The organism is Pseudoalteromonas luteoviolacea CPMOR-1 (genome assembly GCF_001625685.1).
GTDB lineage: Bacteria > Pseudomonadota > Gammaproteobacteria > Enterobacterales > Alteromonadaceae > Pseudoalteromonas > Pseudoalteromonas luteoviolacea_K.
In genome coordinates, this window is record NZ_AUYC01000035.1 from 1 (window position 1) to 115,343 (window position 115,343).

Genomic DNA, 115,343 nt, shown 5'->3' on the forward strand with positions numbered 1-115,343 from the left:
TCGATCCAAGAGCGCATAAAGCATCTTCAAAAGATTAAAGCAAAAGCAAAAAAATCGACTCAAAATAATGAAGCTGTGCACCAAGCCCAGCAACCCAAATCACTAAAACCGTTTGGGAAAAGAGAGTATGAGCACACATTACCCTTCTCGTTGTTGGATTATCTTGAACTAGTTGAGTGGACCGGTCGTCATGTTCACTCAAAAAAGAAGGCTCACATACTAAAAAGGATGCCCGATATACTTGCATCTCTAAGAATTGAAGAATCGGACTGGTTGGATAGGGTAAAAAATTATAGTAATCACTACGGTAATTTTGTTGGTTCGCAAACGGTATTAAGAGCACATGCAGCTAAAAACGACATGAATTGGTATAAGGGCGTTGGTTAGTAAAACTTATTTTAAAACCCTCTTCAAATCTCTACACCTACCATTTATTGAAATTAAAATACTCATAATATAAATATATCTTTAAAATCAAAATTATTTTTGCCGATTTCAGAAGTGAATGTCTTACTTTGTATAATTATGGGCCTAATGCCAGTGTTTATTAAAAATCTGCCTGTCCAACTATCATACTCAGAATATAGTAAAGATATTCTTTAAAGGTGTAAAATTAGAGGGAGCTAACCCTAACATATCAAAATCTGCCCATCCAATTATCATACCTCAAAAGTTGAGTCCGAGTTTATTGAAGCACACCTCTTGATGTCATGCTTTTTTTATCTTTTTACGCAAAGAGGTAGGATTACCGTAGAAGTTCAATTAATTAGGAGTTAAGACCCTTTTGAGTTAAAGTCGGGCGTCATACCAAGTAATAAATAAAGTTTAAGATCAAAAAAAATACAGATATAAAAAGGTATCCGACTCCTTTCATGTCAGGGATTAACCTATCAATTTCTTGTACATTTTTAGATAGCAAAATCCTTGGGTTGCTAGATAAAAATAAAAAAAACCAACCGCCAGAAAATAGAAAAATCGAAAAACCAAAATTAGAGTTTATAAAATTAAGGCTTATGGCAAAGTTTAAAAAAGACATAAAAACTAATAACCACACAATACTTTTTTCACTCATCTTAACCACTTCCAATTAAGATCTGGATTATATGAAATAATCCAGATGAATTTTATTTTACGTTACAATCAAGTCTTATCTTGTTGCAAACTTATAAAGCACTGTCTGGCTATCATGAGCATTCACTGGCTGAAACGGACGTTTACCGTTTAAAATAACTTGCGGGTGACACGTTAAAAAGCCGCACCTTCAATAGCCAACAGACAGAAGAAATGATAAAAGCTAAAATAAACAGGCTAGGTATGCCTGAATACCAGTAAAAATGACAAGACCAATAGGACCTATTTGATCAACAAGGCTTTAACGGTGTATTTTACTTACTTTTTCTATCTTAATTTCCCCAAGCTTTTAGCTTAACCTAACTCACTAGTAATAAAAAAGTGTATGTATTAGCTTTGAGGTGCACAGTTTGAAGCAGGAAACAGTCGGCTATTTTGAATTTTGAAAAGTTAGCCAACTGTTTATAGCGTTCAGATTTGCTGGGAAATTAATAACAAGCTTGTTCCTCACTCGCTGAACATGTCCCTGTTATCTGCAGTTTTTCCTCAAAACGTTGGAAGTCACTGTTGCCATTTTCATCGGTCACCATTGCCCAACCAGATATAGTAAATGTCTGATTATACCGCTCAGTAAAAGATAGAGTTAGTGATCCGGTTCTTGAGCTTTCCCCGAATGCGCTTATGTACCTTTCTAGTTTCTGACCATTTGCTGAGTATTGAGGTATGCTAAATGTAATAGATGATCCGTCAATGGATACAGATTTTTGTACCACTACTCTAGCATTAGGCCCTGAGACATTAATTTTACTTCTAGCATATGCATCGACCGCATAAGTGAAATTACCGAGGTAACCGCCATCAAGTGGATTGTAAAGCTCAATCATATCAAACTCTTCATAAGCTGTAGGCTCGCGACTAGTGATTGAGCGGAAGGTCGCTTTTGCAGTGTTAAGTAGTCCACTATCAATAGGGAGGTCAGCAGCGTGCTGAAAACATTGATTGTTTTTAACTTGCTTACCTATGCTTGTATATTTATTGTACGCGTCTTGTTGTCTTGGGTTATAGTAATCGTCATTTGAGAACCCTGCCATAACGTTCCATGCTTCCCTCACTAATAACCATTCAACACCGGTTTTCTCTGCAAGCGACTCTGTCGCTTCTCTTTTTAAATCAGCTCTAAGTATTTGGTCGGAGCTGTATCTCGTTTTACCTAAAGTCCAATAGTTTTTGTCATGCGTGTTACACTCTTCTTCGTACTCTTTAGAGTGGTCTTCGACATAATCAAAGAACCAGTTTTCTAATTTTCCTGGGACACCATTTAAGTTGCCTTCAACGATTGTGCAACCATCTACTGGTATGTGGAATTTAGGGCAAGCATATATATTTTCTGCCAGATGGGGGTCCTGAGGTGCAGGTGCATTTGCTTGCAGCGCAGAGATTAATATTGGTACAAATAGAGTTGAATCCACTATATTTTCCTTGTTTTTACTAGACTGGTAGTTTTTACATTTTCAATGAGAAAAAGCCTTGAAAATGAGGTTTTTATTAAGTCACTAATTTAATGCGATTTTTATAATATAACTCAATCGGGTATTGTAATTCAATGTGTTGAATTGTTTTTTCGTCATTGATTTTATTAAAGCGGCTTGTTTATAAAATTAATTTTCGATGTGTTGGTTAAAAAGTTGGTGGGTCAAAAAATTACTATGTTTTTAAATATAACGATTCGACTATCATTTGAGTCTTCCGAGTAGGGAGTTATGACAACTAATTTGATGAGCTTGATGAGTATAAATAACAATATAATATTACTTTATATTATATTTAATGAAGAAAGCCCAACTTAGAGGGCTTTCAAATCTACCTATTATTGACATGCGCTAATAAATTGCCAAACTTGCCATTTGCCAGAGTATTGCGAAGGGTGCTGGTTATTTGTGTACCATTTTGCTTCATATAACCGATTATCTATGTGTACTTGATCGCCTTTTAGATAGACATCTGTGACGCGCCAATTTGCAATTCCTTTACACACCCCAACGCCATCGTCAGGATTCGAGTTGTCTAGCCATTGATTTCCAACGCCGTAATTCATGGCGCTGAGAATGTCGCCATTATCTTGGGCGTATTCCCAAGCAAAAATGCCACCTAGGTTGTTGTTTAGAACATATTGCGCTTTTTTAATGACGCTAGCTGGGTGATCAAAACCGACAAACGCAGCATCACTTTCTCGCCATGCATAGTGACAATCGCAATCAGCATCATAACGGATAGTAAATCCATTAATGCCTTGCCCATTTTGTCCTATGACTTCATCGACAAGACGCCTGTATGTACCAACACCTTCCTCATCCCATGGTTGAACAGCTTTTGGGAATAGCCCTGTTGCATTGCCTCCGATATGTGTACCTGAGCTGCTCAGGCTGACCCCGTCAAAACCACGAGCATATTTGGCCACACCAACAACCAACTTATTTGCCGGAACGCTTTTGTTCAGTAAGTTTTGCACACCTTGAATGACACCATGGGCTGCCATATTTCCACTGTGTGCATCCAAAGAGGTGTGGTGACCAATGTTATTTTTTGACCACCCGCCAAAAAAGTCATAGGTCATTAAAAATATATGATCAAGGTAGGGGGCAGCGCGCTCGTAGTCTATGTTTTTAACGTTATTGGAGTGTGTTCCTATTGCACTGGTGATCGAGTATTTCCTACCTAACTCTACCTCCAAGACATCGAATGCAGTTCTCAAATCTTGCATTAAGTCAGCATAATGGCCGCCTTCAGCGGGTGTATTTGGCCATTCCCAATCGATATCAATGCCGTCAAAAGCTTGGTGCGTCCGCAAGTATTCTACAACTGATTGAACAAATACTTGTCTGGCTTGTGGGTCTTTGGCCATGGGAGGAAATGTGTCTGAGCCGCCCCAGCCCCCAACTGAAGGAAGGATTGTGAGGTGAGGGTACTTTCTCTTTAACTGCGAAAATTTGGTTGCAAACTCTTTGTCTATAGTCGAACTGTCCTCTGCAAGTACATAATCGGGCTTATTTGCGCATACAGCTTGATCATTGGGTAGTTGCCCGGGTCCACATGCTCTGAGAAATGCGTATAGAATATGCGTTAAGTTATCGCCAGGTACATCATCAATGGCGCTTGGGTTGGACCAATTCGCGATGTATGTGCCAACCACTTTATTACTGGTTTGCTTAAATGGCTGATGAGCGCCTGTAAACTCCTGATACTGTGCTTGAGCCAAAGTGGAATGAGTCGCTGACATCAGCATCAGGCTAAATAGACTTGTGTTTCTGAATTTGTATATTTTCATAATTATCCCTTTACATGTTTTACTCGGCAGAACACACAACATAAAAGCACGTTACGCCAAGTTTTTAGATTGACTGTGCTGACATTAACTGCTCTTTGCATCAGCTTTTTGAGAATATTTTATACATTGGAGTTTGCCAAGTTGAACTATGGTAGAATAAATTATTCGTTGAAGGGACAGGGTTGGCATCGCTTTTGGCAAAGTGATGGCGCGTAAATGGCTACGTTGTGATGTTTTACATTGATAAAATGAGATAGCGCAAACAATGATTCATAAAGTCAATGGAAAATGGCTCTTCTAGGCATCTGTTAGGAGCGTTAAAACGAAAAGTTTAGGGCTTATATTTAGTATTTTTAGCATCTCTATGGGAGTTATTGATTTTCAAGTCTAAGGGAAAACTTGACAAGTTAGAGAAGTGACTCCAAGACCTCGATGTATTGTAAAAACGCTAAATAAGCATGCTTGTTTTTTCGTATAAATAAAAACACAGTCATCTCTTTGATAACATGGTATATACTATCGGCTATTAAGCGGGTGGTTAGTTGTTTTTAACACTATTTTTTAAATGTATATTTATGTAGTTAAGAAATGAACTATACAGTTTTTGTTGTATGTTCCTCGATTGGTTTGAAGTAATAATTGTAATGTTGTGATGAACGTAATTAAGAATAATTTCACTGGAAAAACGAAGCTATGGGAAGTGTTTTGGGTTCATTTTATTTTCTTGAGCATGGTATTTAATATTCTTACGGATGTCATGTCAACAATTGAAAACCCAGCATATCTATTTGCTTGGATGCCTTTTGTTACAGTTTGGTAAGTTTGGGTTGCTTGTGGATTATGGCAATGTGCTTTTAATACAAAGTACAGGTTCTTTGCATATATGTCTCGCGTATTGTCTGTAATATTTATCATTCTTATGTTGCATTATTACCACAAATTTGCGTTTATAATGAGCGATCTGTTTTAAAATTAGGATAAAGCTAAAATATAAAAAAGCATCAAAGAGGACAACTAAGTTGTACGTATTTTATAACTATCTTAATTCAATATTGAATAATTGATCTTAAAAAAACAGGTATAAGTGTTATGCTGATTAGCTTTATGGATACTAAAACATAGATGATAAGGTTGACGTTGTGATAAAAGTGTCGTGACTTTTTAATTTAAAAAAATATGCTTTCACTTCATCTTAACACTACTAATGTATTGTTATGCCGTGTTTTGTTCGGTGGTAGAGCCCGACTAGAGTTTGAACAGGCAAATAAGGTTTATGAAAATTATTTCAAAAATATCAGATCCGATTGAAAAAGCAGACTTATACTTCGGTATTCAACCTGATAATTTACAAAGGCCGTTTGTATTTGGTGCTGAATGCAATAATCGCAGTATGCCATCGATAGCGCGCTGGGGCGCATCTTCGACATTTGGTCTGGATAATTTAGATAATATTGATGAAACCTTTTGGCATGATTGGCGAGCGACTTTGCATCAGCTGAATTGTGACTGGGTAATTCCGATAATTGAAAAAGCGGAAAACACCAAAAACATAGAGGCCGCAATTACCGAAATATTACAAAGGTCCAGTGATAGCAAGCCGTGAGTGGGAAATTCGATGAATGAGTGACATATCGTATGCTGCTCAGTTAAGTATCTTAATGCGTATGACAAAAGGAGTTGTATTTATGTTTAAAGTGGTTAGTTTAGTCACACTATTGTGTTTCGCTTATCATACACAGGCACAGACAAAAACATGTGATTCGCTGGAGTCTTTGGCTTGGTTGCTTGGTAATTGGAGCGCCCACAACAGTAAGCTAAAAATAGATGAATCTTGGGGAAAAATAAGTAATCAAACTTTTGAAGGCAGTGGCCAAACGTATTCAATCAAGAAAGATAAAATTGTCAGTAAGGAAACCTTAAGGCTCGTTGAGATGTCTGGTGAGGTCTTTTATATTGCAAAAGTTTCCAGTAATGAATTGCCCGTTGCCTTTAAGCTAACCTTTTGCACTGCTGACACTCTTGTGTTTGAAAATTCAAAGCATGACTTTCCAAAAAAGCTGCGTTATCAGAGATTTGCAAATAATAAAATGACGGTCTCAGTATCAGGAGATAATGGTAAAGGCTTTTCAATAGATTTTATAAGTAATTGATATTGAGTGCACAGTTTGCAATGATAAATTAAAGCGAGTTTTGCCGAAAGGCAAAGTGTAAGGTATACACTGGGGTCACGCTGACAATAACAGACACGCATTGTATTTTATATTGCTCTGTATGAGTCTTACTTTTTAAAACTTTGGTGAGTCGGTAAAAGGTTGAATCATGTTCATTAGACATGGAATAAAATTGTCCTACCGTCTATTTGCTTACAGGGCTGGTTATGTGTATCTAAAAAGACATACACAATTTCCCCTCTTTGCGTCGATAAACCCAGTTGAGGACTCCCAGAAAATACTGAAAAACGGGCCTTAACCTGTATAAAACCCAGTTAGACGGTTCAGGCGCTCTCGGTGATTTCCTCAACTATATATGACTTCATCACCGAGACGAGTTTTATTTTTTCCTTGCGATCTTGAGCGCCTTGGTAACTGTTTTACATCGTGTATTAAGGTTTTGAGAGGGCAGCAACACCTTGCCAGTCCTCCAGGTCTTGGTCTGGTTTCTCTTTTCTATACTGAGCGTACTGGTTTACGCCCATGTCGTCTTCAAGTATATCGACAACCAATCCTTTTTCTCTTAATAAGTCTTCATTCCCACTTGCGTTGGTGATATCACCAACAACAACTCTATGAAAACCACGCATATACAGCAATGTTGCGCATACATCACATGGGCTGAGGCTGGTATATAAAGTTGTATGAGAAAAGTCGACTCTACCCGCATCTCGAATTGCCGATGTTTCACCATGGTTGTAAGGGTGAGACTCTTGAACAAGTGTATTGTGGCCTTTGCCAACGATTTGCTTTGTTTTGTCATTGACAATAACAGCCCCAATTGGGCAACCACCTTCGTCATAGCTTTTTTTGGCGAGCAAAGCTGCAATTCTCATGTAGTCTTTGTCCGTCAGTTTTTGATTAAAGTCCTTGCTAAGGAGTGTTGATAAACTGAGGGTGGGCATATGAGCTATCACATTAAGCGTGGTGTCACTGACTTCAGTATCACGATTGAACAGAGCAGGTATCATGTTTTTATCCAAAAAAGTACAACTGTCTCTTATATAAAAGAACAATAAGGAGCAATTGTGAAGCTTGGATACGAATTAAATATTTTCCATCACAATCCCTGACTTTGTAATTAAAAGAGTAACGATAAGGCTTGTATTCATGCGGGAGTTATTTCAACATGACATGAATTATAAAAAGGAGTGTGGCATGTCAAAATATGAAATGTTAGTTGGTCTAGAGATCATTGATGATGTAGTTTACAGCGAGTACCGTGCAGCAATGAAGCCTATTTTAACGGCTATGGGCGGAGAGTTCGGATATGATTTTCGTGTTTCAGAGGTACTCAAGAGCGAAGTTGAAGACAAAATAAATCGTGTATTCACCATTCGTTTCCCCAATAAAAATATCATGAGCGCATTCTTCGACGACCCTGAATATCAAGCTATAAAAGCGCAATATTTTTCTCCCTCTGTAGGCAGCTTCACGATAATAAGAGGATACGAAATAAATTAGCTGTATTGGCTAAGGTCGTATCTTAAATATGCGCTTTGGCTAGATTAAACAATATTTATATTATGAAAAAGAGGGGCTGCTTAAAATCTCATCTATCATTTACTTTTATTTAAAGTAAAGGTGAAGTTTGCCCTTTTTTGTTCATGAGTTTAATTGTATCTTACCGACTACTTTAATCGTGCTGATTTACAAGGATAAAAGATGAAAAGATTGGTGTTGTGTATGGATGGAACTTGGAATAAACCTGCGCAATATGATCGAGGAAAAAGAAAGCCAACCAATGTTGTTAAGCTTGCCAGAGGGGTTGACCCTGTATGTCCTGACGGAGTGCACCAAGTTGTTTATTACAGTGAGGGTGTTGGTACACATTGGGGGATGGATAAAATCTTAGGTGGCGGATTTGGTTTGGGCTTGTCGCAAAATGTATTACGTGCCTATCAATTTTTGGTTTTAAACTATCAGCCAGGCGATGAGATATATGGCTTTGGCTTTAGTCGAGGGGCTTATACAATTCGTAGTGTGATAGGTCTTATTAACAAAATTGGATTGTTGCCCAAAGATCATGCTTTTTATATGCCTGAAGCCTACAGGCTTTACCGCAATACAGCATCAGATAGTAAGGTTGCGGCATTTAAGTCTGAGCATAACTGCACTGATGTGTCTATTAAGTTTGTTGGAGTGTGGGATACGGTCGGTGCGTTAGGTGTGCCTTTTGACTTTGACTTTATTAATGGTCGATATCGCTTTCACGATGTGAGTCTAACTGAAAACATCGAGCATGCATATCATGCTTTAGCAATTGATGAAAAACGTGGGCCATTTAAACCGGCTATTTGGACTCTACCAGAGGGCTCCAATCAAACTTTAGAGCAGAAGTGGTTTGCGGGTAGCCATAGCAATGTAGGTGGCGGATATTCGCAAGATGGTTTAGCTAATATCTCATTACATTGGATAAAAGATCGTGCCAAAGAGCATGGTTTAATTTTTAATGAGAAGTTTTTGTCATATTATCGGCCGTATCACTTAGACGAGTACCGAGATTCAATGAGCTGGCTATACAAGATCACAGAACGCGTACGCAAGCTTGGCGTTGGAAAACGTACCAATGAGTCCTTACATGAGAGTGTCTATAAACGAATAACTGACAGTGATAATTATCAACCACACAACGCCATAGAGTTTATGGAAAAGCTCGAAGATAAGTTAATTGAAAAACTAAACTAGTTAAATTAAACCTTTAACATGTCATGTCATCTATAGCTTGTATCAGCCGAACAGTCAGGCTTTATTAGCAAAAGCCTGACTGTTTGAAAAGGCTTAATGTGCTTTCTGGTGTAAAAGAAATAGCGTCAGATCATTTAAATGAACTGAGTAAGCTGCTTTTTTATCCTTTAACGTGAGCATATTATTGTTTTGTTCCTGATCTCCGATAACAATGCAGTAGTTACATTTTTGTTTGTAAGATGCTCTGACTCGATAGCTGATGCTATTGTCTGAGCCATCAATGTTGCAGGTGATACCCATTGAAATGAGTTTGTTATGCAGTGAGTAACAGTAGTCTAAGTGCTGTTGACTAATTGGCAGCAATATAATTGCATTAGGGTTAAATTCTATGGGTAATCGTCCGTTGTAATGTTCTAATAAAATGGCAATGAAACGTTCTATTGAACCAAGCACTGCGCGGTGTAAGATCACCGGATGCTCAGGGTCTGCAGATTCATTTAGGTAAGTACAGCCAAATTTTTCGGCTAAGAAAAAGTCTAACTGAAATGTACCACATTGCCATTCCCTGTTTAATGAATCCTCTAGTGCAAACTCGACTTTTGCGCCGTAAAAAGCCCCATCTCCAGGCACAAGTTGATACGATAATTCGAGCTCATCTAAACCGGTTTTTAGATACTGTTCTAGTTCGTCCCACAGGGCGTCAGTGCCGATTTTGTTGTCTGGACGTAGCGAGATTTTTATCTTGATTTTTTCTTTCTGAAAACCAAAATGTGCATACATTTCAAATAACATATTACAAAATTGCTTGAGTTCATTTTTAATCTGGCCTTTTCGACAAAATATATGGCCATCATCTTGGTTAAAAGCGCGAAGTCGGAAAAGGCCATTAAGTGACCCAGACGCTTCGTTGCGGTGACAAAGACCAAACTCTGCAATACGATAGGGCAGTTGTTTGTATGATTTTACAAGGCTATTAAATATATTGATATGAAAGGGGCAACTCATAGGCCTAACCGCTAAATTATGCTCGTGAAGGTGGAACATGTTCTGCTGGTACTTGTCGCTGTGTCCTGAAGTGTGCCAAATATCGTGATTGGCTAGCACAGGGCTATTGACTTCATGATACCCGTATTTTAGCTGCATCGTACGAATATATGATTGAATACGCCGATATAGCTTATATCCTTGAGGGTACCAGTCGACCATACCTGATGCACTGCTCGACATATCAAAAAGCTGTAGTTGTTTACCTATTTTTCTATGCTCATTAATCATTTGTGTCTCACTTTTCGTTAATTTAAATGTGTGACATGAGCTGAGCAAATAAAAAAAGCTGGCAGTTCATGCCAGCTTTTTTTCAATCAAATGAATGCCAACACGACAATTAAGTGGTTGTCGTGGTGGTGGTTACTTGTAAAACGAATAGAGTAATTTTCATTTGATAGATAATTTATTTTTTATATGTTCCGAGTTTATTCTTTTTGTGTTTTAAATGTCAATAGATATAAGTTTTTAAATAATGTTTGGCTTTTAATATACTTAATTTAAATTATTGCAAATGGCGACTTAATTAATGCTGATTTTGATAAGGTATTCCACCATAATTAACATAAAATAATTTTCTTTTTCTAAAAAACAAGAACATATCTCATTCTAATAAAAAAGCATGGTTTCATCATGAGTTGAGCCGTAATTAATTTGAGCTGTTAACTTTTTCATATATTTCAATGTGTTGCTCTTCGTGTTGTTTGCCTCGTTTATGAAAGGTGGCTAAAGCCATTTCTATAAAGCAGCTGCTTATTATTTGGGGTAAGTAAATTCTGATTTTAAAATTTTCATGATGAGATTTTTGCATATATAGCATTTAAATTTTTTTTGTTAATTTTTTTATAATATGAATATAGTGTTTAAGGCATTTGGCCACGCGAGTGTTCATGACACTCTTTGCTTAAAACACAATAAATATAAGGAAACTAATGATGTTAAATAAAATCTTAATTATTTCATTGGCTATACTCACAATTGGTAACGTTGAGACGCTTAATGCTCAGCCTAGCATGACTGCCGATCATGCCCGAGTTTCATGTCATAACCCAAGATATGGAAATAGTTGGAGCGTTTATGTATCTGGTAACACTCAAATTAACCACTATGCGAGAAAGTGTATTTATGAAGGCGGTGCCCCGAGAGTTACTAGATACTGAGCTACTTTATTACCTGCTTAATTAAATCCAAACAGTGCAATGTGAGTTTGATAAATATGGTATTACATATTGCACTTTTATACCGGATTAACCTGCTTACATTTCATTCCCACAAATGACGTGAGCTTCCCGAAAGTGGGAAAGTAGTGTCGCTTGGTTTAATAAATTCACAACAAAATCATATAGTTAATTTTGGCATGTATTTGGCCTTGATAAGTTAAAATAATTATCGAGACTGAGTATGGATATCAAAGATTCACTTGCCAATAATAAAAAGCATACACTTTCATTAAAAAAGATTGCTCTCAGCATAAGCGTTTTTGCTATTTTTATTGCTTTGACTTTTATTAATTTTGATGGGAATAGACTAGATTTACACGACTTCGTCGTTGCTGAGGTTCAAAGCGGCAAGCTGAAATTGTCGGTATCTGGTTTCGGTAAGCTACGCTCTAAACAAAGCCGCTTTATTACGGCCACCCATCGCTCTCAAGTGGAAGAAATTTACCATCTGCCTGGTAGTCGTGTGCAATCAGATACCATCATTATGCTGCTCTCAAACCCGGAGTTAGTGCAACTTTTAAATCGTAGCCGGCTTGCGTTAGCCAGACAAAAGGCCAGCTTTGAAGCCTTAAAACTCAGTCAACATAATGCACTTTTGGCCCAGCAGGGCCAACTTACACTGCTTAAAAGTGAACTTGCCAATGCACAAAACCGTGAAGAAGCTGAAGGTAAATTAATTGAGACAGGGATCGTATCTGCACTTGACCATAAGCGCTCGCAACTTGAGGTGAGCCAACTCGACGCTCGCGTAAAATTAGCACAGCAGCAGCTCATACAAACCAAAGCACTGCATGCGCAACGGTTACAAATAGAGCATGAGTTAACGCGTGAAGTAGAACTCAGTTACGCAGCAGCCAAAGCCGATGTCGAAAAACTACACGTGCGAGCAGGCATTAAGGGGATGCTTCAGGAAGTCAATGTGGAGCAGGGACAATCTGTTCAAGTAGGCGCACCCTTGGCATTGGTCGGCAGTGAGTTATCTTTATTGGCAGATCTTCAGGTTCCTGAAAAGCAAGCGAGTAGGGTGCAAGAAGGTCAGATAGGGATTATCAATACATTTAGTGGCGAGGTTGAAGCGCGAGTAAATCGTATTGATCCAGTTGTGAGAGATGGGCGCATTGCCATTGAATTAGAGCTAACAGGGACTTTACCTGATAATGCGAGACCCGCACTTTCTATTGAGGGCCGTGTTATCACTGACACAAAGCAAGCAGCCCTTTCTTTACAAAGACCAAGCTATATTGCTGAGCGTAGCGTCGCTTCTCTGTTTGTCCTTAATTTAAAAACAAATCAACTAGTTAAAACCCCAATCGAGTTTGGTACACTCGCAGGCAACGCCATCGAAATACGATCTGGTGTAAAAGCCGGCGAGCAAGTTGTCATCTCGGATATGTCTGATTTTAAACACCTCGCACAAATAACAATAACACAATAATAAGGAACCACTATGGCTAGTACACCAGTCCTCGAACTTAGAAATGTCTCGAAGGTATATTTTACTGAAAATGTAGAGACTCACGCACTTACTAATATTAATTTGAGTATTCACAAAGGTGATTACGTTTCTATCAGTGGGCCTTCAGGTTGTGGTAAATCAACACTCCTTAGCCTGATGGGTTTGCTAGATGACATAACTGAAGGCATTTATAAAATAGAGGGGGTGGATACGCAGAGCTTAGATGCAGATACACTTGCAGAGCTTCGTAACCTTCATATCGGCTTTATTTTTCAGTCATTTAATTTGATTGATGAGCTCTCTGTATTTGACAATGTTGCATTACCACTTATCTATCGAGAGCAACCTTTAAGCTACGCAGATATCGAAACACGAGTCAATCGTGCTTTGAGCCAAGTAGAGATTGAACACAGAGCAAATCATAAACCGAATCAATTATCGGGCGGTCAGCAACAGCGAGTTGCGATTGCTCGCGCGTTGGCAGGTGAGCCAAGTATTTTACTCGTCGATGAACCTACAGGTAACTTAGATTCTAAAAATGGTGATGCGGTGATGGCCATTTTAGAGTCTCTGAATCAACAAGGAACAACGATTTGTATGGTAACCCATGACCCCCGATATGCCGGATATGCGAAAAGGCATATAAAATTGCTTGATGGTGCAGTATTGCAATCTAATGATTCGGTTATCAAAGCGTCAAGGGAGATGGCATGAATATTACCCGTTTCGCACATCAGTTAAAATTAGCAGTGAACTCTTTGCGCCAAGCAAAAGGGTTCTCCGCTTCCATAATATTAACTTTGTCACTGACGTTAGCATGTTTTTTCGTGGTAATGAGCCTTTTTAGCAGTTACTTTATAAAGCCCCTCAAAGTTGAAAATGAATCACGATTAGTGATTGTCGAGCAAGATAATATTTACGCGGATAAAAACAGTTCAGGCTATCAGAGCTTTCAATCGATCGAGCATTGGTATAATACTCAGCAAGTGTTTGAAAAAGCGGCTGCAGTCAGTACCGCACAACGTATTATTGCCAGCCTACCAGGACAGCCCAAAATTCATGTGACGTACGCAACAAGTGAATACTACGAGCTATTTAAAGTCCCATTGGTATTAGGCCGCCATATAACCCCTGCTTCTAAACTTGAGGAAAAAGTGCAAGAGGTCGTTATTTCTTATGCTTTTTGGCAACGGTATTTTGATGGCGATGACTCTGTTATTGGCCAAACTTTGCAAACTGACGGTTTGCGAGAGAATTCATTTAAAGTCGTTGGTGTTGCAGCACAAGAATTTGTCGACCCATTTATGTTTAACGATGGAAAAGCGCAAGTATGGTTTAACTTTTCCTCAGACGTACGTTATTTCCGTGAAGAAAATCGCAGCCCTTGGTCAAGTTTATACGGTACACTTAAATTAGTGGGGATTTTAAAACACGGGGAAACACACAACAGCGCACAAACGAATCTGTATCAATCTACTCAGCAAGTGAAAGCACAGTGGAAAGAAGACTTTCCTAGCTTAGTAGACTTGAAACCCATTATAACGAGTTTTCGTGAGGCGGAACTGGGTAATAATGATAATTTAGCAATTTTGTTACTGGCTGGAGTCATAGGGTTACTGTGTATCGCATTATTAAATGTGAGTAATCTGTTTATCTCAAGAGCGGTTGTCAAACATAAGCAATTAGCGCTTCAAGCTGTATTAGGGGCTAAACAACGTGTACTGTTTCAAAGTATTTTATTAGAAACAAGCATATTAATGATTGCGTCTGTGCTGGTGGCATTGTTTTTAGCTGCATGGGGTATCAAACTGTTTGTCTCTATAAGTGAAGGGTTTCTTCCTTTAATTTCAGCGCTGTCTCTTGATATGACAGTGATGATAAGTGCATTACTGGCTTGCTTCTTACTGTCTACTTTATTTGCATTTATTACGAGCCGACTGATTAACTTTAACAAGTTACGTATGCAAATCCAATCTTCAGGCAAAGGAGCGGTGAATCAGGTTAGTGCTCGCACAATACAATTTATGGTTGGCTTTCAACTATTTTTAGCAACAGGGCTAGTCATTAGTGCAACCATGGTCTTAAGCAAAAGCCTAGAAACACTTAATCGGCCACTTGGCAGCGACACTGAAAACCTTTATACGGTCCAGTTTTTTATACAGAATATGGAAGAAAGTATTCCTGAACGTTACCCATATATAAACGCTTTCAAGGAGGCGCTTAATAATATAGAGGGCGTTGAGAAGGTGGCACATGGAGGAAGCCCTGTTGAAATGAATGTGCGTTCAACCACAGTGACGGATATGTCAGGGAAGGAGAGTGTGTTTACTCCGCAAGCATGGGTTGGTAGAGATTACTTTGATGTCACGGGCCTAAAAATCATTGAGGGACGGACATTTAGTGAAGCCGCAATTCGTGGTGAAAAACATGAGTTTTTGGTTTCAAAAGCGGTTAATGACTTACTTAAACCTGGCGGTAGTTTAGTCGGAGAGACGTTTATCAGTTTCGACCCCGATAACCCTGTAGAAGTGGTGGGTATCACGGAAAACTTTAATCACCCTAACTCTTTCGGTACTCACCAAGGACGCCAATTCTGGTTTGCTGCTCAGCCATATTCTTTTCCTTATGTCGTTAAAATGGAAGATGGAAAAAATTTGAGTCGCGAATTAGTATTTCAGGCGGGCAGGACTATTGATCCGCGCACAGGCGTTTGGCGACTCACAGATATACACCATGAATATGGCATGATGACACATATGGAGCGTATGACACGTAATTTATCAATTTTACTCGCGGTGTTTACTTTATCGCTCGCTGGAGTGGGTATTTATGGAGTGCTTAGTTACAACTTAGGCTTGCGCCGCTATGAACTTGGGATCCGAATGGCCTTAGGTGCAAAACGTAAAAGTTTGTATAAGCAGTTGTTTAAAGACACTATACTGCCGTTATTCAGTGCATTTATATTGGCAATATTAGTCTGTATATCAAGCTATCGAAAGGTCATTGAGCATGTAAGTGATTATATGATGTTCAATTCCATCTGGCTAACAGCGGTATGTGCGGGGATTATATTATTTGCACTGTTTGCGACTTTATATCCAATGAGCAAAATAATAGGCTCAAAGCCAATGGCATCGCTTCGCCAAGAGTAAAGAGTATGATGGGCTAATACATTCAGTTTTAGCCCAAAAATAATAATTAGAAAGGCAATATGAAAACAGTATTAATTGTTGATGATCTTATCGATGTTCGTTTGAGTGCGCGTATCGTGCTTGAAAGCCATGGTTTTCAATGCCTAGAGGCAGATCATCCAAATTCGGCTTTGACCTGTTTGGCTAAAGATAAAGTGGATCTGATTTTATTGGATATGAACTTTAGCCAAGATACCACTTCTGGACAGGAAGGGTTGGCGTTTTTATCTAAATTGGTAGAGCGTAACTTGAATGTTCCTGTGATAGTGATCACCGCTTGGGCAAAAATAGAGTTAGCTGTTCAAGCAATGCAAAAGGGCGCTTGCGACTTCATCGAAAAGCCTTGGAAAAATCAAAGGTTACTCGATGCGGTAAACAGCCATATTACATTTCCTACCGTGCGTCACGAAGGTCTTGAAACGTTTTGGGCATTTGGTGCTAATAGCACATTACTGTTAGAAAAAGCTAAGCGTATAGCAAAGACGGATGCAAATATACTGATCACCGGCGAAAACGGCACAGGTAAAAGCTTATTGGCGCAATATATTCACCAAAATAGTCAGCGATCCGCACTTGAGATGGTGAGTGTCAACATGGCTGCTATACCTGATAATCTGTTTGAAAGTGAACTATTTGGACATAAAAAAGGGGCTTTTACAGATGCCAAGGCGCATCGCGTTGGTCGATTTACTCTAGCAAATGGCTCAAGCTTATTTTTAGATGAAATCGGATGCTTACCAACATCGCTGCAGGCAAAACTTTTGCGTGTGTTGGAAAGTGGTGAATATGAAGAGGTAGGTTGTTCTAAATCTAAGCGCAGCAATGCGAGAGTCATATCAGCAACCAATGCTGATCTTGATAGGTTCATAAACGAAGGGCGGTTCAGAAAAGATTTATTATTTAGGCTCAATACATTAGTGATTGAGTTACCGCCTCTACGGTCGCGTTTAGATGAGTTGCAAGCGTTTTCAGAGCGGTTTTTAGTTAATCACACCAAAAAGTATGGCCTAACTGCTCGGACTTTGAGTGAGCAAGCATATGATAAGCTTAAAGGTTATCATTGGCCTGGCAATATTCGAGAGCTTTCCCATGTCTTAGAGCGTGCGGTGATTATGGCAGACTCTGATACGATCACCGCGCAAGACATTCAAATACAACAAGTAGATAGCACCCAAGTAAGTCATTTACCGCTGATGTCATTAGAGCAAGCAGAGCAAAAGTTGATCCACCAAGCGATTAATCATTTTGATGGTAATGTCGCTCAAGCAGGCGCATTTTTAGGGTTGAGTAAGTCGGCGATCTATCGTCGGATTGATAAATTTAACATTCCAATCAAGGGTGAATAACCACAATGTTGCCGACATCGCTCGAAAGACAGTTAATTTTCCTGTTCAGTGTGCCTATTTGTTTTCTGATATTCCTGAGTATCGCGATTTCTCTCTCTTTATCATTGGGTGGCTTGGAGTTTTTAACACTTATATTAGTGGTTTTGTTACCGAGTCTGTTTGCGCTTTATAAAGCTTACAGATGGGTGTTTGCATGCCTAGATGGTGTTTCGATGCAACTGGATAGTTTAGCCAATGATGAATTTACAATTTGGCAATTGGCATGTTATCAAGCTGGACGAGTTGCCTGTATTAAAGCAGAGCTTCAATCAATTGCTTGGCGAATGAAACACAAGCGTCAAGAATATGCTCAAAACGAGTCATTTATTTTTGATTTTATCAACGAGCTTGATTTACCTATTGTGGTGCTCGATCATCATTGTCAGGTTTATCATTACAACACCGCAGCTGGACGATTTTATCAAGGTGTTCATATTACAGGGTTTAATACTGCACAGCTCGCGCTTGAAAAGGCAAATGGGCGCTGGCAAACGATATCAGAGAACACGCGTTTCAAAGTGGTTGAACATGCGCTACTCAGGGGGAAAAGGCAATATAAGTTGATGGTGTATGTGTCTATTGAGCAACAATTAAGAAAAAATGAACAGCAAGCATGGCAAAAGCTGGTACGGGTTTTAAACCATGAAGTGAGAAATTCGCTCACGCCAATTTATTCGATGGCACAGTCTCTAAAAGCACTGCCGGGTGACTCGAATAGTGACTTAAAACACACTATGTTGGGCGTGATTGAAAGGCGCGCGGAGCATTTACTTGGTTTCGTTGCTAGTTATTCAAAGTTATCTCAATTACCAGCGCCTACAAAGCATTTTATCGCGTCTACAGAGCTTCAGCAGCGCTTAAAGGCATTGTTTCCTAATGTACATATAGAACAGAAACTTGGGCAAGAACTTGATCTGTATTGTGATTTAGAGCAGTTAGAGCAAGCGTTAATTAACCTAGTTAAAAATGCGGAACAGGCCAATGAGGTAACAGGGGCAACCAAAATTGAATTAGTGATCAGGCTCACTGAAGCATACAGTTGCATTGAAGTTATAGATAGAGGAGAGGGAGTGACTAATACAGATAATTTGTTTACGCCGTTTTACTCTACAAAAGAGCAGGGCAACGGCATTGGCTTGGTACTCAGCCGAGAAATTATTCGTGCGCAAGGTGGGGAGTTAACGTTAACGAGTAGAGTTGATAATCATGGCGCTGTCGCAACAATTGAGCTACCAAATATGATTAAATAGCCAGTTTGTTTAAAAAGAGTTGTAAAGGCGGTTTTTATTCTACTTGAAATGTATTTTCTGAGAAATTTATAAGAATATAATAATCAAAATTTATTAATAATATTGGTTTATTTGCTAGGTATAATCAGACGGTTAAACTTCTTTTAATTTAATAAAATGGAATTGTAACAGAGTGTATAAAAATAAAGCTTCTCTAACATTGGTTGCTGCGGCAATTTTATCTAGCCAAGTCAGCGCGCAAGAACTTACGATAAATAATGGCTTTGATGTTGATGTTTTGAATGAAGGTCAAGTGCTTAATCAAGTCAGTGGCTGGAATGCAATAAATTCGGCTGGCATAGTGAACCCAGAAATAACCCAGTTTACAAATGAAGCTGGCATAGAAAACGTTGGATTTGCCAATCAGGGCGGGATACTAACGCAAGATTTGGGTGTCCCACTTCGCGCAAGTCATGAGTACACAATCAGCTTTGCGGTTGGACAAAGCCATCAAATTAACTTTGGCAGCTACGCAGTGGGTTTACGAGTTGATGGTAGCTACATTCCAGTGTCCATTTCGGGGAGCCCTGCTCAAGGCACATTTACCAATGTAACGGGCAGTTTTACCCCTGATATATCACATCAAGCATTGATAGCATCTGGGGCAAGCGTCCAGATAGAGCTTTCAAATACGAGTTCATCCTCTTCAGCTGTTTATTTTGATAATGTGTCAGTAACACAAAGCGCAGTCTTAACCGATTATCCGTATATCAATGATGGTAATACTGAAATCAGAGGCGCATTACGATTAAAGCCAATGGGTGTTGCGCCTGTAGAGTGTCTACAAAGCCACGAAGGCGTGATGTATTACTCAGCTGACCTGCATCAAATTTTGATATGTGATGGCGTCAAGTGGCAAGAATTTAAAGGCGAGCAGGGTGAGCAAGGTATTCAAGGAGTACAGGGGCTTGCAGGTCCGCAAGGCGAACCAGGCATCCCTGGCATTGACGGTCAAATTGGCCCTCAAGGCTTACAGGGATTACAAGGTATCCAAGGACCACAGGGTATTACTGGACCACAGGGGCTAAAAGGGGAGGCAGGCACAACTCACTGGACCGATGGCAATAACACAGTGACTACAACGGTGAGTGTTGGCGTGGGTACTACAAGTCCGAGTGTGGCGTTAGAAGTTGTAGGCAATGCGATTGCAGATACACCAACGCAAAATAATCACTTGGTAACCAAAGAGTATGCGGATTCAAGAGACACCATTACGCGCAATGAGTTACAAAATCAGATTAACAGCTTAGTTGCACTAGTAAACCAACAAAGGGCTGAACTGGATGTGATTAATAGAAAAGTACTTGGTCAAGATGGCACGACCTGTAAGGCAATTTTAGCGAATAATCCGAGTGCTCCATCTGGTGTATATGTTATTGACCCGGATGGTCAGGATGTGGGTACTGACCCTTTTGAAGCATATTGTGACATGGAAACTGACGGCGGCGGTTGGACACTCGTTGGCACGTATTCAAAGTCAACTCCTGGTGGAAAAGCATATTTAACACAATATGCAAACACACCTGATACTACACCTAACAATCCGAGTTTAACTGGTATATATAAAGGGGATGTCTCTGAGTTTAATGCGGTAAGAGAGCAGTCTGGTTGCTCATCTTCTGGATGTAATAGTGTTTATGCGATTGATTTAAACGGTGGTGACGTTGAGACTATTCGTCGATCTTGGGCATATGAAGAGCAGCAGGCACAATACACGAGTGGACAATTGATCCCAAGCTGCTCAACTTCTATAACAAATTATGATCCTAAACATGAATCATGTGTTACCAGTGCAAGCTATAAAAACGCAACTGTGGTTGGTTGGCAACGCAATGTACATAACACAGCATGTTGGGTTGCACTGGGTACTGCGAGCGGCGGTACAGGTTCGGGTCAATGTAATGGCTCTAACTCCAATGGCACCCGTTGGGCATTATTATGGTTTAGATAATTTAAACTAGCGGATTGAGCTCAATAAATGGGGCCCTGTTATGCCCCATTTATTATGTGAATAGCATGAAAGGCGAGACTCTTCATTATTGTGTTATCTTTTTCCTGAAACACTTTTTCATGTGTGTCTTTATGTGGTATCAGAGCCAGCGTGTTTTTAACTTAATAGATAGCTAACTTTCTTAGATTTGAGGTGTCGTTTTATACATCGACATGTAAAATAAAGCTAAATAGTATTATGGCCTATATTTAAGGCTGTTGCGGTACAGCCTTCTAGATTTTTCAATATTTAAAAATATAACAATAAACTGAAGGACAAGAGACAAATGATCATCGAAATTCGACACTACACACTTAAGCCAGGAAAAAGAGAAGCGTTTATTCAATTTTTTGAGAGTACAAACCGTCAAGCCCTTCGCGATGCAGGCATGCTAGTGTTTGGACCAATGCGTGATTTGGAAAACCCAGATAAAGTACACTGGATGCGTGCCTTCTCATCACTTGAAGAGCAAACTCGGCTAAAAAAAGACTTTTATGAAGGGCCTGTTTGGAATACTGAAGTTGAACCAATCGCTATGTCGATGATTGAAGAGTTTTATGCCGAATTCACTGAAACAACAGATGGTTTTGAAGGGTTTTATTCAGAAACCTTATAAAAAACGTTTATATTAATTGGAACAGCTGAATTTTGCATCTCTATAAATTGATACATAAAAGTACGTTCATTGCGCTTTGTAGTGTGTCATTTTTGACAATGTTCTGTGAATCGACACAAGAGTACTGAGAGCAAAGGCGAGATTTTAAGCAGGTGGCTCAAAGACCATTTCAAGATTATTACAATGCAGCACACGCGCATCAATATTGGCTAACTGTAGTTGAGTGTGACACTGAAAACAAAGGCAAAGGTTGTGCTGGAGGTTGTGGGCATTTAGTGACAAAGCGCATTGTAGTGGATGAATCATTGACATCACATTGCACTGTATGGCGACTAAGTTGGAAGGACATACGGCATCAATGGGAAGAATATGTAAACGCTTCTGAAATGAAAAAATGCACAGACTAACGTTGCTTTACCTGTAACAGCACCGCCAGCTCTATATGGATAGTGGCGGTGCTGAAAACCTAATAGTTAAGTGAAAAATGAATGGGATCACACGACGGAAATATCGCGATTTAAGAAATAACGAGAGGTTGTCAAAAGACAATTTCTCGTTATACATGATTATGATAAATCAACTCACTAATTACGTTTTTAAATTTATTCAATTCAAATGAGTCGCTTATCGGCTAAAGCGTTGGCGTTGCTTCTATAAATGCTTTAAGTTTGGTGGCGATGTCACTTAATCCGTCATTAATCGCTTTTACCTCAGCATGTTTAATGGTTTCATAGAAACTTAAATCGCTTGCATTGCGATTGGCTGTATATCGCTTTGTAGATGTGATTGTAAATGGCACAACGCCTGTTCTGGTATCTATTAGGACTGCCTCTGTGATGCAAGATGCGCGTGTACGGTCTTTTTCAAATACGTTCCATTGTTTGAAATTATTACAGCTACTTTTGTACACTAAAATAAGGTCCGCTTGGTAACGTGCTGCTGCTTCTCTCAAAAATGGCACTGTTTTTTGCTCGAGCAGAGGCCCAGTACAGGCATTCCCTAGGAAAAGTGCTGCTAACTGATCTTGTTGCAGCGGGGGCAAACGAAGCCACAAATAGTCGTAAACAAGGTATTAGTGTGTGGCTTGAGCAACATGCCACAGACGTGGCGTAGAGTATGATATACATTGTGTAGTCTGTATGTTGATTAGACTACACAATGTAAAGCTTTGTTGTGCGTTGATAGAATGAATTGCCAGTTATTTATTGAGTGCGATAATCTTTTCTGCATGCTTTTTGGCACCAAATGGAAAAGAAGCTATTGATATTAGCGTTTTAAACAACATTAACGCGATCCCTGCGATAAACATATTGATTGGCAAAGCGATTAAAAGTGGCGTTGTTTCATAACCAAACCTCATCATTTTTGCAATTGACGATGAGTTATCATGGATGAGTTGGTCGAGGTAGTGACCAAGCATAAAACAAACCAAGCTTAAGATGAAAGAAAGTAACGGAATAAAAACTGCCTTAAGAGGTAAATGTTTGACTTTAATATGCTTAGATATGAGGAAGAACCAAAGTATCGAAGCTAAACTGCCAACAAAGAATATCACGCAGAAACCACCGCTTATTATCATGGAAAAAAGCCATACTTGTTTAGACATTCCCAATAAACTCTCTGTATTGGGTTTGTAGTTATCAATACCCAAATACACATAAATTGATAAATAAATAATGATAAAAACAGCGATAAGCGGTAAATGCTTTACAACTTCTATTCGCTCTTTTCGTTTTATTTTTTCGTATTTCTTGTTTCTTTCAGTAAGTTTTTTTAATGGGTCCACTTTTTAATTCTCATTCGTTCTTTGGTCAAGTATTGCCCAGCTGTGCTTTTGTCTATTTATCACGTTGAAAGCTTGCAGTGAAAGTACCAATACTATTTTTTTACCTTAGTTTTTATCTTGTTATTTGTCATTTTTATTGAGTATACCCTGTAGGCAGTGTTTTTGTATTAAAAATAATCGCATGGTGATTAGGATTTCTCTTACATTGGATCAAAACAAAATAATTAAGCCTACAGAGGGCCCATTTTTTAGTTTTTTGGCGGCATATTGCACGAATCTTAAGTGTTTGTGTTAAAAAGTTGAGATTAAGCACCAAAACACATGACTGGTCGCAAAATAGGTTAATTGTTTAGTGACGCAGAAGTATATGATTACCTTTGATACAAACCTCAGAGTTAGTCAATAGCTTTACGACATTGGGTAACTGTTTGATTTCTTGAGCGGTTGAAATGTGCAAGGACCAAGCTTTTTTGGTGATTGATATAAATAATGCAATTTTAATAAAGATGAAGGGCTTTCATTTAGGGCTCAGTTGACTCAGCTGTATCAGGATTCTGTTTTAGAGGTCATGACTATGGTTGCCGGAAGGTGATCGATAACGTTTATTTTTTATGTGCATAAGGGCCAAACAATGATGCTGGTATATTGCTGGCCCGTAATAAATACTTGTTCAGTGATTTTTATTTTACATAGCAACTTTTACGCTTAAATTAACAAGCAACCCACATAATACCTAGTTTATTTTCAACTGCGTGTTCTAATCCGTTTCTAAAAGTAACAAAACCATCACATAACTCGGATAGCTCAATGTCACAGGGTGTATGTTCAGGGTAGTTTACAGAAAACCACTCACAGTATCTTGATTTTATTTTTGAGTCGGTTAATTGATTCACTATTTTTAATAAGTCTGGGACCATTTCACTTTTAAATGCGAAGTTTTCATTCATGTTATCCATGTTAATGGCACTGTGGGTATCAGTAGATAACCATGTTTGAAATATGGTTCCAGCCCCTAATATGAAATCAGTTGTTCCATTGAGTATAAAATGAAAAGTGGGAACGCTTTTGTGGTTTATATCTGGGTTAAATGTCTCTACAGGCTGAGTTGGGAAGTCAATGTTTTTGTGAGTCAGGTTTAACGCCTTAAAAATTAACCTTTTCAGCTTTTGGGTGGTTTTTCGGCAAACTAACTCACCATCCATATACTCGAAAATTTCGTCTTCATTTTGTTTTAGATAATCAATGTGATGGTCAGGGAGCGAGAAAATTGTAAAATAAGATGCCATAAAAATTTATTCAGTTTTTTCTGTGATGAACTTGGTAATTCGTATTAGATTAATGTGATTTGACTATTTTTGGATGTAATTTTAAAGTACAAGTTTATAAAAGACTAGACAAATAACATCCAAAAACCAAGAGCGCATTATAAATTCGTACAGACCAACATACTACTAATAGTTTTACATTGGTCTCATATTTGAAAGTTTTACAAAGTCACTTTAAACGGTTGTAATATATGAACTTTAAAAAGCCTAATTACAACTCACAATGCGTCGATTTACGCTTTTCCATCATCACTTTGATCGCCTGATTTAAATTTTCTTTTTTAATATACCGTTTAGGTAATGGTTTTATTTTGTATACAAAATCACCGACAGACCAATCAATAGCTTCATTTTTAAACTGTGGGCTGATAACGGCAATATTTAGCTTAGGATCAAGCTTTTTAAGCGCATCGACCGTACCGAGGTGGTAGTTACTATGGAAAGCACCATTAAAGTGAATGACTTGACCATTTTTAGATTGCTTTAGCGCGTTAAAGATTGATTCTGCCATGGTGTTATCACGCGCTAGCTGAGCATAAAAGCTATTACTCATTTTGACGGGCCCTGATTTGGCCGTTTTTGAGCCGTGATGACCCATAGCAGTTTTAAATTTTTCTTGATATGCAGTCGAACTAGACGTGATATCCTGCGCGACCCATTTTTTTTGCGGGGCTTTAAATTGCTGAATATATTCAGGCCCTTTTCGAGCAACACAGCGCACAATACTCAGGGGCGTATTTGCTGCAATAGCACGTAGTTTGTTTTCACGTGCGAATTCTACTAAAGGGCGATAGTCACTTTGATAGTTGTCCCAAGCATCAGCTTGTTTTATCAATGTTTGCTCACCAATTTCATTGTTCAAATATTGATTCAATATAGTTTGTTTATCGCGTGCAAATTGCTCAAAGCTCAGTATCAAATTCGGGTTTTGTCTGAATATTAGAGGGAGTAAATTTGCCTGTAAACGGTGAGAGGCACTGTGGGTGTGGTATTCGCCTATAAATATTACGTCAACGCTGTTTAATTTTACAGCTAGCTGTTCAGCTGTGATAGGTTGCTCATCACTTGCACTGAACAAGGTATAATCATCTAGCATGGTCGTGCGCTTGGGCGACGGCATATCTTGTTGTGTCGTCACACACCCCTGAGCCAGTACGATAGAGGTTGATAGCATCACTGTTGCTTTAAAACGCCTGATTATTTTCATTAAAATCCCGTGGAACTCACTAGTTCGAATTGAACAATTATCAGTTGTAATGATAACTGTTCTCATTAGTGGTGTCGAGTTCGGTTTAATGTGTTGTATTGGCACTATTTCTTTATAAAACAGTAGTCCGCGTGAAACTCAAGGCAGGCTTTAAGTTGATAAATTCACTTTTTAAGTTTTTTGGCCTTTCAAATGGTTTAGAAAAACACCATATCATCATTGTCATCACTTAGATCTTTTTCTGAAGTGATGGCTGCTAAATCATCAACTAACTCATTAACTAGGGCGAGGCTTTTATCATCGTGTCTATCGGCTAAGTGCTCTTTTATTTCCTGAATTATTGAGTCCATGTGTTGTAGTTTTGCAATTTCATTAAGCCTAATATCGATTGCTTCGACAACATAGTGAAAAATATCTATTAATGATCCTTTATTATAACTGTCAGTTGGCATATTTTTGACAATCAATTCAGCCTGATTATATTTAAAAAAAGTAGATTGCCCAAAAGACTGAACGTTGGCACTGTTGGCCTCTAAGTCATTGAATAGTTCAAGTTCCATATCACATATGGCTTCATCATTATTTTTAAAATGATACTCTGTACCATCTGTGAGTGTTAACCTGGCTATGTAATCAAGCTCCCAGCTCTGCATTAGTGAAGATAGGTAACCAGAAAATTTGTTGATGTCGTTGAGGTTTAAACATTGGCGATAGAAGTGAATAAGTGCATTGTGATCAAGCTGGGTTCTAAACGTTCTGTCTGTTTGTATTTGAGAATCTTTCTTTGCGTGCTTTAAAGCGCGCAATCGCTTAGCTTGATAATCTAGCAAGCTGTCCAGTTTAATTTTTAGAACTTCTTTGCCAATATCTTTTTGTATGTAATTTTCTGCTCCAGCTTCAAATGCTCGTAATCGCCACTCTAAATCTGTTTCGCCACTTAAAAATACGGTTATCGTATCTTCTTTTTTAGGAGTGTTAATACGGCGACAAAACTCGATACTATCCCCATCTGGTAAATAAAGATCCAGAAGATAAATATCAAACTGTTGGTTATCTAAAGCTCTATTTGCCGCTTCTAAATTGTGACACCAGGTAAACTCGGCTCTATCTCCACCTAGTAGCTGGACTAAGTTAGCGTAAATCTGGTTGTCTTCGACTAAGAGCACAGAGAATTTTTTCATCGCTTGCAACTTGTGTTCAGATTAAATGAAGTCTTGATTAATAATTATGAGCAGCAATACCGCAAAAGCAATGGTTGTACCTGACATGTCTAACAGTAACGTTAAAGAGTAGAGCTGAAATTACATTTTTTTAAATTTGTAATTATTATTGTAACATTTTTTCGATGTGTACGGTCTGCATCTTAGCGCAAATGAAAATAAGGAAAATAAGTATGTTTGAGCTAGTAACTGATGTGATCAGAAATTTCTATATTTTGAGCTTAGTTTTAGGGTGTATTGTCTGCCTGTTGCTCTTTTTATCCAAAACAAAAACGCTCGCTTGTAGTCTCATAAGCATTTGGATTTTGTTGTTTGTGACAGAGCTAACCCAAGTTGCCTTTGTTATGACGGACATAATGGCATACACCAGTTTCATATCATTTGATGCTTTCTATGGACTGGTATTTTATTTTTATGTTCGTTTTCATGTAGAGGCGAAAAAAGTCTCTTTTGAAGATGTATTTCATGCGCTGCCTATTTGTGCAAGTTACTTGTTCAGTATGACTTGGGAGTTTTGTTTTGGTGTTGTGTGCGCCTTGTCATATGCGATTTATATCGTTTATTACTTAAATCAGCATCAGCCAACCTTTAAAATTGAGGTAACCAATCAACAATACGACAATTACGCTTGGCTTGTCGTTATGGCTAGGTTCCAGCTTGTATGCTGGTGCTTAGTTCTTTTACTTTTGTCTGTAAACGATATTTTTTCTGTGCCTGTAAGTAAATTAATTGCGTTGGCTAGCTATGTACCTATGAGCTTTTGGTTATTTTATTTGTCCTACTTTAATCAAATTAAACCGCTTTACGTACAAGGTAATGCATCTGAGCTTAGTGATAGTCTTCAAACACATAAGCATCAATGCAAGTCCTATGAGCACATAATTCGTCAACTTAATAATTCAATGCGTAATGATAAGTTATTTTTAAACCCTCAATTAAGTATTTCAGAACTAGCTAAACATATTGACTCAACAACCGCTGAAGTATCATGCACACTAAACACGCATTTAAATATGAACTTTTACGACTTTGTGAATCGTTATCGTGTTGATGAAGCAAAGCTTTTATTGTGTAAAACATCGCATAAAGTACTCGCAGTGGCTTTTGACGCTGGCTTCAATAGCAAATCTACGTTTAATAAGTTATTTAAATCTTATACAGGCTTAACTCCAAGCCAATTTAGAAAAGAAGCGTGTGGCTTATTTCATGATGACTCACAACGCGCTGTTAAATCCCTCACTCATTTATTGGTTGAATGAGTGTGCTTATCAAAAAAAGCCATCTAGTAGATGGCTTTAACCGAAGAGTGATGGGAGATAGTGTTTACTACTGGTTAGAGAAGAAGTTACTGCCTGCTCGATAGTCATGTATACCTGTTGTTGAGCGTTTGAAGCCACCTGCGACGGTAGATGCTTCTCCATTTGCTTCATTAAAGCGCCCGCCTAGTACAACCGCAGCTGGGCTGCCTGATTTATTGTCACTTCCGCCAACAACCACAGCATAAGGCGCGCTGGTAGTTGTCTGGTTAAATTGACCGCCACTGATAGAAGAGGCGATACCAAAGGCTGAGTTGTGACGACCGCCTATGACACTTGCAAGTTGCGCGTAAACTCGGTTTGTTTCACCACCAGAAATACTTCCCCAAGTTGCATCTGCATATATTGTATTGTTAGTGCCACCAAAAATACTGGCATGGTTCGCTTCAATAGTGTGGTTGCTACCTGACATGATGGCAGAACCATAACCACTGATTTGATTGCCAGAGCCAGCAATAACTGCGGATTGACCAGTCACTGTATTATTCCGCCCAGTAATTAATGTGCCTGTTGATTGATAGCTATGACCATCACCTAAAATGACATTGTGCGAGCCTCTACGATCAAGTTCAGGCGTTTGGCTACCATACTTGAGTGTGTTGTATCCCAAAATTAAGTTTCCGACACCATTGGCTGCGCTGACATTATTTTTCTTGTGTGTATAACCTGTACCATTTGCGATATGTAGGTTACAGCCATTGATCACCAGAGTGTTATCAACTTTAGTCATGCATTGTAAAATAGCGCGTAATGCATGGTCACTGTTTATTGGGTCGTTACCGTGGTCGTGTGAACTTGCAAAGGAGGTAGTGCTGATAAGTGCAATGCTTATTAGGGTAAATGATTTTTTTAAATTCAACATGTTGTTACTCCAAAATGGTTTGTTTTAGGTTATTTATCAGAGAAAAAGTAGCCAGCTTGATAGTCATCTTTACCACCGATGGTCCGGCTAAGGCCGCCACCGATACTGGAAGTAAATCCATTTGCACGATTGAATTCACCACCTAATACGGCACTGAGTTCACCATTGGCTTCATTGTTACGACCACCGGTGATGCTTGAAAGCGGACCATCTGTGAAGTTGTTTTGACCGCCTAAAATCATCGAGCTCTGACCTTTTGCAACGTTGTTTTCACCGCCATAAATCGAAGCAAAAAAGTTTTTAGCTGTGTTGCCTTTACCACCGGCAATTAAAGCGAAGTTATGAAACGGCAAGGTGTTATTTTGTTGTCCACCTAAAATCACAGAGAAAGCCGCTTCAGCTGTATTTGATTCACCGCCCCATATTACGCTGTTAAATCCTGAGACTTGATTATTTACACCAGCCACGGAGGTCGAATTTGCAAAAGCTGAATTGCTGTCACCGGCGATAATACTGCCAATTGACGAGAATTGATGTCCATCTCCAATCACTAAGTTATGCGAACCTGTGACTGTGTGTTGAGAAGCGGTTGTTTGTCTGTTGTATCCAACAATGACATTACCCTTACCATTTTTAACCTCGTTACCGTGAGAGCCATTAACAACTTGAACGTCACACCCTCGCACAATCAATGTGTTGTCTACACGCTCTAAGCAAGAAAGAATGTCAATTAAAGCAGTTTGTTCTTGTTCAGTGAGTGTTGTTGCTTGTGCGTTTATAGAGGCGGCTGAAAGTGCAACAACAGCAAATTTAGATAATAGTTTCATGTTCGTTATCCTTTAGTTTTGTCTTAATTAGTTTTGTTCGTTTAAAGCGTCCGCTCTATATGGGTCTTGCGAGTTGAAAGTACCCGCTCGGAATTCGTGGTCAGTGGTTGTTTGTCTGTCTGCACCACCTGCGATGGTGGAACGGAATCCTTTTGCGGTGTTATTTTGTCCGCCCAAAATGGTGGCAGCTTCTCGCGCTGCGGTGTTGTTACGACCACCGGCAATAACAGTCTGTTGTACTGTGGCTGTATTGTTTTGACCGCCTAGAATATTGACTTGTAGTGCTTTAACTACTTTGTTGTTTACGCCGCCAGCAATTGTGCTGTATTGTCCATCTAAATCATTACTTTGACCCCCTAAAATGACCATTGCATGAGAGAATTGGTCTGAAATCGTGTTGTTATTGCCCCCTAAAATACCGCTTAAAAACGCTTTGTTTGTATTACCTAGTCCGCCAGCAATGGTACCTCTGTCTGCATTTGCACCCTCGACTAAGCTACTAGAGCCTGTAACGAAACTAGAAGGGGCATGTACGGTATTTTTGGTACCTGCAATCAAAGAACCTGAACGGGTGTAAGTATGTCCGTGGCCAATGATTAGATTATGCGAGCCAGATTTAGAGACAGGCGGCTCCGTACTGATATCGTTATAGCCAATAATTAAGTTACCTGTACCGTTGTTAGACTGTGTATCATTGAGTCCATTAGTAATTTGTAGGTTACAGCCATGGATGTGAATCGTGTCATCAGATTGAGACATGCAACCTAAGATGCTCGACAATTTAGCGCGCTGATCAGCGTCCAAATGATGGGCGTTTGCTGATATTGATATGCAGGTTAGCCCTGTTAGTATGGCGAGTTTTTTAAATGTGTTCATATTAATTGCTCCAATTTAATATTGTTCTCACCTTGCGTATCCCTCTTGTGTAGATAGCTTGATGAAGTGTTTTGTGCTTGTTGCTAAGCACTGGAGCCACTTTACCTAGCGTGTACTTGCTAAGCGTCCCGGTCACTCTAAATAGACTCTTTTTATTTAGAGTTATTTTAATACATTGAATATATTGAATTTATTTTATTTTTATGAGGGTGCACATAAATGTAGACCTGGAAAGTAGTCGTTTTTAGTCCTTTTTAAGCTGGTATTTCAGTTGGTTTTTTGTTTAAAGTAGAAATGAGTATAAAAAAGGAGAAAATATGGTTATATCTGATGTGAAATATGTAATGTTGGGATGCCTAGTTTCATCTGGCGCATTGGCAGCCCCTGTATTTTCGGACTTTAGTGATAAGATAGACATACCAAATGTGCAACCTGTCACAGTTGAAAATCAAACACAAAAACAATTCAGTTCTTATCTCGTTGACATTAAAAATCAACAACACAATATATCAATTGGTGCGGCGTATTCGGCCCTCACTCCAGACGAGCAGATCAAATATAAGTATCAAAAAGGTATTTTACGTGAGACGGTGAAGTTTGACTCTATGCATAAGTACACTTTTGACGTGAGAACTTCAGCCAATAGTTTTGAGAAACAAACACATTATGTATTTTGGGAGTAGGGTACAGTTTGATGTAAAAAAGCGATTTGCTGTTAAGGCCAGTTAAGCAGCAAATCGCAAACAAGGTTAGATTACTTTTACTTAATCACATCCTTTTTGAATTGGCGTAGTCCACACTCTCACGACAAAATCATTGTAGTCATTGTCGTTTTGATCTTCCCAATACTGTTTGTCGCCATAAACAGTGTAGTTGGTGGTCAACTGGTTACTATTTCCGTTGATGGCTAGAACATAGTTGTAGCTGCTGCCAACTAGTACATCATAGCTGCCTGAGCCGCCATATTCGTCAAGTAGTTTGACGTAGCTGCCGTTAACTTTGACACCCCAATCATTATTATATCCAGCGCTTTCACTAACAAATTGGTAGTTGATACGGGTATATTCATCAGGAATACACTGAGGGTCGTTCTCAAGTACGGTACCAGGTAATGAAGCTGTTCCCGTTACGTTTTGATCCGCGGTTGCTTCTAGAGTGAATGTCTCGTCGCCTTCATAATCTTGGTCATCAATCGTGTTGATGACTACGCTGCCTACTGTCTCACCACTAGGTATAGTGATGCTACTTTGGCTTAAGCTGACGTCCGAAGCACTAGTGGAACCGTGCGTAATACTTAAATCAATGGACACATCTTGGTAATAGTCATCACTTAATGTGATTTGATATTCAAGCTGAGCACCTTCAAAAGCGGAGTCTTTAATCGCCTCTAAGGTAAACGACGGAATAGGATCGGTTTCACATGTTGGCGTAGTATAACAAGCAACTTCACTGTCGGTATTTGTTGCCAAATCATTTAAGCGTACCGGCACTGTTGCCAGTAGACACGTGTTACCAGATTGTGGGTTCATTTTGTAAAGCTTGGAGCGATTTACATGACCATAATCATTGATGAGTGTTCGACTAACAACGACTTCTCCAGCTTGGTTCAGTGTCGCGCCTGTAGCAGCAGTCAACGAATGATTTGCCAGCTTGGTGACTTCATATGTTGTTCTGTTGATTTGATAAACAGAGCGACTAGTAATTAAATAGAGGTTACCATCTTGGATAACCAAGTCGCCTCTGAATTTACCTTTTAATGAACCTAGAGCACCTAATTCAGTGGCAGCACCAGTCTCTTTGTTGATTTGATAAAGCTTTTTAAAGTCAGTACCAAGTAATGCGTTGCTATCAGGGTCAAAGACCATACTCAACACTTGTGTCGTTCTGTCGACCACGGTATGTGAGTTGGTATTGAAATCGTAATAAGCAAGACGTAAATACTTAAATCGCTGGCCTTCAATAGGTAAGTGCGCCTTTTGCTCTTCAGTGAGTCCGACTAACCCACTTATATCTACTTTGTATTCGATGGGTCTGGGTGCTGAAATGTAATACATGCGCTTATCTTCACTATCATAAGCTAAAGCGGAAGCGCTAAATTCGGCAAGGGTTTGTGCATATGCACTATTATTCTGCTCATTTAAGCCAAATAAAATCCCCACATCGCCACGTCCAGCATTAATACCAAAGAGCTCGCCTTGGCAAGTGTTTGCAACACTGAGGGAGGGTAGTGACGCGGTTGCGAGGGTTAAAATGGTTAGTGATGTTTTTAGCATGGTAACAAACTCTGTTCAGTTTATCCTAAGCAAGCTAACACAACACAAAGTAATCACACATCTACGTCCATTGTACGATGTGCATTCTTATTCCTTCGAGACAGACGCATCCATTATTATCTTTGCAATCTCATTGTATCATCCTCCCATATGAACAAAATTGCAACAATAAAATACAACTAATGGATTAAAAATTAGGGGTGATCAATTGTTTTTCTGAGATTCCAGATAGTTAGGGAGCAGTTCTTCAACAATTAATTTTGCGGGGAGTGTATAGCGAACGCCTTGGAACATGACAGAAGTGTGTTCATCGATGCCTGTAATACCCGTTAGAGTCCAACCTTCCCCTTTTTCTGGACACAAAACTTTTGTAGTAGGGGGGATCACCTTAAATTCGTCACTTTTTTCAGTCATATTTTTATCTTCACTGGACTTTAAAATAAGATGGAGTAGTTTATACCAAAATAATAAAAAATCGACCCATAAACCAGATGGAACTACGAACAAAAAGGCTAATATTACGCCTCGTCTCTTATAGAGACTGCAGCGCACTACTGGAAATTTTGAATGACCCTAAAGTGAGTCATTATAACGACTACGGCACCGACTTAACCTTGCAAGATATTAAAGCCATGATCCAAAGTGATTTAGAGCTTTTTTATCAAGGAGTTGGGGTTCGTTTTGCGTTGTTAAATGAGGGGGCTTTGATTGGCTCCATAGGCTTGTTTGATTATCAAGAATCAACGTCAGAAATATCAATTGGCTATGAGCTTGCCCCTGAACAGTGGGGGAAAGGGTATATGCGCGAAGCGGCTAGTTATCTGATTGACTCATTGTCGAGTATCTTACCTAAAGCACTGATTGGACAGATTAATGCCAACGTCGATAAAGAGAATAAAAGAAGTATTAAGTTGCTGAAGCATTTGGGCTTTGAGCAAAAGCATAAGCACTATCGCTTATGCATTTGCCAAACCGATCCTAAAAGGCGTGCTTTATAAACCTTTTTTACTAAATAAAGTAACGCGACCAGAAACTAACGTCACTGTGATGTTTTTAGATTCATTGCCCCAAACACAATTGGTATGAAGTGTTTTTTCTTCACAAGAATCAGCTGAACCCAAAACCTGCTCAAGTTCGGCTTTTTCCATACCAACGGATATTTTTTCATAATTTTCAATACTTACCTTTGAGCAAGCTGTAAGTGAGATTAAAGCGGCAATTGCTAAAAGTTTTTTCATATTTTTTATCCTGTTAGTGTTTATATTTTCTTATCTGGAAAATAATGCCCATTTTGGGGTGATCTAAATAATGGATATCACCGCTATATACTCTGGTAAACTGAGACATTCTTGCAGACTCCAGTTCTCCCATATCGGATATATAGCGATAATCAAAATTACTTGTTACATAAAGGTAGTGGCGAATATGAATCTTCATGGTGCCATCTAGCTCCCACAATGTATCCCCGCCAGATTTCACCGTCGGTTTTGACTCTTTATCAAGTAAGCTTATAAAGTTATCGTCATGCGTTTGATTATAGATATAGCTAGCAGGCTCAGTGAATTTTTTACCACCATAAACTACAACGTTTGGTGCGCGCTTTTTACTTTGATCAGGAAAGCGCCAGCCTGTATGTAAGATGGCTGTATGGCCTTTTCGCTCAAGTTTTTTACGAATTGACTCGAATTTGAGTTGCTCAGGGGCCAATAAATACATCGATTGCATATGCTCGAGTGGCTCGCTGACAGGCATGACCGGTAGAATGTCATAACGTTCAACATAGTTAATATCGTCGTCACAATACCAAGAACTTTGTGATCTGGTGAATCGTTCGGTTACGCTACGCGGGTCATAGTTTGGGTCACCAGACAAGCAAGATTGATGTCCGACGTTATTATACCCCTGAGTTAGCAAGTCTAAACGCTTCTCTGTGGGTAAAGGGGGCGTTTCAACGGAGAAATCTTCTCTAATTTGAGATGCATCTTTTTGAGCAAAAGCGATTAACTCCACTTCAAACCAACGCACTGCAAAAGCGGGCATGGCTGATGTGCTGAGCGCCGCTAAAAGTCCCCATTTAACTATCGATTGCTTCATGCAACAGCCTTTTTCTGAAAGTCATCCATCATGGCGTTAATGAGCTTCAAGCGCTCTTGGCCATTTTTTTCTTCTATATTAAAGCGTAGTTTACTCGCGCCTTCCATACGATATACCGCAGGGTTGCTTTGTATCAACCCAATTATGAACGTTGGGTTAACACTGGTGTTATTACTAAATTCAAAATAGCCACCTTTTGGATTGGCTTCAATTTTTTGAATGCCGATTTGTTGCGCTTTGCATTTGAGTAGCTGGATTTCGAAAATGTTTTTAGCGGCGTCAGGCAATAGGCCAAAGCGATCTATAAGCTCAACTTTTAATTCATCAAGCTCACTTTGTGAAGATAAGCTGGCAATACGCTTGTACATGCTCAGTCGAATATTTACATCATGAATGTAATCATCAGGCAGTAGAGCAGGCAGTTTAAGGTCTACTTCGCTTTGTTGCTGCAACAAGTTTTCAAGTGTTGGCTCTTTACCGTCTTTGAGTGCTTGCACAGCTTGTTCTAGCATTTCCATGTACAAGGTAAACCCGACAGTTTGGATTTGACCACTTTGATCGTCACCTAAGAGCTCACCCGCACCACGGATCTCTAAGTCATGTGTTGCCAGTGCAAAACCTGCACCTAAGTCTTCAAGAGACTCGATAGCTTGTAAACGTTTTACCGCATCTTTGGTTAAGCTTTGGCTATGTCGTGTCAGTAAATACGCATACGCTTGGTGGTGGCTTCGACCAACGCGGCCGCGAAGCTGATGAAGCTGTGCCAGACCAAGTTTATCAGCGCGGTCCATAATGATGGTATTAGCAGTTGGAATATCGATGCCTGTTTCGATGATGGTAGTACAAACAAGAACATTGTACTTTTGATGGTAAAAGTCGCTCATCAAATGCTCAAGTTCGCGTTCGCGCATTTGACCATGTGCTACAGCGATATTGGCTTCTGGCACCAGTGCTGAAATATCCGCTGCGGTTTTTTCGATGGTCTCAACATTGTTGTGCAGGAAATAAACCTGACCACCTCGTTTGGTTTCACGCAAGATGGCTTCACGGATCAACTCGTCGTTACGCTCGCGAACAAAGGTTTTAACTGCAAGACGCTTAGCTGGTGGCGTTGCGATGATAGATAAATCACGCATGCCACTCATGGCCATATTAAGCGTTCTTGGAATTGGTGTTGCAGTCAGCGTTAAAATGTCGACGTCTGCACGCAGCTTTTTAATTTTTTCTTTTTGACGTACACCAAAGCGGTGCTCTTCATCGACAATCAATAAGCCTAAATCTTTAAACTTAATGTTTTCTTGAATGAGCTTATGGGTGCCAATAACAATGTCAATTTTGCCGTTTTCTAGTGCAGTAAGTGTTTCTTTTTGTTCTTTTGTGCTGTTAAAGCGCGATAACACACCGACCTCAATGGGCAGATCTGCAAATCTATCTTTGAAGTTTTCAAAGTGTTGCTGTGCTAGCAGAGTTGTTGGCACGAGCACGGCAACCTGCTTATTGTCGTTAATAGCAACAAAAGCGGCGCGCATGGCGACTTCTGTTTTACCAAAGCCAACGTCACCACATACGAGCCTGTCCATCGCTTGATTGGTTTGCATGTCACCAATGACAGCTTCGATGGCGTTGCGTTGATCATCTGTTTCTTCAAACGGGAAGCTAGTACTAAAATCTCTATAGGCGCTACCATCTAGTTTAAATTGATGGCCTGGTTTGCTTTGACGTTTAGCGTAAATATCTAATAGTTCAGCTGCAACATCTCGCACTTTTTCAGCAGCTTTGCGTTTGGCTTTCTCCCAAACATCTGAACCTAACTTATGGAGTGGGGCAGAGGCTTCTTCGCCACCAGAGTAACGACTTAGCATGTGCAAAGATGAAACTGGCACATAAAGTTTGGCATCACCGGAGTAGATAATGGTTACAAATTCTGTAGCAACACCCGCAGCATCGATGGTTTGCAAACCAAGGTAGCGGCCAACACCGTGGTCTAAATGCACAATTGGCTGACCTTCTTTTAGCTCCGCTAGATTACGAATAAGGGCATCTTGTCCTTGCTCGTATTTGTGCTTACGACGTCTGCGTTGGGATACTTTAATCCCGAGCAACTCTTGCTCGGTGATCAGTGATAAAGGCTTCGCGCCATCAAGAAAGACAGATGCCTCAAGCGGGCTGACTACCAAACCAACGTCGGTGCGGCCTTTAGTGAATGCCTCAAAGGACTCGAATTCTTTTAGTTTCAAACCTGTCGGCTTTATAAGCGTTAATAATGATTCACGACGACCGTCTGACTCAACGCTAAATAGGACTTTACCTTTTTGTCGTTTTTGTTCTGCGATGTAACTCACAATGGCTGAATATGGATCGGCTTGCTTATGGTCAATACGCACATCATCAATAAGCGCTGAGTTAACGTTTGTGTGACCCGCTTTGGTCCCAAGTGATGCTTGGCTCAATCGAATTCTCGGGTAATGTGAAAACGCCTCAAAAAGCGACTCGACATTAAGGTAAAGTGCTTTTGGTTCAAGCAATGGTCTTAATGGATCAACTCTGCGGTTTTCGTATCGTTTACTGACATCTAACCAAAAGTCGCCGGCAGCGTGCTCGATGTCGCCTAGGTGCATAAACACCGCATCTTTTGGTAAATAATCAAAAATGGTCGCCAGCTTGTCATAAAATAACGGCAAATAGTATTCGATACCTGCAGGCCAGTTACCACGCGTTACTTGCATGTAGATGGAGTCTTGCTCGGAGCTTGCTCCAAAGGTTTCGCGGTATTGAATACGAAATCGCTCAATGTCACTGTCGTTGGTTGGGAACTCGTGTGCAGGCAATAAGTCAATTGCCTTTATCGTTTCGCTTGAACGCTGGGTTTCTATATCAAAAAGACGAATACTGTCGAGCTCGTCATCAAAAAAGTCTAAACGATAAGGGTGTTGGCTACCCATTGGGTAAAGGTCAATGATAGAGCCGCGTACAGCGAATTCACCATGTTCCATTACCTGCTGCACATTTCGATAGCCCGCTTGAGTAAGTGTTTCTTTTAGACCTTGTGCATCTAACGTGTCGCCCACTTTAAACTGAAGAGCATTGCCATAGATAAATTCAGGCGGCGCGGTTCTGAGCATTAACGTTGCAACAGGGATGAGCAACACACCCTGTTGTTTTGTGCGTAGCGCATTGAGACTGGCTAATCGCTGAGAAATAATATCTTGGTGCGGCGAAAAATGGTCATAGGGGAGGGTTTCCCAATCAGGAAACACCATGACGTTGTCTTCCCCAAGTAAATAGCCAAGCTCATTTTCTAACCGAAGTGCACTGGGGGTGTCTGGCGTGACTAATACAACAAGGGATTGGTTTTTTTTCACTCCCTCGCTGATAGTAATTGCCAAACTACTACCGAGTAACTGACCCCAATGGATCTTGTCCTTTGCTGATTTTACCCAAGGTAGCTCATTCCACTGCACTAATGCCATTCTTAACTCCTAACTACTTAATCTCTGTATATTTTACATAGGTCTTGATAATGATCTATACGTCTATCACGTAAATATGGCCAAATACGACGAACCGACTCACTGCGGTCTTGATCAATATCGACGACAAGCACTTCTTCTTGATCTTCAGTACCATGAACAAGCAGTTCACCCTGAGGACCGGCGACAAAAGAATTGCCCCAGAACAAGATACCTTCGCTTTGCGCACTTGGATCAGATTCGTGGCCAACTCGGTTCACACTGATAACAGGCACGCCATTAGAAACAGCATGTGCGCGCTGTGCAATCATCCATGCATCACGTTGACGTATTTGCTCATCTTTATCATCACGCGGGTCCCAGCCAATCGCCGTTGGGTAGATAAGCAACTCGGCACCTGCCATGGCCATTAATCTTGCGCCTTCAGGGAACCATTGATCCCAACAAACTAGAACGCCCAATTTGCCTACAGATGTTTGAATGGGCTCAAAACCTAAGTCACCCGGGGTAAAGTAAAATTTTTCATAGAAGCCCGGATCGTCTGGGATATGCATCTTACGATACTTTCCGGCAATGGTGCCATCCGACTCAATGACGACTGCGGTATTGTGATATAAGCCCGTTGCTCGTTTTTCAAAAAGCGAGGCGACAATAACAACGTTGAGTTCTTTCGCAAGTACACAAAATGCATCCGTACTTGGGCCTGGTATGGTTTCAGCTAAGTCAAATAAATCCGTGTCTTCAGTTTGACAGAAATACAGGCTGCGGTGAAGCTCTTGTAATACAACTAATTTTGCACCTTTTGCTGCTGCATTTTTAATGCCTGAAATGGACTTTTCAAAGTTACTTTCTAGGTTGTCGCTATTAGCGTGTTGGATTAACGCGACTTTCAAATTATTGTTGCTCATTTGGGTTCCTACTTAAAAAGCCTTGAGGTAGTTGCATTGTGATACAGTGCAAGCTGCCAAATTGATGAATAATTGGCAGGCAGTCAATGCCAATAATGGTTCTTTCAGGGTGTGCCTTTTGCAATTGAGTCATTGCGAGGGCGTCTTTTTCATCCCCATAAATAGGCAGTAACACAGTATCGTTAATGATCAGGTAATTTGCGTAAGTTGCTGGTAAACGTTCATTTTCATGATTGTATTTAGCACTTGGCCATGGCAAAGGTACTAAGTTATATGGTTCACCTGAAGGAGTGACAAACTTTTTAAGTTGAGACTCCATCGCATTGAGTGCTTGGTAATGTTCGTCTTTTTCATCGTCACATTGTACATACACAAGCGTCTCGTTTGGCGCAAATCTGACTAGCGTATCAATGTGGCTGTCTGTGTCGTCGCCAGCAAGGTAGCCATGGTCAACCCACAAAAATGAAGTTGCGCCTAGCTCTTTAGTAAGCTCAGCTTCAACTTGTTGCTTGTTCAGGTGTGGGTTGCGATTTGGATTCAGTAAGCACTCTGATGTGGTTAACAAAACTTTGTGCTCGTTAATCTCGACACCGCCACCTTCTAACACCAAGTTGACTTGTTGAACTTGGTTATGTTCGTCTGCAATTTGCTGACACAAAGCGGCATTGATCTGGGTATCTAAATCGCTTTCGTATTTGTTTCCCCAGCCGTTAAAGATGAAGTCTTTAATGCTGAGTTCACCGCTTGTATTCGCTGTTGTCAGTGGACCATGATCACGTGCCCAAGTATCGTTGCAAGGCGCATCAACAAATACGATTTGTTGCATATCTACGCTGGCATCAATCAGTAGGGTGGAAATATGGTCTTTAAGCGCTTCGTCGTGGGCAACGATAACCACTTTTTGAACTTGTGATATTTGCTGACATAGGGCGATATAAACTGGCTCAACTTGCTCGAGAATATCAGCCCAGTCAGTATTTTTGTGCGGCCATGTGACCATCACCGCATCTTGCGGTGACCATTCAGGTAATAACGTAAAACTCATGACGATAATAGATTTTTAATTGCTAGGGGCTAAGTGTATCACTGCACGGCGCTGTGTCAGCTATTTTGATCACTTTCGGTGTCTGATTGACGTTTTTTTAATTGCCTTGTTTGTGCATGTAAGCTGGCTCGAACTAATAACTCTTGATCTGTGTCTCTAATTTGAGTGAAAGCTAGGGTATATTGAAGTGCATCATCATCTTGTTTTGAAATCTCAATCACTTGGCTATAGCAAAAAATGGCACTGGCTTCATATTGCAAAAAAACTTTAGTTCTAAAGTTTTGTCCAATTTGAAATGGCTCATTGGTTGTGACCTTGATCCCACCACCGCCATAACTGTCGCAATAGCTGGTTTCATCTTCAGGTTGTTCATTAGCCAAAATATGACTCATGATGAGGTCAATTTTACGTGATTGAGCCTGTAAATACGCGGCTAAGTCTGACGCAACATCACCCAGATTTCTCAACGGTCTGAGTGCGTTTAAATCTAGTTCATTAATTTCATTAGCAAGCCTGAATAATGGAGGGATTGCAGCTTCAAGTTGGGCTTGGTTTTTAGGCACCATATTCTCATCAACAGGGAACAAGTTAATTTGGTTTGCTTCGTCTATCTGAAAATATTGTTCAAAGTTTTCTTTTAAATTCGTTTGCATGTATGTATGCCGATATTAATGTTGCTAGAGTAGCTATCTCTTTATTTTCGCTACTCCAGCCATTTAAATCAAGATGTTAACTAGTTTATACCTTAAATTGCTCTAGCATGTCCTCTTGTTTAGCGATTTTATCAACTTGTGACTTCATGGTGTGATCTACTACTTTTGCCTCATCAACAACGGTATTTGAGAGGTTGCGTATTTCAGAAGCGTTGTGATCGACGGCCTCTACCACCGTTTTTTGTTCTTCCAACATGCTGGCAATATTCACATTTAACTCAACAATGTTGTTAATTGATTCGCGAATAGCGTGCAGGGCATCTTTTGTTTCTTCTGCTTTCACAACGGTCTTTTCAACGATGGTTTGGCTTTGCTTCATAACACCTACGGCATTTTCTGCGCCAGATTGAAGTTGGTCTATCATCGACTTAATCTCAGTAGTAGCTTCTTGGGTACGCTGAGCTAAAGTTCTTACTTCATCTGCAACAACTGCAAAACCTCTACCAGATTCACCGGCTCTTGCAGCTTCAATGGCAGCGTTAAGGGCGAGCAGGTTTGTCTGCTCTGCAATGCCATTGATCACGGAGAGAATTTGTTCAATACCAGACGAAGAGACTTCTAGCTCATTGACAACCTCTACAGCACGCTCAATTTGAGATGAAAGCTCGCTAATTGAGCTAGTTGACTGAACAACGATGTTTTCTCCATCTTTTGCAAGCCCATCAGTTGTTTTAATGGCATCAGCCGCAAGCTGAGCAGTACTCGCTACTTGTTGTTCAGTGTTAGACATATTTGCAGTTGAGTTAACTAATTCATTGAGTGATTCGAGCTGCCTTTGGATTGCTTGAGTTGCATGGTTAGCGCCAGCAGATGTTTGCTTGGCATCATCAAGTACTTCATGTCCCAACGTTTGTATTTCAGCGATGATGTTTTGCAGTCGAGAAGTGAACAGGTTGAAGTTTTCTGCTAAATCCGAAAATTCAGGCTCAGTTGAGGCTTGCAATCGCACAGTTAGGTCAGCATTGCCTCTGGCTATATTTGACATGGCTTGGTTGATTGCTTCCAACGGTTTCAATAAAATATTGATGACATAAGACAAGGCTAAAAAGCTTGCGACCACGGCAATGATAGATACAATTGTTGCGTTATACGTCAATGTCTCCATAGCAGAAAATACTTTTTGTTTTTCGAGTGCGACACCGACATACCAATCATATCCTTCGACCGCTTTAAACATGACAAGGTAGGTGACACCGTCAATATCAATTTCTTGTGAGGATTCTCTGACAACGGTGTTGCCTAAAAAGTTACGCGCGGGTTGACCATTTAGCGATACGTCTGGGTGTGATATGGTACTGCCGTTCGAGCTCACCATAAACGAAAAGCCAGCATCAAATAGGTTAAATGAGTTAATCATGTTACCCAGCTTCGCGAGACTTACATCATAAAAGATGGCGCCGTGAAACTGACTGCCTTTGAAGACAGGTGCACCGATTGACACAACAATTTCACCACTGACTGCATCCGCATAAGGGTCGGTAACAACCAAATTATTGGCGGCTTTTGCGTCTTTATACCAAGGCCTTACTCTTGGGTCCCAGGTTGAACCAGGGTTCCAATTAGGATCACTCGCGACGTATTGCCCGGTACTTTCTTCTCCGTACCCGATAAGTAAAAATTCAGAGGTTAGTTTAGGCTGAGAAATCATAGGGCGTGCGTTTTCTAGTCCATCGACTTGAGAGACTAGCCCTGTTGTGAGGGCTGCGAGGTTCATCGCTCCTTGCATTTGTGCGGTAACTGTATTGCTGATCCCTTGGATCACTTCTTCCATACTGTGAGTGACTTGTTCTTCTAAGTTTTCTTTAAGAAGGAAGTATTGTTTGACCGACAGTAAAAATAAGGCAAGTACTAAAACACTCGCAGAAACGGCGACTACTTTATATTTAAACTTCACAGAACGTCTCCCAGATGTGAGTCTATTATTAAAGGTAAATCATAAGGAAATAGTTGCAATGATTTACGGCAGTTTAATGGCTTTATTTACAAATTAGCATCAAAACTTCAAACTATAATGCGTTAATTTGATTCTAAAGCGCTATATAGCTCATCTAACTCTTCTTCAGACATATTAATAAAATCTAACACTTCATCGCTGATGGCTTGCCATTCATGATCGCTTTCTATGGTTGCTGTATTTTTAAAGAGGAAATTGCCGTGGCGGGCAAGTTTCAAAATAGAAAGTAGTTCTAGCGCAACACCATCTAATTCGCCTGAGCTGAATATGCCATTTGCATCATGTTGGTAGTAGATGACATTGATCATAGGTTTTGGGAGCTTCCATTGCTGCGCGAGGAGTGCACCTATGGTGGCATGGCTGGTATTATATTTACCAAATTCAAACTCAGTTGCTTTGCTCCAACCATCGCTTTTCGCAACGTCTATCACCTCGGTGTAATCATCAAAATGTACGCACAATAAAGGGATCCCAACGGTATGGAACAACCCAAGCATGTATGCGTGGTTCGATAAACCGGGTTTGTTTAACTTCAAGCACAGCGTTGAGCAAAGCTGAGCAATGTCACTTTGATCTTGCCAAAAATTATCTAAAGCGGGCGGTGTTTCAACTGTTGCTTTAACTGCAACCGCTTTAACAAGCGGTATTAAACGCTTCAGGCCAAGGATCATAATGGCTTGTTCAAGTGATTCAATTTCTTTACTACGGCGAAAAGCTGCTGAGTTGACGACTTGAAGTATTGCCGCACTGATGGCAACGTCGCTTTGCAAAATTTGCGTGATTTTGTTGATGTTTGGTTCCGGAGATTTTGTTTCTTGTGAAAACTGAACAAGTGCTTCAGGTCTTGGCGGGATGGAAATAGACCTGAGAATCTGTTTTTCTTGTTGGGTTAAAGATATGGCCATAACTTCTCGCTCACTGCATTATCTTACATTGATAAGAATAGCCAAGAATTATAAAAACGAGAAAAATAGCAAGGGTAAGGATAAGAACAATTGATTTAAAATCAAAAAGGCCCGCGAAAAGCGGGCCTTTAAATATTCAAAGCTGTTTGCGATTAAGCGTTTTCAACAGCTGAACGTGGCTCAACAAATTCCATATTGAAACCTTCAGCAACTTCTTTACAAGTTACTTGGCCCTTAAGAACGTTAAGACCGTTTAGGAAGTGCTCATCAGAAAGAAGCGCTTCTTTGTAGCCTAGGTTTGCAAGCTTGATGATGTACGGCAGAGTCGCGTTGTTAAGTGCAAACGTTGAAGTACGAGGAACCGCACCTGGCATGTTAGCAACACAGTAGTGAACAACGTCATCAACGATGTAAGTTGGTTCTGCGTGTGTAGTCGCTTTTGAAGTGGCGATACAACCACCTTGGTCGATTGCAACGTCAACGATTGCAGCACCAGGCTTCATCGCTTTGATGTGCGCTTCAGTTACTAGCTTAGGAGCAGCCGCACCTGGGATTAGTACACCACCGATCACAAGATCAGCTTCAACAACGTGCTTCTCTAGTGCATCAACTGTTGAGTAGATAACTTTTGCTTGGCTACCGAATTGAGCGTTAAGGCTACGTAGTACGTCGATGTTACGGTCAAGGATAGTAACGTCAGCACCCATACCAACAGCCATTTGCGCTGCGTTACGGCCAACCATACCACCACCGATAACAACAACTTTAGCTGGTTCAACACCCGGTACGCCACCAAGTAGCATGCCGCGACCTAGGTTTGATTTTTCAAGCGCCTGAGCACCCGCTTGAATAGACATACGGCCAGCAACTTCTGACATTGGCGCTAGAAGTGGAAGACCACCACGTGAGTCAGTGACAGTTTCGTATGCAATACAAATTGCGCCGCTCTTAATTAGATCTTCTGTTTGTGGAAGATCTGGTGCTAGGTGAAGGTAAGTGAAGAGAATTTGGTCTTCACGTAACATGGCACGCTCAACAGCTTGTGGCTCTTTTACCTTAACAATCATTTCAGCTTTAGCGAAAACGTCTGCAGCTGTAGGTAAAATGTCAGCACCCGCTTGGATATAATCTTCGTCAGTGAAACCAATGCCGATACCTGCATTTGTTTCAACAATAACCTGGTGGCCGTGGTTAATTAGTTCACGAACACTTGCTGGAACCATACCAACACGGTACTCGTGGTTTTTAATCTCTTTAGGTACACCAATAATCATAATAAATCGCCTCAAATAAGAACGGATAACATTTTCGACTATTATAATTATGCAAAGCTAGTGTGTCCTACCTTTTTTGTGGTAATTTAAAGATGAATTGACTTTAAATTTTATAAAAATAGGATAAAACACTTTTCATGCATACTCAGCTAGATAGAACTGATAGAAAAATTTTAGTCGAATTACAAAAAGACGGAAGAATTTCTAATGTTGAATTAGCCAAACGAATTGGCTTGAGTGCAACACCTTGTCTGGAAAGGGTAAAAAAACTAGAGCGAGAAGGGTTCATAAAAGGATATAAAGCAGTAGTTGACCCGGTTAAGCTTGGTCAAGGGCTATTGGTGTTTGTTGAAGTAACCATAAATAAAAATTCTCCAGATGTTTTTGAGCGTTTCAATGAAGCAGTAAAACAGCATGATGAAATCATTGAATGCCACCTAGTATCTGGAAATTTCGATTTTTTATTAAAAACACGTGTAACTGACATGTCCGAGTACCGAGGCGTTTTAGGGGAAATTCTACTTAAATTACCGAATATCAATGAAAGTCGTACCTATGTAGTCATGGAGGAGGTGAAAGGGGAGGAGGGGGAGATTATAAAACCTTGTGCACCTTAAAGAATTTCTTGATATGGTGTAACCTATAATAGAAGTTTACAACAAAAGATAAATACAGGTTGAATGTAATGCGCTTAAATGGTGTTCAGCGCCTACTAGAAACGGGACTGATTGTCAGCACGGCTGCGGCAATTTTTACTCTCTGTGCCTTAATTTCCTTTGATCCTGCCGATCCGGCATGGACACAGGCTGGTGAGTACGTCAAAGTGAATAATATAACCGGCGCCGCAGGGGCGTGGGTTGCTGATATATTGCTGGTAACGTTTGGATGGTTGGCATTTTTGGTGCCGGCTGCCATGCAGCTATTTGGCTACTTAATATTTAAGAAGCCACATAAAATATTACAGCTTGATTACACAACCCTAGGATTGAGAATTATCGGCGCGACACTGTTTATTGCTTCTTCAAGTGCTATAAGCAGTATCAATTTTGACGATATCTATACTTTTTCCTCTGGTGGAATTGTTGGGCACGTTGTCGCAAGTGCTATGATGCCTGCGTTTAACTTCACCGGCACGTCTATTTTACTGTTATGCTTTTTCTTCGCTGGTATTACTTTATTGACAGGCGTCTCTTGGGTTGAGGCGGTTGATTACTTGGGTGAAAAAGTTGTTCAGCTGGTAAAATTCTTATTTAATAAAATCACAACTAAAGGCGTTAAAGTGACGCCAACTTCAGCGCAAGTTCATGCCGAAGACACAGAAATTACGCCTGATGTTAAACCTCAATTACGTAACCATGTTGAGGAAAATGTTAAAAATGAGCACGCTCAAAAAGAGCCTGAAATTGAGAGTCTAGAAGGCGATATTTCTGATACGCAAAAAACTGAAAAGCCGTTAAAACTTAAAGACAAACTGTTCTCTGCTGTCAGTCGTAAAGATACAAAACCGGAGGCGGAACCGAAAGTTATAGAGCCTGTTTTTGAACAAAAGCAAGGTTTTAATGATGCAGTTTCAGCAGACGTTTTTGATGAACTAGACCACATCCTTGAGCAAGAAATCAATTTCTCTGCGATTGATGATGAATCTCTCGATACGGTTGCAGCGTTAAATGCCTTAGATGATGCAGCAGTAAAAGACGAGCCAGTCACCAAGGTGGTATCACCTGCAAGACCCATTAAAAAGCCTACTCAAGAAGCTGATCAGAAACCGACTTACCAGCCACCGCCATCTGCTAAGGAGCAGTTTGAAGCATTGTTAGAAGCGCAGCCGCCAACAGCGCCGTTACCTTCTCTCGATCTGCTAGATAGACCTGACAAGGCGAAGAACCCTATCACTAAAGAAGAGTTAGACTCAGTTTCTCGCCTTGTTGAAGCGAAATTATTAGACTTTAACATTCAAGCTGCTGTGGTGGGAGTATATCCAGGACCCGTTGTTACGCGTTTTGAGTTGGACCTTGCACCAGGTATCAAAGTAGCCAAGATAACTGCTTTGGCAAAAGATTTGGCCAGATCGTTATCTGCGGTCAGTGTTCGAGTGGTTGAGGTTATTCCTGGGAAAACCTATGTTGGATTGGAATTACCGAATAAAAACCGTGAGATAGTTAGGCTATCAGAGGTGATTAATGCGCCTAAATTTGAGCAAAATGCTTCACCACTGACTATGGTGCTTGGTAAGGACATTGCTGGCGAACCAGTTGTAGCCGATCTCGCAAAAATGCCCCATTTGCTCGTAGCAGGTACAACTGGCTCGGGTAAGTCAGTTGGCGTTAATGTTATGATATTAAGCTTACTTTATAAGTCACCACCAGAAGATGTTCGTATGATCATGATAGACCCCAAAATGTTGGAACTATCGGTATACGAAGGTATTCCGCACTTGTTGTGTGAAGTGGTGACGGACATGAAAGAAGCGGCCAATGCACTTCGATGGTGTGTCGGCGAGATGGAGCGTCGTTATAAGTTAATGTCTGCCTTAGGTGTTAGGAACTTAAAGGGTTACAACCAGAAAGTAACAGAGGCTAAAGAGGCGGGACATCCGATTTTAGATCCGTTATTTAAAGACACAGATGGTATGGCTGATGGACCTGAGGAGCTAGACAAACTACCGAGTATTGTGGTGGTAATCGACGAGTTTGCAGACATGATGATGATTGTCGGTAAAAAAGTTGAGGAGCTTATTGCTCGTATTGCACAAAAAGCGCGTGCAGCAGGTATTCATCTTGTGTTGGCAACACAAAGACCATCGGTTGATGTGATAACGGGCCTGATCAAGGCGAATATCCCAACGAGAATGGCGTTCCAAGTTTCAAGTAAAATTGACTCGCGCACCATTCTTGATCAGCAAGGTGCAGAGAATCTATTAGGTATGGGTGATATGCTGTATTTACCGCCAGGCACAAGCGTCCCAATTCGTGTTCACGGCGCGTTTGTTGATGATCATGAAGTACACGCTGTTGTAAATGACTGGAAAGCGCGCGGCAAGCCAAATTATATTGAAGACATTCTTTGTGGCGAAGCGACGGAAGAAATTTTGTTACCTGGGGAGCAACCTGAAGGTGCTGATGATGAGTCTGATCCGCTGTATGATGAAGCGGTAGGGTTTGTTATTGAGACTGGTAAGGTGTCTGTTTCAAGCGTGCAACGCAAATTAAGAGTGGGTTATAACCGCGCAGCACGTTTAGTTGAGCAGATGGAAATGTCAGGGGTAGTGAGCGCACCAGGTCACAATGGTGCGCGAGAAGTATTAGTACCGAAAGGTGGAGCAAATTAAAATGAAGCGTAAGACAGTAGCCTTTGTACTAGGTTTATCATGTGGTTTTATATCACAAAGCTTTGCAAGTGAAGCTGACTCTTTAAAAACCAAATTAAAATCTTTAAATACATTTGAAGCACGTTTTACCCAACTGGTAAAAGATGAAGAAGGTACTTTACTGCAAGACGGTACAGGCAATATTGCGTTGAAATACCCTTCAAAAATTAGATGGCAACAGCTCGAGCCAGATGAAACATTACTGGTATCTGATGGCGATAAAACGTTTTACTTCGATAGCTTTGCTGAACAAGTCACTGTGATGAATACGGCGGGTTTAATAGACACTACGCCATTTGTTTTACTGACCACGCAAGATAAGTCTCAATGGGCAAAGTATGACGTGAGCAAAACAACGGTTGGTTATCGCGTATCGCCAAAGCCAGATGTTGAGTCGCAAGTTGAACAGCTGGATATTGTGTTTGAGAGTGCTGGTCTAGCTATTGATTCTTTGAGTATTAAAGATGCATCAGGTCAAACTTCCACTTTTAAATTTATTGATGCGAAAACCAATATTGAGCTAGACGACAAGTCTTTCACCTTTAAAATTCCGCACGGAGTGGTCATAGACGACCAAACGACGAGTGAGTAATTTAGGATTTGATTTTGCTCCAGATGTAAGACCTTTGGCCGCTAGAATGCGGCCAAAGTCTTTACAGGGCTATATTGGACAAACCCATATAATTGATAAAGGTTCAGTACTTTATCGAGCGATTGAGCAAGGCAGATGCCACAGCCTGATTTTATGGGGCCCGCCAGGGGTTGGAAAAACTACTTTAGCGGAAATAATCGCATATCATGCTGATGCGGATCTTGCTAAGTTGTCAGCGGTGACATCGGGTGTGAAAGAAATCCGCGAGGTTGTATTAGAGGCAAAAAGCCGGCTGTCGCAATCAGGTAGACGCACCTTACTTTTTGTTGATGAAGTACATCGTTTTAATAAATCTCAACAAGATGCTTTTTTACCCCACATCGAAGATGGCACATTTGTTTTTATTGGTGCAACGACAGAAAACCCATCATTTGCTCTGAATAATGCCGTTTTGTCTCGTGCCCGTGTTTATACTCTAAAGCCATTAACGCAGGATGAGTTACTTTTTACATTGCAAAACGCCATTGATAATGATGAGCAACTGAGTCAGATAACAATTCATATCGAACATGATGCATTAAGTGCAATAGCTCAAGCAGCAGATGGAGATGCTAGAAAAGCACTCAACTTATTAGAGCAATCTGTTGATCTTGGCCATCGTACTGGCAGCGACATAAAAATTGACAGTGATGTGCTCTCACAAATTTTGCCAACTCACTTGGCCAAGTACGATAAAGGCGGCGATATTTACTATGATTTGATTTCTGCTTTTCATAAGTCAGTACGTGGTAGCAACCCCGATGCTGCACTTTATTGGTACTGTCGCATATTAGCGGGCGGAGGTGACCCTCTGTATGTGGCAAGACGCTTACTTGCCATTGCCAGTGAAGACATCGGCAATGCTGACCCTAGAGCGCTTCAGGTTGCACTTAACGCATGGGATATTTTTCATAGAGTAGGGCCTGCTGAGGGCGAGCGAGCGATTGCACAGGCGACAATCTACATGGCAAGTGCTGCTAAGAGCAATGCGGTATACACTGCGTTTAAGCAAGCGAAACGAGATGCAGCAACGGATGGGGATTTACCGGTTCCTGAACATTTGCGTAATGCACCGACGCAGTTGATGAAAGAAATGGGCTTTGGGGCAGAATACCGTTATGCACATGATGAGCCGGGTGCTTATGCTGCGGGTGAAAACTATTTTCCAGAAGCGGTGGCAGATAGACAGTATTATTTTCCAACGGATCGCGGATTAGAAAAGCAAATTAAAGAAAAACTAAATTACTTAAAAAGCCTTGATAGTTCAAGTGCTCAACAAAGGTATGCTAAAAAATCAGGTAAAACGTAAATGGAAGTGCTCAAAACTTATCTCATGATTGCCGTTGGTGGTGCATTTGGTGCTTGCTTACGGTTTTTTATTAGCGATATTGTGTTAAAACTCATGGGTAAGGGATTCCCTTTTGGTACATTGACCGTTAATATTCTTGGTTCATTGTTGATGGGCATTCTTTACGGATTAATCGAAAAGCAAATAATTGCAGTTTCTCCTGCCAAAGCGTTGATAGGGGTTGGCTTTTTAGGTGCTTTGACGACATTTTCAACATTTTCCATGGACAGTCTTTTGTTGTTACAACAAGGCCAGTTTGTGAAGGTGGCACTGAATATAGCGTTGAATGTCGTCGTATGTATATTTATGGCCTGGATAGGTCTTTGCTTAGTCATGCAAAAAGGTTAAAAGAACAAACATGTTAGATCCAAAGTATTTAAGACAGGACATCGAAGAAGCTGCTGCGCGTTTAAAGAAACGTGGCTTTGAGCTAGATGTTGATGCAGTTAATGCGCTTGAAGAGCAGCGTAAAACGTTACAAACAAAAACACAAGAATTACAAAGCGAGCGTAACAGTCGCTCCAAAGCGATTGGTCAAGCTAAAGCAAAGGGTGAAGATGCTCAGCCATTGCTAGACGCAGTGGCTAACCTTGGAGACCAATTATCAGCGGCTAAAGCTGAACAAGATAAAATTTTAGCTCAATTGCAAGACCTTGCATCCACACTACCAAACTTGCCTGCTGAAGATGTTCCAGAAGGCGCTGATGAAGATGATAATGTTGAAGTGTCTAAATGGGGTGAGCCAAAGCAATATGACTTTGAAGTGAAAGATCATGTTGATTTAGGTGAAGCGCTAGATAAAGGCCTTGATTTTGAGACTGGTGTTAAGCTCAGTGGTTCGCGTTTTACTGTAATGCGTGGCGGTGTTGCTCGTATGCACCGGGCACTAGTTCAGTTTATGCTGGATACTCACACAGACAAAAATGGCTACACAGAAATGTATGTGCCGTACTTAGTGAACAAAGCAAGCTTATACGGCACTGGCCAGTTACCTAAATTTGCTGCGGATTTATTCCACACTGAAGTACTTGAAGAAGATCAAGCTGGATACAGCTTAATTCCAACAGCAGAAGTGCCTTTAACAAACTGTGCTCGCGATGAAATTTTCGATGAGAAAGAGCTGCCTATTAAGATGACAGCACACACTCCTTGTTTCCGCAGTGAAGCGGGCAGTTATGGTCGTGATACGCGCGGCCTTATCCGTCAGCACCAGTTTGACAAAGTAGAATTAGTTCAACTAGTGAAGCCAGAAGATTCAATGGCGGCGCTTGAAGAGCTTACTGGCAGCGCTGAGGGTATTCTTCAAGCACTAGAACTGCCTTACAGAAAAGTTGTGCTATGTACTGGTGATATGGGCTTCGGTGCAGCGAAAACATACGACTTAGAAGTATGGCTTCCAGCTCAAAACACGTATCGTGAGATTTCATCTTGTTCTAACATGCAAGACTTCCAAGCACGCCGTATGCAGGCGCGTTTCCGTCGCGCAGGCGAGAAAAAGCCTGAGCTACTTCATACATTGAATGGTTCTGGTCTTGCTGTTGGCCGTACACTTGTTGCAGTATTAGAAAATTATCAACAAGAAGATGGTTCTATTATCGTACCAGAGGTGCTTAAGCCATATATGGGCGGCTTAGAGGTTATTAAGTAATCGAGCCAAGTGATTGATATCAGGCCGCTATCTTGCGGCCTTTTTTATGACAAAATAATGAATGTTTTTTTACTTCAATTTTAGTGAATTTAATTTCATTTAGGTTTTAATGTGAATTAAAAAACTTTTCTCATTGCTTTTTGTGGTTTTTTTATGCAAATGAAAATTTCCAAAAAAAGTTCTTATCTATTCTATGTTGCATGTGCTTTCAAACTATGATTAATTGAGTATTAAGGTTTGGCCATTCCTTCTGAATAAGTCTTGCACGCTTTGTTTAAAAAGTGAGCTGGAACTTTATTGTTACCATTATTGCAAAATTTATATTTGATTCTATCCAAGATAGTTAAGCACGTTTTGCTTGCTCAGCGTCGCAACTCATTTTATTTTCTTCAAACTAAAAGAGGTTGTTGGTGCTTTTGAATGACATGCGAAAATGAGTTTGCAAATTACAGTTGCGTTAACTATTTATTAAATGTGGATGTCGGTAAGACGAAGCAATCAAAAAATTTGAAGGTGAGGAATTTACCTATGAAGAGACAGAAAAGAGACCGTTTAGAAAGAGCACACTCACAGGGATTTAAAGCAGGTTTAGCAGGGCGGTCTAAAGATTTATGTCCATATCAACAAATTGAGCACAGATCAGAATGGTTAGGCGGCTGGCGAGAGGCCATAGACAATCGCAACATGTTTAAAACATAAAACAGAACTAATAGAAACGAATTGAAAGAATAAAGCCCCGAAAGGGGCTTATTTGTGTCCAAATAGCAGCTTAAAATGCGCTGGTATCTTGGAAAAGGCCTACTTTAAGGTCTTTTGCTTCATAAATAACACGGCCGTCAACTTCTACTACACCGTCTGCAAGGCCCATGAACAGCTTACGTTTGATAACACGCTTCATGTCTACGCGATAAGTTACTTTTTTAGCCGTCGGTAAAATCTGACCTGTGAATTTAACTTCACCTACACCTAGCGCGCGACCAAGACCTGGACCACCAGACCAACCTAAGAAAAAGCCAACAATCTGCCACATCGCGTCCAAGCCTAGACAGCCAGGCATTACTGGGTCGCCTCTGAAATGACAGTCGAAGAACCAAAGATCTGGGTTGATGTCTAACTCAGCAATGATTTGACCTTTGCCATATTCGCCGCCATTGTCGTTGATTTCAACGATGCGATCCATCATCAACATGTTGTCGATTGGTAGGCGACAGTTGTTTTCACCAAACATTTTGCCTTCAGCACAAAGGATTAGTTCTTCTTTTGTATAGCTATTTTTAGGTTCCATAGTATTCAATCTTCATTTTTTAATTGCGGGTACTCTAGCGTACAGTTGTACGCTAAACAACTCTGAACAGTTAAATTTTTATCTCAACAATACGTCAGAAAGATTAAAATCAATTCTCTTTGTGAATTACGCGATTTTTAGTTGAAAAAACTTTATAATCAGTTTGTTTGTTAGTAATTTAATGGAAATTTATGATCCTTTTTGTAGATGCCTTGACGGTAATAGACTTTTCTTACTTGTGTGCTAAACGCGGAGCTGTTGGTGAAAGTTGGATTGTTGATATGACACTTCATGGTCAACTGAACGAAGAATCCATGGTTTTAGACTTTGCAAAAGTAAAAAAACAAATCAAATCGATTATTGATAATACAATAGATCATAAATTGGCCATTCCTTCAGCACTAAATTGCCAGCTTAAAAGCGATGAAGGCCGAATGTCTTTTGACTACGATTTCAATGGACATCATTTAGCAATGAGTGCCCCAGATGAAGCTGTTTGTATCGTTGAAGGTGGTAAAATTGATGAAGAGTCTGTCATTGCCTTTTTGAAGCAGCAAATTCTACCTAAGATGCCTGAGAATGTGAAAGACATCGACATTACGTTACGTGCAGAAGAGACGAGCAGTTTTTATTATCATTACAGCCATGGCTTAAAAAAGCATGATGGGAATTGCCAACGTATCATACATGGTCACCGCTCATTAATTGGTATCTTTTTTGATGGTGTGAGTATGCCGAGAATGCAAAAAGAGTGGTCTCAGAAGTGGGAAGATATCTATCTTGGTACACAAGAAGACTTAATTGAGCATGCTCAGTTAAAGTACATCTCAGCAAAAGATGGTGACTATTCATTTGCTTATGAGTCCTCTCAAGGCTACTTTGAAATGTGTATTAGCCAAGCACGTTGCGATATTTTGCCATGTGATACGACGGTTGAGTGCATCGCAGAATATTTAGCGAATGAAATTAAAAAAGAAAACCCAGACAAAGAAGTTAAAGTAAGAGCTTACGAAGGGGTGGGTAAAGGAGCAATTGCGTATGCATAAACTGCTGCTAGCGCTGAGTGCATGTTTTGCATTAAGTGCTCAAGCAATTGAGTTGAAAGGGCACTTAACTCAAGGTGGTATGGTTACAGGCCAGCTTGAAGGAATAAAATCTGTTTCTTTTAATGGTAAAAAGCTAGATATCACACCTGCTGGTCAGTTTGTGTTTGGGTTTGGTCGTGATGCAAAGTCTGAACACTCGCTCACTTGGGTAGATAAAAACGACAAAAGACATACCAAAAGCTTTTTAATTACGAGTCGAGACTACGACATTGACCGTATCACTGGCGTTGCTAAAAAGTATGTATCGCCGCCCAAAGAAGTACTCCAGCGCATTCGTAATGATTCGGCGAAAGTGGGAGCAGCGAGGGCAAAAAGCAGCAAATTAGAGTTTTTTGATATGCCTGTTTATCGGCCTGCGAAAGGTCGAATTTCTGGGGTTTATGGTAGCCAGAGATATTTCAACGGCGAGCCTAGACGGCCACATTTCGGTTTAGATATCGCGAATAAAACTGGAACACCTATTTGGGCACCGCTATCTGGTAAAGTTGTCCTAGCTGAGAGTGATTTGTATTACAGTGGCGGCACGCTTATTTTGGATCACGGGTATGGAATAACCTCGACATACATCCATATGAGCAAGTTGCATGTCAAAGTAGGGGATATGGTTTCAACCGGTGATGTAATCGGTGATATTGGGGCAACTGGTAGAGTAACAGGGCCGCATTTAGATTGGCGTTTCAATTGGTTTGGTGAAAGGCTGGACCCTGAATTACTTATGATTGATAAACTAGCAAACAAAAGCAGTAAATAATGACAGAACAACATAAAGACGCAACCATCGCGAAACGTATTGAAGAATCAACAACTTCAGTAACTAAAACGGTTTTCCCTGGCAGAACGAACCACCACAATACTTTATTCGGTGGTGATGCGTTAGCTTGGATGGATGAAGTTGCATTCATTGCGGCAACGCGTTTTTGCCGCAAACCATTGGTGACAATTTCGTCAGATCGTGTGGATTTTAAAGAAGCGATCCCAGCTGGTACTTTTGCTGAGTTGGTTGCCAAGGTTGTCCATGTTGGTAATACAAGCTTAAAAGTAGAAGTACAAATCTTTTTAGAAACAATGCATAAAGATGATAAGCATTTGGCTATTTCGGGTAACTTTACATTCGTTGCCGTTGATGACAATCACAGGCCGACGCCTGTTGTCTGTGATAAAATGCTTAATGGCTTTTAATTAAAATTTATGAGTAGGGGATTTCCCCCTACTATTTTTCCCCCTCGCTGAAGGCTTTTTTCACTCTCTTCATTTTAGTCTTTACTGTTGCAGACAGTAAGCGAAACAAATACATGTTTATTTTTCACTTTGGTTTCAGCGCCTAATCATGGCCATGTCACGAGATAGTCGCACAGAGTATGACATTTTGAGTATGTATTTATTACAGGTAGAAATACCTTATATGAGCTTTATTAATGAGTAGTGATTTTGAATGTCTCGTGGGTATTTTCTTTAACATGTTAAAATTCATACACTTTTTACGATGCTTTTAGTTTGGTTTTTTAATTCATTGAGTTTAAAAAACTCGGTTAATTGAGCATTCTAGCTAAATTCATACGGTATCCTGCCCACGTCACAAAAACTTAATATGTGGATTTTTCATATAAATTCTGATATTTGCAATCGCATCCCTGATTTTCATTTTTAGTGAATGCACTCATCTACAGATCGTGATCTACACTTGTTGTTGGCTTTAACATAACAGTAAGGAGCTTGTCATGATTACGATACACAGAGAATATTGCTTGTCAGGGGAAAAAGGTTTACATGCCCATATTGAGGTCTTTCCTACAGGTCAGCTTGATGTAGATATTGTTGAGCTGCACGAGCACCATTCAACCCAATTCGATAATATAAAGTATGAGCATACCGGTGCGGATATTATTATTACTGGTATTGAGGGATCAACAAGCTGGCAAGTGGTTTTGAAAGAGCGGGATGCCAGAGAATTATCTCACCTTATTTCTGATGCCAATGAAGAGTATGAAATACTGATGCGAGATCTAGGTTAATCTTCTAAGCTTAATCACGTTAATTTATCTGCGACTAGATACTGTGATGGGTCATGTTAAAGTGGAATGCTTGGATCTAGTCGTATTATTTGACTGTACAAAAAGAGAAGTAGCTGATTGTGATAGGCATGCCGCTTCAAAGAGCGAGAATGTGGCTGGGTAATCAGTACATGTTACTAACTACTTGGATACAAGGTGTTTTATTAAAATCAGGGTGATGAGTCAATATAGCTAAGTGAAAAATATTCAATAACATTTTTATCTTATCTAGTCCTAACAACTCTTGGAATGTTCCAAAATGTGCAGTAATTTTCTTACATTCGGTATATAATTTCTTTTTTTGAAATAAAAGTCCACGTAGTTTCCATATGCAGGCAAAGGCTTAAGTAGGTGTTTTGGGTTGTAGTGTATGCCTAGTTCTGTATTCTTTTTAATTTTGATCATTGGTACTTTACACCATTGGATTGGCTATAAGCTGATACTGAGTGAGAAGGCGTTAAGACGCCTAGAACCAAAGCGATTGTTTGGGCGGGTTTGTACGAAAACTGTGCTTACTAATATGTGGCACTTTTCGACGGCGTGTTGGTTTGGTTTTGCCGCTATTATATTTATGTTCACAGCATTCGAAAACCCGTCAAAAGAAATAACGTTGTTTGTGACTTTGAGCGTATTTTCTTTCAGCGGTTGGTTATGTTCTTGTTCTAAGGATCATAAGTTGATCTATTGGGGAGTATTTTTAGTGATAGCTTCAATAAGCTTTATCGTGGCCAAACATTAATTAGATCTCAACTTCTCTTAACTAGATAGAAGCTGAGATCTAAATTCTGTTTTTCAGTGATTTAGTATGTAAGGTTCATACATCACTCTACTTAATTAGTAGAAATAACGGATCCCGTTCCACAATGGAGTTTTACCCCCATCTAAACCGACAAATCTTACTTTACCTTCGCTAGTCGATGCTGGGATTGTATATTCGATGGTTTTACTTGCTTCGCCATATGCGCCGATATTTACAACATCCACTTTGACATCGTTTAAGTAAATTTCAACGATCTCGGTATTGCTCACTTCAATCCCTAATGTTCTACCTGACGTGCTTAAATCAGTTTCTCTCAACTGTAAAAAACGAACTGTGGAGCGATTAGGCGCTTCACTTAGTAAGTCTCTTGCGATGGTTTCGAAGTTACCTAAGCTGCTATCTTTAATGCTTTCTAGAGTTTGCGGAACATGTTTGTCTGCAACACAACCGAAATCTTCGATAATGGCATTTTTATTGTGGCCATGACGAACCATCTGTCTCCAAGACACTGTCATTTCTTGATCATGTGGCAAAGCTTTAAAGTAAGGAGCCCCAATATAGCGATTAAACACAGAGTGCCTTACTACGTTTGCACCGCCAGCACCGGTTCGCTTGTGCTCGCCATATACTTTTGCAACACCATTATCTTGTATTGAACATGTGAATACATCGCCTGAAGAGTAGGTTCTTGCGTCTGACCATATGCCAACTGGTTTGTAATATGATTGTCCGAATTCATTGTTTTGAGCGACAGTAATGTAGCTAGTTGTATCTGTGTAACGCGCATTTGTGCCATTCACATCAGCAAGTACTTTTTGCCAATGTGGACCGAATGTACTAAAAATAGTTTTGTGCAAAATATCGTAGTTAAGCTGGGTATTGAGAAACTTCAACTTTGTTGGTATTACAGGCTTAGCAGAAAATAATTGAACCAGTCGGTCTGAATACGTGATCAGACCACCAGGGTTATTTCTTACATCGAATACTAATGCATCGGTTTGAGCTAATTCATCGGTTAAAAGTTCACTGAGCTGTTTTAGCGCATCGTCTATTTCATTAACAACTCTAAAACGAGCTAATTTGATATAACCCACTTGTTGTCCGTCTACTTCACGGATTGCCCATGATACTTGTGGATCTGTAGTTGGATTCGTTACGAAAGGTGAGCCTGAATCAGTATCCAATTCTGATTTAATGAGTTGATGTTGAGCGGCTTCTATATTAGTGCTTTCTTCAAATAAGTGTGCAACATTTGCATTACTTGCGCTGTTTGTAGCTGAAGCTGTAGCTGGTAATCTGGTTATCCAAGGAATAGTGGTGGTGTATGTCTCACCGGTTACATGAGATAAGAACTCGATAGTGACATCGTTACTTTTTGGCACAAGAGAAACAGCATGGCCTTTACGGGTGATCGTGGTCAGCGCTCTGATGAATCCTGCGTCTTCGTTAGAACCATAGCCTACGTATAAGTTATCTTCTACAACCTGATGGATTGGTTTGCCATTATAAGAAATAACTTTGTCGCCAACTTCAGGCAGTCTGCTGTCTGTGACATAAGGAAGCAGGTTTTCGAATAAATTAGAGACGCGTACTTCAGAGTGACCTAAGACATCGAGTGTTTTGTCAAATTCAAAAGGTAAATATGACGCATAGCTTCGGACTGGCTGTGGATGAAGGTATACTAGGTGTAAGTCACGCTGTGCTTTAAATATTTTTGTAAGGCGAGCGTGTAACTGGTCTGTATTTAAAGTATCAAGCTCGTCAATGACTTTATAAATCTCAGAGACTGCATTTACGTGTCCTGTTGGAGAAATACCATAATAAATATCTTTGGCATACTGATGCACATAAAGGTCTTCCAAGAAGATCCTTGCTTGCTCAACAACAAGTTGTTTCTCTTGTTGTGTATATTCAGGAGATTTGATTTGATCTCTTACTTCAGATAGAAGTGCATAGTTGTTTGCAAACACTGAAGAGCTTAAAGCGAGAGCTAGTGTACTAGCCAAAATTGACCTTTTCATTAAAATATCCTTAATTTACTTTTAGTCACATATACAAACGTTAAATTATCAAATAAATAACGTTTGGTTATTTTTTTTAATTTTTTAATTGGTTGGCAAAGGTTTCTGGCGCGTTTTTACTGGATGGATGAAAATAACAGCTGGAATATGTTAATAATTAGAGGTTTTTCGCTGTGTATACAGAGTTATGGTGCATTTCGTATTAGACGTGATTAATTTGTCTATAGAGTTACGGTTTAAAGGCGAGGCCGTTGCAATAATAAACAGATATAAGTGATATTAGCCAGTACGAAATTTGTTCGTGCTGGCTTAAAAGTTATACGATTTTAAATGTGCCTTTCATAATTGCGAAGTGACCCGGGAAAGAACAAAAAAAGTTATAGTCTTTATTCTTGCTCATCCCCTTAGTTGAGAAAGTAATTGTTGTTGATTCACCACCACCAATCACGGGCGTGAATGCAAACACTCTAGCGTCATCAGGTTTTACATAGCTATTTTTCACGCCAGCTCTCATGCCGTCAGAAGCAACCGCTTTTACATTTTTCTTCTCTGTTAATACCCAGTTATGGCCCATCACAGTTGCAGGCAGTTTACCAGTATGTACCAGCGTTAATTTAACGTCTTTACATTTTTCTGGCACAGACAATGATTTGGCCGAAAATTGCATCATATCGTTTGATTCAATTGTTAGTTCGCAGTCGTTGGCTGAAGCTTGGAAAGCTGAAATGCAGAGCGCGGCAACGGCTAGTTTTTTAATGATTTTCATTGATGTTACTCCTTAATGGAAATTATTCTCATTATCTTAGAAAGTGGATGATGAGTAAATCCTAATTGTATAAATTACTTATATTTAGTTTGATCTTGGTTATTTATTTACTGATTGAGGGGTTCTTTTAATTAATTGCTTTATTCGAAAGCTAATCGCCTAATTTGCTCTCATGTTTGACCTAAGCGCTTTAATCAAACGTGTAACACTGTGACGCTTATTGTGTAAAAAAAAATTACCGCCATTGTTATTTTTTTTTAACTTTTCTGTTTGTATTAAATGCTCGTAGCATTTTTTAAGTTTCATTTAATTTTTTAAGGTTAAAAAGTGGTCAATTGCATATTTGTATTTATTGCTTTTTCACTTTTAATGAAATAAATATGAATTTTTGTAAATAAAAGGTTGAAAGCTGGGTTTTCATTGTGTAGGGTGTTTGCAAACAAGGTACACATTGCTTAGGCAACAGGAATCCACCGCATTGGATGCGGATAAAAATAATAATTAGGAAACAACATGAAAAAGACATTTAAATTAACATCGGTTGCGTTTGCAGTAGCAGCGCTTTCTGCAACGGTTGCTCAAGCACAAGAAACAAAACAGTACATCTTAAAGCAAAGTGATCTAAGTATCTTTGCACCAGAGACAAGCCGTTTTGCTAGAGCAAATATTGCAGAGAGTTTTCACGCTGAACCTGCAGCAGAGGTATTATCTGCAGATACAGATGGTACGGTTGTAACAATGGAGCTAACGCCGGAGCAAGTTGCGAAACTTAAAGCGTCTGGCCAATACGCGTACATTGAAGAAGATTTTGAGTATGTACCTTTTACACAAGACTTTGTAGGTGAAGCATCGCCTTATGGTCTGGCAGAAGTACAGGCAAATCTTCTACAAGATACAAATGCTGATTTATTTAAAGTGTGTGTTATTGATTCTGGTTATGACTTAGGTCATCCAGATTTACCACAAAATGCGACCGGTTTCACTGACCTCCCTGGCGGTTTAAATTGGTATCAGGACGGCTCTGGTCACGGTACACACGTTGCAGGCACAATCGTTGCAATTGATAATGGCTTTGGTGTAGTTGGTGTGTTACCGAATGATAAGGTCGGTATTCACAATGTTCGTGTTTTCGATAATGACGGTAAGCAAGGTTTAACATCACGTATTGCTCGTGGAGTTGATAATTGTGTTGAAAACGGCGCTAAAATCATCAACATGAGTTTAGGTGGTGGTAGTCCAAGCCAGTACTTCCAAGATCGTTTACAAGCAGCTTATGACAAAGGCGTATTAATCATTGCTGCAGCGGGTAATGATGGCAACGCAACGATGAGCTATCCGGCGAGCTACGACACAGTTATGTCAGTGGCAAATGTTGATGAAAACAGAGTAAAAAATCCATCGTCACAATATAATGCTCAAGTTGAAATCGCCGCACCAGGTACTGATGTACTTTCAACTGTACCAAGAAGCTCAGGGATCCTTGCAGGCATTACGGTTGGTACTAATTTTGTCAAAGCAGGTGGCATGACTCACTCTGTAGAAGGCACAGTGAGCGCTGAACTTGTTGATTGTGGTCAAGGCTTAACGGCGTGTGCTGCGACCCAAAGTATCTGTTTAATCGAGCGTGGTGGAGCATCGTTTAAAGTAAAAGCGGAAAATTGTGAAGCGGGTGGTGGTGTTGCAGCAATCATTTATAACAATGCTTCTGGTGAGTTTGGTGGCACGTTAGGTGATGCAAATCATGGCTTAACAATTCCAGTACTGTCATTGTCTCAAGAAGCTGGTACAGCATTGAAAACTTCAGTGGGTAGTACAGTAGAAGTAGAACTAAATGCAGTGCTTGATTATGGTCTTAAGACTGGTACTTCTATGGCAAGCCCGCATGTTGCAGGTGTTGCCGCATTGGTTTGGAGTCAGCACCCAAGTTGTACCAACGTCGATATTCGTAATGCGCTTAATGCGACTGCCATTGATTTGGGCACAGCGGGTCGTGATGACGAATATGGCTACGGTTTAGTTCAAGCGAAAGCTGCTTCAGACTACCTTACTGCAAATGGGTGTGGTGGTGCTGTAGATAACCAAGCACCTGTCGCAGATTTTACATTTAGCTGTAGCGCATTAGCATGTGATTTCAATGCAAGTTCAAGCCGTGATGCTGATGGTCAAATCGTAAGCTACGACTGGAATATTGGTGGTTTCAACACGACTGGTGCAACTGTTTCTCATGCGTTTGCAAATGCGGGTGCTTACCAAGTTTCTGTGACGGTAACTGATGATGCTGGTGCAACGCACAGTGTAACTAAGTCTGTAACAGTGACTGATGGTGCTAACAACACAGGGTGTACTGGTTTAACTGAGTGGAGTGCAACGAAGACTTATGTTGCAGGTGCTGAAGTGTCTTACCAAGGCAGCAAGTATCGTAGCAACTGGTGGAACAGAGACGCAAATCCAGCTCAAAACTCAAATGTTGGTAATGACTGGAAAGTGTGGACTGACCTAGGTGCGTGTAACTAATTCCTTAAAAACCTTGAGATTAAAGGTGCAAGGCGACAGGTAATGTCGCCTTTTTTAATGCTTGTAAAAATAAGTTCAGTCATCTTCATGATTGATATTATGGCTTCGTTTTAATTCTTCAATAATTGCGTTAGCAAGAGGAGAGGCCGAATTGTTTTTTGCGGTGATCAATGAAACCGGAATGGTATATGCATATTTTTTCGGTAATATGGCTTTTAAAATGCCTTTATCAACCCAGTAGCTGGCGTAATGCTCGGGTAAGTAACCAATAAATGCGCCAGATAAAATTAAATGTGCAATCCCCTCATCATGATAAGCAATGGCAGTGTTCATATAGTTCAAACCATCATTTCTTACCTCTTTATCTCGCATGTAGTTACTTGAGACAACTTCTGCACTTTTGAGCAGTTTATTGACCTGTGAAGGCTTGCAGTCAAATAAAGAATGATCTTTGGCACAATACAGAAAGTTTTTTTCATCATAAAGGGGAATATACTCTAGGCCTCGCAAATGATGTCGGCTAACGCCTAAACCCACGAGAGATCGCCCGTTAATCACAGAGGTTTCAACCTCTTTTGCTTCACATACATTGATATCAAATTGAATATTGTCGCTTTGTGTTTTGAGTGACGCGATGGCATTTGCGATTCCACAGCGGGGATCGCTTGCCATGGTATCAATTACCGCAATGGTTACCCGCCCAGATAGTTCATTTTTAGAACTGGCAACCGTCGTTGCAAATGCCTCACATTGCTGTAAAAGCTCAAGAGAAGCTTGGTATGTAATGCGGCCCGGCTCTGTGAGTTCAAAACCGCCTCGGCCGCGTTTGCACAGTTTTATCCCAAGCCTTACTTCTAAGTCCGACAAGTGCGAACTAATCGTAGAGCGGCCAATGTTTAAGCGAGATTCTGCGGCGGATAGGCCTCCAGATTCGACTATGGCCACAAAAATCCTCAATAGGCGTAGGTCAACATCATGAACTTGCACATTTTTTCTCCTAAAAGTAGCGAACTAACCGGCTAAAAAGTGGTTGGAATCCAGAACTGAGCTTATTTTAATGGAAAGTTTGCCGAGGTAACACCATTAAGTTTGATAAAATCGGAATGAATTACGATTATCTATAATTTATAAAACATCATTACAGCGTTAAAATTGCGCCATCAAGCACATAGTTGCTTAGGAAAAGCATATATTTAGGAGAATAAGATGACGTTTAGATATGGTGTAGATCGTCTGAACCTTGATATTGTAAACGGCATAGCCGATGGCAGTATTAAAGCAGAGCTTTGTCAGGAAGCATTAGATAAAATTAACAAAAGCCGTCAGCGAGTCGACAAGATGGCTGCGTCTGATAAAGCAGTGTATGGTATCAATACTGGTTTTGGTCCACTGTGCGACACGCAAGTTTCCCCTGAAGAGACCAAACTTCTGCAAAAGAACCTACTAATAACGCATGCCGTGGGTGTAGGTAACCCAATTGCGAAGCCAATCTCAAAGCTAATGCTTATCACTAAAGTACACGCACTTAGCCAAGGCTTTTCAGGCATTCGCCTTGAAGTGGTTGAGCGTATGCTTAAGTTTATTGAACTAGACATTATCCCAGTTGTGCCAGAGCAAGGCTCTGTAGGCGCATCAGGTGACCTTGCGCCGCTTTCTCACTTATTCTTACCTTTATTAGGTGAAGGCGAGTTCTGGGTAGGCGATGAGATCCAGCCAGCAGCTAAAGTACTCACAGATAACAATTTAGAAGCCATGGACCTTGATTCAAAAGAAGGGCTTGCGCTTATCAATGGTACGCAATTCATCTTATCTCATGCCATTACTGGTTTGACTAAAATGCGTTACTTATTAGACCTTGCTGATGTAGCCGGTGCGATGAGTATTGAAGGCATGCAGGGCAGTGAGCAGCCATTCCGTGAAGAGCTACATGCTATCCGTGCATTTGAAGGTAACATTGCAGTTGCAAAACGCATGCGCCGTTTATTCAAAGATTCACAGAATATGGCTGATCACGAAGAGTGTGATCGCGTTCAAGACCCATATTCACTTAGATGTATCCCGCAGGTGCACGGCGCATCGCGCAACGCATTTAACCACTTAAAAGAGCTTGCTGAGACAGAAATGAACTCAGTGACAGACAACCCAATTGTTATTAGTGAAGAAGAAGCCATCTCTGGTGGTAGCTTCCACGGCCAGCCTTTAGCAATGGTACTTGACTACGCGTCAATTGCAGCCGCTGAGCTTGGTAACATCTCTGATCGTCGTTGTTATTTATTACTTGAAGGCTTACACGGACTGCCTCGACTGCTCACCACATCAGGGGGTCTAAACTCAGGTATGATGATCCCTCAGTATACGACTGCGGCCTTGGTAACAGAAAATAAATCTCTGTGCTTCCCACCGTCTGCGGATAGTGTACCGACATCGATGGGTCAAGAAGACCACGTATCAATGGGCAGTATTTCAGGTCGTAAGTTCAACCAAATCTTGGGTAATCTTGAAAAGATTTTTGCAATTGAGTTGATGTATGCAGCGCAAGCGGTTGATTTTAGACGTCCGAATACATGTTCAGATATTATTGAACAGAATCATGCCTTGATCCGTACAAAGGTCGCGAAACTTGAAGAAGACAGACTGCTTAAGCCAGACATCGATGCCATGGTTGAGTTTGTTAAGTCACAAGCATTTACGGTTACAGTGAACTAAGGAAATCCGATATGAATTTTCAAGAACAAATAAAGCAGGGTATCCCTAGCGAATTGCCTGAAGCAAAGCCATATCCGGCAGGGGCAAACCGTGCGCCAAAGCGTAAAGATATTTTAAGCCCAGAAGAAAAGCAGCTAGCTGTAAGAAACGCACTGCGTTACTTCCCAAAAGCGTGGCATAAAGAACTTGCAGCTGAATTTGCGCAAGAATTAAAAGATTTTGGTCGTATTTATATGTACCGTTTTAAGCCTAATTATGAGCTTAAGGCGCGTTCGATTTCAGACTATCCAGCTAAATGCGAGCAAGCTGCGGCAATCATGTTGATGATTGACAATAACTTAGATCCGGCAGTTGCACAGCATCCAGAGGAGCTTATCACTTATGGTGGTAACGGTGCAGTATTCCAAAACTGGGCACAATATCTACTTGCAATGAAGTACCTGAGTGAAATGGAAGAAGACCAAACACTTCATATGTACTCAGGCCACCCGATGGGATTATTCCCGTCATCAAAAGATGCGCCACGCGTTGTCGTAACCAACGGTATGATGATCCCGAACTACTCTCAGCCAGATGATTGGGAAAAGTTCAATGCACTTGGTGTAACACAGTACGGCCAGATGACAGCAGGGTCTTTCATGTACATTGGTCCTCAGGGCATTGTACATGGTACAACCATCACAGTAATGAACGCTTTCCGTAAAGTACTTGAAAAGGGCGATAGTCCAAAAGGTAAGATCTTCTTAACCGCAGGTCTTGGCGGCATGAGCGGCGCGCAACCTAAAGCAGGTAATATCGCTAACTGTATTACTGTATGTGCAGAGGTAAACCCCAAAGCTGCGATTAAACGTCACGAGCAAGGTTGGGTGGATGAATTAGTCGACAATATGTCTGATTTGGTTGCACGTGTTAAAAAGGCACAAGCAGGCGAAGAGGTCGTATCTATTGCATTCATCGGTAACATCGTTGATGTGTGGGAGTCATTCCTTGCAGAAGATATTTTTGTCCACCTTGGTTCTGACCAAACATCCCTTCATAACCCGTGGTCAGGCGGCTACTACCCAGTTGGGATCAGTTACGAAGAGTCAAACCGCTTAATTCGTGAAGAGCCAGAGGTATTCAAAGAAAAAGTACAAGCGACACTTAAGCGCCACGCAGACGCTGTCAATAAGCATACAGCCAAAGGTACTTACTTCTTCGATTACGGTAACGCGTTCTTGCTTGAGTCTTCACGCGCTGGTGGTGATGTGATGGCTGCAAACGGTATTGACTTTAAATATCCGTCTTATGTTCAGGATATTTTAGGTCCAATGTGTTTTGACTATGGTTTTGGTCCATTCCGTTGGGTGTGTACATCAGGTAAACCTGAAGATTTAGACAAGACTGACGCAATTGCTGCAAAAGTGCTCGAAGAGATCATGGCTGAATCCCCAGAAGAAATCCAGCAGCAGATGCAAGATAACATTACTTGGATCAAAGACGCAAAAGAAAACAAGCTGGTTGTTGGTTCACAAGCTCGTATTCTTTACGCGGATGCAGAAGGCCGTATCAAGATTGCCAAAGCATTTAATGACGCTATTGAACGTGGTGAAATTGGTCCAGTTGTACTTGGTCGTGATCACCATGATGTATCTGGTACTGATTCGCCATTCCGTGAAACGTCTAACATTTATGATGGCAGCCGTTTTACAGCTGATATGGCGATCCACAATGTTATCGGTGATGGTTTCCGTGGCGCTACTTGGGTATCAATTCACAATGGCGGCGGTGTTGGCTGGGGTGAAGTTATCAATGGTGGCTTTGGTATGTTGTTAGATGGGTCAAGCGATGCTGAACGTCGACTAGAATCTATGCTGCTATTTGATGTCAACAATGGTATTGCACGTCGTAGCTGGGCACGTAACGAAGAAGCTAATTTTGCAATTAAACGTGAAATGGCCAGAACGCCGAAATTGAAAGTCACACTTTCGAACAACGTGGATGATGATATTTTAGATAATTTATCTCTATAACCGCATTTTAATATAGAGCTTAAGGCAATCTTAAGCTCTATTTTTTGCTCAAAAATTCCCCACCTAGACAAAATATACATTTCTATATCCTCAGCTACATCTTCTTCGATAACTTAGGCAGTTGCGAAAGCTCACTTATTGCTCAATTAAATCTCATCATTAAGTACTTAAACAAAAAATATTCTAGTGAGTTTTATCTAATAATAACGTACTGGTTTTGTAACGAAATGAGAAAACTTATTCCCATTTTATGCTGGTGTGTTAAATCCGCTCAAAATAAAGACATTATTTAATTAGTAAATTCAAAAAAATGGCATAATAACGAAATATAAATCCATGATTTTGATCAAAAAAGTATAAAATTTCACATTAATAAGGTTTTTAAGGATTAAAAAACCTGATATCGTGTCTGTGTTGAATGTAACTAACCAAAGGAAATTATTATGTTACTTAAACTAAGCAAAAAGAAAGTGAAAAACCTAAGCGCATCTAAAAAGTCATTAAATGGTCAGCAAACACCTCAAATAGGTGGTGGTAATGGTTTAGATACTTTAGGATGCCTGCCGACTGTTAAGTGCCCGGTTTCTTGGCAGTGTTATTCAGACGACTGCTAATGAAAAAACAAGCATAGCTTGTGTTTTAATATATCCTTAACCCTTGTCGTAGGTCTTAATTGACCTACTTTCAGACCTTAAAAAATATATCTCTTCAGAACATTAAAAATAGAAAACGAGTGTATACTCATCTATAGCCTTTTCCATACTACTCTCAAATTTGGTACTAAGTTAATGGCGCATGCCATTCAATTTAGCGATATGAGAGTGTTGAAGTAAAGTGTTTAAAATAGCCAATAAAATAAAGGAATGATTATGTCACAAAGTCAGATTAAAAATGTGGTGTTTGACATAGGGAATGTGATTGTGCGCTGGTCGCCACAGGAAATAATTAACCTGACATTCCCAGAATTAGACTCGTACGAACAATTGGCCCAGTCAGTGTTTGGTTCAGAAATTTGGTTAGACATTAATAAAGGCATTATCACTGAGCATGAGACACAATGTAGGTACCAACAAGAGCTTGGATTCAGTACACAAGATACTGAGCGACTTTTTTACTATATAAAACAAACGCAAATTCTACTATATCAATCTACAAAACTGATCCAGCGGGTCAAACAAGCTGGTTATGGTGTCTATGCGTTGACAGATAATGTCCATGAAACAGTTGAATTTTTGAAAACTACCTATGATTTCTGGGATTTATTTGATGGTGCTATCGTATCGGCTGAGCTGGGTACATTAAAGCCGCAACCTGAGATATATCATGCATTAATGGCGCGGTATGGGTTAATTGCACAAGAAACGGTATTCTTAGATGACATGCCTCACAATGTTGCTGGTGCAAAAGCGGTTGGCATGGCAGCAATTCAATTTGAAAGTGCACAGCAAGGTGAAATTGCACTTAAGTCCTTAGGTTTAGAATTTTAATTTAGATAAACGTTTAATTTTGTTTTAAGTGTTGTATAAGCATATGAGATGTGATTAAGGGATTGCATGATAATCAGAAAAATTGAAGACATGGATTGGGATTATATATTGGACATTCAGGAAAAATCTTACCAAGAGGTTGGCACCGAGGACTTAGCGGTATTAAAAAGTAAAAATGACGCCTCACCAGATTCGTGCTTTGTATGTGTATCAAACGATGGAGAAATATTTGGGTATGTGTTAGCTCATCCATGGTGTGGTGTTGCTCCTCCAAAATTATTTGAGTCTTTACCTTATATCGAAAATTGTGACCACTTGTATCTTCATGATATGGCCATAAGCCCCTATTCAAAAGGAAAGGGAGTGGGTCGGGCGTTAGCCTCAAAATTGATAGACGTGGCTAAAAATAAAGGCATGACTAAAATAAGCTTGGTAGCGGTGCAAGGCTCGGAAACCTTTTGGACCAGAGTTGGATTCAAAGAAGTAAAAGGTGTTGAAGTGTGCTCAAGTTATGGTGAACAAGCAATATTGATGGAAAAAGCATACATCACGAAATAAGGCGCAGTGACTGATGGTCACAAACGCCTTTTGTGTCATACTTTTGCTTTTATTTTCAAAGCCGCTCAAGAGTCAACACTAAGGGTTATACTCCGTTGATGGGCATGTATAATTGCTATCCACTGTATGATTTTCTGTAGCGTTACTGATTAAGTCACAATTGCCTGCTGTATCACAGCCCCTAACGCGGTATCTGTATAGACCATCTAATTGTTTAGAGAAGCTATAACTACCACTTTCTTGTACTTGTGCCACAGCGATCCATAAACTACTTTGATTTGGCAATCTTTGGTTGTTTATATTTTGTTCTAAAATATACTCATAATTGTCTAAAGAGTTTGATGTTGTCCAATTCAAGCTATAGTTTGTAGTATGATTACCTGGGGTAAGCGTTAGTGAGATAGATGCTGGTGGAATGTAGCTTATTTGGTTTGACCAGCTTGACCAATCACTACAATGAGTGTTTGTACAGGCTTTGACGCTATATGAGCGATTAACAATAGCCTCTTGTATGTCAGACCATGTTGTTGTGCCTCCGTAGTACAAATGTCCAACTTCGTGCCAATTAATCCCACCGTTATCACTAAAGCGAACTTTGTAATAACTCGCATGTGATACTTCAGCCCAGGAAAGTGACACTGAGCTGACGCTAGTAGAAGCCGTGGCTGACGTTGGTGCTGGTATAAATGTAACTGCTGATGAGCTAGGTGACCAATCGCTACATGCTTGGGCAATACAAGCTTTTATAGCGTAAATACGGTTGACGATAGACTCATTTAAATTTGACCAAGTAACTGAGCTGCCACTGAGAGAGGTAGCTGAGCTGTGCCATGTCGCACCATTGTTATCGGAATAACGCAATTGATAGCTGGTGGCATTAGCCACTGTGCTCCAAGCTAGAGTGATTGAATTACCTGAGACTGACGCAGAAGCCGATGAAGGCCTTGGTACATAAGAGATAACATTTGAAGCATTTGACCAGCTAGAACAACTCACTTGGTTGCAAGCTTTGGTGCTATAAGAACGATTCAAAATGGCACTGTTTATATTTTGCCAAGTTTTTGAGGTGCTGGAGTACGATGAGGCTGTCTCAAACCAAGAGCTTCCACCGTTATCACTGAACCTGAGTTTATAATAGGTTGCGCCTGATACAGTTCCCCAAGAAACAGAAACTGAGTTACCACTGGTTGATGCTAAAGTATAGGATGGTGGGCTGAGTGTGGCATCTGGGTATGTGATAGACCCTGAAGCGCTAGACCACCCACCACAACCTGAGTTATTGCATGCACGCATACTGTAGGAGCGACGGTTAATCGTGCCTGTCACGTTGTGCCAAGTTTTAGAGTTACCATAATATATACCACCGGATACAACCCAGCTGCCACCGCCATCTTGAAACCTTAATCTATAGTAGTTAGCATTAGGAACTGCCCCCCAAGACAGGGAGATTGATGTGCCATTAACAGAAGCTGAAGTATAAGCCGGCGTTCCTAAACTCGCGTGTGAATAATAACTGGATAACACTAATAAACTGTAAAGATAAAACTTAACTATATTATATTTAAACATTTTTCCATTTCCTTGATCGGTATAAAGATATATTTATTTTTATTTATATAAATTTAACTTTATTTTCTATCGGTGGTGGATTGAATAACTTTCCATCCTGTATGTCCTCAAAAATATAATCTGAAGTATTCATTTGTATATATTGTGGATTGGTTGAGTTTTCTAAATTCGGTTTAAATATAATGGAGGTGTTATTATCGATTGGGAGAGATTGACCATCTTCTTGGCATGAACCACTTAAATTGATGGCGGATGCACAGTCTTCGTAGCCATTTTTAAATGTTGTACTTAAGTGAAGGGTGGTATTATGAAGTTCAAAATTTTGCACGCAAGTATTATAGCCGCTGTGAGTTAAAGCAACATGCCAGTGGCCACCAGTAATCGTCACTCGTTTAGTTCTAGCACTTAAAATTCTACCGTACATAGTACAATCTATTAATTTGAGGTGATTTATCCAAGCATTTCTTGGATCTCCAGTATTTTGATGGGAGATAATATCACTGGTTTCTTCGCTAAACTTACATTTATTAAAAGTGATAGTACCAAAAAAGTCTTTGTTTACATCATTGCCGCCAGATTGTGAACTCATACCAAAGGTGCCATTAATATGGCAGTTAATAAACTCTAATTGGTCAACCTTATGATCACTGTGAGACCAGCAATTAATGTCTCTATTTAACTTGCCAAACCCGCTTACATTTGCTCCGTGTGCTGTTCCAAGCTTGTATGCACAATCACCTTTTTTAATAACCTGCTTTGAAACGATTCGAGGAGAAAGCTCACAGTTTTCAAAGGTTGTATTAATCGCACTAGTGATTAATATGTTGCCTTTATAGGGCGCTAGGTACATTGGGTGACCATCTTTGTCATAACCCGTTCTAACAATCGACATAGGCCAGAGATCTAAATGTAATGTAGTGGTTAAGTCATGGTTGCTGGTACCGTTTAAGCATTTTTCCCATTTTTCATCATTTGGTCCAAATGCACGAAATACCGAGTTGTAAATTTTAATGTCTTTGGCAACTTCAATGTGCAGCGGTGTATCGCATTGTGTGGCTTGAATACGGTTAAAGGTGATCCCCTCAACACGACGGCCTGCCAACTCGTTAGATATTACTAAACCGATATTGCAATTGAGTATGAAGACATCTGATATTTCTGTAGGCTTTGCTGCTGTGTCTTTATTCCCTCTTATGTAAAATGCCCACAAGCAGCAGTTAATAAATGATACTCTTTTAATATCATTACCGGAGCAAAAAACAGTGTTAAATTGGTGACTTGAATCTTCACTTGCACCAAGCTCGCCATAAAGCCAGCCATGAAACCCTCCGTTTATTCTTATATCATAAAATTTTGAGTTCTTAACCGCCCTTGTAATAAAGGGAGTAGGGGGAAAATATCGGGTGACGCCATTGTCGCTCAAAATACCTTTTTGGCGCTCTGGGACTTTACGTGTTGAGAAAGTGATATTCTCAACACGTATATCAGTTAACGCAACGGGTTGTGAGTTGGCAATAACATCCGGACAGATATACATTGCGCATTCGTGCTGTCGGTTTTTATTTACAGGTCTTTCAAGGTATATTTCACTGTCAGGCCCTTCACCGCGCAGTTTAAAGCCACTTTTATTTACGATGAGTGTATCGGTAATGATGTGTCTTCTATTTTCTAATACCAGAGTCTTATTTTGCGCAATTGCATCATTGATAGCATTTTGAATTGCGATGGTTTCATCACTTCCTTGTACGTGAGGGTTGTCTATTCTAATTATTTCTTCAGCAGTAATTGTACTATTGCTGAATACCATACTGGTAGATGATATAGTTGTTAGCCCAATTGTGCCTAAGCAAGACTTCTTTATAAAAGTACGCCTGTCAACCTCAGTTCTTTTTAAATGGCAGGTTGGTGTTTCTTTATTTTTCACTCTATATTTTCCTTAAGTTATATTTATATAATCCAATTTTTATAATGCTAATAAAGGTGCATTTTTATATTGGTCTGTTTGATTAAACCTAGGTAGTAATGCTCAATTACTGCACTAATCAGTTGGGGTGATTTGGATGCGGACATAAGTAGCGAGATTTACATTATTAATCAGGCTATTTTATCTTTGCATTCATCAATGAGTTCACTTTCGCAGACATCTACCACATCAAGCTCTTTAGAATTTATTGTTGGGTTTAAGAGCAAAAATAGCGACTCGTATCTCAAGCTGATTGTCTTTCTAGTATGTTTTTTAATCGTAACTCAATGTGAATAAAAGTTAAACAGATTGTTTTTTAAATGGTGGGTAATGAGTTTTCTATCTCATGTGTGAATATCGAATGCATCCATTTCAAATGGATACTCATCTTCAGATTTTTGATGGATGAAAAGTGGCAGTTTCAATATCATGGTGGTAGGGTGGTTGACCTTATTGAGGAAAAAATACATTGATTAGTGTGATTGACTTATAACAGATTGTATACAGTGAAATTGATCCCAAGCTTTGCTGTGAATTCATCGGTACAAAACGCACATATTCTACAATGAATTTTGTTATCTTTGTCACTCGTTGCAATATTTACTATTTAGTTAGCGCAACGAAGTATTGTTCTAGTGGGTGGATAGGTCTCCCTACTTATGCAATCTAAAAGCTTGGTTATAATGGGTTAAAAGGTATTCTCTTATTCTACTTAGTAAAATATATTGACTATGGATATTGCAGATTTTCGAAGTGTGTGTTTTATAAAAAATTGATTATCAACAAATTGTCTATTAGTCAAAGAGTAGGTTGATTGCATCCATTGTGATAATTTTTAGTGGAGTATTATTTGAGTAAACAGGTTTATAAAGTTTCATGAAAGTACTGGACAGTCGCGAACCAATTGCAGTGCAGTTTGTACTTGGTACAGCCATTATTTTTGTGTTCTCATTGTGGGGAGTTGGCTTTCAATTTATCAAAGGAGAGGCGTTAAAAACACTTGAATATAACTTTGACGCTTGGCAAAGCAATGCACCATTTAGTTATACCTATCAAGTAGAAAGTGGATGCATGCTTACCTTTTCATCTCGCGTTTTGGTTGTTGATGGCGTGGCATTTTTTGAACATAGTAGTGGGCATACTTTTGAGATAACGATTGAAAAAATGTTTAAAAAAGCAGAAAAGGCGATAACTCAAGCTGCAAGTATAAAATTAGATTATCACCCGGTATATTTATTCCCAACAGATATAGATGTTGATTGGAATAAAGATATTGACGACGATGAGTGCTTCTATCGTATTATAAATTTTGAGGTTATCGAATAAATAAATAATTTATTCTTGCGATCGGGCTTTGTAAATTTTAGTTAAGTACTGATATAGGTTGTACAAAACGCTATCGACATTGGGCGATAACTAATCGCATTACAATTATCTTGATTATCTTGATTAGCTTGAATTTCAATATTTAAACGTCTGATAAAGCCTCATATTTAAGGAAATGGCAGTGGTTCTATGAAATATTTTAGAAAATTAGTTGAGCACTATATTCCTGTCAATGATGATGAGTGGGCAAAGGTGTGTGGAATATTTGATATAAAGTATATTAAAAAAGGCACAACGGTTCATCATGCAGGCGAAGTGTTTAATGAAATATGGTTTATTAAAAGTGGTCTAGCCCGGTCATATCTGAGTGATTTGAACGGCAAAGATCATACATGGCAACTTTATTTTCGTGGAAAAAGTAAGCATGGATTAAACCATTTTATGGATGATAGTGTGAGCTTTTATGAAAAAGCCGGGTCTATGCTGAGTTTTGAAGTTATCGAAGATTCTATTTTTTATGTTACGTCTCTGGATGCACTTGATAAGTTTATCTCTCAAGATGAAAAGTGGGGGCTGTTAGCGAGAATTTGGATACATAACACTTATTACTCTGCAACATACAAACGTGTGCTTTCACTCATGTCAGAAAGCGCAGCTCAAAGGTATGAGCGTTTACTTGACGAGTACCCTTACATATTTAAGCAAGTAAAGTCATATCATATTGCTTCTTACCTCGGAATTGCCCCCCAGACTCTAAGTAAATTAAAAAATGAATCTAGGTGAATGAATTCTGGTATTTCGTTATCTACCATGTGTTTTTTTATGGAGATTAACAATGAATGCTTTTCAAAAATCAAACACACAACGTGAACAATGTCATAGGTTATACATCAGCAACCGCTTGAATGTCGTTAGCCCCACTGAAATTTATGAAATATCAGCAAGGGGCACATCATGCTAGAACTTACGCAGATTGGTGCACAGCTCATCTTTATAGGAATAGTCTTGTTTCTTGCAGGTTTAATACAGGGAGCATTGATACCTAAAGTCAAAAATTCGCGGATGGCACTTTCAGGCCATTTGACTGCTGTGCAATGCGCCATGGCTTTAGCGATCCTAGGCGTGATGTGGTCATTGGTTGAGCTACCTGCATTGGTAGCCAAATTTGCAGCTTATGGATGTGCATTTGGTTTCGTATTTATTTGGCTTGGTATAACGGTTGCATCTGTGACAGGTGCAAGCAAGGCGCTTCCAATTGCTGGCGCTGGATACTCGGCAAACGTAACGAGCGAGTTGACGGTTAAGATTATGGTTAGATTTGGGTCATTGCTGTCACTTATTGCCTGTACTTTGTTGGTGTTTGGTTTGGTGCCTATCTTTTTGCAGTCATTATAGCAGAACAGCTTCCAACTCTTGGGCCCAGGTACTAGTGCATAAGTAATTCCTCAAGGGTCGTCGTAGTGAGGTTCAATAGGAACGGTTCAGATTTACGACTACAAGTATGTATTACTTTTTGGTTGTGTATTTTGTGTTTTCTTGAGCTTGTAGTGCTACGGAACTTAATGCTCAGCGCGCGGTCTGAACCAATATTCTTAAACTCAGTGATGATTTTAATTGGCTTGAAATAAAGGCAAACAGCTGTTCAAAAGTGTCTGCGTTGTAAAGCTCATAAGTTGTTTATTTGAAGGTGATGTGAGTTAGAAAGGGAAGTTGTATGAAAATGTTCAAATTTACAGTTGTAATTTTATTGTTCACCTCCACTTGTACTATTTTCTTTTATAATAAAGCAGCGTTGGCATGTGAAGTTGTAGCGCTCACTGGTTTCGAACAAATTCAATCAGACATTTTTGTCGATGACTCTTTAAATAAAGCTGAGAGAACACAGCTTTTGACCTTGATACAAAAAGCCAATAGCAGAGTTGATGAGGCGTTTGGTAAAATGAGTGTCTCACCTAGATATATCGTATCTAAAAGCGCTAAATATAGGTCGTTAGGTTTTAATCCAACTGGCATGGCACGTAGCGCATTATCAAAGGAATGTGTTTTTATTGGCCCTAAAGGAATTAATATAGATGTAATTGCACATGAGACCGCGCATGCAGAAGTATTTCACAGAGCGAGCTTCTTGACAAAACATTTTAAATTGAAGCCATGGCTGCTTGAGGGATCAGGCACATATGTGGACTTCAGATCCCCTTTACTTCTAGAGAATATAAATATTGATAACGCTGAAGTAGCAAAAGTGATGGGGTTATCAGATTTTTCATCTTCAGATATTCGCGCTTATCAGGCGTCAAGAGTTGCATTCGAGCGCGTCAACCCAAAAAAGCTTTATGAGGGCATTCATAGGTTAAATTCAGGAGAAAGCTTTGACGCTGTGTTCGGCCAGTAAAGCAAGTAGATAAAACTCAAATTAAAGTGCCTAACCGAGTTTTAAAGCGCCTAGGTTGAAAAGGGATAGGCAATGTACTTGTTCAGAGCGTGCACTTCATCTAATACAAGCTGAATGACAAGATAGATAAAGCCAATATAAAGGCGTTTTGTGACCATGTTAAAAAAGGAAAAAATAATGAAATTTAAGGATAAGATTATTTTAGGAGGCTGTTTAGTTATTTTGTCTCCATTGGTATGTGCTGACATCAGCTATGTTGATAGAGCGACAACTTTGAATGAGCTCAACAAGCGTATTAAGCAGCAATATGTTGAAGTAAACAAGCTAGATGAAATTTCAAATGCACTTGCAAACTTAAAGTCGAGTCTTGCGTTTACTGATAGCCAGTCACAAGAGCAGTTTGCTTCGTTACTGACTACAGAATTGCAAAAATTTGATAAGCACTTTAGTGTGCAGTGGCGAAACCCAAATGAAAAGCACACTCATAGTGCCGTGCGTGAGTCTTGGTTTGCTAAGTTAAGTCGCAAGAACTCGGGGTTTAATCGGGTAGAAATACTTGACGGTAACGTTGGCTATGTAGATTTTTGGGGATTTGATGCATTATCAAAAGATTCAAAAAAAATCGTAGCAGGCGTAATGGGGTTTGTCTCCAGCGCAGACGCACTGATCTTAGACCTTCGAAAAAACGGTGGTGGGAGCGCAGAAATGGTGCAGCTGATCAGCAGCTATTTTTTAAAGCCGAATACTCACTTAAATAGCATGTATTGGCGCACGACCGACTCTACTCGTGAGTTCTATACCTTTAATAACATAGCTGGCCCAATTAATTTAACTACTCCGATATATATACTCACTAGCAGCGATACATTTTCAGCAGCAGAGGAGTTTGCTTATAACCTCAAGCACCTTAATCGAGCTACTCTAGTGGGAGAAACAACAAAAGGAGGCGCAAATCCTTGGCAGTTTTATGAAATAGGGCATGGTTTTAGGGCGGGTATACCGATAGCAAAGTCAATTAATCCGATAACAAAAACCAATTGGGAAGCGGTTGGCGTTAAGCCACATATTGAAGCGTCTAGTGATAATGCCTTTGATGTGGCTTATCAAAGCGCCCTTAAAAAAATTAAGAACGCTGCTTCTAATGAGCATCAAATAAAGGAAATTAATGACAAACTTACAGAGTTGTCGCTTGACTAACAGCCCCTCGCAGATTAAAAAAGCAGCGCACAATCGTGAAGTACTTTAAAACCCCCGAGTTACTTCACGAAGTACTTGGAGAGAAGCAATCAATATTGCAGGTTAGTTGCATCATCATTTAATTGATGTTTGAATTTATCTTGAAGTACATTCAACCGCAGAGGTTATTCGTTTACTAAGCATAGATTGACTTACGTGTTGGCGTTATCTCAAGCTTAATACGGCGTTTATTGCACTATGAAATATCGGGTTAGATTAAAGTTAAAAACAAAAATAAAGCTTGCAGTTTTGGCCGCTTTTTTAATTACATTTGTGAGTGTATTATTTTGGTCGTTGGTTCACTCTGAATTATTTCAAAAACAAGATTTAATTACATATCGTCAATTTTCATACATAAAACCGTTTAGTTATGGGCTCAGAGGTAGTCGATCGGGTGCGATTAAAGTCGTTACTATTAAGCCACTTACGAGCGCCTATGTAGAACTTGTCATTCAGTATAAGCCAAATGAGAAAGGAGAATATTGTATCGGTAAGCGATTTAAAAATGGCCGTTTTGATGGTTATTCAATGGCACATACTAAAAAGTGCCTGTAGTAAACGAATAAGTATGGTGAAAGCTAGATTTGCGCTGTACTGACCTGTTTTTCATTTAGATACTAAGTGTGACAGTATTGCTGCAACAACATTTAATGCATATTGATACGATGCTGTAAGCTCAGAGAGGTCTAACTTAAGGTAAATCGGGTTTACCAAGTGGTGAACTAAAAATCAGTTATCCAATTCATAGCACATTTTATTTTGCCATAAGGAGTAGGCATGCAGAAAAATCTAATAGTTGTAGGGGCTAGTCGTGGCATTGGCTTGGCTGTTGCGCAATTCTATCACGCAAAAGGAGATTACGTTTTTTCTGTCTCTCGAACGCCATCAACAATTGGTAAGTGGATCGAAGCGGACATTTCCAAGAACGATGGTATTCAAAAAGTATTGCATGAAACATCAGAACACACCATTGATGCATTACTTTATATGGGTGGGGTTTGGGAAAAACATGCATTTACTGAGCATTACGATTTTGAGACAAGCCCATATTCTGAGACTAAAAATATCATCGATATTAATCAAATTGCACCGATTGAACTTGTCAAAGGCCTGTTGCCAAACCTCAGGAAGTCCAAAAATCCAAGAGCAATATTCATAGGGGCTACGTCAGGGCTAGAGCTTTCTACTACCTCTGAGGTTGCTTACTCTGCGTCTAAGTTTGGGCTAAGAGGGGCAGTACATGCCCTTCGAATTGGCTGCAAAAATCAAGGTATCGGGTTCACAACCATCAATCCGGGGCTTGTGGGCACGGATGAAGTTTTAGAAGATATTAGCTTAAATGCGCAGTCGGACCTTATTCCTATCCCAATAGAGGATGTTGTTAGGACTGTAGAGTTTGTTCTTCAATCGAGTAGAAACACAGCGATAGGTGACATCACATTGACTCAAAAATTTACTGGTTAACTTTTATCCAAGATAGGGTGGTGATAAATGCAAGGTTTTAATGCCTGTTTGGTACTTCGTTGTTGAAAAACACTGTCACTGTCTATGGGATTCTATCGTTCTAATAGCTGAGGTAAAATACATTACCTCAGCAGAGGAGGTTCTAGGTTTTTTTGATAAGGGTTATTAAAAAAACAGCACCAACTAAGCCTTATCTAACGCTTGTGAGACATCGTTAATAATATCGTCAATATGTTCTATACCCACTGAAATCCGAACCAGATCTTCACTTACGCCAGCAGATGCGAGCTCTGTTTTATTTAGTTGTCTATGTGTTGTTGATGCTGGGTGGCAGGCCAATGATTTGGCATCACCAATATTGACTAAACGCAGGATCATATTTAACGCGTCAATAAACCTTGTACATGCATCAATGCCTCCGGTAATGCCAAAGCTTAAAATACCGGATGCTCTGCCATGTGTGATTTTATGGCAATTATCGTAGTCGGGGCTGCCTGCAAGTGCAGCATAATTTACCCACTCCACTTTAGGGTGCTGTTTTAAAAACTCAGCCAGCTTTTCTGCGTTATCACAGTGACGGTCCATTCTCAGTCCAAGCGTTTCGAGACCTTGTAATATCTGAAAAGCATTCATTGGAGATAAGGCCGCACCGGTATTTCGAAGTGGTGCTACTCGACAGCGTCCGATGTAAGCTGCTTCGCCAAAAGCTTCGGTGTAAACAACCCCGTGATATGAAGGGTCAGGTTGATTTAACACGGCAAATCGGTCTTTATTTGCCATCCAGTCAAATTTACCAGAGTCGACAATGATACCACCGATTGATGTGCCATGGCCTCCAATATACTTGGTCAATGAGTGGACGACTATATCAGCACCTAGCTCAAGTGGGCGGCATAAATAGGGCGTTGCAACCGTATTATCTACAATGACAGGGACGCCATATTTATGCGCTATGTCTGCTATTCGAGTAATATCGACAATATTGCCAGCAGGATTACCAATCGACTCACAAAATATTGCCTTGGTGTTATTATCAATTGCGGCCTCAAACCCTGCAAAATCGTCATAAGAAACCATTTTGACTTCTACACCTTGTCTTGGTAGTGAGTGCGCAAATAAGTTATAGGTGCCCCCGTAGAGCTGACTTGTACTGACAATATTGTCGCCCACTTCAGTAAGGCATTGAATGGCGTACGTAATTGCCGCCATACCTGATGAAACTGCAAGTGCACCGATCCCACCTTCCATTGCTGCGACCCGTTTCTCAAGCACATCATTGGTTGGGTTCATGATGCGTGTATAAATATTCCCTGGAACCGCAAGGTTAAACAGATCAGCACCATGCTCTGTATTGTCAAAAGTATATGAGGTTGTTTGATATATGGGGACGGCTGCGGATTTGGTTGTTTGTTCTGAAGTATACCCTTCGTGTAATGCAATAGATTCTAATTTCACAGAGTTCTCCTTAATACAGTGTCATTAAAGTAATAGCCTGTACGAATACACAAACACAAAGTGGGTCAAATGAGAAGTCGCATTAGGCTTATAAATTTAATAAAAATTAGACTTCAACATAGCATACTTTCTTTCCGTTGAAAGAAACAATGTGGTGTAAGAAAAGTGGAGGGTAAACTGTATGTATTTTAAAACTGTGCTACCAAGAGCTGCTCTGGTATTTTTTGGGTTTGCATAGCAGTGAGGCTATGCGATTGCCGTAGTTTGCAACTGCACGAAGTGCTTATAGTGTTGCTTTGAATTTGAAGCAGAGATCAATTTTTAAGTGTTTTTTGGGACTGCTTTAGACAGGAATCACATTGTTTTTATTTCACGATTTAATATGTTCTCTGAATTAATGATGAGTAATGTCCAGATAATTGAGTATGTCTCTTAAATACTGAGTGGCTAATGAATAATTGTTTATAGTATAGGGGTTATATAATGTGTATATTAAAATTTATATGAAATTTCGTTAGGTTTTTATTATTTCTACCGATAGAAATAAGAGTGGATTGGTTGTAAGGATAATGACATGAAAATAGATGCCAATGCAGGAGTTCTTCTGCATGCAAACAAATCGACTGCAGATCAAATCAAAAATGTGATTTCAGAGAGCAAAAACGTACAGCATGTGGATTCTACCTCATCTCCTTTACACTCCCAGCCTGCGCGCCCTGCAGAAGAAATGCGTGCCAAGTCAGATAATGGAAAGCTAGAGACCATCATGTATACAAAAAGTGGCAGACTTGATTTACCTGCACGGTATGAGCAACATAGAGAACTGATAGAACGGGTTGCAAACTCTACGAGTAAGTTATACTTGCATGATACCCCCGAGGCTGCCAATAGAATGGCCGAGCAGTACAAAAGTATTTCTTCTACCATATATGAATTGGCACCTGAACTTAAAAACAAAAGTTGGGGCTTCTCGATTGATACTGCTGGACAGTTAGTTGCAACAGGTCATTTGAATCAAAAACAAAAGCGGATAATTGAAGATAGTTTGAATAGTAATACTAAATTGGTTGAGGCAGCGCAGGACTTTAAAGCGCACTTTATCAAGGGGATTGAAATTGAACGAGGCAGCGCTGGTACTAGTCAGTACTGGGGGAAATATGATGTCAACAATGATAATTTTGCCGATATATTTAATTTTAAAGAAATGCTAGATTATAGCCTTAACAGTGCTGAGGAGGTAAAGTTCTCGGGATATGCCTTGAATAAATGGGACTGGACTATGAATGTGTCTGATCAACTCAAAGAAAAAGCCGAGCTTTTTTCATAAATTCTCATTTTATTTATATAAAGTTGACTTTATCTACTCATAAAACACACAACAATTCATGACGGCCTATTAATTATTACTCCAAATTTATTGATTTGTTTGTCAATATTTTTCAATGGTTTAGGTTTTCCAATCTTAAGGTGAAGCTTAGTTTTTGATGATGCTTTATTTTCTCTTTTATTTAATGGTAAATAGTACTAAAGGGGGTAAAGTGAATTGTCAATTTTTTATAGTTGTGTTATTTAAATGGTGCTTTTACTGGTTTTTATTTTATTTTTATATGGTTTTTAAATTGTTTGTTATTAAATTTATTATATAGATTGTAAACCCCAGCCACGTATCCATATTGGCTGAGGCTATTTTATCTAAGCTTACGTGTCTAATTCGACATAGACTACTTTTGTAGCTTTCGGTCCACACCCGTTACTATTACAAGGTGTAATAGTAACTTGATAGGAGCCTTGTGGGACAGAGCGGGTGTAAAAGCGCGCATATCCACCACCATATTCACTGTAAGGATAAAATACACTGCCGGTATAGTTTATCCCTTGCCCGTTGACTTGGAAGCGATATTCTGTGGCGCGGGCAACTTTTCTAAACTCAAACTCAGCGTCACCAAGGTATTCCGTGAAGGCGAGAGATTCTATATAAGGCGACTCAGTTGGCTTATTTCCTTCAGCAACTATGTGATGGTGTGTAAGCGTAACGGGTTCACTACAACCACGTTCATTACAAGCCTCTACCTCGTATTGATAAGTACCAGTTGAAAGATTTTGCTTGAGCGACTCTCCTCCAAGATCTCCAAGGCTTACACCATTGCGGCTGATTTTTACATATTGTACTTGTATTTGCTTATTCCAGCGAAGATAAAACTCCTTGTCTCCGGGAGTTGAATCGTCTATGTAAAGTTCTGGCTCTTGTGCTTTTTGTAAAACTGAGTATGTTTTCGCTCCGGATTCATTGGAGCACATGGTATTATTCCAACAGGCTTGTACGGTATACCGATAGCGGTAACCATTTCTTTTTTCGGTTGTAGAATCACCGAAATAGATCTCAAAGGCATCTCTCCAGTACGCGTTAGCGTCAACCCGATACGTATTAAACTCCCCAGTATCTAACTGACCATTTTGATTAATATCGATGAATTCCTCTGATGTTTCATTAACTCTGAAATAATCAGGGTAATCGTGTACTTGATACCACACTACTGAATATCTGAGGCTGGCTTTGTCTGTGTGGTCTGGCCCTAGTATCGTGGGTGTTTGTGATCGGTTTCGGGCATAGACTTGTCTTAACGAACGTAAATCTCCTTGTGATAGCCTTGTGTTACCGGTATCTTCAAACGCTTCCCCTGTGCTAGTGTTTTTATACATAAAAGTTTTGCCAACTTCTCCGGTTTCACACCCAGTTCGGCTATAGTTTCTGTAATGCATAATCGATTCGTGATCATAGGGCAGGGTGCGCGCTACATAAATTGAGGTTGAATATGCTCCTTGCAGGCCACAGGGGATGAATTCCTCATTGACAGTCATGGAGTAATAATGTCCATCTCGTTGATGGTAATCGCGATCCGTTCGTTGATGTTCATGGCGAAAACCTAGAACATGCATTAATTCATGCGTTGCAGTACTCACCCCACAATAGCTTGGGATCCAGGTTTTACGAACTCCGCCGTTGCCATAGCCGACTTGGGCGTGACAGACTCTATATTTTTCTGCTTCAGCGTTATATGCATTGCCATAAATGGCCAAATAATTAGTGTGGCTGGATGTCTTTCGGATAAAGTTTACGCCAGAAGCACGCTCAAGGTTCTCCATCGCTTTTAAGATGTTTTTTTCGTGTTGGCTGCCATTGACTATATTGACCAGCTGATATGGTACAGTTCCTCTAGGCCACGCGACAGCACTATCTAAACCCGAGGTTTTGATGGTACGTAGGTTTGTATGTCTCGCCGACTCGTCGAATACCATATCGCCTTCAACATAATATTCAGTCTGAGCGTTAAAATTATGGTCAATGGGTTGATGTTCATTTTGCGATGATATTGTTGCATTTGTGAATACGGGTACACTTAGAAACCCGAGAAGTAAAAGTTTTAGTTTTTTCATTTTATTTGTCACTTATATAATGATTCTTTAAATAAACGTGAATAGATCAAATTTAAATAATATTTTAAATGGTCTCCTTTCTTTAGTGACTCGTGTTAGATCATATTTTCTATTTGTTAAGTTTTTTTGTGCTTGAGTGTGGGAAGGTTGTTATTTTGGGTTTTTCGATGATTTTATGATGTTTTTAATATTTATAACTTTAGCCAGTTGTTTGATAAAGAGTTAGCTTTTAGTCTTTTTTTACTATTAAGATATTGAAATTGAACAGTGTTGCTTATCTTGTTATTTATTTTAATTATAATTTCAATAGTTTGAGTGTATGGCTGGAATGTGTAATGCTAATTGCTGTTTGTATTTATTTTCATTGAATTGTGTGAATTTAATATTTGCTGGTTGAGTTTTTTATTCCTGGTCCCAATGTAATTAGATTGTGGAACGTGTGGGTGTTTGAGAAGTTGTGAAGAATATTACTCATTCTAAATAAAATTAAAATATTGTCTTATGCGGTATCAGCTAGCCCTTTACTGTGCTGGTGGCTTTTAATTAATAAACATTGCAAGTATTGGGGTATGTTTGAACTTGTTTTACAATTGTGGATGTTTGTAATACCCGTACTGACTTTTATTATGCCTAAGCAGACGTATTTTCCTGCAAGAACACTTTCTATTTTAGCACTACCGCTTCACCTCCATTTGATTATGATCTATGGCTTTGTGCGTTGCTTTCATTAGCGCAGGCTTAGTTTTGCAGCTTGATAGGGTTATGGAGTTCAATTGGTAGCAATTGCAAGAATCAACTATGAGTATGCTGACTAAGGTAAGGGTATATTTTAATCGTATAGCTTAAAATAGCGTCATTGACACATAGTCAATGACGCCAAGCTTATCTTTTTAGATTAAAATCGATATTTTAAGTTAGCAGTTACAGTGCGGCGCTGGCCATAGAAGCAGTCACCGCGATATAAGCAGCTGGTAATGACCGTCTTGTCTGTTAAATTGTCAATGTTTAAGCTTAACTCGTAGTCATTAAACTGATAGCCGATCATCATATCATAAAGGGTAAAGCTGTCAGTTGTTAAGGCCTTATGATAGTCAACCCCGCCAATCGATACAGAACGGCTACCGTCAAATGTTTTACCAACATATCGAATACCAGCACCAAACTTCAGGCCTTCAACTAAATTATCGGCACGATAAGTTGCCCATACCGATGCCAAATGTTCAGGCGTTGCAGATAGTGCCACATCGTCAGTACCTGTCGTTAAGACTGCGCCAGCCATGATTTGTTGTTGCATAGCAGGGTCTTGAACTTGCTGTGCTAATAGTGAAGCTTGCGCGAATATTTCTTCAGATGACAGCGGTGTAGTGTCTATTTTTGAGTCGGTATAAGCATAAGAAGCATATACATCAAGGTTTTCCCACTCTAATTGAGCTTCTAATTCAAAACCGTCTACCGATACTTCACCATCTTGTACGTGCTCAAGAGGAGAGATTTCTCTCACGTGGTTTTTGTCTGTGATGTGGAAAACGCTGGCTGTGATCAAGTGCTCTGTACCTGCTGGTTGGTATTTAACACCGTATTCAATTTGCTCACCTTCTTTAGGCTTATAGCTTCCACCTTGTGGTTTTGAGCCATAAAGTGGCTGGAACGATTCAGAGTAACTTACATAGGGAGATAAGCCATTTTCGAATTGATACAGCGCACCAATTCTGCCGGTTAAAGCACTTTGTGACTTTGACACTTGAGTGAGGGTCGCGTTGTTACCTGCCGTTTCCCATGTTTTTTGTTCAATATCGTCATGACGAAGTGCTGTATTTAAAACAAAGTTCTTGTATTCAAACGTTGCCTGCACATATCCACCAAGCTGACTATCAGTTTGCTCCGGTGCGATGTTTGTGATTTCGGTCGGTAACGGATCGTGTAGTCCATATACTGGGTTATAAAGATCGAGTGGAGACGATACCCCCCCACGTAGACGGCTTGTGCGAGTTTCAGCATCTTGGTAGTCAATACCTGCAACAATGTTGATCTCTAAGTCATTCAATTCTACATATTGATGAACTTGTACATCACTTAACAGGCTCTTTGATTCACCATCAGACATGCTGAATATACGATTGATCGATCGCTTGTCCGCTTCAAACTTAGGTGGCCAAGAAAAAATAGTACGGTATTCAGATGAGCTGTCACTGTAACGTGTTGACCAATTAATTTGTGTATCTTCGGAAATACTGTGTTCTACAATCGCAGTAATGGCGATTTGTTCTGTGTCATAGCGGTCCCAGCTGGGCTCACTCACAAAGCGCTCGCTTGGGATCTGTCCATATTTAGCTGGTAAAATCGTGCCTTCATGTGGAAAAAACTGCGTTGATGAACCTGATTCATTTTCCTGTATATTAGTCAGAATCGTTAAACGAGTATCTTGATTGATATCCCAAGCGAAGCTTGGTGCAAAAACAAAAGTATTATCTTCAACGAAATCAGTCTGGGTGTCACTATCACGGTACACACCTACGAAACGTGCTTGGAATTCATCGCTTTGGCCAAACGCGGTGTTGTAATCACCGGCAAGTTGTACTCTGTCATAGTTACCAACTTGTGCCCATATTTCACCTTTCGTTTCGCTGTGTGGGCGTTTAGAAACAGAGTTAATAATCCCACCTGTAGAGCCTTGCCCATATAGTACTGATGAAGGACCTTTTAAAATTTCAACGCGCTCTAAAGTATAAGGGTTGGTACGGGTATTGTTATAGTGGCCAAATTGCATCTGCAAACCGTCTACATAGACTAAAGGGTCTACACCGCGAATTTTCGACCAATCGCCACGTGTATCAACACCATATGGGCCGTTATATACGCCGGCTACATAACCAATTGCGTCTTGCAGCGTCTCAGCGCCTAGATCTGAAATTCGTTTTGATGTAAGTACAGATACTGATACAGGCGTTTTTGTGATTGGTACATCCGATTTTGATGCACTCGCACTAATATAAGAAATTAGACCTTTTGGACTGACTTCTATGATTTCTAATTCATTGTTCTTTTGTGAGTCATCAGCAATGGAAGCTCCAGAGAAAGCAATTGCAAGTGCTGACAAGAGCATTGGGTGTTTGGTTTTGAATGAGCGCATGATTTTCCCTTATTATTTAATAATCGCGCGAATAGTATTGTAAGTGATAACGATTATCAATGGTGTTATTGCTGTTTTTTAAGGCGTAAACATATCTAGAGATGAGCTGTAACAGCTGAGTATAAAATGTCATTTAATATTTACATATGTACCCCTATAGCCTACTGTCAAAGTTCTGTGAAGGCAGACAGAAGGAAGAGATTTAAGAGTGTACTCTGGCTGATATTAAAGAGAGAACCTTGTTCGTTGCGTAGGTGTTACAGTGTTTCAACATGCGATGTGTTTGCGGTTAATTGTTGGAAATACAAGACTATTGGTAGTGCTTATGATGTTTTCTATGGGATATAATCCAAGGTAAGTTAGAAGAGGTAAATGTAAATTTGAATTGGCAAGCTTTAGTCGATAATCGACAACGATTTTTTTGGGTACTACAGATTTCAGGGTGGATTGGTTATGCGCTGGTCAACTATATAGGCTCAAAAGTATTTGAAATGCGTGACATATACGTCTTTGTCATCGTGCTCAATGCGTATGCTGGTTGTTTAATGACTGTGCCTTTGAGATATCTCTATCGACGAGTGTGGAATGCAAAACCTTGGATACTCATATTCGTTGTTTTCAGTGTGTCGTATATTACTGGCACCTTGTGGTCCGTGGTTCAAAAATACAATCTTTGGGAAATTTATCGACATGGTTATCGTCCCGAAGAATGGTTTTATTATCTTCAACAAGGACTCGATTCGGTTTATATTGTGTTGTGCTGGAGCGGCCTTTATTTTGGTATTAAGTACTATCAGCTGCTACAGAGTGAACGGCAAAAAGCGCTTAAGGCAAATACAATGGCACATGAAGCGCAGTTAAAAATGCTGCGTTACCAGCTTAATCCCCATTTTTTATTCAACACATTAAACGCAATTTCGACGCTTATTTTGGTGGAAGAGAATAAAGACGCAAATCAAATGGTGTCTAGGCTCAGCGACTTTTTAAGATACACCTTAAACACTGATCCAATAAAAAAAGTACCGCTTGAGCAGGAACTTCATGCACTTCAGTTGTATCTAGAAATAGAGAAAGTACGTTTTGATGAACGTCTAGCGATAGAATTAGATGTAACAGAGCAAGCAAAAAATGCACTTGTTCCTAGTTTGATATTACAGCCGCTGATTGAAAACTCCATCAAATATGCCATTGCACATATGGACAAAGGCGGCAAAATTGAAATTAAAGCGCAAGTATTCGCCAATGAACTATTGTTAGAAGTTGGTGACAATGGTCCTGGTGCTGAGCTCACTGACGGTCAGCTGAGCAATGCAAGTGGTGTTGGCATCGCCAATACCAAAGATAGATTAAAAACACTATACGAGAACAACTACTCGTTTGTGTTATCAAATAATACCCCTTCAGGATTGAAGGCAAACATACGAGTTCCGTTTGAAAAGGCCGAGAAGTGAAGTAATGAGCAAGATTAAAACGATAATTGTTGACGACGAGCCGCTAGCGAGAAAGGGCTTGTCAGTCAGGCTAAGAGAATTTGAAGAAATAGAAGTAATTGAACTTTGTAACGGTGGACAAAAAGCCATAGATATTTGTCAGCAGCAGGATATTGATTTGGTCTTTCTAGATATCCAGATGCCGGGTTTAAATGGCTTTGAAGTAGCACGCATTTTAAGTGAAAGTGTAAAACCTTTACCTGCTATTGTCTTTGTTACAGCGTTTGATCACTATGCGGTCAAGGCGTTCGAAATCCACGCTTTGGATTACATCCTTAAACCAGTCGATGACAACAGACTAAAACAGGCGATTGAAAAAGTGCAAAGTTATTTGAAGAATCAACAAGACAATGCCCATAAGAAAAAGCTTGCAAGCTTTGTGGCGGGAATAACCGGTAATAATTGCGAAGAGATCCTTAAAAAGTTAGCTACAGGTGATGCGATTGAAGACAAAAAATTCCCAGAATCCCTTGCTGTAAAAGAGCAGGGCGAAATTATCCGAGTATCGACTGCCACAATTCAGTGGATTGATGCCGCTGGTGACTATATGTGTTTGCACTGCGCTGATGGCCAGACACATATCTTGCGCAAGACAATGAAAGAACTTGAGCAGGAATTAGACCCTAAACTATTTGTTCGAGTGCATCGTTCTGCGATAGTCAATACGGGACAAATCAGCAAGCTAGTAACACAAAGTAGTGGTGAATATTTACTTGTATTGGATAACGGTCAAGAGCTAAAAGTGAGTCGAAGCTATAGAGATAAAGTTAAATCTGCATTAGCAAGTTAACTTCGCTCTAAACACGCTTATTTAGTCTGGTGACCTGGTATAAAAAAGCCCAACATATCGTCGGGCTTAGTTTTGAGCTGTTAACGTAATTGGTTACACAGTGACAATTTTCAACGTATTGGTAGCGCCAATAGTTTCCATTAAGTCGCCGTGTGTAAGAATTACAGTATCACCTTTTTCTAGAGCGCCACTTTCAACAAGCGAGTTTAATGCATCCCTAACTAAAGAGTCTGCAGTACAGCTTGTTGAATCAAAGTATACCGGGTACACACCACGATATAATGCAGTCTGTCCCAATGTTCTTGCGTGACGAGAAAGCGAGTAAATTGGTAAACCAGAGCTGATCCTAGACATCAATTTAGAGGTGTTACCAGACTCAGTTAACGCTACGATTGCTTTAACAGAATCCAAATGGTTTGCAGCATACATAGCAGACAGTGCTAATGTTTCGGACGTATCAGAGAACATGCTGTCTAGTCTATGTTTAGAAATGTGTGTTTCTGGCTGAGATTCTGCACCTAAACAAACACGCGCCATAGTCGCAACGGTTTCTTCCGGATAGTCACCAGCAGCCGTTTCAGCTGATAACATAACCGCATCGGTACCATCAAGCACAGCATTTGCAACGTCCATTACTTCGGCACGAGTCGGCATTGGGTTATCAATCATCGACTCCATCATTTGCGTTGCTGTGACAACTGTTCTGTTTAATGAGCGTGCGCGGCTGATAATTTGTTTTTGTTTACCAACAAGTGCTGCGTCGCCAATTTCAACACCTAAATCACCTCGAGCCACCATCACAGCGTCTGATGCAAGTACAATGTCATCGATTGCTTCAACTGTTTCAACGGCTTCTGCACGTTCGATTTTTGCAAGTAATTGAGCGTTAGAGCCTGCTTTTTCTGCAAGACCTCTTACATAACGCATGTCATCGCCACTACGCGGGAACGAAACGGCAATGTAATCTACGCCAATTTCAGTTGCCGTGAGTAAGTCTTCTTTATCTTTGTCGGTGAAAGCTGGAGCAGTTAAGCCGCCACCTAAACGGTTTATGCCTTTATTATTTGATAAAATACCGCCAACGGTGACAGTACAAATCACTTTTTTACCAACGACTTCATCCACGGTCAGTTGAATCAAACCGTCATTCAATAATAATAGGTCACCTTTATTTACGTCTTGAGGTAGCTCTTTATAGTCAATACCTACTGCATCAACAGTACCTTCACCTAGACCTAGCTCAGCATCCAGTGTAAATTTTGCACCAACTTCTAGGTTAACTTTACCGTCTGCGAAAGTTGAAACGCGGATTTTAGGACCTTGCAGATCCGCAAGGATTGAAACGTGAGTGTCTAATCTTTTAGCGATTTCTCGAACAGCGTCTGCTCTGTTTTTGTGATCTTGCGCTACACCATGTGAAAAGTTTAGTCGTACTACATTAGCACCTGCGCGAATGATTTTTTCTAAATTATTATCTCTATCTGTAGCTGGTCCCAATGTGGCAACTATTTTCGTGCGTCTTAGCATCAGATTCTCCTGTAGACTGTTCTTGCTATCATCTTTCTTTAAGAAAAAGTGATTAATTATTGGTCTTTAAAAGCACAATTGAGCAAATATTCTCAGATAATTACGCTTTTATGTAAAGTTTTGCCCTTAAACCCTTTTTCATACACAAATTAAATTATATGATCTGTATGACGTGATTATGACACCGGTGTCAGTGGGCGTCAATCTTAGAGTGAAAGAAGATTGATCTAAACACTCTGACTGACAATGTGTTTAACCAGTGTGTAAAGCAATCTTTTGCTTGTGTTAAACCACGTTGTGAGTAAAAAGTACTAAACTTCAAATTGTTTAGTACTTGAGGTGGCCCGAGCAGAATATTATTGAATGCTAAGGTATAATGTACCGGACATCGTGTAGACGAATTTAAGTGTGGTTGTTACCGAGGAGGAAACTTAATGCAAGTTGCATTAGTTGGTTTAGGTGTAATGGGCAAAAACCTTGCACTGAACTTAATTGAGAAAGGTATGACATTAGTCGCCTATGATAAAAACCCAGATGCTGGTGCGGAGCTAATTAGTTGTGCACAGTCGTTGGGTGTAGAAGAGCGTCTCCATATCGTATCGGATCTCGGTGATATGGTAAGAAGGCTAGAGCCTCCTCGTTCGGTATTATTGCTAGTACCTGCAGGCGAGCTTGTAGACAGTGTTTGTAATGAACTAATTGAAGCCGGCGTGTCAAAAGGCGACATTATTGTTGATTGCGGAAACAGTAACTACAAAGATGGTATTGCACGGAAACTTAAGTACCAAAATAAATTTGAATTTGCCACTATGGGTATCTCTGGTGGTGCTGAGGGTGCAAGACATGGCCCAGCCATGATGGCCAGTGGCTCTGAAGGTGGTTGGGAACGTTTGGTTCCATGGTTTGAAAAAGTAGCTGCAAGCTACAATGAAGAGTCATGTTTTGCCCGTGTAGGTCAATCTGCAAGTGGACATTTTGTGAAAATGGTACATAACGGTATTGAGTATGCACTGATGCAGCTTATTGCTGAAATTTACCACTTGTTACGTATTGGTACTGGCCGCACGCCAAAAGAAGTTGCTGAAGTTTTCGAATCTTGGTCTGAAGGTGAACTTAACAGCTACTTGTTATCAATTTCACGTCATATTCTAAGCTTAGAAGACGGTAAGCAAACACCGTTAGTTGATTTGATTGACAATAAAGTGGGTGCAAAAGGCACAGGCCTTTGGACTGCACAAAATGCACTTGAATTAGGTATTGCAGTCCCATCATTGGTTGCTGCAGTGCAGGCTCGTCATTTGACAAATACCATTAGTACACTTGCAGCTAAGGAAATGACGTATCAAGCAAAAGAAACTCAAAAAATTGATATTGATTTAGCAGAATTAAAATCAGCTTTCTATTTTGCAAGTTTACTTTGTTATCGTCAGGGTCTTGCGCTTATTAAAGGTGCATCTCGTTCACATCAGTGGAAGGTTGATTTAGCCAAAACATTACAAACTTGGCGAGCGGGTTGTATCATTCGTGCAGACTACCTTGATGATATCGCAAAAGGTGTTGATTTCATCGATACGTTAGAAACTGAAGCAAATGCCTTGAGAAGTATTACGGGGCAAGCCATCCAGACTGGTCTTGCTTTCCCTGTGCTTGCGTCTACGCAAACATATATTGCGACACTCAGCACACCGAGCAATGGGCATTTAGTTCAGGCTCAGCGCGATTACTTTGGTGAGCACGGTATAAAAACACACAGTGGTGAGACTTCTCACTTAACTGATTTGGTTGATCTTCCTGAAAAGGTACGTTAATCAAACAAAAAGGCCACATAATGTGGCCTTTTTTAATGGCGTGTATCACGTATAATTGTGTTACTGAGCTTTATCTAGTTAGCTCTCCGCGCAAGTTATCCTGCATTAGGTGGCGAATTGTTTCTAACTCTAACTCCTGACTGAATAAGTAATGAAGTTTAGTTAAGCAAGATTCTAACGTCATATCGTAGCCGCTTATTACCCCGCAGTTTAGTAACGCATTACCTGTCGCGTAACCCCCCATGTTGACTTGACCTTGAATGCACTGGGTTAAGTTTACAATGACAACACCACGCTCAGAAGCGCATTTTAGCGTCGTTAAAATATCGTCCTGTTGAGGTGCATTTCCAACACCAAAACTTAGCAAAATGAGCGCTTTAACGTCTGACGATAACACGTTTTCAACCATAGTGGCGCTAATGCCTGGGTAAAGGTGAAGCACGGCAATTTGCTGAGATTGAATAGAGGTGACGTCCAAGTCTTGATCGACATAAGGACTCAACTTTCCTTCTTGCAATTGGATATTAATGCCCACCTGTGCAAGCGGCGCTAGATTTGGTGAGGCAAAAGCGTCAAAGCCATCGGCATGCGCTTTAAGTGCTCGATTTCCTCTAAATAGTTTATTGTTGAAAAACAAACTCACTTCAGCAATTGGGTAATTAGCAGCCAGGTACATGGCATTCAACAAATTCACTTGGCCATCCGATCTTAATTGAGAGAGCGGAATTTGAGAGCCGGTGACAATGACAGGTTTGGTCAGGTTCTCAAACATGAATGACAGGGCAGAGGCTGTATACGCCATTGTGTCAGTACCATGTAGTACCACAAAACCATCATAGTCATTATATTTAGATTGGATGTCTTCAGCGATAAGTTGCCAGTGCCTAGGTGACATGTCAGAAGAGTCAATGAGCGGACAGTATTCATGAATATCAAATAACGGCATTTCTTCTCGGGTGAACTCGGCGTTATTTTTTACAGTTTCTGTGAGGTAACCAGCAACGGGTACGTAACCTTTGCTAGATTGCTTCATGCCTATGGTACCGCCAGTATATGCGATATAGATTTTTTTTCTTTTCATAAAAAAGCCCAGATTTGCGTCTGGGCTTAGTATACCAACTGCAGCATCACATTGCAGTTTATTCATTAACCTTGTAACTATGAACTATTGCGACACATCACACATAGTACACAGGCTATATATACTGTTCGGGTCGTTATATAGTTCAATCATATTTGCACTTTGTTGTACTTTGTTGATTAATTGATTGATGCTTTGTTGCGTTACCTTTTGTAGTGTATCTTGTTGAGTTGCTCTAGGTAACAGGGATTGGACTAACTCAGCACCAAGAATTTGTTGCATGAGCTGTTCTTTCTCACTGAGCGTTTGTTCTACCGTGAACACTTCATAATGCTCAAGACTAGCAAGGGCCGCAGCAGACTTTATTGCTTCCTCTTTAGTGCCCAGCTTGTCAATTAATCCAAACTCTAGCGCTTGAGGAGCAAGCCATACTCGACCTTGAGCAACTTCATTCACATCTGCCTTATTAAGATTCCTAGCTTCAGAAATCATTGATAAAAACTTATCGTAAGCGTCTTCCACGCCCATTTGTATGATATCAGCGTATTGAGGGTCGATGCCTCGTGAAATTGATGAGGACTTCAGTTCGGTCGTTGCAACCCCGTCAGAGTATACACCTAGTTCTTTCAGTGAATTCTCGAAGGTGAAAATTGTGCCAAAAATACCAATAGAGCCAGTGATTGTCGAAGGAGATGCCCAAATCTCATTTGCTGAGGCTGCTATCCAATATCCGCCAGAGGCTGCTACTGAACCCATCGACGCTACTATCGGTTTACCAGCTGCTTTGATAGCCAATACTTCATTACGGATTTGCTCAGAAGCAAACATGCTACCGCCGCCAGAGTCGATACGCAGTACAACTGCCTTAACATTGTTATCTAGACGCGCTTTTCTGAGTAGTGCTGCTGTAGAGTCGCCACCAATCATACCGGCTTTGCGTTTACCATCTACTATTTGGCCCTTAGCAACGACCACTGCTACTTTATCAGTGAATGGGTTTGGTTGAGTAGGGAAGTTTGAAATTGAAGCTAAATACTCTTTGAATTTTACTTGTTTGTACTTATTCCCTTTAGCGTCAGCACCAACTAATTCTACTAACTTGTCATTAAATTGTTGGTCTGTTTTCAAAGAGTCAACCCAGCCATATTTAACTGCGAATTGAGCCGAGTCGCCTGCAACAGTTGACATCTTTTCGCCAAGCTGAGTTAGCGTTTCATCAAAATTATCGGTATCAAATGGTCTGCGTGTTGCAACGTCTTCTTTATACTGTGCCCATAAGCTATTTAGCCAAAGCTTGTTTGCTTCTTTTGCAGCATCAGACATGTCATTTCGGATAAAGGGCTCAACTGCCGATTTGTACGTACCGACACGGAAAATATGTTGAGTAATTTGCAACTTATCTAGTGCATCTTTGAAGTACATAGGGTAGGTGCCGAAGCCCTTGATACTTAAACCGCCATACGGGTGCATAGAGATCTCGTTCGCAGCAGATGCAAGGTAATATTGGGTTTGTGTAAAATAAGGTCCATGGGCATAAACAGGTTTACCTGCTTCTTTGAATGCATCTAATGCCGATGTGATATCTCTCAATTTATCGAGATGTCCATGGTATAAACTTTTCAGATCTAAGTGTATAGCTTTGATTCGATCATCATGGGTTGCCTTATTGATAACTTTAACGACGTCATCGACAAGCACTTCCATTGGCTTATCACTCGGACCAAATGCATCATCAAATGCAGCATCAACTGGGTCAACGTATGTTAACTGTTCAACCAACATACCCGATAGATTTAGACGTAGTACGCTATCTTGAGGTACGAGGATTTCCTCTTCTGATGACATCATAGCGACGACAACGCCGACGATAAGTACAACAAATACCAAGTTTACAAGTAGCCTGCGAGAGAAGTTCAACGCGTGCCATATGCCTTTAAATAGTTTTGCGATCAGCTTCAATGTTTTTCCTCTGGTTTTAGTACCGAAATGCTCTCATTATTATCATAACTTAGTTGCGAGCGGAGTGTTACTTATAAAACGTAACGAAGTATTACTTCGCTCACTTTAGTCGCAATATTGTGGAATTATTATAAATTTATCTACTTTCGAGTAATAAATTTTTGCTTTTTACTTGCCAAAATCTAGAAATTGGTTAATGTTCACAGGTAAGACCAGTTACATTGGGGCGAGCAATGTTAGAACAAAAATTAAAACTTAAAAACTCTGAGCTACGTAACCGCTTGGTCATGGGATCAATGCATACAGGACTTGAAGAGGGGTGGCACAACCGAAAAAGGCTGCGTGCTTTTTATGAAGAAAGAGCAAAAGGGGGGGTTGGTTTAATCATTACCGGTGGGTATAGCCCAAACATTCGAGGTAAACTAACACCTGTGGCATCGTCATTTAACTCTCGTTACGACGTTATCAAACATAAAGCATATACTGACGCTGTGCATCAACACCAAGGTAAAATTTGCCTTCAATTGTTGCATGCTGGGCGTTATGCTTATCATCCGTTCAATGTCGGACCGAGTAGAATAAAAGCACCTATCAACCCTTATACGCCCAAATCAATGTCTATTAGCATGATTAAAAGCACCATTAAGGACTTTGCTAAATCAGCATATATGGCTGAGAAAGCTGGTTATGATGGTGTGGAAATCATGGGCTCTGAAGGTTACTTAATCAATGAGTTTATGGCGCCGCACACTAATCACCGCACTGATGAATATGGTGGAACACTTGAAAATCGCATGCGACTGGCTATCGACATTGTAAAAGCGGTCAGGGCTCGAGTATCTAGTAAGTTCATTATTGTCTTCAGGCTGTCTGTGATGGATTTGGTACCTAACGGCTCCACCAGCGAAGAAGTTACTGTACAAGCCAAAGCGCTGGAAGACGCGGGTGTGGATATTTTAAACACTGGTATTGGATGGCATGAAGCACGAGTGCCTACCATTGCCAGCATGGTGCCTCCCGGTGCATTTAGAGAAGCGTCAAAACGTTTAAAGGATGTGGTAGATATTCCTGTTGTCGCTGTTAATCGGATAAATACACCTGAACTTGCAAATAATATTTTAGATAAAGGCGAAGCTGACCTTATATCTATGGCAAGGCCACTGCTTGCAGACCCTGAATTTTTTAATAAATATGCCGAAAATAAGTCTGAGCAAATTAATATTTGTATCGGCTGCAATCAGGGGTGTTTAGATCATGTTTTTAAAGGTAAGCGCGCTACTTGTTTGGTTAACCCACAAGCCGGCTTTGAATTAGATTATCCTCTTGAACAAGCCTCAAGTCCAAAAGATGTATTAGTTGTTGGGGCAGGGCCAGCTGGGTTATCAGTGAGCTGCTATTTGGCTAAAAAAGGTCATAAAGTCACTTTAATTGATAAAAATCATCACGCAGGGGGCCAGTTTAATTTGGCAATGCGTATCCCCGGCAAAGAAGATTTTAAATTGGCGCTGAAATACTTTTTAAATGAAGTCACAAGGCTAGGCGTGAAAATGGAACTTGGCACATCTTATAGAAAGGACATGGATGCTGATTACGATGATATTGTGTTCGCAACTGGGGTAAGCCCGCGTATGTCCAAGATAGAGTGTAACGATGGTAAACGCGTATTTTCATATGACGAAGTTATTCGTAAAGAGGTGGAGCTTGGTGAGAAAGTCGCGATCTTAGGTGCCGGCGGTATAGGCTTTGATATGGTGGCATTTTTAACAGAGCCTGAAAACCAGTCCATAGAGGACTTTAAAGGGCAGTGGGGCATCGAGCAGCCGGTTGTGCCATCTAGTGAGCAACGTAAAATATTTATGTTAAAGCGAAGTGCTGGTCGCTTCGGTTCAGGATTAGGGAAGACAACAGGCTGGATCCACAGAGCTGTGGCTAAACATCACCAAGTAGAGCAAATATCAGGGTGCGAATATGTTTCTTTTTCAAATAATGGCCTAGTGGTTCGTATCGATGGTAAAGAGCACACACTTGATGTTGATACAGTGATCGCTTGTATCGGTCAGACTTCAAACGAGTCCGATTTTGATAAAGCAAGTTTACCCAGTAATCATCATGTGATTGGTGGTGCATTGCTTGCCAGTGCCATTGACGCCAAGCGTGCGATATACGAAGCACTGCAAGTCGCTAGAAAGATATAACTAGTCAATAAAAAAGGAAAACGGCACATGAGTGTCGTTTTTTTTACCCTGCAATAAAAGTTGGCGAGCTTCGGTCTACACTGTATGAATACTATTAAAGGTGTAAATCGTTATATGATTAATAAAATCCAATCCATTTATCAAACTAGCATCGAAAGAGCTGATATTCTCAGTGGACTTGCCCCACTTATTTTGAGGCTGATCGTTGCGCCTGTCATGATCATCGCTGGGTATAATAAACTCAATTTAGCGAAAGAAGATGCTGGCTTTTTTGAAAGTCTATTAGCAGATGAAAACGTGGTTGCTTGGTTTGGTAACCCAGACTGGGGTCTAGGTTTGCCATTTCCTGATTTACTGGCTTTTTTGGCTGGTTGGACAGAGTTTTTAGGTGGCTGGCTAATTTTAATTGGCTTAATGACTCGTTTGATGTCCATTCCGTTAATGGTGACGATGTTTGTTGCAGCAACCCAAGTGCACTGGCATAACGGTTGGTTTTCGGTCGCACCAGCAAATCCTGATACCAGTGCTGCCCAAGTGTTTGCTTGGCTAGGCAGTGATACAGCAAAAGCAAGTTTGGAAAACAGCTTGGAGGTAGCTGAGCGATTAGACAGGATAAAGTCAATTGTCAGCACGCATGGGTTTCCAGAGTATCTGTATGAGAAAGGCAATATCGTGATCTTAAATAACGGCATTGAGTTTGCGGCAATCTATTTTGCGATGTTTTTAAGCCTATTTTTCACTGGAGGTGGACGTTTTTTCAGCTTGGATTACTGGATAGCAAAGCGGCTTGGTTCGAAGGAATAAAAATATTAGGGAAAGTGCTAAACTTTCCCTAACACTTCACGTTAAAATAATAAGTGTTTGTTTATTATTAAGGAATTATATATGGATGCCATTGAGCTTTTGCTGACACGTCAATCTGACAGCAAATTGTCCTTCCCAGGCCCGAGTGAATCGCAACTTGATATCATTAAAAAAGCGGCGTTAAAAGTGCCAGACCACGGCGGCCTAGCACCATGGAAGTTTATTGTCGTTAATGAAGACGCACGAGATAAGTTGGGTGAGATATATTACAAAGCGGCGGTTGAAGAAGAGCAAAACGAACGCACAGTATCTCGCGCAAAAGAGTTACCGCATCGTGCACCGATGATGATCATTGCTGTTGCTCCGTATCAAGAGCATCCTAAAGTTCCTCGTGTTGAGCAGATTGAAAGTGCAGCATGCGCTTGCTTTGCAATGCAGCAAGCGGCATTTGCACAGCATTTATCAGGAGTGTGGAGAACGGGTTACTTTGCTCAAAGTCCGGTAGTTAAACGGGAACTAGGATTGAATGAAAAAGATGAGATTGTAGGCTTCCTGTATTTAGGCACACCGACTATTCAATGTACGAAACCTGTACGTCACGAACCAAGTTCATTTTTCACTGAATTATAAATTTTTACAGAGGCAAGTTATGGCACTTCATGTTGTTGAGCACCCGTTACTACAACACAAAATAGGTTTATTACGTGAGCATGGTATTTCGACTAAAAAGTTTCGTGAGTTGGTGTCAGAAGTGGGCAATTTGCTTACTTACGAAGCAACACGAGACTTACCTACAGAAACCACCACGATAAAAAGCTGGACTGGTGATGATTTAGATGTACAAGAGATCAAAGGCAAGAAAATCACACTTGTGCCAATATTAAGAGCTGGCCTTGGTATGTTGGACGGTGTGATGCAGCTGTTACCCGCCGCAAAAATCAGTGTTGTAGGACTGCAAAGAAATGAAGAAACTTTGGAACCTGTTTCATATTTTGAGAAGTTAGTTGGTAATCTAGAGTCAAGAAGGGCACTGGTGGTTGACCCAATGTTGGCTACAGGTGGCTCGCTGATCGCGACACTTGATTTACTTAAAAAATCGGGCTGCAAAAATATCACAGCGATAGTGTTAGTAGCAGCACCAGAGGGGGTTGAGGCCGTCGAAAAAGCGCATCCAGATGTAGACGTGTACACCGCAGCGCTTGATAGCCACTTAAATGAAAACGGTTATATTGTGCCGGGTTTAGGTGATGCAGGTGATAAAATATTTGGCACACAAGGCTAGTTTAATTGGCTGACAAGCTTGCGTTGTCAGCCATGTCATTTTAAGAATGTGACCCTTCAGCTTTGGTTCTACTTACGTTTTTATTGAATATCCACCAACATGCCCAAAAAAAACCAGTTAACCCGATGGCAGCGTAGATCGCTGGCTTGGGATTTTCTAATGTGCTGATCGAGCCTGCATAGGCCGCTATACTTGCGTAGGGCAAGGTACTTGTTATCCAACAACCAATAAACTTCTTAAATGGCATTTTGGTCATCCCTGCCATACATGCTGAAATCTCTGGTAGAATTGGACTCGCTCTTGAAAGTAAAATAACGACGGGTCCTCGCTGCTGAAATAATGCAATGGCATTGGCTCTTTCAGTAGGATTTTTAACGAGCTTATCAAATAGCATGTTACCGTATTTATAACTTATTAAGTAACCAGTAACACCTGCGAGCAGTAGGCCGATCATTGCGCTTATTCCGCCCGCATAGGGACCTAGAAAATAACCACCCAATATAATCAGCGTCAGTGTCGGAACTGCAATAAATAAATCTAAGAAAAGCAGGCCAACCACAATGAGCGCCACCAAATATCCATTCATCTCTCCAGCGACAGTTAACCAAGTTTTAATATCGTCAATACTCAGTAATCCGCTGATTTTAATTGCAATGAAGGTAGATGCGAAAAAGCAAAATAGTATCAACATAATTTTTAAAAGTGATTTCATAAAAAATACGCCTGCTGAAAAATGTTATGGATAATTGACTGAGATTGAAATGGGTGAACTAAGATCAGTCAGTGATAGCTTTGCATCTTTAAACTTGGGAGGGCCACGCCAGCTTATTTTGGCACCATTTGAAAAACCAAGCCCCTCTGAAGGGATGATACCAGTCCAGTTCTTTGAGGTCGTTTGTGAATTGTCTTCATCATGCAATACTTTAATTGCAAATTCTGCTTGAGTGGTTTTAAACTCGACGCTCAATGACTCAGCGGTTGGGCTGTGAAACTGAGTTTGTAATGCACTTTTATGTTTTACCGGAAAGCCGTTGTCTTCGAATAACATCACCATGATTTGGCCCGGCCGTTTGGGATCTATACCATTAATCTCTACTTGCACAGAGGTTGCGATGGCGTTTTTAGTTGTCATTAAAAGTCCCCCTAAAATGAGTAATTTATATAATGTGAACATCGTCATTAAGATCCTTTTAAGAGGCGTTTGGCTAAACGCGGAGTCAAGGCATTTAAAAGCCTAAGTATCTTAATTTTGCCAATATCATGCTGTGGTACTTGTTTCTTTAACCCATTAAGAATTGACTGAGCAGCATATTCGGCAGACATTTTTTCGCCGCCGCGACCTTGGGTCATGGGGGTGTCTACTAAAGGAATAAATGCTTGTAGTACCTTGATATTTGTGTGTTCTAATTGGTAGCTTAAGCTTTGTGAAAAGAGGTTGATGGCTGCTTTTGAAGCGCAATATACACTGGCACTTTTTTTGGCTACAAAAGACAGTCCAGAGTTGATGTTGAGAATAATAGACTCTGAGTCACCGGCTTTGAGTGCCGGTAGGAGTAAAAATGACAGTGAGCAAACAGCAGTAAAGTTCACATTAATTTCCCGTGCAATTTGCGCGTATTCAAAATTTGGATCTGTGAAAAACGGCTCGTTTTGTACAGCCGCATTATTGATTAACACATCAATGCGAGAATATTCAGCTTGAATGCGTTCAGAAAGTGGTTTATAGCTGTCGGGATCAGAAAGGTCTGCCGAAAAACAGATGACGTTTTTGTATCTCTTTTTGAGTTGTTCAAGTCGTTTACTATTTCGAGCAACAACAATAATGGTATTTTGGGCGTGTAACTGTTCGACAATTTGCCGACCAATACCAGATGTACCGCCAGTAATCACAATGATCTTATTTACTAAGTTCACGTTCGTATCTCCAGTGATGAAACTGTTGAGTACTTTAAAAGGCCAATAGCGTGACAGCATTAACCTATGTTAAAAATGACGAAAAATTTTTGAGAATCTATGCGCCGTGGATCCAGGTTTTTATTTGCTTATTTATGGCGTTCAGATCTGATGTGTATGTTGTTTCGTAAGACTGAGTAAAGGGATCAAAATGGAGCTTCAAAGTTATATAGCGCAAAATGGTACGACCTTAAATATTGAAAAAGGACAGCAAGTATTTACGCAAGGTGAACTCTGTGAACATGTCTATTTGGTAAAAACAGGGTTATTAAAGGCATTTTATTTAACTGAGAGTGGCAAAGAGACCATTAAGTCTTTTATTCAATCAGGTGCCATCATCGGAAGCTTAAATGCGGCCCATTGCCAAGTCCCTAGCACTTTTAGTTTGGAGGCGTTGGAGCAATGCAGGCTCGTGCAGATATCCTTTAGCGAATTGTTATCGTTAAGCAAAGAGTCTATTTCAATCTCACAAGAATTTATCCAGATTCTATTGTCTTTATCATTAAAAAAAGAGCGCAGAGAATTTGAGTTACTCACTTTATCGGCATCTCAGCGTTTTGATAATTTACGTAATACAGATCCTGAGCTTGTTAAAAAGCTCACGCAAAATGACATTGCTAAGTATTTAGGGATCACACCTGTGGCATTAAGTAGAATCAAACATCAGTAACTTTCCGATAAGTCTACGCTGGAATTTTCAAGGCGCTCACGAAGTAAGTGGTTGTCGTAGTTAATTGGGTTATAGATGGTGCACTGCTAAGCTATTTTTATGGATTGATGTTCTGTGCTAGAAAAAAGCGCTGTTGTTTTGCCATCTTTATTGACGATAAATATGAAAGGCCACCAATGAGAATCTCCAGTTTATTCCTTTGCAGTGTTATTCTATTTTCAGAAGCCGTGAGTGCAACAAGCTTTTCCAGTCAGTGCCAACAAATCAAAGCCAATATTAAATCTCATTTAAATGCTGATTTAAAGTGGTCTAACTACACAGCCCGTACTTTTACAAGTCTAGATAAAATTAGATTTGAAGGCTTTGATATTCCGTTAGTAGTTTCCGAAAATATGGAAGAAAGCGCTTTGTTATTTGATGAAAGCCCCGAGTTCGTCATGTCCTCTCTAGAGGATGATGAATATTTTAAAAGTCAGATAGTGATACTCAATTCGAATCTATTAGAGACTTTTCCTGCTAAGCATCGATCTTTTATTACAGATAGTCTTTTTGAGATGCTGAAAAAAAGTTTGGATATTTCATCTAGTGACTTTGTTTGTGATAAAGCAAGGTTGGATCGTGATAACCTGAAAAATGCCACGGCGCTTGCAGAAAAATCTATGTTAATCACATTAAAATCCGTCGTTGCTCCTTATGGTGCGATTGATGCAATCCGAATAAAGAATAAGAACGCATTTATAATCAGAACTGCAACAGGATTCGAGTATTATGAATTGCTCAATGGGAAGTCCTTGAAAATCTTAGTTGAAACACATGAAAAAACTGACCTCGATCAATTTATAAATGCACTGGAGTCCACTGGCATATATAAAGAGTATTCCCAAGTTACAGCTGCGATTTTAAAAGCGATTAAGTCAAAAAAAAGCAAAGATTGGGAATATGTGCTTCAAGTGATGATGGACAAAGACTATTCACATTCCTCTCAAGCTTCAATTAGAACAATCATCCAAAATCTAAGCAGTCATTAAAAGTACTTCAACTTTAACTTGCGTTTGGGGACAGATTGCCTATCGTGCTTTATGTTTTCAAATAAGAAAGGTTATTCCATGTCGAACAATAATAAAATGACGGATGAAGAGTTTTGCCAAATGATCACCTTGCTGTCTAAATTTGCAAATACTGAAATGGATCAATTTGAGCTGTGGAAGTTCAAAAGCGATTTTGGAGAGGTATTGGTGAGTATGTCTCTGAATACAAGCGAAGATAGTTCGTCATATGCGGATGTCTCTGAAGCGATTAAATAACAACTTAATGCAGTGGGTTTGAACCAGTCAGCCATACATCTTAGCGAATGACAGCCGCGAGCATTAAAAACCCAGTCAAAGTTCCAACCAACTGTACAACTTTATTGCATTTTATTTTGTATGTAGTGAACGCAATAGGTCTATTCAATTTTTGGCCTGACTGCCTCTAGGTAGGATCGCAAATTTTATACTGATTACCTTTTTTAGGTATTGTAGAATGCGAGTCAATCATGCTGGTTTCCTCCTAGAGTAGTGGATAACCCTCTATAGTTAAACTTCAATTGTGGTAAAAATATTAATGATAAAAAGCTGCTTTAACTTTAATCTAAAAATAATACAAGTTGCCATTTTGGCACTAACATTAACAGCTTGTGGTGGAGGTGGTGGTGATAAAAACACGACACCCAAATCAGATTCTCAGGTGACATCAACTCAGGTAAATACAGATACAACTGCGCCAGCTATCACATTAAATGGCGACAAACATGTTGAGATCTTGCTTGGCAATAGCTATACGGAGCTCGGCGCATTTGCCAAAGATAACGTGGATGGTGATTTAAGCGTCAGCTTATCTGGTTTAATTAATGTTAATCAAGTTGGTACTTATACGCTGACATACACTGCAACAGACAAAGCTGGCAATTCATCTAGTGTGCAAAGAGTCATTACGGTTATTGAGTCTCCAGACAGTGAAGCTCCGATTGTAACACTCAATGGTGATAGGGAGATAACTTTAAGTTACGGTGAGGCCTATCAAGAGTTGGGAGCAACCGCAACCGACAATCTAGATGAGTCTGTCCATGTAGCAATATCGGGTTTTGTAGACTCTTTCAAGCCTGATGTATACAAAATTGCATATACTGCGACGGATAAGGCAGGGAATACAGGGACTGCATCTCGAGAAGTAACGGTACTGCCCCAAAAGGACATTACTGCGCCAGTAATAAGCTTAAATGGCAATAGTTATATAAAACTGTTCCTTAATGAGTCTTACGAAGAGCTTGGTGCATCCGCGATAGATGACTTTGACGGCGAGATAGAAACCAGTACGTCCGGAACAGTTGATACGCAGGCGGTTGGTACTTATACGGTTACGTATACAGCTATCGACAAAGCAGGTAATAGTACAAGTGTTGAACGTACTGTGGATGTAATAATTCAAAGAGCCTTTATTACTACTTGGAAAACGGATAATACTGAATTCAAATCGACAGATGAGTACACGGTAAAGATTGCGACGATTGGAGACGGTTACAACTTCAATGTAGATTGGGGGGATGGTAAAGAAGATACGAATGTAACCAGTTCAATATCACATCGCTATGAAGCTGCGGGCACATACACTATTAAAATTACAGGAGATTTTCCTCGATTTTATTTTGATGAAAATGAAGCTGACAGAAACAAAATTCTCTCAGTTGAGCAGTGGGGGGATATTCGTTGGTCTTCTATGGAAAGAGCATTTTTTAACTGTGCGAATTTAGTCGTTAACGCACTTGATGCACCTGATCTTTCAAATGTTACAAACCTTTCTTACATGTTTGGATTTGCGGCTTCTTTAAATCAAGATATTAATCATTGGGACGTATCCAACGTCACTGACATGACTGGTATGTTCCAAGGCGCTTTTATATTTAATCAGCCAATAGGCACTTGGGATGTATCAAATGTAGAGCGTATGGGCACTATGTTTAATGAGGCCTATAAATTTAATCAACCAATAGGTGATTGGGATGTCTCTAATTTACAAGTTATGTCTAACATGTTTAACCGCGCGACTGATTTTGACCAGCCATTAGGCAGTTGGAATGTTGCTTCAGTCGTCTACATGAACGATGTGTTTCATTACGCAGAGTCATTTAATCAGGATATTGGAGACTGGAATACATCTGCGGCATTTTATATGGGCCGTATGTTTAAAGGCGCATCTTCATTTAACCAGGATATTGGACGATGGAATGTATCCGGTGTGGCTTATATGAATAGTATGTTTAAAAATGCGGATTCATTTGATCAAAACCTCAGAAACTGGGATGTTTCAAACTTGGTAAATATGAGCAGCATGTTTGAAGATATTACTCTGTCAGTGGAGAATTATGATGCAATTTTGCAAGGCTGGAGTGAGCTTCCTAATCCACCTCAAGGAATAGGGTTTCACGCTGGACATAGCCAATACTCTGAGCGTGGTAAAGTCGCTAGAGATATATTGACAGATGTGCATAATTGGAACATCGCTGATGGAGGCCTAGTAGAGTAAGCATCCGCTTTATTTTAAAAAGGCTCGTGCGATAAGCGGGCCTTTTATTTGCCTAAATTAAAGTAATAGGCCGAGATTTCAGCTTTTAACTCATTTAGTTCAATATCGCTTGATAAGCACGATAGTTAACGCTTGATCTTTATTTGATATCCTTTCCAATGAGTTTGATTTTACGACTACTCACAGTTTCTCACATCAAAAGAATTTATAGTGTCTTTGACTTAATCTGTTAAGGAAACAAATTGTCATGACTCAATACAAATTTTTGCTAATATTGTTTATGTGTATTCTTACTTCTGTACTAACTGCTTGCAATAACAAGCTGGCAGATAGTGATCTCCAATATACAACGCATACTTTTGATTCACAAAATCACCAACTCTCAGGACGTCTTTACAAACCAAAACATCATACGATATCCGATCCTATCGTGATTATGGTACATGGAGATGGTGCAATGGATAGGACGGCAAAAAGCTATTACTTACCCATAATTCATGCTTTGGCAGAAAAAAATATTGCGACATTTTCTTGGGATAAACCGGGAGTTGGCAGATCAACAGGTCATTGGTTATCACAATCTATGGATGATAGAGCGTCTGAAGTCAGGGATGCAATTAATTACCTATACTCTGCTGGCTACCAGCACAATCAGGTAGGTTTACTCGGCTTTAGTCAAGCGAGCTGGGTGTTTGCAAATTTATATCATGATACGCGTGTTGAGTTTATGGTGCTCGTTGGTGGTGCTGCTAATTGGTTGGCTCAGAGTCAATACAGTATGTGGGTCCGTCTTGTAGAAGCAGAAAAAATTAGTATTGATGATGAAGCAGCATTGCTACGTATTAATCAATTAAGTGCTGAGGAGTATAAATTAATAAAAGCAGGATACGATCACTATCTTGCGGCTTTACTGCACCAAGACCCATTTATGCCTGAGCCGATAGGAGATGAAGCGCGGTTCAACTTTGTTCAAAAGAACATAGATTCAGATGTATTTGAAGGTTTTCGTCAACTCAACCTGCCCATGCTTGCAATATATGGTGATAGTGACGTGCATGTGGACATTGAGCATAGTCAAACTGAATTTGCCTATGCCTTTGAAAACACTAAACAACCTAAATCAAGCTTAGAGCAGGTGGTAATTAGCAACGCTTCGCATGGTTTACTAAAACCTGAATTACCGCTAGATGCAATTTTTTCTATAAAGAAAAGCCATTTCTCATCCGGTGCCATTGACACTTTAGTCGATTGGATAGATTCACAGCGTGCAACGAGTGAATAAATACTGTAGGTGAATAACAAAGATATATTTATCAGCTTATAGATATATTATGGTTGAAATTCAATTTTTTAATCAAGTATTAAACATATTATATGTTTGTTTATTAATTTTGACGGGTAAAAAAGCTAATTCTATATTCACTATGTGATAAATCTTGTGGGAAAGGTAAAAATAGGTTTGGGTTTCTTCTAATGAAATTTAGGGGTGAACTAAAGCTTTAAAAAAGCCGAAAAAGTAGGGAGTTTACTGGTTGGATACGGTAACTTTATTTATAATAGCTAAATAATATACCTATCAGTCAGGCGTCCAAGTTCTATTGAGGAAATTTTTTGAATCGTACATTTAGAGCGCAATTAGATTTTGTATCTGTTGTAAAATTATCTGCTACTTTGGGCTTTGGAAGTGGTATTTTTATTACTATTTTAACTGTTTTACCTTTTTTCCACTCTGACCAATCGTTATTGGAGGGGGGATTGGTGATTTTGCTTACGCCACTGGCTTCTGCGTTCGGTGGAGGAGTGACAGGTGCTTTTGGGTTTCCTTTTTATTATTGGTACAGCAATAAAATTAAAGGGCAGTATCTATCTGGAAAATTCGCTGAAGAAACAGAGAATAAAGAGTAAAAGCATAACTGTTAATAAGCTTTGAGTATTGAGCTAGAAGTTTAAAAGCTGTTTTAACAGTTAGAAAGGTTTTATGACTGATAATAAAGTCACAGTGACAAGCTGACAGAGTAGATATACTCTTAAGTATAGTGCACTTGGAGGTGCACTTGGAGGTAAGTTATACAGGCATACTGGCAAGATCCATCCATATTTAAAAATAATGAGGATGATATAAAACTGCCTAAAGTGTTAATTTTTATTAATTAAGCTTGTTGTATTTATAATTTTATTGATGTTTTTTTTACATTTTTCTGTGCAGAAGTGAATTTAGTTGAAGTTGTTAATCTAATTGAGCCAACTTCGAGTTATATATTGTTAGTGTATAAATGCTCCGCAAACTATTTTTCCAAATCGAATACATTTCTTAAGACTACAAAGACAATTGTTCAGTCAATCCTAATTTATGCTGAAAGCGTTGTGAAAGCGGTCATGCGAATTATTGCTCGTCGCTGGCAAACGCCATTCAAAATAAAACTTTTAAAATCTTATCAATTTGATTTGACCATTGGTTGCACAAATAGGGCTTTAGGATTAATTAAGCATAATGATGAGTCATCTTTAAACTGTGATGTAAAGAGGTTTCAGCGAGCCTATTCTCAAAAAGATGTATGGTGCTTTTTCAGTACAAGGGAAAGGCGAAAAAAGAACTTTCGATAAAGATTATATGTGCTTAAAGTCAGTTGTCAAAGCGGTATGGCATGTCAGCATGCCAAAATAAAAAACCATAAAACACAAGTCCAATTCAAGTTAGAGATTTGACTGTGTATTTGCATTCAGTTTGAAGGGTTTTTACTACATGACCTTTTTGTTTGTTGATAAGGGTGATAAATACGTATTATTAATCCCTTCCTGATATTGTGAATCATAGAAAACTTTATTAAAAATGCCAAGAATTAAGAGTTGTTTTTTGACTATATCCTTAGCTTATAAAGGTGGTTTTGCGATCTCTTATTGCTAGATTGTGACTTATTAAATATTTAATATAGGAAGGTAAGGGGGTATTTTACGAAATCAACACTATTTATTGAGTTTTTATTTGTATGTTCGTGAATTTTTATTTTATGATTATTATAGTTAATTTATTTTAATCTTATTTCTTGTTGAATTTTATTTAAAAATTAATTAGCATTGATGAGGTTTAAAGTTGTAAATAAGGAAATGTAATTGTGTTTAAACGTTTTTTAATGATTGGTGCTTTGGCTTTATCTTTGCAAGCAAACGCTGGAGGAGTCACTAATAGTGGTAAAATTTCTCAAATGTATGTTAATGCTGGTTGGACTATGGTTCACTTGCCAAATTTAGTAACTACTGTACAAGGCTCAAAAAATAACCCTGATAGTTGTGATAATAATCATTGGTATGTGATTGAGCCAAGTGATCAAAATTATACTACGATGCACTCTACGCTCATGACTGCACAGATTGCCGAAAAGTCAGTACACTTTTGGGTTTCTGGGTGTGGTGGACAAAACCGTAAATATCCAAAAATCGCGAGTATTTGGCTTAATACTTAATTTATTAAATCCGTCACGTTCTTAAAAAGTGTGGCGGATTATATTAACAAGGTACGAGTAATTAATTTTATATGGCGCTATGTGTGTCTTATTATAATTCAACCTATCGTCTTTAATTCTTAGAATTGCTAGGTTCATAATTTCAACTCAGATATACACATCTGTTAAAAAATAATATTTTTAAGGTTTACAGAGAACTCCATTGTTGCAAATTATCGTTTCTTTAAATGCAACATTTGAAGAGGTTGAAGAAATATATAATATCCTTCCTAGCGTGTATGCTGTGAATTAAAAATGCTTAGTACATAATCCAAAATAATTGTATTAAATTCTTTCAATTTACACTACATAGACTTTGTGTGAAAAATACGTTTGAACATTTTTTAAACATGCAAAGGAAATTATGATGAAACTACAGCTTAGCAAAAAAAACCTTAAAAACTTATGTGATAAAAAAGTTGTTGAGTCGGAGCAAACCCCATTAATCGCGGGTGGTGCGAGTGCTATTCCGCCAACTAGAGTGCAAAAAGGCTGCCCATACTTCTCTTACTATCCGGTTAATACTTGTCGTCCACGCTAACATGTGTGACGAATAGGGCACATTGAGTGCCCTTTGAAGTCTCATCAGCATTGCTTGAATTTGTATTAGTGCGACATATTGACTATTGACCACTCTTCGCTTTCTTTCTGTCTCAGTCCGATTATCAGCTGTTTTATGGGTAAAGTGCCCCGTAATATATTGTAATAGGATTAAATAATTACCTTTTCTATAGTGATTACTCCTAGCTAACAAGGAGCGAAATCATGTCTTTCATTTCAATGCCAAAAAATTTACGTAAAAACAAAGCTGATGCTGATTCTAAAGGGTTTGTACCCAAGTCTATGATCGATACGCTGTTTGATTATAAAGCGTTTCTAGATAGTAGTGATTCACATGGTTCTATTGCATTAAAGGCACCAGAGCAACAAAAAAGTATTGCTGTTATTGGCGGGGGGGCTTCAGGTTTAGTCGCGGCATATGAACTATCAAAAATTGATAATATCAACGTGACTTTGTTTGAGGCTGCTGGTCGTTTAGGCGGGAGAATGGATTCTGTTTATGTCGAAGATGGAGATCTTAATCAAAAAGTGTTTGAGCTTGGTTGTATGCGTTTTCCGCCAACCTCATATACTTTGTACCATTATTTAAATAAGTTTGGTTTAAAAGCAACGCCTAACTTTCCTGATCCAGGCAAAGTACCCACAGAACTGCTTTATGAAAATCAAGTTATTCCATGGGATGCAGGTCATCAGACCCCATCCGATAAAGATTTTCAAAGAATAGGTGATGACTTTAATAATATTATCAACTTTTTACTAGGCGATGCGTCGGCACCGGATATTGAAAACCCAAGTAAATTGTTTGACTACTGGGCAATTTATCAATCAGATCCTTCTGAGCAAACTAAACAAAAAGTCGTTGATGCGTGGCAGGAGATCCTTACACAATATGCAGAGGTGACTTATTTTGATGCTGTATTTAAGTTAGCACAGAACAGATCGCTTGTAACTCGTCCATGGACGCAAGAAGATATGAATAAATTCGGTGCCTTGGGTGTTGGTGCTGGCGGTTTTGGGCCGTTATATGGTGTCGATTTTGTTGAAATTTTGAGGCTTTTTGCAAACGGCTGGGAAGACAATCAAGAGTTGCTATTGGACGGTATTGGCGCATTAACACAAGCTTTTGAGTTTGCACTATTAGGGGCAAAAACTGCAGACGGAAAACCAAAAGTCTCTATTGAATTAAACGCTAAAGTTAAGAATATTTCTAAATCGGCTGATAAATTCGAGCTATTAGTGAGCAATAATGGGGGTCGTGTTGTTTCTTCTCAATTTGACTCAGTGATAGTCGCAACGACGACTAGAGCGATGGAGTATATGGGGCTCACCATTGCAAACGATATTGGCTCTCAGAAGTGTGAAAAGCAACAAGACTTAGTATCGCAAGGTGTTAAAGTAGCGATTAGAAATCTTCATTTGATGAACTCATCAAAGTTTTTTGTCACTACCGAGCGCAAATTTTGGTATCCAGAAAATAATCCGCAAGGAACAACGCTCCCATTTAACATTCAGACTGATGAGCTGATGCGGGGATTATATTGTCTTAATTACGACAAAGATGTTGACGGTAAACCAAATACGCAAGGTAAGGGAGTGGTGTTGATAAGTTATGTTTGGGGAGATGATTCATCAAAATTACTCGCGTTAAGTCCTGAGGAGCGTTTTCAGCAATTTTTGCCAGCTATTTACGCGGTAAACGCTGAGTTTGCTGAGTTACTAGAAAAGCAAACACAAAAAGTATCTTGTATTGATTGGGAGAGTACGCCGAACATTTATGGGGCGTTCAAATTAAATTATCCAGGGCAGGAGCAAAGCAATAAAGATGCATTCTTTCAATATCAGCAAGAACACCTAGGGTTAGTTTTAGCTGGAGACAGTATCTCTTGGGCAGGTGGTTGGCTTGAAGGCGCAATGCCTACGGGTATTAATGCCGCCTGCGCTGCGGCGAAATATGTTGGTGCACAGATCATTGATAATTCTCCGTTAACAGACATTTCTAAAGATATGTATGATTACTCACTAGGGGAAAATACGGCTTTTTGTTTACTCAAAGATGAAGGGTATCTGAGTGCGCCATCAATCCCGAATTATCAGTTTGGACAAGGAGACTTTAGCATTGAGGCCACTATTTCTACCTCAAATTCTGGGACTGTCGTTGGCAATAAATCAACAGCGGGTGGCAGTGGTGGTTACTTGTTGGTTATTCAGCCTGACGGTTCAATTAAGTTCGCAACAGATAATGGTCAAACCTATTACCAAATAGAGAGTGCGCCTTCTACCGTCGTCATTGACAATACCTGGCACAGTGTTGTAGCTGTTCGTAAAGATGGAAAACTGACACTTCATCTAGATGGTAAGCTACTTGAATCCACGCAGTCTGGTGCCAGCGATCAAAGCCCGCTTGATGTTTCCAACCGCCTAGATGTGTTAATTGGTTCAGTACAACAAGCGCAAGAACCTTACATTCACTATACCGGTGGTATTACACAAGTAAGACTGTGGCGTCGGGCTTTAAGTGAGCAAGAAGTAGCGTCTCAGTATGATCAAGGTACGATTATAGATAAAGAGGGCTTGGTGGCACATTGGCCCCTGGCTATTAATACCGACGATATTTCAGAGAATGAGAATAATGTATCTGTGAATGGTGACGTGAGCTTTATATAGCTTTCATAATATGCTGTTGCAGGTACCATTTTAGTGTTACCTGCAACACCTGTTGAGTTTAACCAAATTAGGTGTTCTACTTTTTTTAACCAACTTTTTATGTAATACGTCACTCTGTTATATGTCTCAAGTTGTGTAATGCATTGTAATAAAACAAAATTTTAAAAAAGTACTAACCTTGTTATTTTAAAATAGGCTGTACTTATGGATAAAATTAAAACGCCACAAGAGATTTCTAAGCACTACTTTTACAACTCGTGCGATCGACCATGTGACTTTGTACTTTAGTGCCTCTACAGGGCTGAAACTAGAGCTGGATCGGTTATGGATCTGAGTCCGTTCGCAAGCATGTTTTATACGCTTTTCAATGTGACACCTCGGAAAGAGCTAGCAGAGGTTTAAAACGATTAAGCACAATATAGGGTCAAAAATTGAGAGTTGACCCTATATTATTAAAGTGGTTAAAAATGTAAGGTGCATTTGATTGTCCTATAAAAAATACTTATTATAAATCATACTCTTATTCTTATATTATTCGGTTATATGAAAATAACATTAAGACCTGCTCAAGAAGCGGACATAGCCTATTTGCTCGAGCTTAGGCGACTTACTATGGATGAATATTTGCTGCAAGATGGTGTTGATACTAGCGATGAAGAACATCTTTTTCGGATAAAGTATAATTTTGAAGACGCAAAAATCATACTTGTAAATAACATTAAAGCGGGCCTTTTCAAAGCAAGTTATCTAGCACAAAATAAGCAGTGGTACATATATCAAGTGCAAATACATCCAGACTTTCAGGGTAACGGGATCGGCGGTGAATTGATCAAAGGATTGTGTATGGAGGCATTAAAACAAGGCTGTACAGTTGGGTTGAGTGTGTTAAAAAGTAACCCAGCTAAAACACTATATGATAGGTTAGGATTCGCAGTGGTTGATTCAAATTGCAGTGAATATGAGATGATTTATAAAAATAAAACAATGACACAGACCTTAGAGTAAAGATTTTTGATTCTTGTCTGCGTCTATCGTATTTAAATGTGCCTTATTACGACTTAACTATTGCGCTTAATTACACATGTTTACAACTCTACATCATTCAGTTGCTTCGAGTTCATTTCAAAAGGTGTGGTGTTATCATGATGAAAAGTCGGCATAGAGCCGACTTTGTTATGCTATTAACAAGTGATGAGTTACTGGGCTTTTACTACAGCTAGAGCGACATTTGCGTAAATGTTTGGTGAGCCGTAGCCGCCAGGTAATCTCTGGGCTTGATTAATCAGTATTTCAGGTTCGCCTTTAGGTGACACATTGATACCTTGGGTAGATAACCAATATAAATAGATGTCTAATAAAGCTGGGTCAAATTGGGCTAGCTTAGCCCATTGGCTTTGGTATGCGCCTATATTGCGGTAATATGGATCGATACTCCTGTTATAGCTACAGGTGTCAATTGAACACACATTAGACCTAAATTTCTGATCTGAATCAGAAATAATGAGCTTTTTCACTGTGTTAGATAGACGTATTATATCCTGTTGATCAAAGACACCAAAGCCACCTGCAAGATATGCTTCTACGATAAATGAAACTGTGTCACCTGCATGGCTTACATCAATTGTGCCTTGAATAGGCAAGCTTGCAGTTGCACAATCTTGGCTAGAATGGTCAGAAGGAGCATAACAGCGAATGTTATAAGCATTTGCTTGGTTGGTTGTTACATAT

At 39.8% G+C, this 115,343-nt stretch carries 98 protein-coding genes and 1 pseudogene (1 of these 99 running past the window's edge); 60 read left to right on the forward strand and 39 right to left on the reverse strand.

Features of this window, described 5'->3' with window-relative positions; genetic code table 11:
- Both N473_RS26530 and N473_RS26260 read left to right on the forward strand, forming a co-directional pair.
- A pseudogene (locus N473_RS26530) lies at positions 1-387 on the forward strand (alpha-amylase family glycosyl hydrolase); the annotation flags it as partial.
- Between the two features lie 485 nt (positions 388-872).
- Complete coding sequence (locus tag N473_RS26260; RefSeq protein WP_155735619.1) at positions 873-1,091, forward strand: hypothetical protein; 219 nt, start codon at positions 873-875, stop codon at positions 1,089-1,091.
- Between the two features lie 468 nt (positions 1,092-1,559).
- On the opposite strand, the gene N473_RS14660 is transcribed toward N473_RS26260, so the two are convergent.
- Together N473_RS14660 and N473_RS14665 are read right to left on the reverse strand one after the other, a co-directional pair.
- Entirely contained in the window at positions 1,560-2,540 is a 981-nt protein-coding gene (locus tag N473_RS14660) for a hypothetical protein (protein WP_063368561.1), read from the reverse strand.
- Between the two features lie 398 nt (positions 2,541-2,938).
- Positions 2,939-4,396 carry a glycosyl hydrolase family 18 protein gene (locus N473_RS14665; protein WP_063368562.1) on the reverse strand — a complete coding sequence of 486 codons (1,458 nt, stop codon included), beginning with the start codon at positions 4,394-4,396 and terminating at the stop codon, positions 2,939-2,941.
- Positions 4,397-5,669: 1,273 nt separating this feature from the next.
- Here N473_RS14665 and N473_RS14675 point away from each other — a divergent pair.
- Both N473_RS14675 and N473_RS14680 read left to right on the forward strand, forming a co-directional pair.
- Positions 5,670-5,999, forward strand: a complete 330-nt coding sequence (locus N473_RS14675; protein WP_063368564.1) for a hypothetical protein — start codon at positions 5,670-5,672, stop codon at positions 5,997-5,999.
- Positions 6,000-6,015: 16 nt separating this feature from the next.
- Entirely contained in the window at positions 6,016-6,546 is a 531-nt protein-coding gene (locus N473_RS14680) for a DUF6265 family protein (RefSeq protein WP_155735620.1), read from the forward strand.
- Between the two features lie 452 nt (positions 6,547-6,998).
- Here N473_RS14680 and N473_RS14685 read toward each other — a convergent pair whose 3' ends face one another.
- Positions 6,999-7,577, reverse strand: a complete 579-nt coding sequence (locus N473_RS14685) for a nucleoside deaminase (RefSeq protein ID WP_063368566.1) — start codon at positions 7,575-7,577, stop codon at positions 6,999-7,001.
- Between the two features lie 187 nt (positions 7,578-7,764).
- Between N473_RS14685 and N473_RS14690 the strand changes: the two genes are divergently transcribed.
- Together N473_RS14690 and N473_RS14695 are read left to right on the forward strand one after the other, a co-directional pair.
- Positions 7,765-8,070: a DUF1330 domain-containing protein gene (locus N473_RS14690; protein WP_063368801.1), complete on the forward strand. Its 306-nt coding sequence runs from the start codon at positions 7,765-7,767 to the stop codon at positions 8,068-8,070.
- A 201-nt stretch (positions 8,071-8,271) separates the two neighbouring features.
- Complete coding sequence (locus tag N473_RS14695; protein ID WP_063368567.1) at positions 8,272-9,294, forward strand: DUF2235 domain-containing protein; 1,023 nt, start codon at positions 8,272-8,274, stop codon at positions 9,292-9,294.
- Positions 9,295-9,387: 93 nt separating this feature from the next.
- On the opposite strand, the gene thrS is transcribed toward N473_RS14695, so the two are convergent.
- Positions 9,388-10,617, reverse strand: coding sequence for a threonine--tRNA ligase (gene thrS, locus N473_RS14700; RefSeq protein ID WP_269202348.1), 1,230 nt, complete (start codon positions 10,615-10,617; stop codon positions 9,388-9,390).
- Between the two features lie 653 nt (positions 10,618-11,270).
- Between thrS and N473_RS14705 the strand changes: the two genes are divergently transcribed.
- The 9 genes from N473_RS14705 (at position 11,271) to N473_RS14745 (ending at position 21,892) form a co-directional block, all read left to right on the forward strand.
- On the forward strand, positions 11,271-11,498 hold the full coding sequence (locus tag N473_RS14705) for a hypothetical protein (RefSeq protein WP_152614542.1): 228 nt from the start codon (positions 11,271-11,273) through the stop codon (positions 11,496-11,498).
- A gap of 241 nt (positions 11,499-11,739) precedes the next feature.
- Positions 11,740-12,993: an efflux RND transporter periplasmic adaptor subunit gene (locus N473_RS14710; protein WP_063368569.1), complete on the forward strand. Its 1,254-nt coding sequence runs from the start codon at positions 11,740-11,742 to the stop codon at positions 12,991-12,993.
- 12 nt (positions 12,994-13,005) lie between these two features.
- Positions 13,006-13,728: an ABC transporter ATP-binding protein gene (locus tag N473_RS14715; RefSeq protein WP_063368570.1), complete on the forward strand. Its 723-nt coding sequence runs from the start codon at positions 13,006-13,008 to the stop codon at positions 13,726-13,728.
- Positions 13,725-16,166: an ABC transporter permease gene (locus N473_RS14720; RefSeq protein WP_063368571.1), complete on the forward strand. Its 2,442-nt coding sequence runs from the start codon at positions 13,725-13,727 to the stop codon at positions 16,164-16,166. Before N473_RS14715 ends, N473_RS14720 begins: the two co-directional genes overlap by 4 nt.
- 59 nt (positions 16,167-16,225) lie before the next feature.
- Complete coding sequence (locus tag N473_RS14725; protein WP_063368572.1) at positions 16,226-17,551, forward strand: sigma-54-dependent transcriptional regulator; 1,326 nt, start codon at positions 16,226-16,228, stop codon at positions 17,549-17,551.
- Between the two features lie 212 nt (positions 17,552-17,763).
- Positions 17,764-18,840: a sensor histidine kinase gene (locus N473_RS14730; RefSeq protein ID WP_196766415.1), complete on the forward strand. Its 1,077-nt coding sequence runs from the start codon at positions 17,764-17,766 to the stop codon at positions 18,838-18,840.
- 172 nt (positions 18,841-19,012) lie between these two features.
- Positions 19,013-20,830, forward strand: coding sequence for a fibrinogen-like YCDxxxxGGGW domain-containing protein (locus tag N473_RS26265; RefSeq protein ID WP_063368574.1), 1,818 nt, complete (start codon positions 19,013-19,015; stop codon positions 20,828-20,830).
- 325 nt (positions 20,831-21,155) lie between these two features.
- The gene (locus tag N473_RS14740; RefSeq protein WP_063368575.1) at positions 21,156-21,485 is read left to right on the forward strand and encodes a putative quinol monooxygenase; all 330 of its coding nucleotides are present in this window, start codon (positions 21,156-21,158) and stop codon (positions 21,483-21,485) included.
- A 152-nt stretch (positions 21,486-21,637) separates the two neighbouring features.
- The gene (locus N473_RS14745) at positions 21,638-21,892 is read left to right on the forward strand and encodes a hypothetical protein (protein WP_063368576.1); all 255 of its coding nucleotides are present in this window, start codon (positions 21,638-21,640) and stop codon (positions 21,890-21,892) included.
- Between the two features lie 224 nt (positions 21,893-22,116).
- On the opposite strand, the gene N473_RS14750 is transcribed toward N473_RS14745, so the two are convergent.
- The 5 genes from N473_RS14750 to N473_RS14770 form a co-directional block, all read right to left on the reverse strand.
- Positions 22,117-22,446 carry a hypothetical protein gene (locus N473_RS14750; protein ID WP_155735621.1) on the reverse strand — a complete coding sequence of 110 codons (330 nt, stop codon included), beginning with the start codon at positions 22,444-22,446 and terminating at the stop codon, positions 22,117-22,119.
- 237 nt (positions 22,447-22,683) lie between these two features.
- Positions 22,684-23,271: a hypothetical protein gene (locus N473_RS14755; protein ID WP_063368578.1), complete on the reverse strand. Its 588-nt coding sequence runs from the start codon at positions 23,269-23,271 to the stop codon at positions 22,684-22,686.
- 710 nt (positions 23,272-23,981) lie between these two features.
- Positions 23,982-24,557: a hypothetical protein gene (locus tag N473_RS14760; protein ID WP_063368579.1), complete on the reverse strand. Its 576-nt coding sequence runs from the start codon at positions 24,555-24,557 to the stop codon at positions 23,982-23,984.
- A gap of 250 nt (positions 24,558-24,807) precedes the next feature.
- On the reverse strand, positions 24,808-25,803 hold the full coding sequence (locus tag N473_RS14765) for a ChaN family lipoprotein (RefSeq protein ID WP_196766416.1): 996 nt from the start codon (positions 25,801-25,803) through the stop codon (positions 24,808-24,810).
- 197 nt (positions 25,804-26,000) lie between these two features.
- The gene (locus N473_RS14770; protein ID WP_063368580.1) at positions 26,001-26,984 is read right to left on the reverse strand and encodes a response regulator; all 984 of its coding nucleotides are present in this window, start codon (positions 26,982-26,984) and stop codon (positions 26,001-26,003) included.
- A gap of 212 nt (positions 26,985-27,196) precedes the next feature.
- On the opposite strand from N473_RS14770, the gene N473_RS14775 reads away from it, so the two are divergent.
- Complete coding sequence (locus N473_RS14775; RefSeq protein WP_063368581.1) at positions 27,197-28,282, forward strand: helix-turn-helix domain-containing protein; 1,086 nt, start codon at positions 27,197-27,199, stop codon at positions 28,280-28,282.
- Positions 28,283-28,349: 67 nt separating this feature from the next.
- Here the strand turns inward: N473_RS14775 and N473_RS14780 are convergent, their stop codons facing one another.
- Genes N473_RS14780 through N473_RS14790 form a run of 3 tightly spaced genes read right to left on the reverse strand, consistent with a single transcriptional unit; the run spans position 28,350 to position 30,904 of the window.
- The gene (locus N473_RS14780) at positions 28,350-29,201 is read right to left on the reverse strand and encodes a hypothetical protein (protein ID WP_063368582.1); all 852 of its coding nucleotides are present in this window, start codon (positions 29,199-29,201) and stop codon (positions 28,350-28,352) included.
- 29 nt (positions 29,202-29,230) lie between these two features.
- Entirely contained in the window at positions 29,231-30,028 is a 798-nt protein-coding gene (locus N473_RS14785) for a hypothetical protein (protein WP_063368583.1), read from the reverse strand.
- A gap of 27 nt (positions 30,029-30,055) precedes the next feature.
- Positions 30,056-30,904 (reverse strand): hypothetical protein, encoded by an 849-nt coding sequence (locus N473_RS14790; RefSeq protein ID WP_063368584.1) that lies wholly within the window; start codon positions 30,902-30,904, stop codon positions 30,056-30,058.
- A 317-nt stretch (positions 30,905-31,221) separates the two neighbouring features.
- On the opposite strand from N473_RS14790, the gene N473_RS14795 reads away from it, so the two are divergent.
- Positions 31,222-31,587 (forward strand): hypothetical protein, encoded by a 366-nt coding sequence (locus N473_RS14795; protein WP_063368585.1) that lies wholly within the window; start codon positions 31,222-31,224, stop codon positions 31,585-31,587.
- An 81-nt stretch (positions 31,588-31,668) separates the two neighbouring features.
- Here the strand turns inward: N473_RS14795 and N473_RS14800 are convergent, their stop codons facing one another.
- Both N473_RS14800 and N473_RS14805 read right to left on the reverse strand, forming a co-directional pair.
- On the reverse strand, positions 31,669-33,177 hold the full coding sequence (locus N473_RS14800; RefSeq protein ID WP_063368586.1) for a hypothetical protein: 1,509 nt from the start codon (positions 33,175-33,177) through the stop codon (positions 31,669-31,671).
- A 204-nt stretch (positions 33,178-33,381) separates the two neighbouring features.
- Positions 33,382-33,591: a hypothetical protein gene (locus tag N473_RS14805; protein WP_063368587.1), complete on the reverse strand. Its 210-nt coding sequence runs from the start codon at positions 33,589-33,591 to the stop codon at positions 33,382-33,384.
- A 77-nt stretch (positions 33,592-33,668) separates the two neighbouring features.
- Here N473_RS14805 and N473_RS14810 point away from each other — a divergent pair, with 77 nt between their 5' ends.
- Entirely contained in the window at positions 33,669-34,175 is a 507-nt protein-coding gene (locus N473_RS14810) for a GNAT family N-acetyltransferase (RefSeq protein ID WP_063368588.1), read from the forward strand.
- Here the strand turns inward: N473_RS14810 and N473_RS14815 are convergent.
- The 9 genes from N473_RS14815 to ald form a co-directional block, all read right to left on the reverse strand.
- Positions 34,170-34,415, reverse strand: coding sequence for a hypothetical protein (locus N473_RS14815; RefSeq protein ID WP_039609988.1), 246 nt, complete (start codon positions 34,413-34,415; stop codon positions 34,170-34,172). The two genes, N473_RS14810 and N473_RS14815, sit on opposite strands and share 6 nt — an antisense overlap.
- A gap of 13 nt (positions 34,416-34,428) precedes the next feature.
- Positions 34,429-35,271 carry a CsiV family protein gene (locus N473_RS14820; RefSeq protein ID WP_063368589.1) on the reverse strand — a complete coding sequence of 281 codons (843 nt, stop codon included), beginning with the start codon at positions 35,269-35,271 and terminating at the stop codon, positions 34,429-34,431.
- The gene (gene mfd / locus N473_RS14825) at positions 35,268-38,741 is read right to left on the reverse strand and encodes a transcription-repair coupling factor (protein ID WP_063368590.1); all 3,474 of its coding nucleotides are present in this window, start codon (positions 38,739-38,741) and stop codon (positions 35,268-35,270) included. Before mfd ends, N473_RS14820 begins: the two co-directional genes overlap by 4 nt.
- A 17-nt stretch (positions 38,742-38,758) precedes the next feature.
- Complete coding sequence (locus tag N473_RS14830) at positions 38,759-39,649, reverse strand: carbon-nitrogen hydrolase (protein ID WP_063368591.1); 891 nt, start codon at positions 39,647-39,649, stop codon at positions 38,759-38,761.
- A complete protein-coding gene (locus N473_RS14835; RefSeq protein ID WP_063368592.1) occupies positions 39,636-40,694 on the reverse strand; it encodes an agmatine deiminase family protein in 1,059 nt (352 codons plus the stop codon). The genes N473_RS14830 and N473_RS14835 overlap by 14 nt, the downstream gene beginning before the upstream one ends.
- Positions 40,695-40,750: 56 nt before the next feature.
- Complete coding sequence (locus tag N473_RS14840) at positions 40,751-41,347, reverse strand: PilZ domain-containing protein (RefSeq protein WP_063368593.1); 597 nt, start codon at positions 41,345-41,347, stop codon at positions 40,751-40,753.
- 85 nt (positions 41,348-41,432) lie between these two features.
- Positions 41,433-43,301, reverse strand: a complete 1,869-nt coding sequence (locus N473_RS14845; RefSeq protein WP_063368594.1) for a methyl-accepting chemotaxis protein — start codon at positions 43,299-43,301, stop codon at positions 41,433-41,435.
- Positions 43,302-43,423: 122 nt separating this feature from the next.
- Positions 43,424-44,266: an HDOD domain-containing protein gene (locus tag N473_RS14850; RefSeq protein ID WP_063368595.1), complete on the reverse strand. Its 843-nt coding sequence runs from the start codon at positions 44,264-44,266 to the stop codon at positions 43,424-43,426.
- Positions 44,267-44,418: 152 nt separating this feature from the next.
- A complete protein-coding gene (gene ald / locus N473_RS14855; RefSeq protein WP_063368596.1) occupies positions 44,419-45,540 on the reverse strand; it encodes an alanine dehydrogenase in 1,122 nt (373 codons plus the stop codon).
- 137 nt (positions 45,541-45,677) lie between these two features.
- Here ald and lrp point away from each other — a divergent pair, with 137 nt between their 5' ends.
- From lrp to rmf, 7 genes are all read left to right on the forward strand, one after another.
- Complete coding sequence (gene lrp / locus N473_RS14860; RefSeq protein WP_039609997.1) at positions 45,678-46,157, forward strand: leucine-responsive transcriptional regulator Lrp; 480 nt, start codon at positions 45,678-45,680, stop codon at positions 46,155-46,157.
- A gap of 68 nt (positions 46,158-46,225) precedes the next feature.
- Positions 46,226-48,868: a DNA translocase FtsK gene (locus N473_RS14865; RefSeq protein ID WP_063368597.1), complete on the forward strand. Its 2,643-nt coding sequence runs from the start codon at positions 46,226-46,228 to the stop codon at positions 48,866-48,868.
- 1 nt (position 48,869) lies between these two features.
- Positions 48,870-49,499, forward strand: a complete 630-nt coding sequence (gene lolA / locus N473_RS14870) for an outer membrane lipoprotein chaperone LolA (protein ID WP_063368598.1) — start codon at positions 48,870-48,872, stop codon at positions 49,497-49,499.
- Positions 49,492-50,847 carry a replication-associated recombination protein A gene (locus N473_RS14875; RefSeq protein ID WP_063368599.1) on the forward strand — a complete coding sequence of 452 codons (1,356 nt, stop codon included), beginning with the start codon at positions 49,492-49,494 and terminating at the stop codon, positions 50,845-50,847. The genes lolA and N473_RS14875 overlap by 8 nt, the downstream gene beginning before the upstream one ends.
- Before the next feature lie 6 nt (positions 50,848-50,853).
- Positions 50,854-51,234, forward strand: a complete 381-nt coding sequence (gene crcB / locus N473_RS14880) for a fluoride efflux transporter CrcB (RefSeq protein WP_063368803.1) — start codon at positions 50,854-50,856, stop codon at positions 51,232-51,234.
- A 10-nt stretch (positions 51,235-51,244) separates the two neighbouring features.
- Positions 51,245-52,534, forward strand: a complete 1,290-nt coding sequence (gene serS, locus N473_RS14885; protein WP_063368600.1) for a serine--tRNA ligase — start codon at positions 51,245-51,247, stop codon at positions 52,532-52,534.
- Positions 52,535-53,062: 528 nt separating this feature from the next.
- Entirely contained in the window at positions 53,063-53,233 is a 171-nt protein-coding gene (gene rmf / locus N473_RS14890; protein WP_023398857.1) for a ribosome modulation factor, read from the forward strand.
- Between the two features lie 70 nt (positions 53,234-53,303).
- Here the strand turns inward: rmf and fabA are convergent, their stop codons facing one another.
- The gene (gene fabA, locus N473_RS14895) at positions 53,304-53,819 is read right to left on the reverse strand and encodes a bifunctional 3-hydroxydecanoyl-ACP dehydratase/trans-2-decenoyl-ACP isomerase (RefSeq protein WP_036975796.1); all 516 of its coding nucleotides are present in this window, start codon (positions 53,817-53,819) and stop codon (positions 53,304-53,306) included.
- Between the two features lie 191 nt (positions 53,820-54,010).
- On the opposite strand from fabA, the gene N473_RS14900 reads away from it, so the two are divergent.
- The 4 genes from N473_RS14900 to N473_RS14915 all read left to right on the forward strand — a co-directional run bounded on the left by N473_RS14900 (position 54,011) and on the right by N473_RS14915 (position 56,937).
- Positions 54,011-54,865 (forward strand): 6-carboxytetrahydropterin synthase, encoded by an 855-nt coding sequence (locus tag N473_RS14900; protein WP_063368601.1) that lies wholly within the window; start codon positions 54,011-54,013, stop codon positions 54,863-54,865.
- Complete coding sequence (locus N473_RS14905; protein WP_063368602.1) at positions 54,858-55,676, forward strand: M23 family metallopeptidase; 819 nt, start codon at positions 54,858-54,860, stop codon at positions 55,674-55,676. Before N473_RS14900 ends, N473_RS14905 begins: the two co-directional genes overlap by 8 nt.
- A complete protein-coding gene (locus N473_RS14910) occupies positions 55,676-56,104 on the forward strand; it encodes an acyl-CoA thioesterase (protein ID WP_039610004.1) in 429 nt (142 codons plus the stop codon). The genes N473_RS14905 and N473_RS14910 overlap by 1 nt, the downstream gene beginning before the upstream one ends.
- A gap of 539 nt (positions 56,105-56,643) precedes the next feature.
- A complete protein-coding gene (locus N473_RS14915) occupies positions 56,644-56,937 on the forward strand; it encodes a hypothetical protein (protein ID WP_063368603.1) in 294 nt (97 codons plus the stop codon).
- Positions 56,938-57,810: 873 nt separating this feature from the next.
- Here the strand turns inward: N473_RS14915 and N473_RS14925 are convergent.
- Together N473_RS14925 and azu are read right to left on the reverse strand one after the other, a co-directional pair.
- Complete coding sequence (locus tag N473_RS14925) at positions 57,811-59,757, reverse strand: S41 family peptidase (protein WP_063368604.1); 1,947 nt, start codon at positions 59,755-59,757, stop codon at positions 57,811-57,813.
- Between the two features lie 316 nt (positions 59,758-60,073).
- Positions 60,074-60,523, reverse strand: coding sequence for an azurin (gene azu, locus N473_RS14930; RefSeq protein WP_063368605.1), 450 nt, complete (start codon positions 60,521-60,523; stop codon positions 60,074-60,076).
- 513 nt (positions 60,524-61,036) lie between these two features.
- Here azu and N473_RS26915 point away from each other — a divergent pair.
- The gene (locus tag N473_RS26915; protein WP_063368606.1) at positions 61,037-63,037 is read left to right on the forward strand and encodes a S8 family serine peptidase; all 2,001 of its coding nucleotides are present in this window, start codon (positions 61,037-61,039) and stop codon (positions 63,035-63,037) included.
- A gap of 75 nt (positions 63,038-63,112) precedes the next feature.
- Here the strand turns inward: N473_RS26915 and N473_RS14940 are convergent, their stop codons facing one another.
- Positions 63,113-64,024: a LysR family transcriptional regulator gene (locus N473_RS14940; RefSeq protein WP_063368607.1), complete on the reverse strand. Its 912-nt coding sequence runs from the start codon at positions 64,022-64,024 to the stop codon at positions 63,113-63,115.
- A gap of 219 nt (positions 64,025-64,243) precedes the next feature.
- Here N473_RS14940 and hutH point away from each other — a divergent pair, with 219 nt between their 5' ends.
- The 5 genes from hutH to N473_RS14960 all read left to right on the forward strand — a co-directional run bounded on the left by hutH (position 64,244) and on the right by N473_RS14960 (position 69,800).
- The gene (gene hutH, locus N473_RS14945; RefSeq protein ID WP_063368608.1) at positions 64,244-65,743 is read left to right on the forward strand and encodes a histidine ammonia-lyase; all 1,500 of its coding nucleotides are present in this window, start codon (positions 64,244-64,246) and stop codon (positions 65,741-65,743) included.
- An 11-nt stretch (positions 65,744-65,754) separates the two neighbouring features.
- On the forward strand, positions 65,755-67,755 hold the full coding sequence (locus N473_RS14950; RefSeq protein ID WP_063368609.1) for a urocanate hydratase: 2,001 nt from the start codon (positions 65,755-65,757) through the stop codon (positions 67,753-67,755).
- A 443-nt stretch (positions 67,756-68,198) separates the two neighbouring features.
- Positions 68,199-68,369: a hypothetical protein gene (locus tag N473_RS26270; protein WP_155735623.1), complete on the forward strand. Its 171-nt coding sequence runs from the start codon at positions 68,199-68,201 to the stop codon at positions 68,367-68,369.
- Positions 68,370-68,624: 255 nt separating this feature from the next.
- Positions 68,625-69,242 carry an HAD family hydrolase gene (locus N473_RS14955; RefSeq protein WP_063368610.1) on the forward strand — a complete coding sequence of 206 codons (618 nt, stop codon included), beginning with the start codon at positions 68,625-68,627 and terminating at the stop codon, positions 69,240-69,242.
- 66 nt (positions 69,243-69,308) lie between these two features.
- Entirely contained in the window at positions 69,309-69,800 is a 492-nt protein-coding gene (locus tag N473_RS14960; protein ID WP_063368611.1) for a GNAT family N-acetyltransferase, read from the forward strand.
- A gap of 78 nt (positions 69,801-69,878) precedes the next feature.
- On the opposite strand, the gene N473_RS14965 is transcribed toward N473_RS14960, so the two are convergent.
- Together N473_RS14965 and N473_RS14970 are read right to left on the reverse strand one after the other, a co-directional pair.
- Complete coding sequence (locus tag N473_RS14965) at positions 69,879-71,369, reverse strand: hypothetical protein (RefSeq protein WP_063368612.1); 1,491 nt, start codon at positions 71,367-71,369, stop codon at positions 69,879-69,881.
- Between the two features lie 43 nt (positions 71,370-71,412).
- Complete coding sequence (locus N473_RS14970) at positions 71,413-73,293, reverse strand: hypothetical protein (protein ID WP_063368613.1); 1,881 nt, start codon at positions 73,291-73,293, stop codon at positions 71,413-71,415.
- Positions 73,294-74,208: 915 nt separating this feature from the next.
- Between N473_RS14970 and N473_RS14975 the strand changes: the two genes are divergently transcribed.
- The 7 genes from N473_RS14975 (at position 74,209) to N473_RS15005 (ending at position 79,750) form a co-directional block, all read left to right on the forward strand.
- On the forward strand, positions 74,209-74,658 hold the full coding sequence (locus tag N473_RS14975; protein WP_063368614.1) for a DUF6174 domain-containing protein: 450 nt from the start codon (positions 74,209-74,211) through the stop codon (positions 74,656-74,658).
- Positions 74,659-74,847: 189 nt separating this feature from the next.
- The gene (locus N473_RS14980; protein WP_063368615.1) at positions 74,848-75,441 is read left to right on the forward strand and encodes a Crp/Fnr family transcriptional regulator; all 594 of its coding nucleotides are present in this window, start codon (positions 74,848-74,850) and stop codon (positions 75,439-75,441) included.
- A 171-nt stretch (positions 75,442-75,612) separates the two neighbouring features.
- Positions 75,613-76,053, forward strand: coding sequence for a hypothetical protein (locus N473_RS14985; protein WP_063368616.1), 441 nt, complete (start codon positions 75,613-75,615; stop codon positions 76,051-76,053).
- A gap of 319 nt (positions 76,054-76,372) precedes the next feature.
- Entirely contained in the window at positions 76,373-77,050 is a 678-nt protein-coding gene (locus tag N473_RS14990) for a hypothetical protein (protein WP_063368617.1), read from the forward strand.
- A gap of 177 nt (positions 77,051-77,227) precedes the next feature.
- A complete protein-coding gene (locus N473_RS14995; protein WP_063368618.1) occupies positions 77,228-78,247 on the forward strand; it encodes a S41 family peptidase in 1,020 nt (339 codons plus the stop codon).
- 237 nt (positions 78,248-78,484) lie between these two features.
- The gene (locus tag N473_RS15000; protein WP_063368619.1) at positions 78,485-78,841 is read left to right on the forward strand and encodes a hypothetical protein; all 357 of its coding nucleotides are present in this window, start codon (positions 78,485-78,487) and stop codon (positions 78,839-78,841) included.
- A 222-nt stretch (positions 78,842-79,063) separates the two neighbouring features.
- The gene (locus tag N473_RS15005) at positions 79,064-79,750 is read left to right on the forward strand and encodes an SDR family oxidoreductase (protein WP_063368620.1); all 687 of its coding nucleotides are present in this window, start codon (positions 79,064-79,066) and stop codon (positions 79,748-79,750) included.
- Between the two features lie 183 nt (positions 79,751-79,933).
- Here the strand turns inward: N473_RS15005 and N473_RS15010 are convergent, their stop codons facing one another.
- Positions 79,934-81,205, reverse strand: a complete 1,272-nt coding sequence (locus tag N473_RS15010) for an O-acetylhomoserine aminocarboxypropyltransferase/cysteine synthase family protein (RefSeq protein WP_063368621.1) — start codon at positions 81,203-81,205, stop codon at positions 79,934-79,936.
- Positions 81,206-81,779: 574 nt separating this feature from the next.
- On the opposite strand from N473_RS15010, the gene N473_RS15015 reads away from it, so the two are divergent.
- Positions 81,780-82,532, forward strand: coding sequence for a hypothetical protein (locus tag N473_RS15015; protein ID WP_063368622.1), 753 nt, complete (start codon positions 81,780-81,782; stop codon positions 82,530-82,532).
- Positions 82,533-82,903: 371 nt separating this feature from the next.
- Here N473_RS15015 and N473_RS15020 read toward each other — a convergent pair whose 3' ends face one another.
- Positions 82,904-84,640 (reverse strand): M12 family metallopeptidase, encoded by a 1,737-nt coding sequence (locus tag N473_RS15020; RefSeq protein ID WP_063368623.1) that lies wholly within the window; start codon positions 84,638-84,640, stop codon positions 82,904-82,906.
- An 895-nt stretch (positions 84,641-85,535) separates the two neighbouring features.
- Positions 85,536-87,770: a TonB-dependent siderophore receptor gene (locus N473_RS15025; RefSeq protein WP_063368624.1), complete on the reverse strand. Its 2,235-nt coding sequence runs from the start codon at positions 87,768-87,770 to the stop codon at positions 85,536-85,538.
- Between the two features lie 380 nt (positions 87,771-88,150).
- Here N473_RS15025 and N473_RS15030 point away from each other — a divergent pair, with 380 nt between their 5' ends.
- Complete coding sequence (locus N473_RS15030) at positions 88,151-89,221, forward strand: sensor histidine kinase (protein WP_063368625.1); 1,071 nt, start codon at positions 88,151-88,153, stop codon at positions 89,219-89,221.
- Positions 89,222-89,225: 4 nt separating this feature from the next.
- Entirely contained in the window at positions 89,226-90,050 is an 825-nt protein-coding gene (locus tag N473_RS15035; RefSeq protein ID WP_039610027.1) for a LytR/AlgR family response regulator transcription factor, read from the forward strand.
- Positions 90,051-90,143: 93 nt separating this feature from the next.
- Here N473_RS15035 and pyk read toward each other — a convergent pair whose 3' ends face one another.
- Positions 90,144-91,577: a pyruvate kinase gene (gene pyk / locus N473_RS15040; protein ID WP_063368626.1), complete on the reverse strand. Its 1,434-nt coding sequence runs from the start codon at positions 91,575-91,577 to the stop codon at positions 90,144-90,146.
- Between the two features lie 434 nt (positions 91,578-92,011).
- On the opposite strand from pyk, the gene gndA reads away from it, so the two are divergent.
- On the forward strand, positions 92,012-93,385 hold the full coding sequence (gndA, locus tag N473_RS15045) for an NADP-dependent phosphogluconate dehydrogenase (protein ID WP_063368627.1): 1,374 nt from the start codon (positions 92,012-92,014) through the stop codon (positions 93,383-93,385).
- A gap of 70 nt (positions 93,386-93,455) precedes the next feature.
- Here gndA and ansA read toward each other — a convergent pair whose 3' ends face one another.
- Together ansA and sppA are read right to left on the reverse strand one after the other, a co-directional pair.
- Complete coding sequence (ansA, locus tag N473_RS15050; RefSeq protein ID WP_063368804.1) at positions 93,456-94,466, reverse strand: asparaginase; 1,011 nt, start codon at positions 94,464-94,466, stop codon at positions 93,456-93,458.
- Between the two features lie 84 nt (positions 94,467-94,550).
- Positions 94,551-96,419: a signal peptide peptidase SppA gene (sppA, locus tag N473_RS15055; RefSeq protein WP_063368805.1), complete on the reverse strand. Its 1,869-nt coding sequence runs from the start codon at positions 96,417-96,419 to the stop codon at positions 94,551-94,553.
- Between the two features lie 239 nt (positions 96,420-96,658).
- Here sppA and N473_RS15060 point away from each other — a divergent pair, with 239 nt between their 5' ends.
- From N473_RS15060 to upp, 4 genes are all read left to right on the forward strand, one after another.
- Positions 96,659-98,620: an NADPH-dependent 2,4-dienoyl-CoA reductase gene (locus tag N473_RS15060; protein ID WP_063368628.1), complete on the forward strand. Its 1,962-nt coding sequence runs from the start codon at positions 96,659-96,661 to the stop codon at positions 98,618-98,620.
- Between the two features lie 114 nt (positions 98,621-98,734).
- Entirely contained in the window at positions 98,735-99,424 is a 690-nt protein-coding gene (locus N473_RS15065; RefSeq protein WP_063368806.1) for a DoxX family protein, read from the forward strand.
- 81 nt (positions 99,425-99,505) lie between these two features.
- On the forward strand, positions 99,506-100,054 hold the full coding sequence (locus N473_RS15070; protein ID WP_063368629.1) for an NAD(P)H nitroreductase: 549 nt from the start codon (positions 99,506-99,508) through the stop codon (positions 100,052-100,054).
- 19 nt (positions 100,055-100,073) lie between these two features.
- On the forward strand, positions 100,074-100,706 hold the full coding sequence (gene upp, locus N473_RS15075) for a uracil phosphoribosyltransferase (RefSeq protein WP_039610032.1): 633 nt from the start codon (positions 100,074-100,076) through the stop codon (positions 100,704-100,706).
- A gap of 40 nt (positions 100,707-100,746) precedes the next feature.
- Here upp and N473_RS25965 read toward each other — a convergent pair whose 3' ends face one another.
- Genes N473_RS25965 through N473_RS15090 form a run of 3 tightly spaced genes read right to left on the reverse strand, consistent with a single transcriptional unit; the run spans position 100,747 to position 102,620 of the window.
- Complete coding sequence (locus tag N473_RS25965; protein WP_081221203.1) at positions 100,747-101,418, reverse strand: TVP38/TMEM64 family protein; 672 nt, start codon at positions 101,416-101,418, stop codon at positions 100,747-100,749.
- A 24-nt stretch (positions 101,419-101,442) separates the two neighbouring features.
- Entirely contained in the window at positions 101,443-101,838 is a 396-nt protein-coding gene (locus N473_RS15085; protein WP_196766417.1) for a DUF2141 domain-containing protein, read from the reverse strand.
- 47 nt (positions 101,839-101,885) lie between these two features.
- On the reverse strand, positions 101,886-102,620 hold the full coding sequence (locus N473_RS15090) for an SDR family oxidoreductase (RefSeq protein ID WP_063368808.1): 735 nt from the start codon (positions 102,618-102,620) through the stop codon (positions 101,886-101,888).
- Positions 102,621-102,810: 190 nt separating this feature from the next.
- On the opposite strand from N473_RS15090, the gene N473_RS15095 reads away from it, so the two are divergent.
- The 10 genes from N473_RS15095 (at position 102,811) to N473_RS15135 (ending at position 114,620) form a co-directional block, all read left to right on the forward strand.
- Positions 102,811-103,329 (forward strand): Crp/Fnr family transcriptional regulator, encoded by a 519-nt coding sequence (locus tag N473_RS15095; protein ID WP_063368631.1) that lies wholly within the window; start codon positions 102,811-102,813, stop codon positions 103,327-103,329.
- 47 nt (positions 103,330-103,376) lie between these two features.
- Positions 103,377-104,357, forward strand: a complete 981-nt coding sequence (locus N473_RS15100; protein ID WP_063368632.1) for a hypothetical protein — start codon at positions 103,377-103,379, stop codon at positions 104,355-104,357.
- Positions 104,358-104,435: 78 nt separating this feature from the next.
- Positions 104,436-104,633 carry a hypothetical protein gene (locus N473_RS15105; protein ID WP_063368633.1) on the forward strand — a complete coding sequence of 66 codons (198 nt, stop codon included), beginning with the start codon at positions 104,436-104,438 and terminating at the stop codon, positions 104,631-104,633.
- Positions 104,634-104,982: 349 nt separating this feature from the next.
- Positions 104,983-106,890 carry a BspA family leucine-rich repeat surface protein gene (locus N473_RS15110; RefSeq protein ID WP_196766418.1) on the forward strand — a complete coding sequence of 636 codons (1,908 nt, stop codon included), beginning with the start codon at positions 104,983-104,985 and terminating at the stop codon, positions 106,888-106,890.
- A 247-nt stretch (positions 106,891-107,137) separates the two neighbouring features.
- Complete coding sequence (locus N473_RS15115; protein ID WP_063368635.1) at positions 107,138-108,172, forward strand: alpha/beta hydrolase family protein; 1,035 nt, start codon at positions 107,138-107,140, stop codon at positions 108,170-108,172.
- A gap of 329 nt (positions 108,173-108,501) precedes the next feature.
- Entirely contained in the window at positions 108,502-108,795 is a 294-nt protein-coding gene (locus N473_RS15120; protein WP_063368636.1) for a hypothetical protein, read from the forward strand.
- Positions 108,796-110,003: 1,208 nt separating this feature from the next.
- Positions 110,004-110,351, forward strand: a complete 348-nt coding sequence (locus tag N473_RS15125; protein ID WP_063368637.1) for a hypothetical protein — start codon at positions 110,004-110,006, stop codon at positions 110,349-110,351.
- 403 nt (positions 110,352-110,754) lie between these two features.
- Positions 110,755-110,931 (forward strand): hypothetical protein, encoded by a 177-nt coding sequence (locus tag N473_RS26275; RefSeq protein ID WP_155735624.1) that lies wholly within the window; start codon positions 110,755-110,757, stop codon positions 110,929-110,931.
- Positions 110,932-111,155: 224 nt separating this feature from the next.
- Positions 111,156-113,615 (forward strand): FAD-dependent oxidoreductase, encoded by a 2,460-nt coding sequence (locus N473_RS15130; RefSeq protein ID WP_063368638.1) that lies wholly within the window; start codon positions 111,156-111,158, stop codon positions 113,613-113,615.
- Between the two features lie 543 nt (positions 113,616-114,158).
- Positions 114,159-114,620 (forward strand): GNAT family N-acetyltransferase, encoded by a 462-nt coding sequence (locus N473_RS15135; RefSeq protein WP_063368639.1) that lies wholly within the window; start codon positions 114,159-114,161, stop codon positions 114,618-114,620.
- 191 nt (positions 114,621-114,811) lie between these two features.
- On the opposite strand, the gene N473_RS15140 is transcribed toward N473_RS15135, so the two are convergent.
- Positions 114,812-115,343, reverse strand: the end of a protein-coding gene (locus N473_RS15140) for a hypothetical protein (RefSeq protein WP_063368640.1). The gene runs 1,439 nt beyond the window's last position; only the last 532 of its 1,971 coding nucleotides appear in the window; its start codon lies beyond the right edge, outside the window; it ends in the stop codon at positions 114,812-114,814.

Excerpts from the sequence above, each read along its gene's own strand:
- hutH (WP_063368608.1), top strand. The coding sequence starts at position 64,244 with ATGACGTTTAGATATGGTGTAGATCGTCTGAACCTTGATATTGTAAAC.
- N473_RS14905 (WP_063368602.1), top strand. The coding sequence starts at position 54,858 with ATGCATAAACTGCTGCTAGCGCTGAGTGCATGTTTTGCATTAAGTGCT.
- N473_RS14800 (WP_063368586.1), bottom strand. The coding sequence starts at position 33,177 with ATGCTAAAAACATCACTAACCATTTTAACCCTCGCAACCGCGTCACTA.
- N473_RS14990 (WP_063368617.1), top strand. The coding sequence starts at position 76,373 with ATGAAAATGTTCAAATTTACAGTTGTAATTTTATTGTTCACCTCCACT.
- N473_RS14910 (WP_039610004.1), top strand. The coding sequence starts at position 55,676 with ATGACAGAACAACATAAAGACGCAACCATCGCGAAACGTATTGAAGAA.
- N473_RS14795 (WP_063368585.1), top strand. The coding sequence starts at position 31,222 with ATGGTTATATCTGATGTGAAATATGTAATGTTGGGATGCCTAGTTTCA.
- N473_RS26260 (WP_155735619.1), top strand. The coding sequence starts at position 873 with ATGTCAGGGATTAACCTATCAATTTCTTGTACATTTTTAGATAGCAAA.
- N473_RS14840 (WP_063368593.1), bottom strand. The coding sequence starts at position 41,347 with ATGCAAACGAATTTAAAAGAAAACTTTGAACAATATTTTCAGATAGAC.
- N473_RS26270 (WP_155735623.1), top strand. The coding sequence starts at position 68,199 with ATGTTACTTAAACTAAGCAAAAAGAAAGTGAAAAACCTAAGCGCATCT.
- pyk (WP_063368626.1), bottom strand. The coding sequence starts at position 91,577 with ATGCTAAGACGCACGAAAATAGTTGCCACATTGGGACCAGCTACAGAT.
- N473_RS14915 (WP_063368603.1), top strand. The coding sequence starts at position 56,644 with ATGATTACGATACACAGAGAATATTGCTTGTCAGGGGAAAAAGGTTTA.
- N473_RS15115 (WP_063368635.1), top strand. The coding sequence starts at position 107,138 with ATGACTCAATACAAATTTTTGCTAATATTGTTTATGTGTATTCTTACT.
- N473_RS14835 (WP_063368592.1), bottom strand. The coding sequence starts at position 40,694 with ATGAGTTTTACGTTATTACCTGAATGGTCACCGCAAGATGCGGTGATG.
- N473_RS15130 (WP_063368638.1), top strand. The coding sequence starts at position 111,156 with ATGTCTTTCATTTCAATGCCAAAAAATTTACGTAAAAACAAAGCTGAT.
- N473_RS15060 (WP_063368628.1), top strand. The coding sequence starts at position 96,659 with ATGTTAGAACAAAAATTAAAACTTAAAAACTCTGAGCTACGTAACCGC.
- N473_RS14785 (WP_063368583.1), bottom strand. The coding sequence starts at position 30,028 with ATGAAACTATTATCTAAATTTGCTGTTGTTGCACTTTCAGCCGCCTCT.
- N473_RS14765 (WP_196766416.1), bottom strand. The coding sequence starts at position 25,803 with ATGAAAATAATCAGGCGTTTTAAAGCAACAGTGATGCTATCAACCTCT.
- N473_RS14720 (WP_063368571.1), top strand. The coding sequence starts at position 13,725 with ATGAATATTACCCGTTTCGCACATCAGTTAAAATTAGCAGTGAACTCT.
- N473_RS14995 (WP_063368618.1), top strand. The coding sequence starts at position 77,228 with ATGAAATTTAAGGATAAGATTATTTTAGGAGGCTGTTTAGTTATTTTG.
- N473_RS26915 (WP_063368606.1), top strand. The coding sequence starts at position 61,037 with ATGAAAAAGACATTTAAATTAACATCGGTTGCGTTTGCAGTAGCAGCG.
- N473_RS14925 (WP_063368604.1), bottom strand. The coding sequence starts at position 59,757 with ATGAAAAGGTCAATTTTGGCTAGTACACTAGCTCTCGCTTTAAGCTCT.
- gndA (WP_063368627.1), top strand. The coding sequence starts at position 92,012 with ATGCAAGTTGCATTAGTTGGTTTAGGTGTAATGGGCAAAAACCTTGCA.
- N473_RS15000 (WP_063368619.1), top strand. The coding sequence starts at position 78,485 with ATGAAATATCGGGTTAGATTAAAGTTAAAAACAAAAATAAAGCTTGCA.
- N473_RS14770 (WP_063368580.1), bottom strand. The coding sequence starts at position 26,984 with ATGAAAAAATTCTCTGTGCTCTTAGTCGAAGACAACCAGATTTACGCT.
- N473_RS15135 (WP_063368639.1), top strand. The coding sequence starts at position 114,159 with ATGAAAATAACATTAAGACCTGCTCAAGAAGCGGACATAGCCTATTTG.
- N473_RS14725 (WP_063368572.1), top strand. The coding sequence starts at position 16,226 with ATGAAAACAGTATTAATTGTTGATGATCTTATCGATGTTCGTTTGAGT.
- N473_RS14695 (WP_063368567.1), top strand. The coding sequence starts at position 8,272 with ATGAAAAGATTGGTGTTGTGTATGGATGGAACTTGGAATAAACCTGCG.
- N473_RS14960 (WP_063368611.1), top strand. The coding sequence starts at position 69,309 with ATGATAATCAGAAAAATTGAAGACATGGATTGGGATTATATATTGGAC.
- N473_RS15005 (WP_063368620.1), top strand. The coding sequence starts at position 79,064 with ATGCAGAAAAATCTAATAGTTGTAGGGGCTAGTCGTGGCATTGGCTTG.
- N473_RS15105 (WP_063368633.1), top strand. The coding sequence starts at position 104,436 with ATGTCGAACAATAATAAAATGACGGATGAAGAGTTTTGCCAAATGATC.
- azu (WP_063368605.1), bottom strand. The coding sequence starts at position 60,523 with ATGAAAATCATTAAAAAACTAGCCGTTGCCGCGCTCTGCATTTCAGCT.
- N473_RS14790 (WP_063368584.1), bottom strand. The coding sequence starts at position 30,904 with ATGAACACATTTAAAAAACTCGCCATACTAACAGGGCTAACCTGCATA.
- N473_RS14705 (WP_152614542.1), top strand. The coding sequence starts at position 11,271 with ATGATGTTAAATAAAATCTTAATTATTTCATTGGCTATACTCACAATT.
- N473_RS14690 (WP_063368801.1), top strand. The coding sequence starts at position 7,765 with ATGTCAAAATATGAAATGTTAGTTGGTCTAGAGATCATTGATGATGTA.
- N473_RS14710 (WP_063368569.1), top strand. The coding sequence starts at position 11,740 with ATGGATATCAAAGATTCACTTGCCAATAATAAAAAGCATACACTTTCA.
- N473_RS14815 (WP_039609988.1), bottom strand. The coding sequence starts at position 34,415 with ATGAAAAAACTTTTAGCAATTGCCGCTTTAATCTCACTTACAGCTTGC.
- rmf (WP_023398857.1), top strand. The coding sequence starts at position 53,063 with ATGAAGAGACAGAAAAGAGACCGTTTAGAAAGAGCACACTCACAGGGA.
- fabA (WP_036975796.1), bottom strand. The coding sequence starts at position 53,819 with ATGGAACCTAAAAATAGCTATACAAAAGAAGAACTAATCCTTTGTGCT.
- N473_RS14865 (WP_063368597.1), top strand. The coding sequence starts at position 46,226 with ATGCGCTTAAATGGTGTTCAGCGCCTACTAGAAACGGGACTGATTGTC.
- N473_RS14965 (WP_063368612.1), bottom strand. The coding sequence starts at position 71,369 with ATGTTTAAATATAATATAGTTAAGTTTTATCTTTACAGTTTATTAGTG.
- N473_RS15085 (WP_196766417.1), bottom strand. The coding sequence starts at position 101,838 with ATGACAACTAAAAACGCCATCGCAACCTCTGTGCAAGTAGAGATTAAT.
- N473_RS14985 (WP_063368616.1), top strand. The coding sequence starts at position 75,613 with ATGCTAGAACTTACGCAGATTGGTGCACAGCTCATCTTTATAGGAATA.
- ansA (WP_063368804.1), bottom strand. The coding sequence starts at position 94,466 with ATGAAAAGAAAAAAAATCTATATCGCATATACTGGCGGTACCATAGGC.
- ald (WP_063368596.1), bottom strand. The coding sequence starts at position 45,540 with ATGATTATTGGTGTACCTAAAGAGATTAAAAACCACGAGTACCGTGTT.
- mfd (WP_063368590.1), bottom strand. The coding sequence starts at position 38,741 with ATGGCATTAGTGCAGTGGAATGAGCTACCTTGGGTAAAATCAGCAAAG.
- N473_RS14900 (WP_063368601.1), top strand. The coding sequence starts at position 54,011 with ATGATCCTTTTTGTAGATGCCTTGACGGTAATAGACTTTTCTTACTTG.
- N473_RS14740 (WP_063368575.1), top strand. The coding sequence starts at position 21,156 with ATGATCATCGAAATTCGACACTACACACTTAAGCCAGGAAAAAGAGAA.
- N473_RS14715 (WP_063368570.1), top strand. The coding sequence starts at position 13,006 with ATGGCTAGTACACCAGTCCTCGAACTTAGAAATGTCTCGAAGGTATAT.
- N473_RS15015 (WP_063368622.1), top strand. The coding sequence starts at position 81,780 with ATGAAAATAGATGCCAATGCAGGAGTTCTTCTGCATGCAAACAAATCG.
- N473_RS14805 (WP_063368587.1), bottom strand. The coding sequence starts at position 33,591 with ATGACTGAAAAAAGTGACGAATTTAAGGTGATCCCCCCTACTACAAAA.
- N473_RS15035 (WP_039610027.1), top strand. The coding sequence starts at position 89,226 with ATGAGCAAGATTAAAACGATAATTGTTGACGACGAGCCGCTAGCGAGA.
- N473_RS14975 (WP_063368614.1), top strand. The coding sequence starts at position 74,209 with ATGAAAGTACTGGACAGTCGCGAACCAATTGCAGTGCAGTTTGTACTT.
- N473_RS14950 (WP_063368609.1), top strand. The coding sequence starts at position 65,755 with ATGAATTTTCAAGAACAAATAAAGCAGGGTATCCCTAGCGAATTGCCT.
- N473_RS14665 (WP_063368562.1), bottom strand. The coding sequence starts at position 4,396 with ATGAAAATATACAAATTCAGAAACACAAGTCTATTTAGCCTGATGCTG.
- N473_RS26275 (WP_155735624.1), top strand. The coding sequence starts at position 110,755 with ATGATGAAACTACAGCTTAGCAAAAAAAACCTTAAAAACTTATGTGAT.
- N473_RS25965 (WP_081221203.1), bottom strand. The coding sequence starts at position 101,418 with ATGAAATCACTTTTAAAAATTATGTTGATACTATTTTGCTTTTTCGCA.
- N473_RS14830 (WP_063368591.1), bottom strand. The coding sequence starts at position 39,649 with ATGAGCAACAATAATTTGAAAGTCGCGTTAATCCAACACGCTAATAGC.
- N473_RS14685 (WP_063368566.1), bottom strand. The coding sequence starts at position 7,577 with ATGATACCTGCTCTGTTCAATCGTGATACTGAAGTCAGTGACACCACG.
- N473_RS15020 (WP_063368623.1), bottom strand. The coding sequence starts at position 84,640 with ATGAAAAAACTAAAACTTTTACTTCTCGGGTTTCTAAGTGTACCCGTA.
- N473_RS14730 (WP_196766415.1), top strand. The coding sequence starts at position 17,764 with ATGCAACTGGATAGTTTAGCCAATGATGAATTTACAATTTGGCAATTG.
- upp (WP_039610032.1), top strand. The coding sequence starts at position 100,074 with ATGGCACTTCATGTTGTTGAGCACCCGTTACTACAACACAAAATAGGT.
- N473_RS14680 (WP_155735620.1), top strand. The coding sequence starts at position 6,016 with ATGAGTGACATATCGTATGCTGCTCAGTTAAGTATCTTAATGCGTATG.
- N473_RS14850 (WP_063368595.1), bottom strand. The coding sequence starts at position 44,266 with ATGGCCATATCTTTAACCCAACAAGAAAAACAGATTCTCAGGTCTATT.
- N473_RS14820 (WP_063368589.1), bottom strand. The coding sequence starts at position 35,271 with ATGAAGCAATCGATAGTTAAATGGGGACTTTTAGCGGCGCTCAGCACA.
- N473_RS14760 (WP_063368579.1), bottom strand. The coding sequence starts at position 24,557 with ATGGCATCTTATTTTACAATTTTCTCGCTCCCTGACCATCACATTGAT.
- N473_RS14775 (WP_063368581.1), top strand. The coding sequence starts at position 27,197 with ATGTTTGAGCTAGTAACTGATGTGATCAGAAATTTCTATATTTTGAGC.
- N473_RS15095 (WP_063368631.1), top strand. The coding sequence starts at position 102,811 with ATGGAGCTTCAAAGTTATATAGCGCAAAATGGTACGACCTTAAATATT.
- serS (WP_063368600.1), top strand. The coding sequence starts at position 51,245 with ATGTTAGATCCAAAGTATTTAAGACAGGACATCGAAGAAGCTGCTGCG.
- N473_RS15070 (WP_063368629.1), top strand. The coding sequence starts at position 99,506 with ATGGATGCCATTGAGCTTTTGCTGACACGTCAATCTGACAGCAAATTG.
- N473_RS14780 (WP_063368582.1), bottom strand. The coding sequence starts at position 29,201 with ATGTTGAATTTAAAAAAATCATTTACCCTAATAAGCATTGCACTTATC.
- N473_RS15065 (WP_063368806.1), top strand. The coding sequence starts at position 98,735 with ATGATTAATAAAATCCAATCCATTTATCAAACTAGCATCGAAAGAGCT.
- N473_RS14980 (WP_063368615.1), top strand. The coding sequence starts at position 74,848 with ATGAAATATTTTAGAAAATTAGTTGAGCACTATATTCCTGTCAATGAT.
- N473_RS14810 (WP_063368588.1), top strand. The coding sequence starts at position 33,669 with ATGGAACTACGAACAAAAAGGCTAATATTACGCCTCGTCTCTTATAGA.
- N473_RS14955 (WP_063368610.1), top strand. The coding sequence starts at position 68,625 with ATGTCACAAAGTCAGATTAAAAATGTGGTGTTTGACATAGGGAATGTG.
- lrp (WP_039609997.1), top strand. The coding sequence starts at position 45,678 with ATGCATACTCAGCTAGATAGAACTGATAGAAAAATTTTAGTCGAATTA.
- N473_RS15025 (WP_063368624.1), bottom strand. The coding sequence starts at position 87,770 with ATGCGCTCATTCAAAACCAAACACCCAATGCTCTTGTCAGCACTTGCA.
- N473_RS14675 (WP_063368564.1), top strand. The coding sequence starts at position 5,670 with ATGAAAATTATTTCAAAAATATCAGATCCGATTGAAAAAGCAGACTTA.
- lolA (WP_063368598.1), top strand. The coding sequence starts at position 48,870 with ATGAAGCGTAAGACAGTAGCCTTTGTACTAGGTTTATCATGTGGTTTT.